The organism is Actinospineispora acaciae DSM 45401 (assembly GCF_000620785.1).
Taxonomy (GTDB): Bacteria; Actinomycetota; Actinomycetes; order Mycobacteriales; family Pseudonocardiaceae; genus Pseudonocardia; species Pseudonocardia acaciae.
The window spans coordinates 1-112,955 of record NZ_JIAI01000012.1; the positions used below are offsets into that span (position 1 = coordinate 1).

Here is a 112,955-nt window from a genome sequence, read left to right on the forward strand (position 1 = left end):
TTTGAGGGGTAAGGCCCCCATGAGACTAGTGGGTTGATAGGCCAGAGATGGAAGCCTCGTGAGGGGTGGAGTTGACTGGTACTAATAGGCCGAGGGCTTCACCGCAGCAGTTTGTTCGCATCCACTGTGTGACCCTGAGCAAACAACCACACCTGTGTGGGGTGGTGTTTGTTTGATTGTTGGATAGTTGTGTCGGTGGTTTTAGCGTTGGGGAAACGCCCGGTCCCATTCCGAACCCGGAAGCTAAGCCCTTCAGCGCCGATGGTACTGCACTCGGTAGGGTGTGGGAGAGTAGGACACCGCCGACATTCTTTCTCTTTGGAGGGGGATGACAGGACCTGTTCCTGTCATCCCCCTCTTTTGCGTTGTATGCCGGCTCGTGACGTCCCGAGCCGTTGCGAGCCTGACCCACGCCCGGAGTCACGTTCGGTGACCGAGTGTGCCGATACCGGGAGCGCGAGAGCGTGGAACCACGCTGGTGTTGCCTTCTGGCGAGGGCGGCACGCTCGCGGTCGCGTACGGCGGTGACATTTCGGTAGCGCGTGGTTCGCTGTGGCTGTTCAGCGGATCATCCGGCCGGCTCACCCTGCCCCCCGAACGGCGCTCAGATCGCGCCTGGCCGCCGGGGGCGCGAGGCGTGCGGCTTACACGACCTGCCAAGCCGAGGGCCGTAGCCGCCGACACAGCGGGCGGGATCGGGGGCTCGGAGCCAGATGCGGCCTCGCGATGCGGTCGGACGGGTCGCCGCTGGCGACGCGGCATGTCCTTGCCGTGGCCGCCCGGCGAGGTGCCCGGCCGATTCGGCCCGGCCGGCATTGTCCCGTGAGCTCTGACGATCTGGGGCACGCCGGCCGCCGATCGTGGCCGGTTGTCCACAGTGACCCCGGTTGTCCACAGCCGGCGCTCGGTCGGTGGTCCCGCGGTGGTCCGCCCGCGAGTCTGGTGTCGGCCGGTGAGCACGCCGGCGGAGATCAGCGAGAGAAGGACGACGATGAACGAGACTCAGGTGACTGTCGTAGGGAATGTGATCACGGACGTGAAGCGCCGGCGCGTCGGCGACGGTGAGGGACCGGTGAGCTTCCGGGTGGCGACCAACGAGCGGCGGTTCGACAAGGCGTCGCAGCAGTGGGTGGACGGCGACCGGCTGTACCTGTCGGTCACCTGTTGGCGCCGCCTCGCGGACGGCGTCCTGCTGTCCCTGTCCAAGGGCGACCCGGTGATCGTGCAGGGTCGGCTCTACACCCGGAACTACGAGCTGGACGGGCAGAAGCGGTCGGTCACCGAGATGGACGCCTGGGCGGCCGGCCCCGACCTGTCGCGCTGCTCGGCGGTCCCGAAACGGCCGCGCCGCGAGGCGTTCGAGGACGGTGCGCCCGAGATCCCCGCGCAGGCGGGTCCGGTCAAGGAGGAGCGCACCGCGCGGGAGGAGGTCGAGCCGGCGGTCGCCAGCGCCTCGGCGGCGCCGAACGGCAAGGTGAGCCGGTCCAACGGTGAATCGGCGCGGCCGCCGCTGGAGGTGGTGAAGTCGGCATCCTCGTGAGCCCGGTGCGGACGACGGCCGGCGGGGCAGCGCATCTACGATCGAGGGTGTGGCTGAGTTCATCTACACCATGCGAAAGGTGCGGAAGGCGCACGGTGACAAGGTCATCCTCGATGACGTGAGCCTGTCGTTCCTGCCCGGGGCGAAGATTGGGGTGGTGGGTCCGAACGGCGCCGGCAAGTCGACGGTGCTCCGGATCATGGCCGGGTTGGAGCACGCGAACAACGGCGACGCCTTCCTGAGCCCCGGCGCAACCGTCGGGATCCTGCAGCAGGAGCCACCGCTGAACGAGAGCAAGACGGTGCTCGGCAACGTCGAGGAGGGCGTCGGCGAGATCAAACAGAAGCTCGACAGGTACAACGAGGTGGCCGAGAAGATGGCCACCGACTACTCCGACGAGCTGATGGAGGAGATGGGGCAGCTCCAGGAGGAGCTCGACCACGCGGACGCCTGGGACCTCGACTCCCAGCTCGAGCAGGCCATGGACGCACTGCGCTGCCCTCCGGCGGACGCCGAGGTGGGCCAGCTCTCCGGCGGCGAGCGCCGGCGGGTGGCGCTGTGCAAGCTGCTGCTCAGCAAGCCGGACCTGCTGCTGCTCGACGAGCCGACCAACCACCTCGACGCGGAGAGCGTGCTGTGGCTGGAGCAGTACCTGGCGAGCTACGCCGGCGCGGTGCTCGCGGTGACCCACGACAGGTACTTCCTGGACAACGTGGCCGGCTGGATCCTCGAGCTGGACCGGGGGCGGGCGTACCCGTACGAGGGGAACTACTCGACCTACCTGGAGAAGAAGGCCGAGCGGCTCGCCGTCCAGGGCAAGAAGGACGCCAAGCTGCAGAAGCGCCTGGTCGACGAGCTTGCCTGGGTGCGGTCCAACGCCAAGGCGCGGCAGGCCAAGAGCCGGTCTCGGCTGCAGCGCTACGAGGAGATGGCCGCCGAGGCGGAGAAGACGCGCAAGCTGGACTTCGAGGAGATCCAGATCCCGCCGGGCCCCCGGCTCGGCAACGTGGTTGTGGAGGTGTCGCACCTGGACAAAGGCTTCGACGGCCGGGTGCTGATCAAGGACCTGTCGTTCTCGTTGCCGCGCAACGGCATCGTCGGCGTCATCGGTCCCAACGGGGTGGGAAAGACGACCCTGTTCAAGACCATCGTGGGCCTGGAGAAGCCCGACTCCGGCGAGGTCCGGGTCGGCGACACCGTGAAGCTGTCCTACGTCGACCAGAACCGGGCCGGCATCGATCCGGACAAGACCGTCTGGCAGGTCGTCTCGGACGGGCTGGACTACATGAAGGTCGGCCAGGTCGAGATGCCGTCGCGGGCGTACGTCGCGGCGTTCGGGTTCAAGGGGCCCGAGCAGCAGAAGCCGGCCGGCGTCCTGTCCGGCGGTGAGCGCAACCGGCTCAACCTCGCGCTGACGCTCAAGCAAGGCGGCAACCTCATCCTGCTGGACGAGCCGACCAACGACCTCGACGTCGAGACGCTGTCGTCGCTGGAGAACGCCCTCGAACAGTTCCCGGGGTGCGCCGTGGTCATCTCACACGACCGGTGGTTCCTCGATCGGGTGGCCACCCACATCCTCGCCTGGGAGGGAGATGACGATCACCCGGCGTCCTGGTTCTGGTTCGAAGGAAACTTCGAGGCCTACGAGAAGAACAAGATCGAACGGCTGGGAGCGGAGGCTGCCCGACCGCACCGGGTGACACACCGTAAGCTGACACGCGACTGAGCGTCGCGACGACGCGCCGTAAGGCGGCCATCGCATCCGCTGTCCACCGCTGACGTCCCGGGAGGCGCCGTGCAGCCGACGGAGTTGAACGCCTCCGCCGCGTCCGCGCTCGCGACCGCACCGGCGGTACTGGAGCTCGCGGAGTCGTCGCGGTGGCGGGCACCGGAGGTCACGGCGGCGCTCGCCGAGCAGGCGGTACAGCTGGCGCGGGCCGGTGGCGACCGGGCGAGCGCACTGCGCGCCGAGGGCTGGCTGGCGCACGGGCTGGTCACGATCGGGCGCGGGGTCGCGGCGGTGCCGCGTGCGGCACAGGCCTTATCGGAGGCCGGCCGGGGCAACGACGCCGAGGCCGCCGGGCGGCTTCGCGTCGAGCTCGCCTCGGTGGCCAGGACGCTCGGCGACCGGGACACGGCGCTCGCGCTGCTCGCGCCGGTGCTCGGACACGTCGAGGTGTCGCTCGGGCTGCGAGCCGACGCGCACCTGGAGGCGGCGCGCTGCGGCGGCGCGGAGTCCCCGGACGGCGCCCTGGAGTCGGTGGGTGTGGCCGCCGGTGCGCTGCGCCAGCTCGGCGGCGAGTACGCCGAGCTCGGGCTCGCGGCCGTGGACGCCGTGCTGGCGCGCCAGCAGCGCGAGCGCGGGCAGGTCAACGGGGCCATGGAGCGCGCCAGGGAGGGCCTGCGCCGGGTGCTCGGCGGGGCCTCCGGGGACGGCGCGCTCGACCCGGTGTCGCCGTATCTCGCCGCCGAGCTCAGCCTGGAGCTGACCCTGGCCCTGCTGGACGGTGGGCAGACCGAGGCGGTTCGCGACGTGGCCCGGTCGGTGCTGCGGTGGGGCGCGCGGCCGGGCGCGCTGGTCCCGGTCTCCCGGATGCGGCTGACGCTGGCCCAGCGGGTGTACCTGCCGGCCGGCGAGGAGGACGCGGCGCTCGCGGCGGCCGAGTGGGTGTCCAAGGTCATCGAGTCGCACGACCTGCCCGAGGTCGAGGTGGAGTGCCACGGGCTGCTCGCCGAGATCCGGGAGCGGCGCGGCGAGCTTCCGTTCGCCCTCACCGCCAGCCGGCGGGCGCACCAGGCGTACCGGCTGCACGCGGCCCGGGTCGAACAGGCGCTGGTGCTGCTCGCCCGCGCCGGGAGCGAGACACGGCTCGCCTCGGCGCAGCACCATCCGGCCGACACCCGCGCGGACGGCCAGGCCGCCTTGTCGACCACGCAGACGCACATCTTCGACGGGCGTGCCGGCGAGCTGGGGGCCGCGGTTCCCCGGCCGCCGAGGCCGACCGAGCCGGGCCAGCCCGGCGGCGGAGTCGGGCCTGGCGGCACCCGCGAGCGGCCGGAGTCCGTCGGCCCGGCGGGGTCCCGGAGCCCGGACGCACTCGACTCCGAGACCCAGCCGTCACGGCCGCCTTCGGCGCCACCACCATCCGGCACGGGTTCGTCCTGGTCCGCGCGTCCGGCCGGGCCCGGTCAGCCGCCGGTGCGCCCGTTCGGCGCGCCCGAGCCGTCCGGGCGGGCCGGAGCCGCCGGGCCTCGACCGTCCGGGCCACCCGCGCCCCCGGTTCAGCGGCCGCCGGGCGCCGAGCCGAGGCGAGGCGAGAGGGCCGAGCCGACGGGGGGCATGGCGCCGCCTCGGCAGGACGCCGTCGAGTACGGACGGCCACCGGCCGACATGGGGCAGGGCCACCGGGCGCCTCGGTGGCCGGAGCGCGGCCCGCGACAGGAGCCGAGCGAGCCGTCCACCGGTCCGCGCCCGGCGAACCCGGTGTCGGTCCCGACGTTCGACATGCCGCGCGTCGCCGGGCCCGTGGCGTCGGGTCCCGCCGACGGGCCGGGGCGCCCGGTGGATGCGCCCGGCGGGCTCGGTTCCGATGGGCCGGGCCGGGGGAGTCCGATGGCCGGCGCGGTGGGTTCGCGGGGCATCGAGGTCCCGGGGCGTGCTCCTGAGCGGCGAGGTCCGCATAGCTCGGACGCCTTTGACGGGCCGGTGCCGGGGCGTCATCGACCCGGAGCCGACCCTGGGGCGGCCCCGGACGCGCCCGGTTCGGGACGCGGTTGGCCGGGTCCGTCGAACCAGGCCGGCCCGGGCGTCGACGGACTCGGGCAGCCCCGCGAGCCCGACCGGCGCGGCGGTGCCGACCGGAGGCTGCCAGGCGACCGGCTCACCGGCCGGGGCGACGACCGAGAGCTCGGCACGGGTGGCCGGGCGCACCGGTCCGAGGGCCGCCGGTCGGGCGACCGCCCGCGTGAGGGCGGTCAGCTCGGGGACGGCGGGCCGGGGGGCGACCGGCTCGGTGACGGTGGGCGGTTCGGCGGTCGCGGTGAGGGCCGACGGTCGGCGGAGGGGCCGCGCGGTCGCGGGTTCGGCGGAGGCCAGGATGACCGGGGTCCGTTCGATGACGGACCGGGCGGAGGCCGCCGGCGCGCCGACGCCGGGCGCGGGGTGGAGGCCACGGGCGGTGCCGGGCGGCCGGCGTGGGGTGGCGCCGGTGGCGGGGCGATGGCTTCGGGGCGGCGGCGCGCGCCCGAGCCGGTGCAGGCGCCCGCGCTGAGCGTGCCGGAGCTGGCGGTGAAGCTGGCCGAGCTGGCGGACGAGACCGGCCAGCCGCCGCACCTCGTGCTGGTGGACATCGTCGCGCCGGACGGTTCCCCGACGGGCCCCTCGGTGACCGCGCTGGCCGGGCGGATCGGCGAGCGGGTGCGTGGCCAGATCCCCCCGGGCGCTCGGGTGTACCGGCTCGACCAGGACGCGATGGCCATCGGCATGCCCGAGACCGACCCCGAGGTGGTGACCAGGTGGGTCCGGGCGTTGTCCACCGGGTTGTCCCAGGCGTGGCCCGAGCTGGCGGCCGATGTGCCCCGGGCGGTTTTCCGGATCGGTGTGCGCTGGCTCGGCGGGGCGCTCAGCGTGGAACAGCACGTCCGTGAGCTGCGGTCCGGTCGGGTCGGAGCGCCGTCTGGAGCGCCCGACCAGCCCACGTATCCGACGGACCAACCGTCCTTCCCGCCCTACCGGGTGCCGGGGCAGGCCGTGTCGAACAGCGACACCGGCCTGCGCTCGGACATCGACGAGCCGCCGGCCGAGGGCGACGACGGGCCGGCCGCCGGGCGCCATGGTGCCCCGCACGTGGAACCGGAGCCGTCCCGCGCGTTCGTGGGCGCGAACCGGGTGAGCGCCCCGCCGGGCAGTGGCGGGCGTCGGCGGCGTGGTGAGGGCGGTGCCGGCGACACGGGCGGGTACGACGTCCGGCGGTCGAGCGCGCCGTTCGGATCGGTTCCGGACCTGGCGGGTGCGCCGGGACGGTCACGCTCGCGGGCTACGACGGCCCCCACCTCGGCGCGGTGGGAGGTGCCGGCGAACGGCGGCGGTTCGGTGGCCAACGGCTCGCCGGTCAACGGCACCGCCACGAACGGCCATCTCGCTCCGGTCAACGGGCATGCCGCGTTGGGCGGCGTCGAGGGCACGGCGGGGGTGCGCGGACTGGTCGGCGAGGGCGTCGCGGCGGGTTCGGTGGCGGGCACCGGAGCGATCGGGCGCACCGCGCTCGCGGAACCGGAGCCGCCGGCACGGCGCAGGCGCCGGCGCGATGCGTTGGCCGCGTCCGGCGAGGCGGAGGCCGACGAGCCCGAGCTAAACGGTGGCCGTCCGCTGAACGGAACGCATAGTGTTAACGGTGTGAATGGTGCGCATGATGTGAACGGTGGGCGGCGCGTCAACGGTCATCATCGTGAGCCGGAGGTGGCGGCCTCCGGGAACGGGCATCGGTTCGGCGACCGGGACGGTCAGGAGGACGCCGGGCACGACGGTTCCCGGCGGGCGGGCCGGCATGCCAGGCCATCCGTGCGCGGGGCCGACGGGGTCGGTGTGGGCACGGACGGTGCGGCTGCGGGGACTGGCGTGAACGGTGTGGCCAATGGGGCTGATGTGAACGGCGGGGTTGACGGGTTGGGCGCGGACGGCCTGGTCAACGGGTCGGGTGCGCACGGTTCGGTCAACGGGGTCAACGGGTCCGGTGCGCACCGTTCGGCCGACGGGGTCGGTGTGGACGGCTTGGCCAACGGCGTCGGTGCGCACGGATCGGTTAATGGGTCCGGCGCGGGCGGCGTGGTCAACGGCGTCGGTGCGCACGGTTCCGTTGACGGGTTCGGGTCGAACGGTTCGGTCAATGGTTCCGGTGCGGACGGCTTGGCCAACGGGGCCAGCGCGCACGGTTCGATCAATGGATCGGGGTCAGGCGGCCTGGCCAACGGGGCCGGTATGGACGGTGCCGTCAACGGGGCGGGCGGGTCGGATCGGCCCGGGGACGCCGACGGCCCGGACGGTGAGGACGCGGCCGGTGACCGGCCGGGCGGCCGGGCGGCGCGGGCAGGCGGGGCGCGTTCCGGCGAGCAGGGGCCGCTCGCGGGCCGGGCGGTGTCCGAGCTGAGCTTCGCCGAGCTGCTCGCGGGCGCGCTGGCGGCGTACCGGGAGGCATGAGCCCACCGCTCGGCGCGTCCACCGAGACCGGTGGGAATGCGCTCCGCGCCGAGCGGAGCGGGGCAGGTGTCACAGCGTGAGCCCACCGCTCGACGCGTCCACCGAGACCGGTGCGAATGCGCTCCGCCCCGAGCGCGGCGGGGCAGCTACCACAGCGTGAGCCCACCGCTCGACGCGCCTACCGAGACCGGTGCGAATGCGCTCCACGCCGAGCGCGGCGAGGCCACGTGTCACCGCGTGATCCGCCGGCCGCCGCGCCGCCGCCGGTCGTCGCACGGGCCGGCCTAATCGAACGATCAAGCGGGAAGACGCCTCGGGTAGGCCGATGGTTAGGGTGGGGGCGGCGGCACTCGCGGCTACGGTGCGGCCGGAGGGGAACAGCGATGAGCTCGATCGAAACCCGGTCTCGACAGTCGGGGGACGAACCCCGCGGCCGGCAGGGCACGGACACCGACACAGGCACGGACACCGAGCGGGCGAGTGGCGGTAGCGGTGGCCACTCCGGCGCGCCGCCCACCGACGGAACCGGACAGCCCGCCGATACCGAGGGCGTGCTGGCCCGCGCGCGGGCCATCGACCCGAGCCTGGCCGAGCTGTGCGAGCTGTACTTCCGGCACACCCCGCCCGAGGACCTCGCGGCCGCCGAGCCCGAGCAGCTGATCAGCGCCGTGCGCTCGCACTACGAGCTGGCCGAGCACCGCACCCAGGGCCGTCCGGCGCTGCGGGTCCGGGACGGGGCGGCCGAGCTGGGGCGGGCGTGCACGGTGGTGGAGATCGTCACCGACGACATGCCGTTCCTGGTCGAGTCCGTGCTGGCCGCGATCAGGCGGTCCGGGGCGTACGTGCAGCGGGTGATGCACCCGATCCTGGTGGTGCGCCGGGGGCTGACCGGTGACCTGGGCGAGGTGCTGCCGGACGCGAACCCGAGCGACCCGCCGGAGGGCGCGCAGCTCGAGTCGTGGATGCACATCGAGACCGACGCGCTGGCCGACGACGAGGCGCGGGACACGCTCGCCGACGAGCTGACCCGGGTGCTCGGCGACGTGCGCGAGGTCGTCGAGGACACCGAGCGGATGAACCACACCGCCCGGGAGCTGGCCGCCGAGCTGCGCGCCGACCCGCCGCCGCTGGGCCGCACCGAGGTCGAGGACGGGGCGCGGCTGCTGGAGTGGCTGGCCGACGAGCACTTCACGTTCCTGGGGTACAGACGCTACGTGCTTGACACATCGGCGGAGCGGCCGAAGCTGACCGCGGAGCTGGCCTCCGGGCTCGGCGTGCTGCGCGGGGACAACCTGTCGACGGTCTCGTTCGCGCCGGGCTCGGACGCGGTGGAGCGGGCCACCGGGCGCGAGCTGCTGCTGATCAGCCAGGCCAGCGCGCTCAGCCGTGTGTCGAGGCCCGTCTACCCCGACTACCTGAGCGTCAAGACGTTCGACGCGGACGGCAACGTCACCGGCGAGCACAGGTTCCTCGGGCTGCTCACCGTGAACGCGCTCTACGAGAGCGTGCTGGACATCCCGGTGGTGGCCCGGCGGGTGCGCGAGGCGATCCGCCGCGCCGGCTTCCCGCTGGAGTCGTTCTCCGGGCAGCGGATGCTGGAGGTCATCTCCAGCTACCCGCGCGAGGAGCTGTTCCGGGCCAGCGCGGACGAGCTGTACGACACCGCGCTCGGGGTGCTCTCGCTGGCCGAGCGCCGGCGGCTGCGGCTGTTCCTGCGGCCCGACCCGTACCGGCGGTTCTTCACCGCGCTGGTCTACCTGCCCAGGGACCGGTACACCACGTCGTCGCGGCTGGCCATGCAGGAGGTGCTGCTGCGCGAGCTGTCCGGGCACTCGGTGGACTACACGGCCAGGGTGACCGAGGACAGCGTGGCGCTGCTGCACGTCACCGTGCACACCGACCCCGAGCAGACCATCGAGCCCGACCTGGACCGGTTGGAGCACGAGCTGGCCGAGGCGGTGCGGACCTGGGACGACCGGGTGCTCGCCCGTACCGAGGACCAGCCGGAGCTGGCCGACACGATCCGCCGCTACCTGCGGCTGGTGCCGGCCGCCTACAAGGAGGACTTCGACGACGCCGAGGCCGTCGAGGACCTGGCCAGGGTGGAGAGCCTCGGCGACGAGCCGGCGCTGACGTTCTACACCCCGGCCAGCGCCACCCGGGGGGAGCGGCGGTTCAAGCTGTTCCTGGCCGGCGAGGAGGTCGCGCTGACCGAGCTGCTGCCGGTGCTGCAGCAGATGGGCGTGGAGGTCATCGAGGAGCGGCCGTACCAGATCACCCGCCCGGACGGCCGGCGCTGCTGGATCTACGACTTCGGGCTGCGGATGGGTGCCGCCGCGCTGAAGGCCACCGCCGACCGGCCCCTGGACGTCGTGCGCCGCTCGTTCTGCGACGCGTTCGCCGCCGCCTGGCGCGGGGACATCGAGGTGGACAGGTTCAACGCGCTGGTGCTGCGCGCGGGCCTGAGCTGGCGGCAGGCCGGGCTGCTGCGCGCCTACGCCCGGTACCTGCGCCAGATCGGCACCCCGTACGGGCAGTACTACCTGGCCGACATCCTGGTGGCGCAGGCGCCGGTGGCGGCCGCGCTGGTCAGGGTGTTCGAGGCCCGGTTCGACCCAGCGCTGGGCGCGGCGGACAGCACGGAGCGCGTCGAGCTGGTCGAGGAGCGGCTCGCCGAGGTCACCGGGATGATCGACGAGGTCACCGGGCTGGACGCGGACCGGATCCTGCGCGGCTACCTCAACCTGATCACCTCGACGCTGCGCACCAACTACTTCGCGCACCGCCCGTACGTGGCGATCAAGTTCGACCCCGGCCAGATCCGCGAGCTGCCGGCGCCCAAGCCCCGGTTCGAGATCTTCGTCTACTCGTCGCGGGTGGAGGGCGTGCACCTGCGGTTCGGGCCGGTGGCGCGCGGCGGGCTGCGGTGGTCGGACCGGCCGGCGGACTTCCGCACCGAGGTGCTCGGGCTGGTCAAGGCGCAGGCGGTGAAGAACGCGGTGATCGTGCCGGTCGGCGCCAAGGGCGGGTTCGTGGTCAAGCGCCCGCCGGAGCCCACCGGCGACCCGGCCGTGGACCGGGAGGCCACCCAGGCCGAGGGCGTCAACTGCTACAAGATGTTCGTCTCCGGGCTGCTGGACCTGACCGACAACCTGCACAACGGCGACACTGTGCCCCCGGACGGCGTGGTGCGCCACGACGGCGACGACAGCTACCTGGTGGTCGCCGCGGACAAGGGCACCGCCACGTTCTCCGACATCGCCAACTCGCTGGCGGTCGAGCGCGGGTTCTGGCTGGGCGACGCGTTCGCCTCCGGCGGCTCGGCCGGGTACGACCACAAGGCCATGGGGATCACCGCGAAGGGCGCGTGGGAGAGCGTCAAGCGGCACTTCCGCGAGCTCGGGGTGGACACCCAGGGCCAGGAGTTCACGGTGGTCGGCATCGGCGACATGTCGGGGGACGTGTTCGGCAACGGCATGCTGCTCTCCGAGCACATCCGGCTGCTCGCCGCGTTCGACCACCGGCACGTGTTCGTCGACCCCGACCCGGACGCCGCCCGCTCCTACGCCGAGCGCCGGCGGCTGTTCGAGCTGCCCCGCTCGTCCTGGGACGACTACGACCGCTCGCTGATCGGCGAGGGCGGCGGGGTCTGGTCGCGGACCACCAAGGCGATCCCGGTGTCCGCCCAGATGCGCGCCGCGCTCGGGCTGGAGGACGGCGTCCGCAAGCTCACCCCGCCCGAGCTGATCAAGGCGATCCTGCTGGCCCCGGCCGACCTGCTGTGGAACGGCGGCGTCGGCACCTACGTCAAGGCCCACACGGAGGCCAACAGCGAGGTCGGCGACAAGGCCAACGACCCGGTGCGGGTCAACGGCGACGAGCTGCGGGTCAAGGTGGTCGGCGAGGGCGGCAACCTGGGGCTGACCCAGCTCGGCCGGATCGAGTTCGCCCGCGCCGGCGGGAAGGTCAACACCGACGCGCTGGACAACTCCGCCGGGGTGGACTGCTCCGACCACGAGGTCAACATCAAGATCCCGCTGGGCCGGGTGGTGGCCGCCGGCGAGCTGACCGAGCAGGGCCGCAACGAGCTGCTGGAGGCGATGACCGACGACGTCTCCCGGCTGGTGCTGGACGACAACTTCAGCCAGAACGCGATGCTCGGGGTGGCCCGCGCGCACGACAAGAACATGACAGGGGTGCACGCCCGGCTGGTGGCGGACCTGGAGGCCAGGGACAACCTGGACCGCGAGCTGGACGTGCTGCCGGACAAGGCCGGGTTCGCCACGCTGGAGCGCCTCGGCCAGGGGCTGACCTCGCCCGAGCTGGCCACCCTGATCGCGCACGTCAAGCTCGACCTCAAGGCCCGGCTGCTGACCAGCGACCTGCCGGACGCCTCGGTGTTCGCCGGCCGGCTGATGGAGTACTTCCCGCCTGCGCTGCGCGAGCGGTTCCCGGACGCGGTGGCCGCGCATCCGCTGCGCCGCGAGATCGTGACCACGCTGCTGGTCAACGAGGTGGTCGACGGCGGCGGCATCACGTTCGCGTTCCGGCTGGCCGAGGAGCTGGCCGCCGAGGCGACCGACGTGGTGCGCGCGTACGCGATCACCACCGCGGTGTTCGGGCTGCCCGAGCTGTGGGCCGACATCGAACGGCTGGACACCGGCGGCGGGCCCGGCCTGGACACCGGCCTGGCCGACGAGCTGGTGCTGGAGTCGCGCCGCGTGCTGGACAGGGCCACCCGGTGGTTCCTCACCAACCGCCCGCAGCCGCTCGCGGTCGGCGCCGAGATCGCCCGGTTCTCGCGGACGGTGACCGCCCTGCGCGACCGGGTGCCCTCGCTGCTGGTCGGCAGGGAGGCCGAGGCGCTCACCGAGCGGGTCGAGGAGCTGACCGCGCGCGGCGTGCCCAAGGCGCTCGCCGAGCGGTCCGCCGCGCTGCTCAACGACTACTCGCTGCTGGACATCGTGGACGTCACCGAGCTGTCCGAGCGCGAGCACGAGGAGCGCGACGCCGGCGAGGTGGCCGCGCTGTACTTCGCGCTGTCCGACCACCTCGGCATCGACCTGGCGCTGACCTCGGTGAGCAACCTGGAGCGCGGCAACCGCTGGCACGCGCTGGCCCGCCTGGCCCTGCGCGACGACCTCTACGGCTCGCTGCGGGCGATCACCCTGGACGTGCTGCGGGAGACCTCACCGGGGGAGAGCGTCCCGGACAAGATCGCGCAGTGGGAGCGGCTGAACGCCGCGAAGCTGGGCCGGGCGCGCGCCGCGCTGCAGGCCATCGGCCAGGCCGGGCTGGACCTGGCCACGTTGTCGGTGGTGTCGCGGCAGCTGAGGGGCTTGTCCCGATGAGCCGCGTTCCCCGCGCCGATCCGGAGACGGGCCGTGATCCGCCCCTCCGCTTCGAGGCGCGACAGGAGCGTTCGGCGGATCACGACAAGTTAGGAGAACGAGGCCTCCGGCCAGGGAGGCCCCGTTCGTGCCACTACCCCTCTACAACCGGCATTGAGGCGCGGAAAGGCGGCGGCATATGCCGAAGGTACCCGCAAAGAGCGATCAACCTAGGCCGGGGGGCCACCCGCCGCCGAGGATCACCTTCCTGCAGATCCTGGACAAGACGCTCCAGGACCCGAGCTGGACCCCCTGGATCAGGATGATCGTCACCTTGATCGTTGTCGCCTTCGTGGGCGTGATCTGGCGCCACATATATTGGTGAGGACCGAGGCGGTCGACATCGGATCCTCACCCCGCGGCGGGGCGACGAACGATTCGGAGGACGAGGAGATCGTGAACAACCCTCACTCGAGAGTTCCGCGGTGAGCCGGTTCCATGTGGAGATCCCGCTGCGGTGGGCGGACCTGGACGTCTTTCGGCACGTCAACCATGCGCGGACGGTGACGCTGCTGGAGGAGGCCAGGGTGGAGCTGGTGTTCCACCGCGCCGCCAGGGACGGTGCCGACGCGTGGCGCGACGGGCTGCTGGTGGCCAGCCTGAGCGTGGACTACAAGCGGCAGATCCCGTACCGGGGGCAGTCCGTGCGGGTGAGCATGTGGGCGCACCAGGTGCGGGCCGCCTCGTTCCTGATCGACTACGAGCTGCGCACCGGGCCGGGGGAGCACGACCCGGTGGCCGTGACCGCCCGTACCCAGATGGTCCCGTACGACCTGGTCGCCGAGCGCCCGCGCCGGCTGACCGACGTCGAGCGGGAGTTCCTGTCGCGGTGGGGTGACGAGGCGGTGTCGCCCGTGCGGGCCGGATGAGCGCGCCGGCGGCCGGACCGGTGCTGTCCGTGCCGGACGGGTCCGAACGCGACGGCTTCGGCTCGTTCGTGGCCAGGGTGGTGCGGCTGGACGGTTCCGCGCTGGTCAGGTTGTGCGCGAGAGGTGACCGGGTAACGGCATGGGCGACCACGCCGTTCGGCGTGCTCGTGACCAGGGACGTGCCGGGCGAGCTGCGCCCGTCCGACCTCACGGTGCCGGCCAGGGACCTGCTCACCGCGCTGGCGGTGGTGCGCGGCGACCGGGTCGACCCGGGCGGCCCGGCGGGCGATCGGTGGCGTGGCGAGCTGCCGCCCGCGACCGGCTGGCGGACGGTCACCGAGACTCCGGCGGCCGACCTGGCGGCGCTGGCGAACCGCGCGATCGCGCGCGCCGACGAGCACGGCATCCGCCCGCGCGCCCTGCCTACGGCGACCCTGGACGAGACCGCGGTGACAGTTCACGGCGACGAGGCGCGCGTGCGGGTGCCGATGCGGTGCCTGCTCGCGCTGTCGGGCATGGGGCTGCTGGACGGCCCGGATCCGGTACGGGCCAGCGCCGCCGACGCCTGGCTGCGGCTGGACACTCCGCTCGGCGCCGCCGTGCACCGCCGGTTCCTGCTGCCGCTGAGCGGGGTGTGAGCCCGAGCAGCCGGCCGCGGTGACGGTACGACAGCTGCCGTTACCGAGAGAGACCGACCGTCGGTCGGTCTTTGGTGGCTGTTCACGGTGCTGGGCGGGGTGTGCCTGTGTCGCTGGTCGTGCCAGGTGCGCGAGCACGGTTATCACCGAGATAGACCGACCGTCGGTCGGTCTTTGGTGGCTGTTCACAGTGCTGAGCGGAGTGTGCCTGTGTCGCTGGTCGTGCCAGGTGCGCGAGCACGGTTATCACCGAGATAGACCGACCGTCGGTCGGTCTTTGGTGGCTGTTCACCGTGCTGAGCGGAGTGTGAGCCTGTGCCGCTGGTCGTGCCAGGTGCGCGAGCACGGTCATCACCAAGACAGACCGACCGTCGGTCTATCTCCGAGGCGCGGCTGGCCACCGTGTCCGGCCACGTGCGCTCGGCGGCGGCACCGGGCCGTTGTTCAGGCCAGCCAGACGGCGGTGTCGGGGGGCAGCTCGCCGTTGTCCGTGAGGGGCGCGCTGCTGATCAGAGGGTCGCCGGGCGGGAGCGGCACCGGCACGGGAGAAGTGTTCAGGGCGCAGACCAGGGTGGTGCCGGGGCGGCGGTAGGCGAAGCAGCCTTCGGGGGCGCCGTACCACTCCAGCTCGTCACCGACGAAACCCGGATGGGTGCGGCGGATCTCCAGGGCGTGCCGGTACAGGGAGAGCGTGGAGCTGGCGTCCTCGAGCTGGGCCTCGACGGTCAGCGACGACCAGTCGTCGGGCATCGGCAGCCACGTCTCGTCGCCGTCGGTGAACCCGTAGTTCGGCTCGTAGCCCTCCCACGGGATCGGGACGCGGTGGCCGTCGCGGCCCCGGCGGGTGTGGCCGGAGTGCTCCCAGACCGGGTCGCGCAGCGCGGAGTCGGGCAGCTCCACGCTGGGCAGCCCCAGCTCCTCGCCGTTGTACAGGAACACCGCCCCCGGCAGCGCCAGCTCGACCAGCGCGAGCGCGCGCGCCCGCCGCACCCCGACCTCGCCGCCGCCGAACCGGGTCACCGGGCGGGGCACGTCATGGTTGGACAGCGTCCACGTCGGTGTCCCGCCGACCGTGACCACGGCGGCCATCGAGTGCTCGATCGCCTCCCGGATGGTGTCGGCGTCGAAGGGTGCGGTGGTGAGCCGGAAGTTGAAGCCCAGGTGCAGCTCGTCGGGGCGCAGGTAGCGGCCGAACCGCTCGTCGTCGCCGACCCAGATCTCGCCGACCAGCGCCCGCCCCGGGTACTCGTTGACCACCGAGCGGATCATCCGGTGCACCTCGTGCACCCCGTCGAGATCGAACCGGATGTCCGGGCCCCGGCCGCCGTCGGCCAGGCCGAACTGGTGCGGCTCGGCGTTGGGCAGCCCGTGCGGCTTGGCCATGCCGTGCGCCACGTCGATGCGGAAGCCGTCCACGCCCCGGTCCAGCCAGAACCGCAGGGTCTTCTCCAGGTCGGCCCAGACGTCCGGGTTGGACCAGTTCAGGTCGGGCTGCTCGGGGGCGAACAGGTGCATGTACCACTGGCCGAGCTGGCCGTGCGGCTCGGTCACGCGGGTCCAGCCGGGGCCGCCGAACTGGCTGGGCCAGTTGTTCGGCGGGGTGGCCCCGTCGTCGCCGAGGCCGTAGCGGAACAGGTACCTGTCGCGCTCCGGGCTGCCGGGCGCGGAGTTCAGCGCGGTCTGGAACCATTCGTGCTGGTCCGACGTGTGGTTGGGGACCAGGTCGAGGATCAGCCGGATGCCGTGCTCGTGGCTGGCGGCGACCAGGGTGTCGAACGCGGCCAGGTCGCCGAACAGGGGGTCGATGTTGCGCGGGTCGGCCACGTCGTAGCCGCCGTCGACCATCGGCGACGGGTAGCACGGGGTGAGCCACAGCGCGTCCACGCCGAGCAGCTCCAGGTATCCCAGCCGGCTGCGGACCCCGTCGAGGTCGCCGACGCCGTCTCCGTTAGAGTCTGCGAACGAGCGCAGGTATACCTGATAGCAAACCGCGTCGTGCCACCATGGCCGTTCCACCCCGGGGGCCGGGTGCTGGCTGGGTTGCACGAAGATTCATCCTGCCAAGAAAGCGGTCTCTAGGCCCGACCGCGCCAGCACTAAACCACCGAACGGTGGAGTTTGGTTGCTGTGCGTGTCCGAAAGCGATAATAGAGCCCTGTCGATCTTCGCGGCAACAGAGATACGGCGGGGCTCAGAAACCGCTGTTGACCAGGCTCGCGGCCGCCATCTCCAGGTACTGCCAGAGCACCTTGCGGTGCTCGTCGTCCAGGTTCGCCTCGTCCACCGCGATGCGCATGCAGCGCAGCCAGGCGTCCCGCTCGATCGGGCCGATCCGGAACGGCGCGTGCCGCATTCGCAGCCGGGGGTGGCCGCGCTGCTCGGAGTAGGTGCGCGGGCCGCCCCAGTACTGCTCCAGGAACATCCGCAGCCGGTCCTCGGCCGGGCCGAGGTCCTGCTCGGGGTAGATCGGGCGCAGTACCGGGTCCTCGGCGACCAGCTGGTAGAACCGGCCGACGATGGCGCGGAACGTCTCCGCGCCGCCGACCTCGGCGTAGAACTGTTGGACGCTTGTCACGGTTGGCTCCGGTGGTTCGGCGGCGGGGTGGCGGTGTACGGGCGCTCCAGGTCGGCGTCGTCGAAGGCGGCGGAGATCGCGGCGTTCAGCGCGCGCTGCACCGCCCACTGCTGGCCGGGCCGCGTCTTGGCGGTCACCCGCAGCGTCAGGCCCTCCACCGTCACCGTCTCCACTCCCAGCACCTCGGGCGGCTCCAGCAACAGCTCCGCCACGTCGTCGGTCTCCGCCACCTCGGCCGCCACCCTGGCGGCGATCTCGGTGGCCTGCTCGATGTCGGCATTGTGCGCCAACGGCAGGTCCACCACCGCCACGGCGTAGCCCTGGCTCTTGTTCCCGACCCGCTGGATCGCCCCGTTGCGCACGTGCCAGACGGTGCCGCGCACGTCGCGCAGGGTGGTGATCCGCAGGCCCACCGCCTCCACGGTACCGCTGGCCTCGCCGACGTCGACCACGTCGCCCACCCCGTACTGGTCCTCCAGCAGCATGAACATCCCGGACAGGAAGTCGCGGACCAGGTTCTGCGCGCCGAAGCCGATGGCCACCCCGACGATGCCGGCCGAGGCCAGGATCGGGCCCAGGTTCAGGCCGAACTCGGCCAGCACCATGATCGAGGCGATCACCAGCACCACCGTGGAGGTGATCGAGCGCAGCACCGAGGCGATGGTGTTCGCCCGCTGTGCCCGCCGCTCGGACCGGGCCGCCATCTCGCGCAGCCCGGCCGGCGCCCGCCTGCGCACCACCCCCGGCACCAGGTTGCGCCCGTTGAGCGCGCCCTGGGTCAGCCGGGTGATCAGCCGGTGCAGCAGCGCCCTGGCGCCGATCGCGAGCAGCACGATCAGCGCGATGGCCAGCGCCCGGTCCACCATCAGGTCGGCCGAGCGGGCCAGGAACTCGCTGTGCGTCCAGCCGAAGACCTTGGAGCACCAGGAGCCGGCGTCGGAGGCGCAGGCCGGGGCGGGTGCGGGCGGTAAGGGTGGGTCGGCGGAGGGGAGCTCGGGGAGCGTGGAAAAATCGGCCACGTCCGTCGAGGCTACGGGCGTGGCCGTGGGCGAGGCGGACCCGGGTTGGACACACCCCGGTTCACAGGTGCGCTCCCGGGCATAGTGTGGTCGACTATGCGCGGGTAGCCCACTGGAGGTGGTCACGTTGCCGGAACGACAACCCGGCCCCTTCGGCGCCGTCTCGTTACGCGGGGCGGCGTCCCGGTTACTGGCGCGCGCCGGCGCCGGAGACCGGTAGGGGGTGGCGGCGCGGTGACGTCCCGGGTGCTCTTGCTCAATGCGACATTTGAGCCGCTCGCGGTCGTGACCGCGCGACGCGCGGTGGTGCTCATGCTCAGCGGCAAGGCAGAGCTGGTGCAGGCCGCGCTGGAGGGTGGAGCGTTCCGCTCGGAGAACCTCGCCGTGGCCGTGCCGTCGGTGATGCGGCTGTCCCGCTACGTGCGGGTGCCCTACCGGGCGTCGGTGCCGATGACCAGGGCCGGGGTGCTGCGCCGGGACAAGCGCTCGTGCGTCTACTGCGGCAAGCGCGCGGACACCATCGACCACGTCGTGCCCCGCAGCCGGGGCGGCCGGCACTCCTGGGAGAACTGCGTGGCGGCCTGCCGCCCGTGCAACTCGCGCAAGGCCGACCGGCTGCTCTCCGAGCTCGGCTGGGTGCTGCGGACCGCGCCGGCGGCCCCGAGGCGCGGCCGGGGCAGCGTGTGGCTGCTCACCGTGGAACCGCACCCGACTTGGGAGCCGTGGCTCGCGGCCGCCGCCTGAGCCCGGGTGGCGCCACCGTCGCGGTCGCGGTCGTGGTGGCCGCGCTCACGGGTTGCGCCGCCGGGCCGGGCTCGGGGTCGGCGGCGGGGGAGTCCACCGACAGCCCGCTGGGCACCCGGCTGGTCCGTGAGGTGAGCGGCTCCGAGGCGTTCGGCCACCTGCGGGCGCTGCAGCGCATCGCGGACCGGAACAACGGCAACCGCGCGTCCCCCGGCCCCGGCTACGACGCCAGCGTGGACTACGTGGCGGGCGTGCTGCGGGCCGCCGGCTACGACGTGAGCATGCCCACCTACTCGCGCGGGCGCGGCCGTGACGGCGACGACAGTGCCGGGACGACGCTGCGCAGCGTGATCGCGCAGACCCGGACCGGGAGTCCCCGGCAGGTCGTGATGGCCGGCGCGCACCTGGACTCGGTGCCGAAGGGGCCGGGCATCAACGACAACGGCACCGGGGTGGCCGCGCTGCTGGAGCTGGCCACCCGGCTGGGCGGCTCGCCGCAGGTGCGCAACGCCGTGCGGTTCGCGTTCTGGGGCTCCGAGGAGGACGACCTGCAGGGGTCGACGTCCTACGTGGACGGCCTGGACAGCACCGGGCGGCGGAGCATCCAGCTGTACCTCAACCTGGACATGCTCGGCTCGCCGAACGCCGGCTACTTCGTGCAGGGCGGGCGCGGGCGCGGCGATGCGCGGTCCGGGCCGCCCGGCTCGGAGCGGGTCGGCCGGGTGCTGACCGACCAGTTCGCCGCGCTCGGCGTGACCACCGAGACCGTCGACTTCGACGGCGGGTCGGACTACGCGGCGTTCCTGGACGCCGAGATCCCGACCGGCGGCCTGCTCGCCGGCGCCGACGACCGCAAGACCGAGGCGCAGGCGCGCGGCTGGGGCGGTGCGGCCGGGCAGCCGTTCGACGCCTGTTACCACTCCGGCTGCGACCGGATCGACAACGTGGACCCGGTGGTGTTCGACAGGTACGTCGACGCGGTCGCGGGGGCGATGGGCTACTTCGCCGGAGCCGGGCTGCCGCCAAGTAACTAACAGTTGTTCCCCGCGTTGAATTCAATTCAAACTCGGTGGTCAGGCCTCTGCGTGGCGGCCCGCATCGTCAATTTTGACGACGCCGGCATTCCGTAAGTCCGTCACCTGCTCTGTTCGGGTGGCGATTGATTCTGTCTGGTAACGCATTCGCTGCGATATTTGATTGAGCACATGACCGTTGCTAGCTTTGCTCCACGAAAGTGGTAATCCGAACGGCTGGATTTTCCGGATAGGGCTGTGTGGGTGAGGGCGCCCGGAATGTTGTCGGGGCAGGTCGGGCGCCGTAGCGAACGGGAGTTGCGCATGTGCTCGCTTGCGGTACGTGCCGACCGCGTCCCCGACGGGTCGATGCCACCGAGGCGCTCGGCCGCCCGGCTGGCGCGCGAGCTCACCGTCGTCGGCCTGGCCTCGGTGGCGGTGGTCACGGTGGCCGGGCTGGAGCCGGTGCGGGCCGCCATCCCGGTGCGGCCGGCCTCGCTGGTCCTCGCGCTGGCGACCGCCGCGTTCGCGGCGATGGGCTCGATCCTGGCCGCGCTGGTCGGACGGCTCACCCACGACCACCGGCTGACCTGCATCAGCAGGGCGCTGGCGCTCTACAGCGTGGTCGGCGTGCCGGCCAGCACGATCAGCTCGCTGCTGGCTCCCGGCGACCCGATCGCCGACGCCGCGCGGATGGCCGCGTACGCGGTGATGGTGGGCCTGCTGCTGATGGCGGTGTGGCCGCCGCTTCGGCTCACCCGCCTGAGCAGCTGGTCCGGGGTCGTGCTCGGGCTGCTGGTGACGGTGGCCGCCGCGTGGCTGGCCAGCCTCGACCCGGTACGGACGATGGCGATCAGCTCGTTCCCGCCGGCTCGCGTGCTGCTGGGTTGCGGCGGGGTGACCGCCGGCGTGCTGCTGACGGTCGTGGGGTGGCGGCGGGGCGCGCCGCTGGGGCGGGTGGGCATGGGCGTCGTGGTCACCGCGCTGGCGCACCTGGACCGGGCCGGCGCGGTGGAGGGCTGGCTCGGCGACCCCGGGCTGGCGTTCTCCGCGCTGCGCCAGCTGGGGGTGGCGCTGACCCTGCTCGGGCTGGCGCAGCTCACCTACCGGTCGCTGCGCGCGGTGGACGAGAGCTCGACCGAGCACCAGGAGCAGCTGCGCCGGGCGAAGATCGACCTGGACCGGTTCGCCGAGCGGGACCACGAGCTGCGCAACGGCCTGGCCGGGCTGGCCGGGGCCACCGGCGTGCTGGCCGGGCGGACGCACGGGGACAAGGCCGAGCTGTGTTCGGCGGTCGCCGCCGAGCTGGCCAGGCTGGACACGCTGCTGTCCGGCGAGCCGCCCCCGGAGGTGACGGCCGTCGACTACCCGCTGCACCCGGTGCTGCGCGACCTGGTGGTGCTGTGGCGGACGAGGGGGATGGACATCAGGCTGGACGCCGAGCCCGAGCTGTGGGCCAACGGCTGCCCGGAGCGGCTCGCGCAGGTGGTGGCGAACGTGGTGGCCAACTGCGCGCGGCACGCGCCGGGCAGTCCGGTGCGGGTGCAGGCGCTGCGCCGGGGCGACCGAGTCCGGGTGCGGATCTCGGACTTCGGCCCCGGGCTGCGGGCGCTGTCCGAGCGGGTGGTGTTCGAGCGGCGGGTCCGGGGCGAGCGGTCGGCCGGGCAGGGGCTGGGGCTGTTCATCAGCCGCAAGCTGCTGGACGAGAACGGCGGCACCATCCGGATGCTGCCCAGCCGGCCGGCCCGGCCCGGGTGCACCGTCGTCATCGAGCTGCCGATGGCGGCGTCCGCGATGCCGGCCGTGTCCGAGGCCGTGTCCGAGGCCGGGTGAGGGCGGCGGTGGCGTACCCGATCCTGATCATCGACGACCACGAGCTGTTCAGTACCTCGCTGCGGATGGCGCTGCGCGGGCACGGCTTCGAGGCGCACCAGGTGCCGGTGCGGGCGATCGCCGAGATCGAGGCGTTCGCGAGCCGGTTCCGGCCGGGGCTGGTGGTGCTGGACCTGGACCTGGGGCAGGACGCGGACGGCAACTGGGTCAACGGCGTGGACCTGGTCACCACGCTGTGCGCGCGGGGCTGGCAGCCGCTGGTGGTCAGCGGCAGCGTGGACACCCCCGGGGTGGCGGCGGCGATCGCGGCCGGGGCGATCGGCTCGGTGCCCAAGTCCAGCTCGTTCGAGAACCTGCTGGAGACGGTGATGGCCGCCGCCGCAGGCAGGCCGGTGATGTCCGAGGAGGAGCACCGCTGCTGGCTGGCCAGGCACCGGGGGTACGTGGCGGCGGAGCGGGAGCTGGCCCGGCGGCTCGGGCGGCTCAGCGCCCGCGAGCGGGAGGTGCTGGAGCAGCTCGCCGAGGGGAACCGGGCGGCCGACATCGCGGCGCACTTCGTGGTCTCGATGACGACGGTGCGCACCCAGATCCGCGCCATCCTGACCAAGCTGGAGGTGAACTCCCAGCTGGAGGCCGTCGCCCTGGTCCGCCAGGCACCGCGATGGTAGATCTTGGGTGTGACGCCGCCCGGGACCCAACCGCATGAGCTGACCGCGCTGGAGCAGGCCGAGGCGCTGCGGCGCGGTGAGATCGGCGCGGTCGAGCTGGTCGAGCACGCGCTGCGGCGGGTGGAGCGGCTGGACCCGGCGCTGGCCGCGTTCGTCACGCTGACCCCGGAGCGCGCGCTGGACGCCGCCAGGGCCGCCGACGCGCGGCTGTCGGGGCCGGCCGACGGGCTGCCGCCGCTGTTCGGGGTGCCCACCGCGATCAAGGACCTGGCCACCACGGCCGGGGTGCGGACCACGTTCGGCTCGGCGGTGTATCGGGAGTTCGTGCCGGACGTGGACGACGACTCCGCGCGGCTGCTGGCCGAGGCCGGCATGATCAGCCTGGGCAAGACGGCGGTGCCGGAGTTCGGGCTGCCGCCGTACACCGAGCCGGAGGGGCGCGCGGCGACGGTCACGCCGTGGGACACCGGGCGGTTGGCCGGCGGCTCGTCGGGCGGGGCGGGGGCCGCGGTGGCGAGCGGCATGGTGGCCGCCGCGCACGGCACCGACGGCGGTGGGTCGATCCGGATCCCGGCCTCGGTGTGCGGGCTGGTCGGGCTGAAGACCAGTCGCGGGCTGGTGTCCCGTGGCCCGGCCGGCGGCGACCCGCTGGGGCTGTCGGTGTCCGGGCCGCTGGCGCGCACGGTGGCCGACGCCGCCGCGATGCTGGATGCGCTGGCCGTGCCGGTGCTCGGCGAGCCGTACTCGCGGCCGGTCGCGGACGGCGTGAGCTTCCTGGCGGCGGCGCGGCGGGCCGATCCCGGCCCGCTGCGGATCGGCCGCTTCGCGGAGCCGCCGTTGCCCGGGGTGTCGCTGGATCCGGCCTGCCTGGCGGCGTACCAGAAGGCCAGCGTGCTGCTCGCCGAGCTGGGGCACGAGGTGGTCGAGTTCGAGCCGGAGTTCGACGACGGCATCGTGGCGGTGTTCGAGACGCTGTGGGCGGTGCTCGCGCACGCCCACCCGGTGCCGCCGGCGGCCGAGGGCGCGCTGCTGCCGCTGACCCGGTGGTGGCGCGAGCGCGGGTCGGCGGTCGGCGGCCCGGAGTTCCTGGCCGCCGCGCAGGCCGCGCGCAACGCCTCCCGGCGGATCATCGCCGCGCACGCCGAGTTCGACGTGGTGCTCACCCCGACGCTGGCCCAGCCGCCGCGCCCGGTCGGCTGGTTCACCGCCGACGGACCGGAGGACGACTACCGCCGCCAGCGGGAGTTCACCCCGTTCACCTCCGTCTACAACATCACCGGCCAGCCCGCGCTGAGCCTGCCGCTGGGCTGGACGGAGGACTCCCCGGCGCTGCCGGTCGGCGTGCAGTTGGTCGGCGTCCCCGGCGCGGACGCCCTGCTCCTCGAACTGGCCGCCGCCCTGGAGTCCGCCGCCCCGTGGTCGGACCGCCGCCCGCCGGCCTGGTAGGCCGTCAGTACGCGCCGTTGCCGCGCACGACGGCGCCGATGGTCTTGGAGAGGATCACGGCGTCCAGGGCGAGGGTCCAGTTCTCGACGTAGCGCAGGTCCAGGCGGACGGACTGCTCCCAGGACAGGTCGCTGCGGCCGCTGACCTGCCACAGCCCGGTCAGGCCCGGCCTGACCAGCAGCCGGCGCCAGGCGTCGCGGGAGTAGCGGTTGACCTCTTCGGGCAGCGGCGGGCGGGGGCCGACCAGGGACATCGAGCCGGTGAGGACGTTGACCAGCTGCGGCAGCTCGTCCAGCGAGTAGCGGCGCAGTACCCGGCCGACCCTGGTGCAGCGGGGGTCGGACCGGAGCTTGAACAGGGGGCCGTGGGCGTCGTTGGTCAGGCCGGCCTTGTGGCGTTCGGCGTCCGGGCGCATCGAGCGGAACTTGATGATCCGGAAGTGGGCGCCGTGCCGGCCGACCCTGGTCTGGCGGAAGAACACCGGGCCGCCGTCCAGCTTGACCGCGCAGGCGATGGCGGCCAGCAGCGGGGCGAGCGCGAGCAGCAGCAGGGCGGCGCCGAGGCGGTCGGCGGCGGTCTTGACGAACCACGGGACGCCGGCGAAGTCGGGGGCGGTCAGGCGCAGCAGCGGCAGCCCGTCCACCGGCGTGACGTGCAGGCGGGGGCCGGCTACCTCCATCAGGCCGGGGTCCACCACCAGCTCGGCGCCGGTGCCTTCGATGTCCCAGGCCAGCTGGTGCAGCCGCCGCGAGGAGAACCCCGGCGCCGGCGCGATCGAGAGCACCCGGAAGCGGCGCTCGCGCAGCACGGCGACCGCCGAGTCGAGGTCGCCGAGCACCGGGACGCCGAGCACCTCGTCGGTGCCCGCCCGGCCCAGCCCGGTGGGGGTGCACACGGCGGCCACCGTCCAGCCGGTGTTGCGGTCGCGGCGGGTGCGCCGGATCAGGTCGGCCACCGCGCGCTCCGCGCCGACCGCCAGCACGGTGTGGGTGCACAGCCCGCGCGAGCGCCGCCGCCGCAGCCGCCCGCGCAGCGCCATCCGTCCCAGCGCGGCGAACAACCCGGCCATCGGGATCACGCCGAACACCCACGGCCGGAACTCGGGCATCTGCAGCGCCAGCCCGAGCAGCGCCATCGCCACCGTGGCGGTGGCCATCGCGCGGATGAGCCGGCTGAACTCCTCCGGGCCGTGGCCGAGCACCCTGGGGTCCCAGGCGCGGGTGGCGGCCAGGCAGGCCATCAGGCCGAGCACCGCCGCCGCGGCCAGCAGCGTGGAGACGTACGGCTTGGACGGCGTCTGGCCCCACCAGTCCCGCAGCAGCACCGAGGCCAGCACGGCCGCCAGGTCCGAGACCATCACCGCGCGGCCCAGCCGCACCTCCCAGCGCGCGAGCACGGCGGTCGGGCTGGCGTACCCGGCGCCGCCGACCCGGGGCGGGTCCGACGGCGCGAGCACGTCCGAGCTGTGTGGAGACACGGCGAGAAGGGTCGGACAGGCCGGCGCCCGGCCACATCGTCAGAACTGCCGATGTGGACGGACCGGCACACTGGGCAGGCTTGCCCTGATGTCGGAGCTGTGCGCGGTCCGGGTCCTGCACGTCACGCAGTCCACCGGCGGGGGCGTGCGGCGCTACCTCCTGGACGCCTGCGCCGACCAGCTCGGGCGCGGCTGGTGCGTGGCGGTGGCCTGCCCCGACGACGGCCCGCTGGCCGCCGAGCTGCACGAGCTCGGCGTGCCCCGGCTGGGCTGGCGGGCGCGGCGCGCGCCGGGGCCGTCCACGCTGCGCGAGGTGGTGGAGCTGCGCGGCATCGTCGAGCGGGTCGGGCCGGACGTGGTGCACCTGCATTCGTCCAAGGCGGGGCTGGCCGGGCGGCTGGCGGTGCGCGGCCGGCTGCCCACGATCTTCCAGCCGCACGGCTGGTCCTGGCTGGCGGTGACCGGGGCCACCCGCTGGCTGAGCCTGCGGTGGGAGCGGCTGGCGGTGCGGTGGGCCAGCGTGCTGGTCTGCGTCGGCGACGACGAGGCGGGGCTGGGGCGCGAGCTGGGGGTGGTGGGCTGGTCGCGGGTGGTGCGCAACGGCATCGACCTGACCCGGTACCGGCCGGCCAGCCAGGCGGCCAGGCGCGCCGCCCGGCGCTGGCTGGGGGTGCCCGAGGACGTCGGGCTGGTCGTCTGCGCGGGGCGTCTGACCAGGCAGAAGGGGCAGGATCTGCTGGTCGAGGGGTGGCCGGGGGTGCTGGCACGGTGCCCGGACGCGCTGCTGGCCTGCGTGGGCGGGGGCGAGCTGCTACACGAGCTGCGGGCCGGCGCGCCCGACCGGGTGCGGTTCGTGCCGGCCGTCGCCGACCTGCGGCCCTGGTTCGCCGCGGCGGACCTGGTGGCGGTGCCGTCGCGGTGGGAGGGGCTGCCGCTGACCGCGCTGGAGGCCGCCGCGATGGGCCGGCCGGTGGTCGGGTTCGCCGTCCCGGGGCTCATCGAGGTGGTGACGCCGGCGGTGGGTGCCCTGGTGCCGCCCGGTGACCTCGGCGCGCTCGCCGAGGCCATCGCGCGGCGGCTGCTGGACCCGGAGCTGGCGCGCGGGGAGGGCGCGGCGGCCGGCGAGTGGGCCACCGGGTTCGACCAGCGGGTGACGCTGGACCGGCTGGCCTCGGTCACGCTCGCGGTGGCCTCCGAGCATCGCCGGCTGCCGGTTCGTCAGTCCTGACGATGTCTCCGGGCGGCGCCTCGGGAGAACCTGCTCGCATGTCCGTGCCGGTCGTTCACCTCGTCGTCGGCACCCGGCCGGAGGCGATCAAGATGGCCCCGTTGGCCATCGAGCTGCGCCGCGCCGGGCTGCTGCGGCCGGTGCTGGTGGCGACCGGGCAGCACCCCGCGATGGTGGGCCAGGCGCTGGCCGCGTTCGGGTACGTGCCGGACGCGGTGTGCCGGCTGGAGCGGGCGAGCGGGGAGCAGGCCGAGCTGGTCGCGCAGCTCGCCCCGAAGCTGGACACCGTGCTCGCTCGGGGGTCGGCGGCCGTGGTGGCGCAGGGGGACACGACGTCCGCGCTGGTGGGCGGCCTGGTGGCGTTCTGGCGCCGGCTGCCGCTGGTGCACCTGGAGGCCGGGCTGCGCTCCGGTGACCTGGCGGCGCCGTTCCCCGAGGAGGCGAACCGGCGGCTGCTCGGCGTGCTGGCCGACCTGCACCTGGCGCCCACCCGCCGGGCGGTGCGCGCACTGCTCGCCGAGGGCGTCCCGGCGGAGCGGATCATGCTGGTGGGCAACACGGTGGTGGACGCCGCGCTGCGGGTCGCGGCCGGGGCCCGTCCGCCGCGCGACCCCCGGCTGGTCGAGGTGGACCGCGAGGTGGGCGCCGGGCGGGCCAGGTTGATGCTGGTCACCGCGCACCGCAGGGAGTCCTGGGGGCCGCCGCTGGACCGGATCCTGGCCGCGGTGGACGCCATCGTCCGGGCGCGGGGGGACGTGCGGTGCGTGCTGCCCGCGCACCCGAACCCGGCGGTGCGCGAGCAGGTGGAGCGGGCGTTGGCGGGGACGCCGCGCACCGTCGTGACCGATCCGCTGCCGTATCCCGAGCTGTGCTACCAGCTCGCCCGCGCCGCGCTGGTGCTCAGCGACTCCGGCGGGATCCAGGAGGAGGCGCCGTCGTTCGGCGTGCCGGTGCTGGTGCTGCGCGAGGTGACCGAGCGGATGGAGGCGGTGCAGGCCGGCTGGGCGCGGCTGGTCGGGTCGGACACCGACCGGCTGGTCGCCGAGGCGCTGGGCGTGCTGGACGGTGCCACCCGGCGGCCCGCCGCCGGGAACCCGTTCGGGGACGGCCGGGCCGGCGCGCGGGGTGCGCAGGCGATCGCCGCGCTGCTCGGGCTGGCGCCCGCGCCGGAGCTGTTCGAGCCGGACCGTCCCGTGATGAGCACCGCGTCGTGACGATCACGGTGGTCGGTCTGCCGCGAACGACCGCGCTCGATCCGGCCCGGGTGGTGCTCGGGGTGCTGGCCTGCGCGGTGGTCGGGCTGGCCCCGGTGGACGGCTACCTGCACCTGGTGCACCCGCAGCTGGCCAAGCTGCCGGCGGTGTTGCTGCTGGTCGGGTGGGCGGCGGTGCGGCTGGCCAGGCGGCAGGCGCCGCGCGCGCATCCGGTGCACGCGCCGCTGGCGGTGCTGGGCGCGGTGCTGCTGGCGTCCTCGGCGGTGCACCTGACCGGTCCGTACACGGTGGGTTACCTGCAGCGGTGGGTGCCGTTCCTGGTGGTCACGGTGGTGCTGATGGACGTCGCGGCGCGCGAGGTGCCGCTGCGGTACCTGCTCGCCTCGGCGGCCACGGGCGCGGCGGCGGCCGGGCTGGGCGCGCTGTACAGCGTGGTCGTGGCCGGTGACACCCGGGCCAGCGGACCGCTGGACGACCCGAACGACCTGGCCTACGTGCTGGTCGCGGCGCTGCCGCTGGCGCTGGTGCTGGCGGCGCGGCGGGCGACCCGGCTGCGCTGGCGGCTGCTCGCGCTGGCCGGGGCGGGCGTCATGGTGGTGGGCGCGGCCGGCACCCTGTCCCGGGGCGGCGCGCTGGCGCTGGTGGCCGTCGCGGTGTGCCTGGGGGCGCGCCGGGTGCTCTCGCGCCGGGTGCTGGCCGGGGCGGTGGGGCTGGTCGCCGCCGCCGTGGCGGTGATCGCGCTGGCGCTGCCCCAGGAGCTGTCCCTGGCGCTGGACGAGAAGCGCCACGTCGCCGCCGAGAACGTGGACAGCCGAACCCTGCGCTGGCAGGCCGCCGCGCGGATGCTGGCCACCGACCCGGTGCTCGGCGTCGGCCCCGGCGGCTTCCGCGAGCGGTACGCGGCCAGCTCGCACCGCGCCGAGCTGATGGAGCAGACGCCGGTCGCGCACGACATGTACCTGGAGGTCGGCGCCGAGCTGGGCTGGCCGGGCCTGGCCGCGTTCCTCGGCGTGATCGCGGTGGCGCTGCTGGCCGCGGAGGACGCCATCCGCCGGGGTGATGCGGACGAACGGCTGCTGGCGGTCGGGGTGCAGGCCGGGCTGGTGGCGGTCGCGGTGGCGTCGGTCTTCTTGTCCGAGCAGTACTACCTGCCGTTGTGGTCGCTGGTCGCGATGGCCTGCGCGGCACAGCCGCTAACCCGAAGGAGAGCGCGATGACGCCGGTTCGTGTCCTGCACGTCATCCCCGAGATGGGGACCGGCGGCGCGGAGACGCTGGTCGCCGAGCTGGTGCGCCACGACGGCGCGGCCGGCTGGGTGTCCGGGGTGGCCAGCGCCGGCGGGGTGCGCGCCGACGAGCTGCGAGTTGCCGGGGTGCCGACGTTCGCGGTGGCGGACGGGCGGCGGTCGGGGTGGGGGATGGTGCGGGCGGTGTGGGCGCTGCGGCGCGCGCTGCGCCGGTTCCGGCCGGACGTGGTGGTGGCGCACAACGTCAAGGCCACCGTGGCGAGCCGGCTGGCGATGCGGCGTCGGCGGCGCCGGCCGCTGCTGACGGTGTTCCACGGGGTGGCCGAGGGGGACTATCCGCGCGCGGCGCGGCTCCTGCGGGGGCGCCCGGACCGGGTGGTGGCGGTGTCCGCCGACGCGGCCGCGCGGCTGCGGGGGCACGGGCTGACCGACCCGGAGCCGGTGGTGGTGCCGAACGCGGTGGCGGTGCGCGAGCTGCCGGACCGGGCGCGGGCTCGCCAGGAGCTGGGCCTGGTGGCGGACGCGCCGGTCGTGCTGTGCCTGGCCAGGCTGGTCCCGCAGAAGCGCCACGACGTGCTGCTGCGGGCGTGGGCCTGCCTGGGCACGCCGGGGGCCGTGCTGTTGTTGGCCGGGGACGGCCCGATGCTCGCGGACCTGCGGCTGCAGGCCGAGCAGCTCGGGATCTCCGGGTCGGTCTACTTCCTGGGCGCGCGCACCGACGTGGACGCCCTGCTCGCGGCCGCCGACGTGACGGTGCTGGCCAGCGACTGGGAGGGGCTGCCGCTCGCGGCGCTGGAGTCGATGGCGGCCGGGCGCCCGGTAGTGGCCACCGAGGTCGGCGAGCTGCCGGACCTGCTGGCCGGCGGCGCCGGCGTCGTCGTACCGCCGGGCCGCCCCGATGCCCTGGCCGCCGCCCTGGACGGCCTGCTCGCCGACCCGGACGCACGCTCGCGGGCCGGTCGCGTGGGCGTCGCGGCGGTAGAACGGCGCTATCACCCGGACGCCATGGTGGCGCGCTACGACGACCTGCTGCGCGGGCTGGCCAGCGAGTGGCGCGCGACTGTCCCGCCCCGGCGCCGCCGGCGTCGCACCGTGGCGCTGACCCTGGTCGCCATGCTGCTCGCGGGCGGCGGGGTGTTCGGGCTGGCCGCGCTGCGGGCGCCGGAGTACCAGGCCCGGGTCGGGGTGATCGCGGCGCCGAGCACCCGCCCGGTGGTCGGCGACCCGGCCGGCAAGGCGCAGTACGGCGAGGTGGTCTCGCTGGGCATGGCCGGCCTGGTCGACCTGGCCACCAGCCCGAGCGTGCTGCGCACGGCCAGCGCCACGGTGGACGGGGCACCGGATCCGGCGACACTCGCCGAGCGGGTGTCCGTCGAGCTGGTCCCCGGCGCCGGGGTGGCGCGGGTCTCGGTGCGGTCCGGGTCCGCGCGCACCGCCGCCGAGCTGGACCGGGTGATCGTCGACCAGCTCATCAAGAGCGACCTGTTCACCCCGGTGGCGGCGCTGCGGCGGCTGGACGAGCAGGCCGCCGTGGTGCGGATCGCGCCGGACCCGGCGCTGGCGGCCGGGCTCGGGCTGGTCGCGGCGGCGCTGGCCGGGGTGTGCGTGCTCGCGCTGCGCCAGCTGTTCACCCGGGCGCCGAGGGGCTCGGCGCTGGCCGACGCGATCGCCGGCTCGAACGGGTCGCGGCCGGTGGCGATCCTGCCCGGCTCGGACCCCGCGCTGGTCTCCCGGATCCGGGTGTTGCAGCGGGTGGCCGGGCGCCCGCTGCGGGTGATCGGCCTGGCGCCGGAGCTGGCCGACCGGGCCGGCACGCTGTCCCGCGCGGTGCACGGCGACGGCACGCTGGTGCACTTCAACGGGGAGGCCGGGCGGGCCGCCGTGGTCGGCGTGGCGCAGCGCGGGCAGGGCCGCGACGAGCTGGCCGCCGCGCTGTCCGCGCTACCCGACCCCGCCGAGCTGATCGCCGTCGTCGTCGAATGACACCCCAGGAACGTGAAGGTTGTGCACGCTCCGGCCGCGAGGGCGGGCCGGAGGCTCGTCCGAGTGGCCGGATCAGGCGGTGTGATCGCCGAAGGCGATTCGTGAACAACCTTCCGGCCAAGATCGGCACAGTGGCGGGTTTTGTGGTCGCCGCGCTCGCCGGCTGGCGGGCGCTGCGGCCCGCGCTGGCCGTCCCGGTGCCGACCGAGGCCAACCTGGCCGAGGAACGAATGCAGGACTTCCGGGACGCGACGTACTTCCCGATCCGCGAGTTCCTGGCCGGCGGCGACCCGTACAACACCGCCGCCATGCTGGAGCACTGGCCGGTCCGCCAGGGCTTCAACCTGTACCAGCCGTACCACCTGGTGCTGCACGCGCCGTTCGCGCTGCCCGACTACCAGGTGGGGGCGCTCGCGTTCGCGGCCTGCTCGCTGGCGCTGCTGGTGGCGCTGGCGGTGCTGGCCGCGTCGCGGACCGGCCTGCCGCTGCTCGCCGCCGCCCCGGTGCTGGCGGCGTTCCTGCTGGCCAGCCAGGTGGGCAAGGCGCAGCTCTACCTCGGGCAGGTCAACCCGCTGATCGCGGTGGCGGTGGCCGGCGCACTGCTGGCCCGCCGCGGCCACCCGGGCTGGGCCGGTGTCGCGCTCGCGGTGGCCTGGATCAAGCCGCAGTTCGGCCTGCCGCTGGCGGTCCTGCTGTTCGCGCGCGGAGACCGCCGGGTGGCGCTGTCCGGCACCGCGCTGGCCGCCGCCGCGAGCCTGCCGGTGGTGGCGCTGCTGGTCGCCCGCGACGGCGGCCCCGGCGGGTTCCTGGACGTCATCCGGGGGAACATCGGCTACGCGGCCGGCTCCGACTACGTCGGGGTCAACTCGGTGACCGGCCAGCGCGTGGACGTCGCCGCCGTGCTGTTCCGGCTGACCGGGGTGAGCCCGCCGGCCGCCGAGCTGGTCGTCCTGGTCGTGGTTCTGGCCGCCACCGCGTGGCTGCTGCGCCGCGACCGGGGGTCGCGAGAACCCACCGCCGACCTGCTGACCTGCCTGGCGCTGGTGGCCTGCGTGGTGCACGAGCCCGGCGACGCGCTGGTCGCCATCCCGGCCGCGACGGTCGCGGCCGCCGCCTGGTGGCGCGCTCGCGACCCCGCGCTCGCGGTGGTGCTGTCGTTGTTCCTGGTGCCGTTCGTACACCTGCATGCCGTCGACGTGGTCCTCCAGGCCTGGCTCGGCGCGCGGCTGGCGAACACGGTGGACGGCGCCGCGCTGGTCGCCGCCTGGCTGGTGCTGGCCGCGCTGTGGCTGGCCCGCTCACGGACCCCGACCACGGTTGGCGGGCGGTTGTGACCGAGACGGTGGCCGCGCTGGCGGCGCGCGGGTCGCTGTGGCTCGGGCTGGTGAACCTGGTCACCAAGGGCAGCCAGGTGGTGGTCACCGTCGCGCTGGCCGCCTTCCTCGCGCCGTCCGAGCTCGGCCTGGTCACGCTGGCCGTGTCCCTGGTCAACATCGGCCAGGTGGTGCAGTCCATGGGCGTCTACGACGTGGTGGCGCGCACCCGCCGCGACGCCCGCGAGATGGCCGGCACCGTGCTCACCCTCAGCGTCACCGTCGGCGTCGCGCTGGCCGCCGCCGGGTTCCTCGCCGCCGGGCCGATCTCCGCCGCGCTGGGCGCGCCCGAGGCGGCGCCGCTGGTGCGGCTGGCGGCGCTGAGCCTGCCGTTCACCGCGATCGGCGGCGTCCAGATGGGGCTGATGCACCGCGAGCTGGACTTCCGCCGCCGGATGCTCCCGGACGCGGGCAGCGCGGTGGCCGGCGCCTGCGTGACCGTCACCCTCGCCGCCGCCGGGCTGGGGCCGTACTCGCTGGCGGTCGGGCTGCTGGTCACGGCGGTGCTGCAGCCGGCGCTGGGGGCGGTGGCCGGCGGCTGGGTGCCGGCCAGGTGGGACCCGCGCGCGGCCACCGAGGCGGTCCGCTGGATCGGCGTGGTCGGGCCGGGCGCGGTGGTCGCGATCCTGCTGGCCAACGCGCACTACCCGATCCTCGGACGGGTGCTCGGCCCGGCGGCGGTGGGCCTCTACTCGCTGGCCTTCCGGGTGGCGTGGGCGCCGTACCTGATGGTCGCGGTGGTGCTCGGCGCGGTGGCGTTCCCCGTCTACAGCCGCCTGATCAGGGACGGCCGCCGCGACGAGCTGCCCGGGGCGGTCTTCGGGTTCACCCGCGCGGTGCTGGTGGTGGCGGGCGGGATGTACCTGCTGGCGGCGCTGCTCGCGGACCTGGTCACGCTGCTGGGGGAGACCTGGCGGCCGGCGGCGCCGGTGCTGGTGTGGCTGTGCGGGTACGGGCTGGGCTGCTGCCTGATGCAGGCCTGGGGCGAGGCGATCAGGGCGGCCGGGCGCCCCGGCAGCTACCTGGGCCTGCAGCTCGCGCACCTGGGGCTGTCGCTGGCCGCGCTGGTCGTCGCCGCGCCGCACGGGCCGGTGGCCGCGGCCGCCGCCCAGGCCGCCGTGGTGGCCGCGGTGGTACCGGCCGGCTGGCTGGCGATGCGCGCGGCCGGGGTGGCGCCGTCGCCGCGCGAGCTGGGCCGGGCGCTGGCCGCGCCGCTGCTGGCCGGCGCCGGCTGCGTTCCGCTCGGGTGGGCGTTGGGCGCGGCGCCCACGGCCGTGCGGGTGCTCGGGCTGCTGGCCTGCTACGCCGGCGTGGTCGCCGCGGTGGAGCTGGTGCGCCGTGGCTAGCCCCAGGGTGGCCTACCTGCTCACCCAGGACCGGGGCGGGCCGGTCGACGTCACCGTCTGCCTGGCCGACGCGCTGGCCGCCACCGGCAAGGCCGAAGTGCGCGTCTTCGGCCCGCGCCCGGCCCGCGCCGACGACGTCGCCGACCGGCTGGAGGCGGCCGGGCGGCACACCCGGCTGGAGGTGGCCGGCAAGGGGCACCTCGGTGCGATGGCCCGCGCCAGGGCCGCGCTGCTGGCCTGGCGGCCGGACATCGTGCACGCCCAGGACCGCCGCGCCGGCCTGACCGCCGCCGGCCTGCACCGCCGCCGGGGCGGCCCGGCCGCCGTGGTGCACACCTACCACGGCCTACCCGACGACGTCGGCGAGTCATGGGCGCGCGGCCTGCCATCGGCGCGGGCGCCGTCGGCGTACAGCCGCGCGGTGCTGGCCGCCGACGCGGCGCTGGCCAGGGCGGTGCGCCGCACGGTGGTCCCGGCCGAGGCGATGGCGAGCTTCCTGCTCCGGCGGCTGCGGGTGCCGGCGGACCGGGTGGTGCACATCGACAACTGCGTGCCCGCCGGCCCCGCACCCGCGCCCGTCAGCGCACCGGTGCGCCGGCTGCTGTTCGTGGGGCTGCTGGTCGCGCGCAAGGGCGTCGCCGACCTGCTGCGCGCGCTGGCCACCCCCGGCGTGATGCCCGCCGACGCCCGGCTGCTCATCGCTGGGGACGGCCCGGAGCGCGCCACCCTGGCCGACCTCGCCGCGACGAGCCGCCTCGCGGACCGGGTGGAGTTCCTCGGCTTCCGCTCCGACGTGGCCGCGCTGATCGGCGGGGCGGACGCCCTGGTGCTGCCGTCCAGGCTGGAACAACAACCGCTGGTGGTGGCCCAGGCGATGGCGCTGGGCCGCCCGGTGCTGGCCACCGACACCGGCGGCGTCGCCCGGATGCTCGACGTGCCGGGCGCGCGCCGTTACCTGTGCCCGCCCGGCGACGTACCCGCACTGGCCGAGCGGCTGCGCGAGCTGTTCGCCGACCCCGAGCCCGCCGCGACCGGGCGGGCGCTGGCCCGCCACGCCGCCGCCTACGCCCCGTCCGCCTGCGCCCACGCCCACCTGGCGCTCTACGGCCAGCTCCTCGACGGGCGACCGCCATGCTGAGCACGCGCCGCCGGCTGGCGGTGGCCGCCGCGGTGCTGGCGGCCCTGTGGCCGCTGCCGGGCACCACGCCAACGACGCCGGCGGGGCCGGTAGCGGGGGTAGCGGCGATGGCCCCGGTCGGTGCGTTCTGGTACGGCATCGGCGCCGCCCCGGCCCCGGCCGACGTCACCGCCGCGGCGGCCGAGGGCGGCGTGGTGGTGCTCAACGCCTGGGAGACCGCGACGCTGCGGCGGCTGCGCCGGCTCAACCCGTCGCTGGTCGTCCTGGTCTACAAGGACCTGTCCAGCACCCGCGGCTACCCGGGCGCGGTGCGCGACGGGGCGGACGCGCCGACCCTGCCGGCCGGGGTCGGCTACGTCGCCGCGACCCGCTCGCACCCGGAGTGGTTCGCGCTGGACAACCAGGGCCGGCGGATCGAGTGGAACGGCTACCCCGGCCACTGGCAGATGGCCGTCTGGGACCCCGGCTACCAGGCCGCCTGGGTCGACGCGGTGACCGCCGAGGTGGTGCGGGAGGGCTGGGACGGCGTGCTCGCCGACAACGACCTGGCCCGGCTGCGCACCTACTCGCCGGCGGTGCTGGCCGGCATGCGCACCGCCGCGCGCGGCGACCAACTGCTGCGCGACGGCCTCGACGCGCTGGTGACCAGGGCCGGCCAGGCGCTCACGGCGGCCGGGAAGCTGCTGGTGCCGAACGTGGGCGAGGCCCGGCTGTTCCCCGGCCGCTGGCGCGAGCACGCCAGGTTCGGCGGCGCCATGGAGGAGAACTTCGTGGTCTGGCCGGACGGCCGCTTCGTCACCGACACCGAGGCGGGCGACTGGACCACCCAGACCGACCAGACCACCGACCCCGGCCCGCTCGCGCTGCTGGTCACCCAGTCCACCGATCCGAGAGCACGGCGCTATGGATACGCGTCCGCGCTGGTCCGCACCGGCGGCCGGGCCCACTGGACGGCCGCCGACCGGGGCGACTACCGCCGCCGGACGGCCCCGCCGCCCCTCGGGCTCGCGCTCGGCGCGCCCGCCGGTCCGCCGACCCGGAGCCCCGACGGGCTGTGGACCCGCGAGTTCCAGGGCGGCTGGGTCGCCGTCAACCCGACCGACCGGCCACTGACGGCCCACCCGCCACCCGGCACAGAACCGGCCGAGCCGGTGACGGTCCCGCCCGCCGACGCCGTGCTGCTGGCCCTCGGCGCCCGGCGATGAACCATCAGGAGTCACCGTGCTGACACGTCTCACCCGTCCCCTCGCGGCACTCGTCACGGCCCTGCTGATCGGCGGATGCGGCGCGGCGCGGATCCCGTCGGACGCCGCCGACCCGGCCGCCACCAGCAAGGAGAGCCGCTACCAGATCGACCAACCGGTCACCAGGGTGGTGCTGGCCGGCCGCGTCGGCGACGTCACCGTCTACGCCGCGCCCGGCCCGGTCACGGTGCTGGAACGGATGACCTACGCCGACACCGAGCCGGCGACCAGCCACGACCTCGCCGGCGGCGTCCTGACCCTGAGCGAGCTGGGCTGCCCGAACCAGCCGGCGGACACCCGCTGCCGGGTGGACTACACCATCAACGCCCCGCCCGGCACCGCCCTGGAGCTGGGCTCGCGCTCCGGCAACCTGATGGTCGCCGGCATGGCCGGCGAACTGATCGCCCGCTCCACCGCCGGCAAGGTCGCCTCCCGAGACCTCACCAGCGGGTCCGTGCTCGCCAACTCCGGCGCCGGCGACATCGAGCTGGACTTCGCCCAGCCGCCCACCCAGGTCGTCGCGATCAGCAACGCCGGCGCCGTCCGGCTGGCCGTCCCGAAGAACACCGGCTACTCCATTCAGGCAAACACCCCGATCGGCGCCCCCCGTTTGGAGGTCCCACTGGACATGACGTCCACCCACCGAATCCAGGCCGAATCAACGGGCGACACCGTCGAGGTCACGGTCCACTAAATCGCCAATCCTAACGATTCGCCGCCCCCGCGTTCCTCACGAGAATTCCCTACGCGACCGAACGCATAAACGGTGGGAGAGCGACATGAGAGCGCCGAGCGAGCTGGGAACCGGCGGTGAGGGCGCGCGGGCGCGCACCGGTGGCGTGACGCACGTGGTGCTGCCGGCGTTCAACGAGGAGGGCTCGCTGCCCGCGCTGCTCGGCCGGCTGGCCGCGCTGGCCCGCGCCGAGCGGGTGGTGGTCTGGGTGGTCGACGACGGCTCCACCGACGGCACCCTCGAGGTCGCGGCGGCGGGCGCCCCCGGCGTCGAAGTCAAGATCGTCTCCCACGGCCGCAACCTCGGCCTCGGCCGCGCCGTGCAGTCCGGCCTGCGGGCCGTGCTGGAGGTCGCGGAGAAGCTCGACGTGATCGTCGTGATGGACGCCGACGACACCCACGACCCCCGGCTGATCCGCTCGCTGACCGAGGCGATCGAGTCCGGCGCGGACATCGCGATCTGCTCGCGCTTCGTCCCGGGCGGCGACGACAGCACCGCGCCCGCGTTCCGCCGCATGCTGTCCCGGTCGGCCGCCGTGCTGTTCCGCAAGATCCTCCGACTGTCCGAGATCCACGACTTCACCAGCGGTTACCGGGCCTACCGCTCGGAGCTGCTCACCCGCGCGTTCGGCCACTGGGGCGACCGGCTGATCGAGGAGCGCGGCTTCGCCTGCATGGTCGAGCTGCTGCTCAAGCTGCGCTACTGCCGGCCGGTCATCGCCGAGGTCCCGCTGGTGCTGCAGTACGACCGCAAGCGAGGCGCCAGCAAGCTGCGACTGCGCCGGACCATCGGCCAGTACCTCAAGCTGCTTGTCCGCGACCGGCTCACCCCGGCGCCGTACCGGGCGGTGTGAGGCGTGTCCGCGCGCCCCAGGGTGGGGATCATCGGCGGCGGCATCTCCGGCCTGGCCGCCGCCCACCGGCTGACCCGGCGCGGGGTCCCGGTGGTGCTGCTGGAGGGCAGCGACCAGCTCGGCGGGCTCGGCACGTTCTTCCGGGCGGGCGAGGAGTGGATCGAGCGCTTCTACCACTGCATCATGCCCACCGACGCGCACCTGCTCGCGGTGCTGGCCGAGCTGGGGCTGGCCGACTCGGTCGAATGGCGTAAAACCCGGATGGGCCTGATCGTCGACAATGTCAGGTATCCGTTCAACACGGCCGCCGACCTGCTCCGGTTCCGCCCGCTGACGCTGCCGCAACGGGTGCGCCTGGGCGTTGTCTCGGTGTTGTTGCGCCGCCTCGGCGAGGGCAAGGACCTGGACAACATTCGCACCGAGGAATGGCTGCGCGGACTGTACGGCGACGCGATCTGGGAACGACTTTTCCGGGGGCTGTTCGCCTCGAAGTTCGGGCCCGCGGTCGGCGATGTCCCGGCGCTGTACCTGTGGCAGCGAATGGGCAGGGAAAAGAACGTCTCGGTGCGCGGTTACCCGGACGGCGGCTACAAATCAATCATCGAAGGCCTCCGGGCGAGCATCGAGGCCGGCGGCGGCCTGGTCCGCACCCGCGCCCCGGTGTCGTCGCTGAGCGCCTCGCCGTCGGGCTGCCGGATGGTGCTGCCCGACGGCACGGCGGTGGACACCGACTGGGTGGTCTCGACGGCCCCGCTGCCGCTGCTGCGGCGGGTCGCGGACGCCGAGCTGTCCACGCGGCTGCCCACGATCGACCTGCGCTACCAGGGCGTGGTCAACGCGGTGTTCTTCCTGGACCGACCGCTGGAGGGCCGCTACTGGTCACCGGTGCTCGACTCCGGCACCGAGTTCGACGGCGTGGTCGACATGTCCGCGCTGACCGGCACCACCCGCCACGGTCACCTCGTCTACACCATGCGTTACACCGACCGTTCGTCCGCGCTGTTCGCCGAGGACGAGCGGGCCATCGCCGAACGCTGGTCGGCGCAACTGCTGGCGCTGTATCCGGACCTGCGCCCGGAGATCCTGGACGTTCGGATCTTCAAGGCGCCGTTCGTGGAGCCGGTCTACCCGCTCGGGTACGCCGCGCTCCGCCCGCCGGTCGAGATCCCCGGAACCCGGCTGCTGCTGGCCACCTCCGGCCAGGTGTACCCGAACGTGACCAGCTGGAACTCCAGCGTCGGCCTGGCCAACGAGGTGGTGGACGGCCTGCTCGCGCGGCCGGAGCTCGCCCCGCGCCCCGCGCAGCTCGCCGGCGAGCGGGGTGGTCGCTGATGCTCGGCTACCTGGAGCTGGTGCTGGCCGCCACCGCGTACGCCGGCGGCATCGTGGCGCAGACCGTCGCCGCCCGCCGCGCGGAACGCCGCGACCGCATCGACCCCGGCCTGCTGCTGCGGCTGGCCCGCGACCGGCTCTACCTGGTCGGGTTCGCCGCCCAGGTGCTCGGGTTCGCGTCGTCGTTCCTGGCCAGGGAGACGCTGCCGCTCTACCTGGTGCAGGCCGGGTCGTCGGCCGCGGTCGGGCTGGCCACCCTGTTCGGCGTGCTGGCGCTGGGCTGGACGGTGCGCCGGGGCGAGCTGGTCGCGGTGGCGATCATGGCGGCCGGGTTGATCCTGCTGGTCGGCGCGTCGCGGCCGTCGGTCGCCGCCGAGCTGCCCGGGCTCGCGGTGGTGGGCCTGGCCGGCGTGCTGGTGCTGGTCGGGCTCGCCGCGGTGCCCGCCGCCCGGCTGGGCGGGCGGACCGGCGCGGTGGCGCTGGGCGTGCTCGGCGGCGTGGCGTTCGCGGTGCTCGCGGTGGTCGGGCGCCCGCTGGCCGGCCTGCCGCTCACGGAGCTGCCGGTACAGCCCTCGGCGTGGCTGATGGTCGCGGCCGCGCTGCTCGGCCAGTACCTGCTCGCGTCCGCCCTGCAACGGGGCCGAACCACCGCGACGATGGCCTCGCTGGACTCCACCACCACGGTGTTCGCCTCGGTGGCCGGCCTGACCCTGCTCGCCGACCGGGCCGCCGACGGGCGGGGCGCCTGGGTGCCGCTGGGCCTGGCGCTCGTGGTCGGCGCGATCATCGCGCTGGCCGCCACCCCGGTCCGCGCCCCGGCCCGACCTGCCGCACTGGAGCGGACGTGACCGCCGCGCGCCTGGTCGCCAGCGTGTCGTTCGACCTGGACAACCTCTGGTGCTACCTCAAGGCGTACGGCGACCCGGACTGGGAGCGCCGCCCCAGCTACCTGGACGCGGTGATCCCGGCCATGATCGACCTGTTCGGCTCGCGGGGCATCAGGAGCACCGTGTTCGTGGTCGGCGCCGACGCGGTCCGCGACGACGGCGCCCGCGCGGTGGCCGCGATCGCGAAGGCCGGCCACGAGGTCGGCAACCACTCCTACGAGCACGAGCCGTGGCTGCACCACTACACCCGCGAACAGCTCGACGACGAGCTGGCCGCCACCGAGCGGGCACTGGAGGCGGCCGGCGCGCCACGCCCGCGCGGGTTCCGCGCACCCGGCTACAGCCTGCCGCCGCTGCTCATCGACGCGCTCGCGCACCGGGGCTACCGCTACGACGCCAGCACGCTGCCGACCTGGATCGGGCCGATCCTGCGCGCCTACTACTTCCGGGGCGCGCGCCTCACGCCGGGTCAGCGGGCCACCCGGGGCGAGATGTTCGGCGGGCTGATCGACGGGTGCCGGCCGATCCGCCCGTTCACCTGGCGCGGGCGCTACGGCGGCGGCCCGGTGCTGGAGATCCCGGTGACCACGTTCCCGCTGCTGCGGATCCCGATCCACGCCTCGTACATCCTGCGCCTGCACCAGGCCTCGCCGAGGCTGGCCAAGGCGTACTTCCGGGCGGCCGTGCGGGCCTGCCAGGCGGTCCGCCTCGGCCCGTCGATCCTGCTGCACCCGACCGACCTGCTCGACCACCGCGCCGCCCCCGGCATGGAGTTCTTCCCGACCATGGCGGTGCCCTCGGCGCAGAAGCGGGCACTGGTCGGCTGGATGCTCGACCATCTCGCCGCCCGCTTCGACGTGGTCGGCACCGGGGAGCACACCCGCCGTCTCACCGACCTCTGATCGATCACGCGCGGCACGTCAACTACCCTGGGCGGCTGTGAGCGTCCTGCAGACCGTGCTGCTCTATGTGGCGGTACCCGCCGCGCTGTTCCTGCTGATATCGCTGCTCGCGGCCGGGCGGCGGCTGTTCCGCCGGCCCAGGTACCGCCCCGGCGAGCCGTGGAACTACCCGCCGGTCTGGTGGAGCGCGAACCCGGAGGGCGCCGGGCTGCCGGACCCGGCCGAGCACGAGCACGCCGAGCCGGCGCGCACCAGCCGAGGAGGAGCACATGGCAGCTGGTGAGCTTGCCCAGACCACCGAGACCGAGGTCGCCCACGGGGCGCCCGCCGGGACCGACGCCGCCCACGGCGCCCACGGCCACGAGGTGCGCAAGGCCGAGCCCGAGGACCTGCCGCTGGGCTCCGTGGTGACCAACTCCGGCCGGGTCTCCGCCGCGACCGAGTTCAACATCGACGAGCCGGCCGTCTCGCCGTTCTCCGCCGTGCAGCTCACCCGGCTCGACGAGGCGCTCACCCTGGTCAGCCGGCACACCCAGCTGCGCTTCTCGATCTACCTGGGCGACCTGGGCGACGACTCGCACGCCGGCGCCCTGGCCCTGCACGACCAGCTCGGCCCGGCCGGCGCCGACTCCGTACTCATCGCCGCCGACCCGAACCGCCACAACGTCGACATCGTCACCGGCTCCGTGGCCCGCGTCCGCCTCGCCGACCGCGCCTGCAAGCTCGCGGTGATGAGCATGATCGCCTCGTTCAAGGAAGGCGACCTGCTCGGCGGCCTCCTCAGCGGCCTGCGCATGCTCTCCGACCAGGCCGGCACCCCGCACCACTAGCCATAAGCCCAGCTCACCACCCGTGAGTGGCTAGCGTTGTCATAGCAACGCTAACCACTCACGGGTTCTGACCAGCGGGTTTACGAGCGGTCGAACTCGCGGGCGGCCAGGGCTCGGACGACGCCGGCGCGGCCTTCGGAGACCAGCCGGCGCAGGGCCGGCGGGTGCGACTCGGAGGCCAGCCAGGCGTCGGCGGCGTCCACGGTGTCCTTGTCCACGGCCCAGGACGGGAACAGGCCGAGGACGACCGGTTGCGCGCGCTCGCTGGTGCGCCGCTTCCAGACGTCGGCGACCTCGGCGAAGTAGCGTTCGGTGTACGGCGCGAGCAGCCCGCGCTGTGCCGGGTGGGAGAACCCGGAGATGATCGCGTCGCTCACCGCATTGGGCAGCGTGTCGTCGTGCACCGCGCGCTGCCAGGCCCGTTCCTTGGCCTCGGCGGTGGGCACCAGCGAGCGAGCCCGCTCGGCCTGCCGCTCGCCGGCGGAGGTGGCGTCGCGCTCCTGCTCGGCCGCGATCTCCGCCTCGCCGGCCCGCCCGTGCGCCACCAGCGCCTGCAGCAGCCGCCAGCGCAGGTCGGTGTCCACGACCAGCCCGTCCAGCACGTCCGTGCCCGCCAGCCAGCCGGCCAGCACGTCCAGCTTCGCGTCGTCCAGCACGCTGCCGGTCAGCGAGTTCACCGCGACCAGCTGGCCGTCCGAACCCGGCTCCGCGGCACGGGCCATGCCCAGCAGCGCGTCGGTGATCATCGGCCAGCCCGACTCCGCCGCCCAGCCCGGCTCCGCGTACGACGCGACGGCCGTCTGGGCCTGCAGCAGCAGCCGCTGCACCACGCCGGTCTCGCTGTCCCGCCCGGCCCCGCCGGCCACCAGCGCGGCGAAGTCGCGGGCCTTGAGCTCGGCGTCCCTGGTCATCTCCCAGGCCGCCGACCAGCACAGCGTGCGCGGCAGCGGCTCCACGATGTCCGCGATTCTGTCGACCAGCGACGCTAGTGACTCTGCGTCAAGCCGCAGCGCGCCGTACGTCAGGTCGTCGTCGTTGACCAGCACCAGCTTGCCGCGCGGCACCCCGACCAGCTCCGGCACCTCGGTGCGCTCGCCGGAGACGTCCACCTCCACCCGGTGCGTCCGCACCAGCTTCCCGTCGACGTCGTCGTAGATGCCCACCGCCAGCCGGTGCGTCCGCAGCTCGCCGGCACCAGGCCGCGCGCCGCCCTGCCGGACCGCGAACGACTCGAACGTCCCGTCCGAGCGCAGCGTGAACTCCGGGCGCAGCAGGTTCAGCCCGGTGGTACGCAGCCACTGCGCGCCCCAGTCCGACAGATCCCGCCCGGACGCCTTCTCCAGCGCGCCGAGCAGGTCGTCGAAGGTGGCGTTGCCCCAGGCGTGCGCCTCGAAGTACGCGCGCAGCCCGGCCAGGAACGGCTCCAGCCCGACGTAGGCCACCAGCTGCTTGAGCACCGAGGCGCCCTTGGCGTAGGTGATCCCGTCGAAGTTGACCTCCACGGCGGCCAGGTCAGGGATGTCGGCGGCCACCGGGTGCGTGGACGGCAGCTGGTCCTGCCGGTACGCCCAGGACTTCTCCACGTTCGCGAACGTCGTCCAGGAGCCGGTGTACTCGGTCGCGTTGGCCTGGCAGAGCACGGACGCCCAGGTGGCGAACGACTCGTTCAGCCACAGGTCGTCCCACCAGCGCATGGTGACCAGGTCGCCGAACCACATGTGCGCCATCTCGTGCAGCACGGTCTCCGCGCGCCGCTCGTAGAGGTACTTGGTGACCCGGGACCGGAAGACGTAGTCCTCCAGGAACGTCACGGCGCCGGCGTTCTCCATCGCGCCGGCGTTGAACTCCGGCACGAACAGCTGGTCGTACTTGCCGAACGGGTACCGCACACCAAAGCTGCGATGGTAGAAGTCGAAGCCCTGCTTGGTCTCGGTGAACAGCCGCTCGGCGTCCATGTGCCCGGCCAGCGAGGCGCGGCAGTAGATGCCGAGCGGTATGCCGTCATGCTCCTCGTGCCAGGACGCATACGGCCCGGCGATCAGCGCGACCAGGTAGGTGCTGATGATCTCCGAGGTGGCGAACCGGTGGACCACGGCGCCGTTCGCGCCGGGCGAGGTCTCGGCGACCGCGTTCGAGACCACCTTCCAGTCCGAGGGCGCGGTCACCGTGAGCCGGTAGCGGCCCTTGAGGTCGGGCTGGTCGAAGCAGGTGAACATGCGCTTCGCGTCGGCGGTCTCGAACTGGGAGTACAGGTACACCGCGTCGTCCACCGGGTCGACGAACCGGTGCAGGCCCTCGCCGGTGTTCATGTAGCGGGCGGTGGCGCGGACGGTCAGCTCGTTGCGCTCGGCCAGGTTCGGCAGCGCGATGCCGTCCTCCTCGCGGTAGCCGGAGACGTCCAGCTCGGTGCCGTTGAGCACGGCGGAGTGCACGTCGGCGGCGACCAGGTCGATCCAGCTGTCCGCGCCGGGCCGCGCGCAGGCGAAGCGCACGGTCGTGGTGCTGGCGAAGGTCTCGGTGCCGGGGCGGCCGGCGCCGTCGGTGAGGTCCAGCTCGATGTCGTAGTCGATGGTCGAGCCGGGGACGGTCAGCAGCGCGGCGCGCTGTTCGGCCGCTGTGCGGGTCAGGTTCGGGGCGGCCACGGGTCTCCTGTCGTGTCTCGCTTCGTCGTCTTTACAGCGTCGTGCAGCCGCGATCCAACCACGTCAACGCCGGAGAGGTGGATCGAGTTCTCGTTCCGGTGATGTCACGGAACATCGCGCGATGATCGATTGTTGCGCGTTGCAGGACTAGTCCGAGCGACGGGAGACCGTGTCACATGTCTGACTCCAAGACGGCCAAGGTGGACTTCTGGTTCGACCCGCTGTGCCCGTGGGCGTGGCTGACCTCGCGGTGGATCCTCGAGGTCCGCAAGGTGCGCGACATCGACCTGAACTTCCACGTGATGAGCCTGTCCGTGCTCAACTCCGGCCGGGACGTCGACGATCGGTACCGCCAGCTGCTGGACAGGGGCTGGGGTCCGGTGCGGGTGTGCATCGCCGCGGCCAAGGAGCACGGCCAGCAGGTGTTGGAGCCGCTGTACACCGCGATGGGCACCCGCCGGCACAACCAGGGCAACGAGGACTTCGACGTGATCATCAAGGAGGCGCTGGCCGAGGTCGGCCTGCCCGCCTCCCTGGCCGAGGCGGCCACCAGCACCGAGTACGACGAGGAGCTCAAGGCCAGCCACCACGCCGGCATGGACCCGGTCGGCCTGGACGTCGGCACCCCGACCATCCACGTCGACGGCGTGGCGTTCTTCGGCCCGGTGATCTCCAAGTCGCCGCGCGGCGAGGAGGCCGGCCAGCTCTTCGACGCCGCCCGCACGCTCGCCAACTACCCGCACTTCTTCGAGCTGAAGCGCACCCGCACGGAGAGCCCCGACTTCAGCTAGCCGCCCCCCGCGGTAATCGCTGGTCAGAACCCGTGAGTGGTTAGCGTTGTCATAGCAACGCTAACCACTCACGGGTGGTGAGCTGGACAAATGCGGCGGGGCCGGGGCGGTGCGAGGATGGGGCGCATGGCTGCACCGACGACCGCACACCCCGGGCACTGGATCAACGGCGAGCGGGTCGAGGGCGGTGGCGACCGGATCGAGGTGGTCAACCCGGCCACCGAGGAGGTGGTCGCCGCCGTCCCGGCCGGCACGGGAGCGGACGTGGACGCCGCCGTCACCGCCGCTGGTAAGGCGCTGCCCGGCTGGTCGGCCGCGTCGGTGACGGACCGCGCCGCCGTGGTGATGAAGATCTCCGAGGGGATCGCGGCCCGCCGCGACGAGCTGGCCGCCACGATCACCGCCGAGATGGGCTCGCCGATCACGTTCTCCACCCACGTGCAGGCCGGGCTGCCCGCCGCCACCTCGGCCGCCGTCGCCAAGCTGGCGCCCGACTTCGCCTGGACCGAGGAGATCGGCAACTCGCTGGTGGTCCGCGAGCCGGTGGGCGTGGTCGGCGCGATCACGCCGTGGAACTACCCGCTGCACCAGGTGGTGGCCAAGCTCGCGCCCGCGCTCCTGGCCGGCTGCACCGTCGTGCTCAAGCCCAGCGAGGTCGCCCCGCTGTCCGCCGCCATCCTGGCCGAGATCGCGGCCGAGGCCGGGCTGCCGGCGGGGGTGTTCAACGTGGTGCACGGCACCGGCCCGGTGGTCGGCGAGGCGATCGCCGCGCACCCCGGCATCGACATGGTGTCGTTCACCGGGTCCACCCGCGCCGGCAAGCGGGTCTCCGAGCTGGCCTCCGGGACGGTCAAGCGGGTGGCACTGGAGCTGGGCGGCAAGTCCGCCAACGTGGTGCTCGACGACGCCGACCTCGGCAAGGCCGTCAAGATCGGCCTGGCCAACGCCTGGATCAACGGTGGCCAGACCTGCACGGCGTGGACCCGGATGCTGGTGCCGGCGTCCCGCCACGACGAGGCCGTCGAGCTGGCGGTGGCCGCGGCCGGCAAGTACACCGTCGGCGACCCGACCCAGGACGGCACTCGGATCGGCCCGATGTCCTCGGCCGCGCAGTCCGCGCGGGTGGCCGGCTACATCGAGCGCGGGGTGTCCGACGGCGCCACCGTGGCGTTCGGCGGCCCCGGCCCGGTGGAGGGCCTCGAACGCGGCGCCTACGTCCGGCCGACGATCTTCGCGAACGTGGACCCGAACGCGGTGATCGCGCAGGAGGAGATCTTCGGGCCGGTGCTGTCGGTGATCCCCTATTCGGACGACGACCAGGCGGTGGAGATCGCGAACTCGACCGTGTACGGCTTGGCCGGCGCGGTGTTCTCCGGCGACGACCAGCGGGCGCTGGCGGTGGCCAGGCGACTCCGAACGGGTCAGGTGGACGTCAACGGCGGCTCGTTCAACCCGGCCGCCCCGTTCGGCGGGTACAAGCAGTCGGGCAACGGCCGTGAGCTGGGCAGATACGGCCTCGAGGAGTTCTTGGAGGTCAAGTCCATCCAGAGATAACGGTCCGGGAGTTATAACAAGCTCTCCCTCTCGCGGGTGACGGTGACGGAATACGCTGTGGGGCGATGACTCTGACCCCTGACGCGAGCCCTCTTGTGCTCGCGGAGCGCTACCGTCTGGACGAGCGGGTCGGGGCCGGTTCGATGGGAACCGTGTGGCGGGCGACCGACCAGTTGCTGGGACGGACGGTCGCCGTCAAGCAGTTGCTGTTCCTGCCCGGCACCCCGGGTTTCGACACCCGTGGGTACGAGGAGGCCAAGCAGCGCATCCTGCGCGAGGGCCGGCTGGCCGCCCGGCTGCAGCACCCGCACACCATCGCCGTGTTCGACGTGGTCCTGCACAACGACGCGCCCTGGCTGGTGATGGAGTACATGCCGTCGCGGACGCTGAGCGCGCTGCTGCTCAGCGAGTCGCCGGTGGACCCGCTGCGGATCGCCGCGATCGGCTGGCAGATCGCGGACGGGCTGTCCGCCGCGCACGCCGCCGGCATCGTGCACCGCGACATCAAGCCGGCCAACGTCCTGATCGGTGACGACAGCAAGGTCAAGATCACCGATTTCGGCGTCTCCAGGGCCGCCGACGACGTGCAGCTCACCCGCACCGGGATGATCGCCGGCACCCCGGCGTACCTGGCGCCGGAGATCGCCAGGGGGCAGACACCGACGCCCGCCTCGGATATCTTCGCGCTGGGCTCCACGCTCTACACCGCCGTGGAGGGGGAGCCGCCGTTCGGCCTGGACGACAATGCCTACGCGCTGCTCTACAAGGTCGGCAGGGGAGACGTCCGCCCGCCGGAACGGGCCGGCCCGCTGACCGACACGCTGATGCGGATGCTGCGCAAGGACCCCGCCGAGCGGCCGACCGCCGCTCACGCGCGCGAGGAGCTGGCCGCGCTGGTCGGCGGTCAGTCGCAGGACGAGCTGCTGGCCGGCCGCTCTCGCTCGCGCCCGCGCAACGCTTCGCCGAAGGCGCCGGCCGCGCGCCGGCCCACCGCCCGTGCCACCCGGGTGGACCTGTCCGTGCCACCCGACGCCATGCCGGTGCCCCCGCCCCGGCCGGCAACCGCCCGCGCCGGGGTCGGGCGGCCGGCGGGCGCCCCGGCCACCCCGCGTCCCCGGTCCAGGCGGCGGTTCTGGGCGGCGCTTTCGGTGGTCGTGGTGGCCGCCGGTGCCGCACTGGCGCTGGCCTTGCCGGGCCTCGGCGGTGGCGGCGGGCTCGGCTCGGTGACCGGCCAGCCGCCGGCGTCCGCCGCGCCCGGCGGGTCGGACCCGGCGCGCCCGGCGAACGGGCAGCCGACCGCGGCCGAGCTGGAGGGCTTCGTCAGGGACTACTACGCGCTGCTGCCCGGCCAGCCGGACGCCGCCTGGGCCAAGCTCGGCGACCTCGCGCGCCGCCAGTCCGGCAGCCTGGACAGCTACCGGGGCTTCTACGGCTCCCTCGACGCGATCACCCTCACCGAGGGTCCGACCGCGGTGAGCGGCCGCACGGTGCGCGCCACCCTGCGCTTCGAGTCGTCCAACGGCTCGACCAGCACCGAGCGCTACGAGTTCACCGTGGTGCCCGGCCCGGACGGCCGGCTGGTCATGAGCTCGTTCGCCCGCCGCTGAGCGCTAGTGTCGTGTAAACGAGGTCGTCTTACCCGTCTTCGGCGCCCAGGCGGCGCCCCGCCGCGTTGTCGTCGCCCCCGATACAACCCCGGTATCGGGGGCTCCGAATCAGACACAGCCTTGCGGTGCATCCACCTGGATCACCGAATCCGGGCAAGGAACCTCGTTTACACGACACTAGATCCGCGACAGCGCCATCTGGGTGGTGGACAACGGGTACGGGCTGATCGCCTCGACGTCGGACTTGGCCAGCTCGCCGGCGAGCACGCCCCGGCACAGCTCGGCCAGCGTGATCAGCTCGGCGCGCTGGCCGGCCACGAAACCGGCGGACACCGGCTCGCCGTGCCCCGGCACCACCCGCTCCGGGCGCAGCGTGAGCAGCGCGTCCAGGGCGTCCGGCCAGCGCAGTGGGTCGGCGTCCTCGAAGGCCGGCGGCGCGCCCTCCTCGACCAGGTCGCCGGCGAACACCACGCCGCAGTCCGGCAGGTGGACCGCCAGGTCGTGGTCGGTGTGCCCCCGCCCGGGGTGCAGCAGCGTGGCCACCCGGCCACCGAGGTCCACCTCGGCCTCGTACTCGACGGGGGTGTCCGGCAGCAGCACCTCGGCCTCGGCCAGCGCGGCGGCGGACTCCTTGTCGCCGCGCTTGCGGTAGTACCCGACCCAGTGCGAGCGCTGCGGCTCGATGTTGTCCCGCAGCCAGCCCGCGCAGCCGTGGTGCGCGTACACCGGCGTCCGCCCACCGCCGGCGCCCGCCTCGGCCAGCAGCCCCGCCGTGCCGAAGCAGTGGTCGAAGTGCCCGTGCGTGATGGCGACGGCCAGCGGCAGCGCGGTCACCTCCCGCACGGCGCGCGCCAGCTCGGCGCCCTGCGTCCCGTCGCCTCTGGTGTCGATCACCAGCGCGCGCTCGGCCCCGACCACAAGCCCCACCGTCAGGTCCAGCTCGGCGTACCGGCGGGCGAACACGCCGCCGGCCAGCTCCAACCAACGCCCCGTCACGCGGCAAAGGTTATAGCGTCCGGTGTCGATCATGTGACCGACCGTCACCAGCGTGTCACCGGCGTGTCGCGGGCGTGTCATGGGTGGAGCGGGTCGTCGTCGCCGTGGCGCCGCATGGCCGCGAGCCTGCGTCGCTCCTCGGCGATCGCTCGCCATGCCCGGTCACGTGCTCGCCGATCGATCCGGTAGGAGAGGACGATGACGAGCGTGCAGAGCGCGTTGACCACCGCGAGCATCGCGTCGACCCTCATCCCCGGCCTCTCGGCACGATCTGCAGGTCGTACGCGCCCGGAATGGAAACGCGGCCTTCATCCGGCACGCACCGGTATCTGACGGCCTGTCCCACCCGTTGCCGGTAGGCTCCACCACGCTCACACCGCGCGTGCGCGTTTGGGGGCCAGTACTCGCGTGCCTTGCACCACGGACTCTGCCCGGTGTTCGGACAATCCTTGATGACCGTATCGGCGGCCGCCGAGGGCGCCTCGCCGAACAGAACGACCGCCGCCGCAAGAACGAATCCGGTCAGTGTGCGCATTGCGCCGTTTCCTTTCCGTGTTCGGAGGCCACGAGCCTCCTTGGGCTTCCGTCGCCACTACAGCAGGCCGGGCACGGTTTCGGCGCCGTCCGCGCTGTCCCGGTATGTCACCGCCCGTCGCGCGACACGTTGAAGTGCGCCGATGCCGTTCCTCTAGACTGATCCCCGCCGATTCACCAGCGCGGGGAGAAACGTGGTCGTCAACGCATCCGACCCGGATGGCATCGAGACGCTCGAAGAATTCGGTGCACTTTTACGGGAGTTGCGCGGCAGGCTGACGCAGCAGGCGGTGGCCAGGCGCTCGGCGATCGGGCCGGTGGCGTTGACCAGGCAGCGGGTGTCCAACATCGAGAACGGGTTGTTGCCCACCGACGAGCAGCTGCGCTGCTACCTGCGGGGCTGTGGGAAACCGGAGCTGTTCGAGGACCTGGACCGCGTTCGCCGCACGCTGGCGGCGGACGCGACCACCGGCGAAGCGGCCGATCGAGGACGCTCGACGGCGCCGAGGTGGCGGTTCGCGGCGATCGGCGCGTCGGTCGTTGCCCTGGTGGCGACGTCGGTGGCGGTGACGGTCGTGCTGAACAGGGGCGACAACTCCGGCATTCCCGAATGCGCACAGGGTTTCATCTGCTTCTGGGAGGAGCCGGACTTCCGAGGGCTTCGCCATCAGCTGGCGCCCGACTGGCCGAGCTCCAGCCGGTGCATATCACTTCCGTTCGTCGCTCAATCCGCCATGAACAGCAGCAATCAAGGCCAGAAAGGCTATGCCGAGCCGGGCTGTCCGGAGCCTGGAACCCAGCTACCCCCGTCGGGGAACACCTCGCGCGTTGTGAAGATCAGTTCGTACAAGCACAACTGATCCGGCGGTCGGAGATGTCGCGGACAATCCGGGACACGCCGGGGCTGTGGTCGCGGCGGTTCGCCGTGGTCACCTCGGCGAATGGTGTGCAGACCAGCGATTACGGCGATTCTGACGGTGCTGACGACTGCCGTCCTCCTGGTACCGGCGCAACCGGGGTCCTGGGCGCGGTACGAGCGATTGGCCGACCGCTCGTACACGGAGTCCGAACGCGCGGTCGCGCAGGTCGAATCGGCCGGTGGGGTCGTGCGGGCGCAGTTCATCGCGCCGCTGGCCTGGTATTCCGGAATCCGGTTCGGCTGGCGGTCCGCGCGCACCCGGATCTGGCTCGACAAGCTTGCCGCGCCGCGGACGCCGGCGGGTGGCTACGGGCTGTCGGTGCCGTTCGACGCCTATCGGGACGGTTCGGTCAACCCGGCGGACACCGGTTACACGATCACCGGCGCATGGCATGTCGGCCGGGCGCTGATGGCCGGCTATGACGGCGGCGGGGTGCCGGCCGAGCGGATCCGGCAGGTCGCGGGGTGGCTGACCCGGTTGCGGCCGGCGGCGGGTGGGAGGTGCCCGGCGTACTCGGACAGCGCCCACGACGCCGGCAGGCCCTGCGTGTGGAACGTGTCGGCCGTCGCGGCCTGGTTCCTCGCCGAGGCGGCCCGGCGTGGCCTGGCGCCGGGCTCGGTGTGGGGGCTGATCCGGGCCTGGCGCGCCGAGCTGGCCGCCGCCTACCGCCCGGACCTCGGCGGCTGGCCCTACGCGGCGGGCGGTTCGGCGGCCCAGGACGCGTGGCACAACGTCCCGGTGGTGGCCTCGATGGCCGCGCTCGATCCCGCCCTCGGCCGGGTCGCGCTGGCCGCGCACCTCGACCGGTTCCCGGGCTCGGCGGCGAACGCGGACCTGCTCCCGCTGGACTGCGCCGAGGCCGACCGCGCGTTCCCGGCCATCGAGAGGACCGCCACCCGGCCGGCGCGCACCCCGCTGGAGACCTTGCAGAGCCGTGCCGGCTACCCGCCGTTGCTGCTGCTGGCCGAGCTGGGCTGCGCGGACCGCTACCCGGTCGGCTCCAGCGGCGCGCGCGCCGGCCGGTGATCGCTGTAGCCCAGGTCGGCGTGCACCGCGTCGACCGCCTGCCCGACCAGCCGCCGCCGGGTGGACGCCCCGACCAGCTCGCTGAGTCGGGTGGCGCCGGGCACGACCGAACGGGCCAGCTCCAGCGCGAGGTTGGCCGCCGAGATGCCGAGCACGGCGGCCTGGAACGGCTTGTTGTCCGGCAGGCCGAGGAAGTCCGCGTTGCGCCGGCCGAGCACGAGCCGGCTGTACGAGCTGACGAAGTTCCCCACCGCCCACCGGGTGAGCCGGTCCACCGCCCGGTCGCCGCCCGGGCCGACCGTGGTGACCAGCGCCTGCGCGAGCCGGTAGGAGTCCTCGTCGGGGACGAACTCGGTGGCCGCCTCCAGCCAGAACACCCGCCAGGTGTCCGCCTCGGTGGCCGGCAGCAGCTCCGCGTCCACCCCCATCAGGAAGCCCACGTACCGCCACAGGTGCACCACGGCGGCCCGCTCATCGGCGGTGTAGCGCATGCCCAGCGCCTGGGTGCCGACCAGGAACGCCAGCGAGAACAGCACCAGCGTGCCGACCGTCTGCACCTGGTTCACCGGGTGGTCCCAGGCCTGGTAGTCCCAGTCCCGGCGCCGGCGCATGGCCGCGCGCACCTGCGCGTGCATGACCCGGACCCGGACCGTGTTCTGGAAACCGGCCGCGTCCCTGGCCAGCCCGCCGGGCTCGGTCGCGTCCAGCCACCAGCTCGCGGTCTCCACCAGCCGGCGCGGCGCGGCGGCCTCCAGGTTCCCGGTGGCGACCAGCGTCTTGTCCGGCCGCGACGCCAGGTAGCCGCCCATCAGCGCCAGCCCGCGCAGCGCGAACAGCCCCCACACCCCGCCGCGCCGGATGGCCCGCGCGCCCAGCTCCAACTGCTCCGCGTCCAGCCAGAACGGCACCTCGTCGACCTGCGCGAACAACGCGCGCAGCGCTTCGGGGGCGTTCGGGACCGAGTCGATGCCGTCGCGCAGCGCCCGCTCGAACGACCGGCGGTCCATCTTCTCGACGACGGCATCGGCCAGCGGGTCGCCGACGGCGGCGAAGGCGCGGAACCGCTCCAGCTGCCGGCGGGTCGCGCGGATCTCGCCCGGCGCGAACCGGCGCAGGAACACGTTGTACGGGAACTCGGTGAGGAACTCCGGATGGGGGAGCAGGTCCTCCGGCGGCGACTGGTCTGTCACGTGACCGGCACCTCCCAGCCAATACTGAGGACAACTGTCATCAGACAGTGATATATGACGATGACGCGCACGGCCGCCGGTGTCAAGGGCGCACTACCCGTTTGGCAGGATTGCGCCGTGCGCGTCTACCTCGGCTCCGACCACGCCGGTTTCGACCTCAAGTCGCGGCTGCTCGCGCATCTGGCCCAGGCCGGCCACGAGGTCGTCGACGTCGGCGCGGCCAGCTATGACGCCGAGGACGACTACCCGCCGTACTGCCTGGAGACCGCGCGGCGGGTGGTGGCCGACCCGGGCAGCCTCGGCGTGGTGATCGGCGGTTCGGGCAACGGCGAGCAGATCGCCGCGAACAAGGTGGCCGGCTGCCGGGCCGCGCTGGCCTGGAGCACCGAGACCGCCCGGCTGGCCCGCGAGCACAACGACGCCCAGGTGGTCGGCGTCGGCGCCCGGATGCACTCCGAGGACGAGGCGCTGGCGATCGTGGACGCCTTCCTGGCCACGCCGTTCTCCGGCGCGCCCCGCCACGCCCGCCGGATCGCCCAGCTCGCCGGCTACGAGGCCACCGGCGCGATCCCCGGCCCGGCCTGAGCGCCATGCCCGAGGGACACACGCTGCACCGGCTGGCCCGGTCGCACACCAAGCTGTTCGGCAAGGCCCCGGTGGAGGTGTCCAGCCCGCAGGGCCGGTTCGCGGCGGCCGCGCGGCTGCTGGACGGCAAGATACTGGTCCGCGCGCAGGCGCACGGCAAGCACCTGTTCCACAGCTACGGCCCCGACCAGGTGGTGCACGTGCACCTGGGGTTGTACGGCACGTTCACCGAAGGCCCGGTGCCGGCCGAGACGCCGCCGCGCGGGCAGGTGCGGATGCGGCTGGTCGGCGCCACCCACTTCACCGACCTGCGCGGCCCCGCTGCCTGCGAGCTGCTCACCGACGGCGAGGTGGCCGCCGTGCGCGCCCGCCTCGGCCCCGACCCGCTGCGCCGCGACGCCGACCCCGAGCGGGCCTGGACCAAGGTGTCCCGCTCCCGCACCCCGCTGGCCGTGCGACTGATGGACCAGTCGGTGGTGGCCGGCGTCGGCAACGTCTACCGCGCCGAGCTGCTGTTCCGGCACGGCCTGGACCCGATGCTGCCCGGCCGCTCGCTGGCGCGCGAGCAATGGGACGCGATGTGGGCCGACCTGGTGGCGCTGATGCGCGACGGCGTGCGCCGGGGCCGCATCGACACCGTCCGCCCCGAGCACGACCCGAAGGTGACCGGCCGCCCGCCCCGCCAGGACCGCCACGGCGGCGAGGTCTACGTCTACCGCCGCGCCGGCCAGCCCTGCCTGGTCTGCGGCACGCCCGTACTCACCACCGAACTGGCCGGCCGCAACCTCTACTGGTGCCCGACCTGCCAGCCCGCCGCCTGAGGCCGCTAGAAGTCCCCGCCGCCGAAGTCGCCGCCCCCGAAGTCCCCGCCGCCCCAGTCGCCACCGCCGAAGTCGCCGCCGCCCATGTCCGCGCCGCCCATGTCGCCGGCACCCATGGCCTGCGCGTCGTGGAAGCCGTCCGCGTACGCCGTCCCGTGCATGCCGCTGAACAGCGCGTCCATCAGCAGGAACGAGCCGATGCCGGCGGCCCCGGCGACCAGCGCGGTCTTCCACCACGGCTCGGAGTACCAGCCGGAGGGCACCGGCCGCCCGTTGACCATGCCGCCCGGGTAGTAGTGCGAGTTGCGGTCCGAGGGGACCGGCGCGGCGCTGTAGTGGTGGCCCTCGACGTCGACCTCCCTGGCCTCGGTCACCGAGCCGGCCCGCTGCTGGCCGGGCAGCGCGGGCAGCTCGGGGCCCGGGTCCAGGTTCATCGCGGTGCGCGCCGCGCGCACGTAGTAGAGCCCCTCGTAGGCGGTCTCGGTGACCTGGCGGCACTGCGGGACGGTCTTCGCCTGGTCGAGCTGCGAGCCGGCCGCGTTGTACCGCTCGGAGGCATCCGCCATTGCCTGCATGGACGCCTCGTTGGTGCCCTGCAGGTTGAGCACCGAGCCGCCGAGCCGTTCCACCCAGCGGCGGGCCTCGGACTTGGCGTCGTCCAGCTCCCGCTGTTGGGCCTTGGCGCGCTGCTTGGCCAGCCAGACGATGCCGGCGATGATGGCCAAAATGATCAGGACAACCACGATGGTGCCGGTCACCGGGGGTGCACCTCACTCGGTTTCGCTGGCGGCCTCGATTTGGGGAGCCGCCACTCCTGTGGTGAACGGATCAGCGCGCCGCCGGGTTCCCGGGGTCCGAACGGCCTAGCTTGATCACATGGCCGAACTTTCTGAGGACGTGGTGAGGTTCCTGGGCGAGGGCACCCGCACCGGGACGCTGGGCTGGACGGCCGCCGACGGGCGTCCGTTGGCGACCCCGGTGTGGTTCCTGGTCGACGGCGGCGAGCTGGTCTTCAACACCGGGGTGAACACCTCCAAGGGCAGGGCGATCGCGCGGGACCCCCGGGTCGTGCTGTGCGCGGACGAGCCGAGCCCGCCGTACGCCTTCGTGCAGGTCCAGGGGTTTGCGACGACCAGCGAGGATCCCGCCGAGCTGCTCGACACGGCGACCAGGATCGCGGCCCGCTACATGGGCGAGGAGCGCGCGGAGGAGTTCGGCCGGCGCAACGCGGTGCCGGGGGAGATGGTGGTGCGGGTGCGGCCGACCAAGGTGGTCCACGGGTTCGACACGACGGACTGACGAAAACCCCGACTCGGTGTGCTGAGAACCCCGACTCGCGGGATTTACGGGCGTGGGCGGGAGCGGGCGGCGGCGTAGTCGTCGGGGGAGTTGACGTTGGTGACGGACTCCAGGTGGGGGTCGGCGCGGGCCAGGTCGGGGTCGGCGAGGAGGGTGGCGGGGGTTAGTTCTCGGGTGCGGACCTTGGGGAACAGGGCGCCGAGGCGGAGTTCGCCGGCCTCGGACATGGCGGCCAGCGTCGGGGCGAGCGAGGTGAGGTAGCCGGCGGCGAGGGGCTGGCGGTGGCCGCCTACGTGCGGCAGCGCGACGTCGACGTCGTCGCCGGTCAGGGCCGCGAGCACCCGCCGGACGTAGGCGGGGTGCAGGAACGGCAGGTCGGTGGCGCAGCAGAACGCCGTGGCCGCGCCCAGCTCGCCGGCCGCCCGCAGCCCGGTCGCCAGGCCGACGACGGGACCGCGCCCGGCCGGCTCCGGATCGGTGACCACCCGTACCCCGCCGGGCAGCGCGGGCAGCCCCTGGCCGGGGGCGGCGACCACCAGCACCGGCCCGTCCACCGCCTGCGCCAGCACCTCGACCGTGCGGCGCAGCAGCGTCGAGCCGTGCCACTCCAGCCCGGCCTTGGGCGTGCCCATCCGGGACGAGCGCCCGCCGGCGAGCACGATCCCGGCCGAGGTCATGGCCGGGGACGGTACCTCAGTTCGGCGGCGGCGTCCCGGCCCTGGTGAGCAGCTGCATGACATGGCCGGCCGGGTCGTCGAAGTAGACGCCGCGCCCGCCGAACAGGGGGTTGATCTCGTTCGGCTGGTTGTGGAACGGGTCGGCCCAGTAGGCGATCCCGGCCTCGCGGATGCGGCCGAACGCGGCGTCGAACTCGTCCTCGTCGACCAGGAACGCGCAGTGCTGGCTGCGGTAGTCCGTCGAGTCCATGTAGTCCAGGGTCACGCCGTTGCTCACCGGCAGCGGCACGAACGGTCCCCATGCCTGGCCGAGCGGCACGCCCAGGATGTCGGCCAGGAACTTCGCCGCGACCTGCTTGTCCGGCGCGGGCACGATGATGTGGTTGAGCTCGATCGACATGTGCACCTCCCGGCCTTACGTTAGATATCGAAGAGTTCGTCGTCAATACGTTAGACGTCGAGTTCCTTGTGCTAGCGTGCCCGCATGCGACCGCCGGCCAGGATCCCGATCGGCCTCGCGCTGTCCCGCACCGCGAAGCTGACGAGCGCGGCCTTCGACGACGCGATGACCCGGGCCGGCGGGTCGCTGTCCATCTGGCTGGTGCTGCTCGCGCTCAAGTCCAACAAGGGCGCCAGCCAGCGCGAGCTGGCCGAGGTGGTGGGCATCCAGGGCGCCACGCTGACCCACCACCTCAACGGCATGGAGAACGCCGGGCTGGTCACCAGGCGCCGCGACCCGGAGAACCGCCGGGTGCACATCGTCGAGCTGACCGAGGACGGCGAGGCGATGTTCGGCCGGCTGCTCCTGGTGGCCAAGGACTTCGACGGACGGCTGCGCGCCGGGTTCACCGAGGCGGAGCTGGACGCGTTCACCGGCGTGCTGCGCCGCCTGGAGCGCAATGTCGGGCAGCCCGGCCGCGAGCCCGACGACTGCGCCGACGTCGAGTAGCGGCTACAGCCCGCTGATCACCATGCGCAGCAGCCGCCGGCCGATGTCGTCGCGCTCCTCCGGCGCGAGTGCGCGCAGCGGGCCGTCGACCAGCAGGGTGGCCAGCCCGTGCGCGGCGGACCAGGTCACGAACTCCGCGCCCGGCCGCCGCTCCGCCGGCAGCAGGCCCACGTCGACCAGCTCGTCGAGCCTCGACTGCAGGATCTGGAACGGGGTCAGCCCGCTCGCGCCCACCCGGTCCGGGCTGTTCGCCCCGGACATGTCGGCGGGGATGGAGTACGCGGTGCGGAACATGCCGGGCTCGGCCTGCGCGAAGCGGACGTAGCCGGTGGCGATCGCGCCCAGCCGGGCCTTGGCCAGGGACACTCGGTCGGTTTCCGCGACGGCTGCCATCTCGGCCTCCATGGCCAGCGCCATCTCCGACCACGCCACCGCGCACACCGCGTCGAGCAGCGCGCGGCGGTCCGCGAAGTGCCGGTACGCCGCGTTGGGCGCCACCCCGACCCGTCGGGTGACCTCGCGCAGCACCACCGCGTCCGGCCCGCCGGCCCGCGCCAGCTCGACGCCCGCCTCGATCAGCGCCCGCCGTAGGTGCCCGTGCCGGTAGGTGTCCCGCTTGGGGCTGCTGCCGGCACCGGGCGCGATCATCGATCCTCCTTGTGGACAGCGTCCACAACTTATGCCAGGGTGAACGCCGTCCACAAGCATGGATACTGTCGACAGGCCTGGTGATACGACAGGGGGGAGATTACGAGCCATGGACCTCCCAGAGGTCGTGACACGCGAGGAGTGGCTGGCCGCCCGCAAGGAGCTGCTGGCCAGGGAGAAGGAGCTGACCCGGCTCCGCGACCAGCTCAACGCGGACCGCCGCCGGCTGCCCATGGTCAAGGTCGAGAAGGACTACCGGTTCGAGGGGGCCGATGGTCCGGTGGGCCTTGTCGACCTGTTCGAGGGCAACCGCCAGCTGATCGTCTACCACTTCATGTTCGCCCCGGACTGGCCCGAGGGCTGCCCGAGCTGCGCGGCCACCGCCGACGAGATCAGCGACGGCCTGCTCGACCACCTGCACAGCAGGGACACCACGCTCGCGTTCGTGTCCCGCGCGCCGCTGGCCAAGATCGAGGCGTACCAGGCCCGCAAGGGGTGGCGGCTGCCCTGGTACTCCTCCTACGGCAGCGAGTTCAACTACGACTTCCACGTCACGCTCGACGACTCGGTGACGCCCATCGAGTACAACTACCGCACCCCGTCCGAGCACGTCACGGCCGGTTCGGCGTACTACATCAGCGGCCGCCAGCCGATGGAGGAGCACGGCCACAGCGCCTTCCTGCGCGTCGGCCACACCGTGTACCACACCTACTCGATGTACGCCCGCGCCACCGAGACACTCGGCGGGAGCTACTACTACCTGGACATCACGGCGATGGGTCGCCAGGAGGAGTGGGAGGAGCCCAAGGGCCGCAGCGCCGAGCCCCGCACCGCGAGCCCCGACTTCGCGAGCTGACTCACCTCGATGTGGCGTCCCGCCGCACGGCGAGCAGCGTCAGCCCGGCCAGCGCGGCGCCGATCCAGGCGACGGCGGTGAGCGCCGCGCCGGCGTGCAGGGCTGCCCCGGCCAGCGCGGGGGTCAGGCTGATGCCGAGCTGGAACGCGGACACCGCGGTGGCCCCCGCCAGGGTCGGCGCCCGGTCGGCGAGCGCGAACACCCGCTGGTAGATCGCCGGGTTGAGGACGAACCCGGCGACCCCGAGCGCGGCGACGAGCACGATCGCCGGGATCGGCGCGCGGGCGAACAGGGCCAGGAGCACGGAGCTGGCGGCGATCCCGCCGGCCCCGGTCGCCAGCGCCCGGAACGGCCGCCGGTCGGCGATGCGTCCGCCGACGGCCAGCCCGGCGAAGGCGCCGACCCCGAACAGCGCGAGCACCGGCGGAACCCAGACCTCGGGCAGGCCGGTGACGCCGGTCAGGATCGCGGCCAGGTAGTTGAACGTGATCATGTAGGACGCGGTGCTCAGGATCGTCACCGCATACACCAGCCACAGCCTCGGCTGGCGCATCGACCGCAGCTCGCCGCGCACGTCTGGCGCTTCGCGCCGCCCGGTCGCCGGCAGAGCCAGCGCCAGCGCCGCCGCACTGGCCGCGGTGAGCGCGACCACGCCCCAGAACCCGCCGCGCCACCCGGTGAAGTGGCTCACCAGCGCCCCCGCCGGCCCGCCGGCGATCATGGAGAGGCTCAGCCCGCTCACCACCACGCCGGAGGCCCGCGCGGTGCGCTCCGCCGTGACCAGGCCGACCGCCGTCACCGCCGCGACCGCCCAGAACCCCGCGTACGCCACGCCGGCGACGAACCGCGCGACCAGCAGCACCCAGAACTGGTCGGCCAGCAGGAACACCGCCACCGCCAGCGCGAACACCGCCTGGCTGGCAACCAGCGTGAGCTTGCGCGGCCAGCCCAGGGTGACGATCGCCAGCGGCGGCCCGCCGAGCACGACCCCGAGGGCGAACGCCGAGATCAGCGACCCGGCCGAGGCCAACGACACCCCCAGGTCCTGGGCGGCGGGCGGCAGCACCCCGGCGAGCAGGAACTCCGCGCTGCCCATCGCGAACAAGCTGACCGCGAGCAGGTACACACCCAGCGGCAGCCGGCGGCCGGTCGTGATCTGGTTGTCGACCATGCCTCGACAATGAGTCGCACCGTGCCATAGTTGGTAGCCAGTTCCCGGAAACCGCAAGAACCGAGGTGGTGGCCGTGTCCGGCGACTCGCTGAACGAGGCGACCTACGCCGCGTTGGACGCCGTCGGCGAGCGCCTGCGCCGTCGGCGCCAGTCCCGAGGCCTCACCCTGTCCGAGGTCGCCGACCACACCGGGTTCTCCACCAGCACCCTGTCCCGCCTGGAGTCGGGCCAGCGCCGCGCGAGCCTTGAGCTGCTGCTGCCGCTCGCGGCCCTGTACCGGGTGCCGCTCGACGACCTGGTCGGGGCGCCGCAGATGGGCGACCCGCGCATCTTCCCCAAGCCACGCCGCAAGGGCGACCTGGTAGTGGTGCCGTTGACGCACCATCCGGGCCCGCAACAGGCGTTCAAGATGGTCATCCCGACCGCGCGCTCGGTACCCGCGCTCACCACGCACGAGGGGCACGAGTGGCTGTACGTGCTCTCCGGCGTGCTCCGGCTGATCGTGGGGGAGCGTGACCTCACCCTGCCCAGCGGCCACGCCGCGGAGTTCGACACCCGTGCGCCGCACTGGTTCGGCAGCACCGGGGAGGGCGTGGTCGAGATCTTGAGCCTGCTCAGCGGGCAGGGGGAGAAGATCCACCTCACGTCGGGCGACTAGCTCGCCCGTCGCGGCCGGATCCGGTCGGGGTGGCGGGATTTGAACCCACGGCCCCTCGCTCCCAAAGCGAGTGCGCTACCAAGCTGCGCCACACCCCGTGTACCGGGTTGAGCCTAGCGTGTGCCGGGCGCGGGTCGCCGGTCGCTATCCGATCCGCAGCGCCTCGGGGCCGGCGGCCGGGTCGGGGTCGATCCGCAACGCGACCATCATCCTGGCCAGCATCAGGTAGTGGCCGGCCACCAGTGCCAGCTCGACGATCTCGCGGTCCGGCAGGTGCCGGGCGATCGCCGCGTACCGGGCGTCGTCCACGTCGCCGTCCACGACGCCGGTGACGAAGTCGAGGGCGGCGCGGGTGGGGTCGTCGAACGCGGACCAGTCCTCGGCGTCCAGGGCGTCGATCTGTTCCCGGGTGACGCCGGCGGCCAGGGCGATCGGGACGTGCTGGTCCCATTCGTATGACGCGGCGAGCTGGCCCACGCGCAGGATCGCCAGCTCGCGCAGGGCGGCGTCCAGGGCGAGGTCGGTGAGCAGCGCGCCGCCGAAGCGCAGCCACGGCCGGAACGCCGTCTCGGCGTGCGCCATCAGGCCGAACACGTGCAGTGGGGCCAGCTTGCCCAGCGTTGCGGCAACGCTGGGCGGGGCGTCGGACGCGGTGAGATACGGGACGCGAGCCATGCGGGGAACGCTACCGTCGGTAGCTGAGCTACGCTGTTGCCGTCGCCGTTGGGCGATGCGCGGGCGTAGCTCAATGGTAGAGCCCCAGCCTTCCAAGCTGGCTACGCGGGTTCGATTCCCGTCGCCCGCTCGAGACGGGGTCGTGTGCCCACCGGGAGAGGTGGGCCGGGGTCCGTTATTGCGTTGGGGGACCGAGTCCCCCAAACCCCCTACGGTGCGAGCTTCTCTTGACCCGGCGTGGTTGCGCTGGGTGGGGACCAGCGCCGGTTGCTTTGAGTGCGGACCCGGGCCGGGTTCCTTGGGTACGGCGGCCATGGGGTGTGGGGGATCGCCGTGGGGGTGTGGGGCGTTGGCCTGGGTGGGCCGGTGTGGGGAGCGCGGGGGAGTGCTAGTTGACCGCGGCGATGCTTTCGTCGGCCAGGCGTTCGCCCAGGGTGACGAAGTGGTCGGCTACCTGCCGGGCGCGCTCGGGGTCGCGGGCGCGGTAGGCGGCGATCAGGTCGCGCTGGACGGCCAGGCAGTCGACGGGGACGCCCACGGCGCGGTCGTCGGAGGCGAAGCCGTTGCGGATGTAGCGCTCGAGGGCGCGGCACAGCATCTGCAGGACGCGGACGTCCCAGCTGGTGGCCGCCGGGCGCAGCAGCTCGAAGTAGATCGCATGGCACTCGTCGAAGGCCTCGTCGGGGCGCTCGGTGGGCTCCGAGCAGAGTGTCAGGCGGGCTTCCAGCGCGTCCAGCTCGGCGTCGGACAGCATCGGGCAGGACAGCGCGGCGAGCTCGGGCTCGATGCGCCGGCGCAGCTTGCAGATGCTGTGCAGCTCGGCGGGGTCCAGCGGGGGAACTGTGGCGCTGCGGCCACGCCTGGTGACCAGCAGGCCCTCGGCCTCCAGGCTGCGCAGCGCCTCACGCACGGGAATGAAGCTCACGCCCAACTGGCCGGCGATCTGACGCAGCGAGAACTCCTGCCCCGGCTGGAGCCGGCCGCTCAGGATCGCACGGCGAATTTCCGACGTGACCCGATCGGCGACCGACACCGCCTCGACCGGATGGACGAACGCGGATTGTGTCATCAGGTCTCCACATGTAGGCGGGTTGGTTGATGGCATTCGTTATAGCAGAAAAGTCGCGTTGAGTGTCATGTTTTTAGGTTCGTGCTAACGGACGCTTGGCCTCGGCGGTGCTAGACAGCGCACTGCTGGCCGTCCGGCGCGGGATACCAGTCCGGTAGGTCGAGCGCCGGCGCTGTCGGTGAGGGGTGGGCAGCTTGAGCCGGCCGCGGCCGTGCCGGTCGCGGTGCCGGGCCAGGCTGTATAGGTCGAGGTTCCGGCGTACCGGGGTGGGACTGTAGACCTCCTCTAAATACACGTCTGCACCACCCGCCGCGTTTCGCACCATTTTGGCCGGTTCGGGTGTCCTCGGGGGGTGCCGTGCGCACGGTGGAAGAGGCGGGCTTGGCCGGCTCGCGCGCTGGTGGCCGGGAGGTGGCCCGGGTGCGGGCGTCGTCGCGCGCGGGCGTCGTCGGCGCCGGTCGCATGTGATCCTCCAGGGCCTCGTCGGGGCTGGCTACGGGCGGGGGTGGTGCCGCGTGCGGTGCACTCTTTGCCATTTTCGCCGGTCGACCGTTCGGTCTGTCGCCGGGGTGCGAAAGTGGCTGAACGGGTGTACAGCGACCCCTGTGACGAGGTGGGTTCCGCTGGTCGACGGAGGCGTGACGACACGGATGTTGCCGTCGTGACGAATGTAACGGATGATCCACATGGGACACCGGCGGATCGTCTACCAGGGCAAGCGGGGTTATGGACTAAGCCTGATACTGATTGCCGGAGGGCCGGCGGGGTGCGCGCTCAGGTCGCCGTGGCGTCGGCCGGGTCGCGCCCGGGCGCGTAGCGGCGCACCGAGGGCAGGTCGAGGGCCTGGTCCAGCAGCACCAGGAAGCGGGCCGCGAGCTGTTCGGCCTCGGCGACGGTGAGCAGTCCGCGCCGGGCGCCTCGATGAAGTTCGTCGGCCAGGAGCGAGTGGAACCGCGCCGACCACTCTTCCCGGGTCTGAGCTTCATCCAGCATCCGCGATCAGTACCACGGTGCGTCACCGTCGCCGCTGGTCGTCCGGTTCGAGGCACCCGTTCGGCTGGTCAGATGTACCGGTGAGGGTTACCGGTCGGTGCGGTCCGTTCGGGGGTGCGGACGGATACTTCAGGGACGAGCGGTACGGACGGGGGGACGGTCATGGGTACGGCGGCCGGGCGGGGCACGGCGCCGTCGGTGGGTGCGCCGTCGGTGGGCACGCCGCTGCTGGTCGCCGGCCTGGGCGCGGTCGCGCTGGCCTCGGTGGTGATCGGTATGCGGATTGCGGCGGGCGTGGTGCCGAGGCTGGAGACGGCGACGGCGGCCGCCCGGCTGGCGGTGGACGCGCTCGGCGCGGCGGAGATCGGGCTCGCGCTGCTTCCGTTCCTGGTGGGAGGGCTGTCCGGCGACCGTGACCGGGCCGAGTCGGTGGCCAGGGCGCGCCGCGCGGCGTTCCGGCGGGCCGCCCGGTTGGGGGCACTGGTCGGCGCGGCGTGGGCGATCGCGGCGGTGCTGGCGCTGTGGCTGCAGGCGGCCGGCGCGTCCGGCAGCTCGCCGCTGGCGGTGCGCGCGGGCGCGCTGGTCGACTACGCCGGGCGGATCGCGGCCGGGCGCGGCCTGCTGCTCACCCTGGGCTGCGCGCTGGTGGCGACGGTGGCCGCGCTCGCCTGGGCCTCCGTTCAGTCGGCCCGGCCGCGACGCTCCGGGCACCGGTTCCCGGAGCTGGCGGTCGGCGCCGCGCTGCTCGGGGTGCTGCCGGGGCCGGTCACGGGGCACGCGGCCGGGCACGGCAACCACGAGCCGGCGGTGCTGGTGATCGCGCTGCACGTGATAGCGGCCGGTGCCTGGGTGGGCGGGCTGCTGGCCGTGCTGGTGGTGCTGGCCCGGCACCGCCGGCTGCTGGCCGACGCGCTGCCCCGGTTCGCCACCGCCGCCGGCTGCTGCGCCGCGGTGGTGGCGGCCAGCGGGGTGCTCAGCGCGGTGTTCCGGCTGCCCGCGCCGGCCGCGCTGGTCGGCACCGGCTACGGCGCGCTGGTGCTGGCCAAGGCGGCCGGCCTCGGCGGGCTGCTCGCGCTGGGCTGGCGGGCCCGGCGGCGGTTGTCGTCCTGGGTCGCGGGGCCGTCGACCGCGCGGGCGCCGCTGGCCCGCTGGCTCGGGCTGGAGCTGGCGGTGATGGCGGTGGTGTTCGGGCTGGGGCCCGCGCTGGCCAGTTCGGCACCGGCATGAGGTTGCGTCACGCGGTGGACGACGTCGCCGGCATCGGCCAGTTCTTCGCCGCGACCGCCAACCCGGCCGAGGCGGTGGACGACAGCTGGCGCCCGCTGCGCGAGCTGTACACCGACCCCGCCCCGCTGGCCGCCCGGATCCGCCAGGTCCGCGACGCGCTGGGCGGCGGCACCGAGAGGAGCGCAGGCGGAACGAGCATCGGTGCCGAGGAAAGAGTGGCCGCTTCGATCACGTACCAGGGGCTGGCCGCGCGCCTGGTCTCGCCGCTGCTCGCGCTCGCCTCCGTGCACGGCCTGGTGCCGCCGTGGTCGCCCGACACGCTGCACTGGCGCCCCGCCGCGGTCGGCCCGTGGCCACTGTGGGAGTCCGCACAACACGCGCGAGCCCCGGCCGACCTACCCTCGGCCGTCGTCGACGCCCTGGTCCAACCGCACCTGGCGGCCCTCGCGGCGGCCACCAAGAAGCTGGTCTCGGTCTCCGAGCGCACCCTGCGGGGCAACGCCGCGTCCTCGATCGCCGCGGCCGGCGCGATGGTCGCCCGCGCCCGCCCGTCCGCCGCCACCGCCGCCCACCAGGTGGTTTCCGCGCTGCTGGCCACCCCCTGGCTGGACGGCTCGGGCTCCCTCGGCCCGGGATGGGCGTTCCGCCGCCGCTCGTGCTGCCTGTACTACCGGGTGCCCGGCGGCGGGCTGTGCGGCGACTGCGTACTCGGCCGCTGACCCCGGTGATCGTGCGGCCGCACGCGCATCCGCACGTGCCCCCGAGAGTCGACAGATGCGGCGTGGCCAGCGGCGGTGCGGACACGCCGTTCGCCTAGACTCGGGTGAGCGGCCCCGAACGGGCCAAGCTGTGGGCACCCGGTGCCCCCGTGGCCGGCGGGGAGCCAGGGGTCATGGGGCCGCCCGAAGCCAGTACGTCTTTCGCACGAGGAGATCTAGTGAAGAGCACCGTCGAGCGGCTCAGCCCGACGCGCGTCAAGCTCAACGTCGAGGTGCCCTTCGACGAGCTCAAGCCGAACTTCGACCGCGCCTACCGCAAGCTCGCCCAGCAGGTTCGCATCCCCGGCTTCCGCCCCGGCAAGGCCCCGGCCCGCATCCTGGAGGCCCGCCTCGGCCGCGCCGTGGTGCTCGACGAGGTGGTCAACGAGGCGGTGCCGGCCAAGTACAGCGAGGCGGTGCAGGCCGAGGACGTCAGGCCGCTGGGCCGCCCGGAGATCGACGTCACCGAGATCAAGGACGGCGAGCAGCTGGCCTTCACCGCCGAGGTCGACGTCCGCCCCAGCATCGAGCTGCCGGACGCCTCGGCCATCTCCGTCGAGGTGGACGACGTCGAGGTCACCGACGACGAGGTCACCGAGCAGCTGGACGGGCTGCGCGCCCGGTTCGGCACCCTGACCGGCGTCGAGCGCCCGGCCGCCAAGGACGACTTCGTGGTCGTCGACCTCTCCGCCTCGGTGGACGGCAAGCCCGTCGAGGAGGCCGCCACCACCGGGCTGTCGTACCAGATCGGCTCCGGCGGCCTGATCGAAGGCATCGACGAGGCGCTCACCGGCCTGTCCGAGGGCGAGTCCAAGTCGTTCACCACCAAGCTGGTGGCCGGCGAGCACGCCGACTCCGAGGCCGAGGTCACCGTCGCGGTGACCGCGGTCAAGGAGCGCGAGCTGCCCGACGCCGACGACGAGTTCGCCCAGCTCGCCAGCGAGTTCGACACCCTCGACGAGCTGACCGCCGACCTGCGCGACCGGATCGGCAAGGCCAAGCGCATGCAGCAGGCCGCGCAGGCCAGGGACAAGACGCTGGAGGCCCTGCTGGAGGGCACCGAGGTGCCGCTGCCGGAGAGCGTCCTGGAGGCCGAGCTGGAGGTGCGCCGGCACGACGCCGTGCACCCGTTCGACCACGACGAGGAGAAGTTCGCGCAGTGGCTGTCCGAGCAGGGCCGCACGCGCGAGGAGTTCGACGAGGAGTCCCGCAAGGACGCCGAGCGCTCGGTGAAGACCCAGCTGGTGCTCGACGCCATCGCGGACGCCGAGGAGGTCGGCGTCACCGACATGGAGCTGACCCAGCAGATCGTCTCGCAGGCCCAGCGGTTCGGCATCAGCCCCGAGGAGTTCCTGCAGCGCACCCAGCAGGCCGGCCAGCTCGGCGCGGTCTACGCCGACGTGCGCCGGGGCAAGGCGCTGGCCACCGTGGTCCGCCAGGCCACCGTGACCGACCCCTCCGGCGGCGAGGTGGACCTGACCGAGTTCCTCGGTGAGGCCGACGCCGACGAGGCCGACGAGGTGACCGAAGAGGCCACCGACCAGGCAGAATCCGACCAGACGGAGACCGAGGAGGCCGAGCAGCGGCCTGCCGCCGCGAAGGCCTGAGTGCCGTGACCTGTGCTCTGAGCGAACGGGTTCGCCAACACTGCATCGGCGCCCGCAAGCTTGGTTAGGGTCAAGACCAACCGAGCGCGGGCATGAGCCAATACGGAACAGAAAGCAGGCAGACGTGACGCAGTACCCAACCTTGCCGGCGGGGCCGCAGATGCGGGCCGCGGCGCCGTCGTCGATGACGCTGAGCGACTCGGTGTACGAGCGGCTGCTCCAGCAGCGCATCATCGTGCTCGGCCAGCAGGTCGACGACGAGATCGCGAACAAGATCTGGGCGCAGATGCTGCTGCTCGCGGCCGAGGACCCGACCGCCGACATCTCGCTGTACATCAACTCACCGGGCGGCTCGGTGAACGCCGGCATGGCGATCTACGACACCATGCAGTACGTCGAGTGCGACGTGGCCACCTACGCGATGGGCCTGGCGGCCTCCATGGGGCAGTTCCTGCTCTCCGCGGGCACCAAGGGCAAGCGGTACGCGCTGCCGCACGCGCAGATCCTGATGCACCAGCCCTCCGCCGGCGTGGGCGGCACCGAGTCGGACATCGCCATCCAGGCCGAGCAGTTCCGCCGGCACAAGAAGGTGATGGCCGACCTGATCGCCGAGCAGACCGGGCAGAGCGCGGAGCGGATCACCGCCGACTCGGACCGGGACCGCTGGTTCACCGCGCAGGAGGCCCTGGAGTACGGCTTCATCGACCACGTCGTGTCCCGCGCGAACCACGCGGCGAGCGCGAGCTAAGAGGAGAGGCACGTGTCCCAGTACCAGGCGCCACAGTCCCGCTACGTGCTGCCCTCGTTCATCGAGCGCACCAGCTACGGGATGAAGGAGTCCAACCCGTACAACAAGCTCTTCGAGGAGCGGATCATCTTCCTCGGGGTGCAGATCGACGACGCGTCGGCCAACGACGTGATGGCCCAGCTGCTGGTGCTGGAGTCCACCGACCCGGACCGCGAGATCTGGATGTACATCAACTCGCCGGGCGGCTCGTTCACCTCTTTGATGGCGATCTACGACACCATGCAGTACATCCGCCCGGACATCCAGACGGTGTGCTTGGGTCAGGCTGCGTCGGCGGCCGCAGTGCTGCTGGCCGCCGGAACGCCTGGCAAGCGGTTCGCCGTGCAGAACGCCAGGATCCTGATCCACCAGCCGGCGATGGAGGGCGCCTACGGCCAGGTTTCCGACCTGGAGATCCAGGCCGCGGAGATTTCCCGGCTGCGCAAGCTGATGGAGACTACTCTGGCCAAGCACACCGGTCGAGACGAGGTGCTGATCCGCACTGACATCGAGCGGGACAAGATCTTGACGGCGGAAGAGGCCAAGGAGTACGGCATCGTCGACGACATCATCCAGAGCCGCAAGCTCTCGGTCGTGGGTCGCTGACGGGTTTTCGAGGCAATGCGGACGGCGGTGAGGTGCGCGACACGCCAGTTGTGGCGGCCTACCGCTGTCCCCCGCCGATTGGGGGCAGTCTTGTGCTCCCCCTACGGCGGGTTGGACGGGTACGGTCAGGACAGGCATGCCGATCGGGTATGCCGGATGGGACGTTAGGTACGCACTCATGGCGCGCATCGGTGACGGCGGTGACCTGCTCAAGTGCTCGTTTTGCGGGAAGAGCCAGAAACAGGTCAAGAAACTGATCGCCGGTCCCGGCGTGTACATCTGCGACGAGTGCATAGACCTCTGCAACGAGATCATCGAGGAGGAGCTCGCCGAGGCGGGTGAGGTCAAGCTCGACGAGCTGCCCAAGCCGGCGGAGATCCACGACTTCCTGGACCAGTACGTCATCGGCCAGTCCACGACCAAGCGGACCCTCTCGGTCGCGGTGTACAACCACTACAAGCGCATCCAGGCCGGCGACAAGGGCCGTAGCGACGGTGGCGAGGGTGTCGAGCTGTCCAAGTCCAACATCCTGATGCTCGGCCCCACCGGCTGCGGCAAGACCTACCTGGCGCAGACCCTGGCCAAGCTGCTCAACGTCCCGTTCGCGATCGCCGACGCCACCGCCCTCACCGAGGCCGGCTACGTCGGCGAGGACGTGGAGAACATCCTGCTCAAGCTGATCCAGGCGGCCGACTACGACGTCAAGCGCGCCGAGACCGGGATCATCTACATCGACGAGGTCGACAAGATCGCCCGCAAGTCGGAGAACCCGTCGATAACGCGCGACGTCTCCGGCGAGGGCGTGCAACAGGCCCTGCTGAAGATCCTGGAGGGCACGACGGCGTCGGTGCCGCCGCAGGGCGGGCGCAAGCACCCGCACCAGGAGTTCATCCAGATCGACACCACGAACGTGCTGTTCATCGTGGCCGGCGCGTTCGCCGGCCTGGAGAAGATCATCTCCGACCGGGCCGGCAAGCGCGGCCTGGGCTTCGGCGCGGAGATCCGCTCCAAGGCCGACCTGGACAACAGCGAGAACTTCTCCGACGTGATGCCCGAGGACCTGATCAAGTTCGGGCTCATCCCGGAGTTCATCGGCCGGCTGCCCATGGTCGCCTCGGTGACCAGCCTGGACAAGGAAGCCCTTGTCCGCATCCTCACCGAGCCGCGCAATGCGCTGGTCAAGCAGTACCGCAAGCTGTTCGAGATGGACGGCGTGGAGCTGGAGTTCTCCACCGACGCCCTGGAGGCCGTCGCCGACCAGGCCATCCTGCGCGGCACCGGCGCCCGAGGCCTGCGCGCCATCATGGAAGAGGTCCTGCAGCCGGTGATGTACGACATCCCCAGCCGCGACGACGTGGCCAAGGTCCTGGTCAGCGCCAAGACCGTCAAGGACAACGTCAACCCGACCATCGTCCCGCGCCAGCCCGCCCGCCGCGAACGCCGCGAACGCTCCGCGTGAGCCGGCTTGATGGGGCGACCCGTGTGCGCGGAAAGCGCGCACCGCGGCCGGCTCACTGACGATGTTGGGGGGTCGACCCCCCATACCCCCACGGTGCGAGCTCCTCTCGACCCGGCGTGGCCCGTTCGGCTTTGACCAGCGCCGGACGAATGCGCAGGTCAAGACCCGTGAGTGGTTAGCGGTGCTATGACACCGCTAACCACTCACGGGTTCTGACCTCGGCGTTTGATGCGGGCGGGCACCTCAGCGGAAGCCGATCGGGGTGACGCCGGACTCGGTGGCCAGGGTAGAGACGTCTCGAGGAGCCCCCGACATCGTTCGGTTAGCCTCTCGACCGTGGCCGACGGCAAGGGGACAGTGACCGAGATGCCGACCTGGGACGGCTTCCTGCTGCCTGTGCTGCAGGTGCTCAGGGGCGGTGAGAGTGCCCAGGCACGCGACGTTCAGGACCAGGTCGCCGAGCACGTCGGCTTGACCCATGCTCAGCGCAACGAGGTTCTCGAGTCGGGACAGCCTCGTTTCCGGAATCGCGTGGGATGGGCGATGTCCTCGCTTGCACGTGCTGGCGCCCTCGCCCGGCCGCGACGAGGCACTTACATCATTACCGATGTGGGGCGTCGTCTTCTCGGCGAGCACCCGCATCGTCTGGACGAGGTCGATCTCCGCCAGATCCCCGCCTACCGGGATCATGTCCCAGCACGTCGTGCGAGCGTCGCCAGCACGCCTGTTGACGAGGCCGCGCGCACCGCTGCGCTCGATCCCGTTGAGCAGATCGATGCCGGCATCTCCCGGCTGCGTGCGGAGGTCGCGGCGCAGCTTCTCGAACGTCTCCGCACCGCGAGTCCTGACTTTCTCGAGCGGTCCGTTCTCGATGTCCTCGTCGCGATGGGATATGGGGGAGTTGAGCAGCGTGCGCGTCGGATCGGTGGCAGTGGCGATGGAGGGGTCGACGGCGTGATCGGCCAGGACCCGCTTGGCCTAGCCCGAATCTATGTGCAGGCCAAACGATACGCGGCCGACAACATCGTCGGCCGGCCCCAGGTCCAGGGCTTCGTCGGCGCCCTCCACGGCCAGCAAGCCAACCAGGGAGTCTTCATCACGACCAGCGCCTTCTCTCGAGAAGCGGTCGACTACGCACGCACGGTCAATGCGAGCGTCATCCTGATCGATGGTGAGCGCCTTACCAACCTCATGATCGACCGTGGGGTCGGTGTACAGGCCGTACAGACCTACACAATCGTCAAGCTGGACGAGGACTACTTCGAGTAGCCGGCGGAGGCGATCTGAGTTGTTCGACCGGGCGTGGCCCGGTGTGCTCCGACCAACGCCGGCCGCAAACGCGCAGGTCAAGACCCGTGAGTGGTTAGCGGTGCTATGACACCGCTAACCACTCACGGGGTCTGACGTCAGCGTTTGATGCGGGTGGTGTTGGCGTAGACGTTCATGGTGTCGCCTCGGAGGAAGCCGATCAGGGTGACGCCGGACTCGGTGGCCAGGTCTACGGCGAGGGAGGACGGGGCGGATACGGCGGCCAGTATGGGCACGCCGGCCATCACCGCCTTCTGGGTGAGCTCGAAGGAGGCGCGGCCGGAGACCATGAGGACGCAGCCCGCGCCCGGGATCCGGTTGTTGAGCAGGGCCCAGCCGAGGGCCTTGTCGACGGCGTTGTGGCGGCCGACGTCCTCGCGGGCGACCAGCAGCGTGCCGTCGGCGGTGAACAGGCCGGCGGCGTGCAGCCCGCCGGTGCTGTCGAACACCCGCTGCGCCTCCCGCAGGCGGTCCGGCAGCTCGGCGAGGACGGACGGGGCGACCAACACCGGGTCGTCGGCGGGGGAGAAGCGGGTGCGCAGGCGGACCGCGTCCAGCGAGGCCTTGCCGCACACCCCGCAGGACGACGTGGTGTAGAAGTTCCGCTCCACGCCGGGGTCGGGCGGGGGGACGCCGGCGCCCAGGGTCACGTCCAGGACGTTGTAGGTGTTGCGGCCGTCCTCGTCCACCGAGTCGCAGTACCGCGCGGACGACACGTCCGGGACCGCCTCGATGACGCCCTCGGTGAGCAGGAAGCCGTGCGCCAGCTCCACATCGTGGCCGGGGGTGCGCATGGTGACGGCCAGCGGCGTGCCGTTGACCCGCAGCTCGAGCGGTTCCTCCACGGCCAGCCGGTCCGGCGCCGTGCGCTCCCCGGCCGGCCCCAGCCGCAGCACCGAGGTGCGCGCGATCAACCTGCCCACTCGCGCCTCCACGATCATCCGATAGGGGGTTATTTGCCCGATCCTGAGGCCTGGTAACCGCCTTCCTGGCTGCTCGCCGACCTCCGGCGGGTCCGAACCGTCCAGGTTCCAGTTGTGGACAGCCCTCCGTGCATACAGTATTGCTGCGTTTCCAACGTGCCGGGCACGGGCACAATTCCCGGCACGGCCGCCGCGAGGGAGGCAGCTCCAATGAGCGTAGCTGGATTCCTTGATCGTTCTCGTATCGTCGCGCCCGAAGGGTGGAGCCGCTGGCTGATCCCGCCGGCGGCGCTGTCCATCCACCTGGCGATCGGCCAGGCCTACGCCTGGAGCGTGTTCAAGCTGCCGCTGGGCGGGTCGCTGCTCAAGGGCAACGAGTACGCCGGCACGCTCAGTGCGATGCCGTTCACCCTGGGCATCGTGATGCTGGGGGTGTCGGCGGCGCTGTTCGGCACGGCCGTGGACCACCGGGGGCCGCGCTGGGCGATGCTGGTGGCCACCGCCTGCTTCTCCTCCGGCTTCCTGATCTCCGCGCTGGGCGTGGCCGTCGGCCAGTACTGGCTGGTCATCTTCGGCTACGGGTTCGTCGGCGGGATCGGGCTGGGCATCGGCTACATCTCGCCGGTGTCCACGCTGATCAAGTGGTTCCCGGACCGCCCGGGGATGGCCACCGGGATCGCGATCATGGGCTTCGGCGGTGGGGCGCTGATCGCCTCGCCGTGGTCGACGTCCATGCTCGCCGCCTTCGGCGCCAGCGGGGCGAACCCGAGGGCCAGCGGCATCGCCTGGACGTTCCTGATCCACGGCATCGTCTACGCGGTGTTCATGTCGATGGGCTGGCTGCTGGTCAGGGTGCCGCGCGAGGGCTGGCAGCCGGCCGGGTGGGACCCGGCGACCGCGCACAAGCGCCCGCTGGAGAGCAAGGCCAACGTCTCGGCCCGCAACGCGATCAAGACGCCGCAGTTCTGGCTGCTCTGGGTGGTGCTGTGCTTCAACGTGACCGCCGGCATCGGCATCCTGGAACGGGCCTCGCCGCTCTACCAGGACTTCTTCCGGAGCAGCACGCCCGCGCAGGTGCTCACCGCGGCCGCCGCCGGGTTCGTGGCGATCCTCTCGCTGGCCAACATGCTCGGCCGGTTCGTCTGGTCGTCCACCTCGGACCTGATCGGGCGCAAGAACGCCTACCGGATGTACCTCGGGGTCGGGGCGATCCTGTACCTGGTGCTGGAGCTGGTCGGCAACGCCAGCAAGGCGGTGTTCCTGATCTGCGCGCTGCTCATCCTGTCCTTCTACGGGGCGGGGTTCGCGACGGTGCCGGCGTACCTGCGTGACCTGTTCGGCACCTACGAGGTGGGCGCCATCCACGGCCGGCTGCTCACCGCGTGGTCGGCGGCCGGCGTGTTCGGCCCGGTGATCGTCAACTTCATCGCGGACCGGCGGCTGGCCGCCGGGTACTCCGGGCCGAGCCTGTACAGCCTGGCGTTCCAGATCATGATCGGGCTGCTGGTGATCGGGTTCGTGTGCAACGAGCTGATCAAGCCGGTCAACCCGAGGTTCCACGAGCCGGGCGAGGGCGCCGGGGCGCTCCCGGCGGAGAGGGCGGCGTAGCCATGGCGGAGACGAGCGCGGCCACCCCTCCGTCGCGGGTGGCGTTGACGGTGCTGGCGTGGGCGTGGGTGATCGTGCCGTTCTGTTACGGCGTGTGGCGGCTGTTGATTACCGTGGTGCAGCTGTTCGCGGGGTAGGTTCGGCGGCATGAGCACGATGTTCGAGTGGATCGACGCGGCGTGTGACGAGCTCGGGCTCGACCTGGCCGACCAGCAGGCGACCACCACCACGGTGCTCGACCTGACCGCCGACGTGGCGCACGGGGTGGCCCGGCCGGCCGCGCCGGTCACCGCGTTCCTGGTCGGCCTGGCCGCCGGGCGGTCGGAGGACCCCGAGGCCGCTGTGGTGGAGTACGCGCGGCGGCTGTCCGAGCGGGCCAAGGCCTGGGAGCCGGAGCGGTCGGGGTAGGCCGTGACCTCGCTGGTGGCGGCCGCGATGCGGGCCGGGCGGGTGCTGCCCGGCCGGCGCCGGAAGCGGACGTTCCGCGGGCCCACCCTGCCGTTCGGGCGTGACCCGGAGGGGCTGACCCGGTGGCAGGCCGAGCGCGCGCAGTGGCGCCACGACGCGATGCGGCCTGATGACTACCGGGCGGTGCTCTTCGCGCTGGAGGACGCGAGCCTGGACGACCGGCCGCACCTGCGGCGCGCGATCGCGGCCGGTCACCCCGCGGCCGTCGTGCTCTCGCTGGCCACGCGGCTGAATGCGCACGGGCCGGACTGGGCGTCGGAGCGGCTGCGGCTGGTCGATGACGTGCTCGGGCCGCGGTGTCGGTTCGGGGTGCGGATCGACCAGGTGGACGGCACCACGTGCGGCTCGGCCGTGCTGCTGGTGATGGCCACCGCCGCCGACCCGCTGCTGACGTTGGAGATCACCACGCCGAGGTTCGACCTGCTCGGCTTCGAGCGCCGGCTGGACCAGCGGCAGCTGGCCATCCACCGGCAGAGCAACCGGGCCTGGCCGCGCGCGTTGGGCACCAGTCCGTGGGGGATGGCCGGCTGGCTGCGCCGGCACGCGGCGGGCGTCGGCCCGTACCGGGTGCGGCTGGTGGACGACGGCGCGGCGGAGGACCTGTCCGCCGCCCTGGACGAGGTCGACGCCGCGCTCGACCAGGCCGACCCGGTGCCGCTGCTCATCGGCACGTCCGTACCCCGCCACTACGCGCTGGCGCTGAGCCGCGAGGGTGATCGCTGGCGGGTGTACGACCCGAGCTCCGGCGAGGTCCGCGCCGTGCCACTGGACGCCGTGCGCGAACACAAGCTCGCGCCCCTGCTCGGCTTCGACCATCTGCAGGGCGTCCTGTTGCCACGCCGTACTTCGTGACGGTCACCGGTGTCCGACCCAAGTTGATAGATCGTTCTAGCTGTAGATAGATCGTTCTACTTTGTGGTGTGAGCGGGCTCGCGCGAGTGTGAGCCCGCGTCGACGCGAGCGTGCGTGAGCGTAAGCGTGCGTGAGCGTGGGGCGGCGCCGGTCACGAGCGTCGCCGCCGCGCCGGTCACGTGGTGAGGTCGTCGGACTGGCGGCCGCGCGGGGCCGGGTGTTCCACGAGCGCGAGCACCCGGTTCGACATGAACCGCGCGGTGCGCACCGGGGTACCGCCCCGAGTCACCTCGGTGACCTCGACGACGCCGCGGCCCTGCGTGATCTCGACCCGGCGGCCGGCCCGCGTGGCCACGATCTCGTAGCTGCGCGTCGAGCCGCCCGCGTCGATCACCACCTCGACCCGGTCACCCTTCATGCATAATTCAACGTCGCAGGTAGCCGGCCGATTCCCGGTCCCGCACCACCGGCCGTAACCGGGTGCGCCCAACTCGTAGACTGACCAGATGACCGAGACTCTCCCGCCCCAGCAGCGCGCATCCCTCCCTTCGCGGTGGGAGCCGGCGGCGGTAGAGGCCGAGCTGTACCAGCGCTGGGTGGACGCCGGCTACTTCACCGCCGACGCGCACAGCGACAAGCCGCCGTTCACCATCGTCATCCCGCCGCCCAACGTCACCGGCAGCCTGCACATCGGCCACGCGTTCGAGCACACGCTGATCGACATTCTGGTCCGCCGGCGCCGCATGCAGGGCTACGAGACGCTCTGGCTGCCGGGCATGGACCACGCCAGCATCGCCGTCCACGCGCTGGTCGAGCGCGCGCTGGCCGCCGAGGGCACCGGCCGCCGTGAGATCGGCCGGGAGGCGTTCGTCGAGCGGACCTGGGAGTGGAAGGCCGAGCACGGCGGCGCGATCCTGTCCCAGATGCGCCGGCTCGGCGACAGCGTGGACTGGTCGCGCGAGCGGTTCACCATGGACGAGGGCCTCAGCCGCGCCGTGCTCACCATGTTCAAGCGGCTCTACCAGGACGGCCTGATCTACCGCGCCGAGCGGATGGTCAACTGGTCGCCCGACCAGCGGACCGTGCTCTCCGACATCGAGGTCGAGTACCGCGACGTGGAGGGCGAGCTGGTCTCCATCCGCTACGGGGACGGCGAGAACGCGCTGGTGGTGGCCACCACCCGGGTCGAGACCATGCTCGGCGACACCGCCGTGGCCGTGCACCCCGACGACCAGCGCTACGCGCACCTGGTCGGCACCGAGATCGAGCTCCCGCTGGTCGGCCGGAAGATCAAGGTCGTGGCCGACGAGCACGTGGACCCGGAGTTCGGCACCGGCGCGGTCAAGGTCACCCCGGCGCACGACCCGAACGACTTCGAGATCGGCCGCCGCCACGGGCTGCCGATGCCGTCGGTGATGGACGAGAGCGGCCGGATCCAGAACACCGGCACCGAGTTCGACGGCATGGACAGGTTCGAGGCGCGGGTGGCCGTGCGCGAGGCCCTGCGCGCGCAGGGCAGGATCGTCGAGGAGAAGCGGCCCTACCTGCACAGCGTCGGGCACAGCTCGCGCGGCAAGCACGAGCCGATCGAGCCGAGGCTGTCGCTGCAGTGGTTCGTCAAGGTCGAGCCGCTGGCGAAGGCGGCCGGTGACGCGGTGCGCGACGGGCGGGTCGCGGTGCACCCGAAGTCGATGGAGCCGCGCTGGTTCGGCTGGGTGGACAACATGCACGACTGGTGCATCTCCCGCCAGCTCTGGTGGGGCCACCGCATCCCGGTCTGGTACGGGCCGAACGGCGAGGTCGTCTGCGTCGGCCCGGACGAGCAGCCGCCGTCCGGCGAGGGCTGGCACCAGGACGAGGACGTGCTGGACACCTGGTTCTCCTCCGGGCTGTGGCCGTTCTCCACCCTCGGCTGGCCGGAGCGCACGCCGGATCTTGCCAAGTTCTATCCGACGTCGGTGCTGGTCACCGGCTACGACATCCTGTTCTTCTGGGTCGCCCGGATGATGATGTTCGGGCTGTACGCGATGAAGGACGACGGCCCGGCCGGCGCGATCCCGTTCCATACGATCGCGCTGCACGGCATGGTGCGCGACCAGCACGGCAAGAAGATGTCCAAGACGCTGGGCAACACCGTCGACCCGACCGACTGGATGGACCGGTACGGCACGGACGCGCTGCGGTTCGCGCTGGCCAGGGTCGCCAACCCGGGCACGGACGCGCCGATCGGGGAGGACGCCGCGCTGGCCGCGCGCAACTTCGGCACCAAGCTGTGGAACGCCACCCGGTTCGCGCTGGCCAAGGGCGCCGACCCGGACGGCGAGATCGACCCGGCCTGGCTGACCGACGCGGACCGCTGGATCCTGGACCGAGTGGGCGCGGTGGTCGCCGAGGCGGACGCCCTGCTGGAGGACTTCCAGTTCGCCAAGGCCACCGAGCTGCTCTACCACTTCACCTGGGACGAGTTCTGCGACTGGTACCTGGAGCTGGCCAAGGTCCAGCTGGCCGAGGGCGAACAGCGGGCGGCGACGACCAGGGCGGTGCTGGGCAACACGCTGGACGTGCTGCTGCGGCTGCTGCACCCGGTGATGCCGTTCCTCACCGAGGAGCTGTGGACGGCGCTGACCGGTGAGCAGTCGCTGGTGATCGCGGACTGGCCACGGCTGACCGACCAGGCGCGCGGGGTGAACACCCGGGCGGCGGAGCGGATCGCGGCGGTGATCAAGCTGGTCACCGAGGTGCGGCGGTTCCGGGCCGACCAGGGGCTGCGGCCGGCGCAACCCGTGCCGGCGCGGTTGGACGGGGTGGCGGCGGCCGGGTTGGACGGCCAGTTGGACGCGGTGCGCGCGCTGGCGAAGCTGGGCGTGCCGGAGGACGGGTTCACCCCGACCGCCTCGGTGGAGGTCGGGCTGGCCGGCGGCTCGGTGCGGGTGGAGCTGGACACCTCGGGGACGATCGACGTGGCCGCCGAGCGGGCCCGGCTGGCCAAGGACCTGGCGGCCGCCGAGAAGGAGCTGGCCGGCGCCGAGGCGAAGCTGTCCAACCCGAAGTTCACCGAGCGCGCCCCGGAGGAGGTGGTCGCCGGGATCCGCGCCCGGCGTGACACCGCCGTGGCCGACATCGAACGGATCCGCGCGGGTCTCGCCGCGCTGCCGGAGGCATAGGACGGGATGGCGGCAGGCAAGAAGACGTCCGCGGCGGAGGCCGAAAGGCGCCAGGCGGCCGACGAGCAGGTCAGGGCCGACTTCCGGGCGGTGGAGGCCGAGCTGGACCGCCGCTGGCCGGAGTCGAAGATCGAGCCGTCGCTGGAGCGCATCCAGGCGCTGGTCGACCTGCTCGGCGACCCGCAGCGGGCGTACCCGGTGGTGCACCTGGCCGGCACCAACGGCAAGACGTCCACCGCGCGGATGATCGACGCGCTGCTCACCGAGGCCGGCCTGCGCACCGGCCGGTACACCAGCCCGCACCTGCAGTCGGCCACCGAGCGGATCTGCCTGGACGGCGCGCCGATCACGATGGCCCGGTACGTCGAGGTCTACCGCGAGGTCGAGCCGTACGTGCGGCTGGTGGACGAGCGCGCAGGCGACGGCCCGGCGATGAGCAAGTTCGAGGTGCTCACCGCGATGGCGTTCGCCGCGTTCGCGGACGCCCCGGTGGAGGCCGCGATCCTGGAGACCGGCCTGGGCGGCACCTGGGACGCCACCAACGTGGCCGACGGCACCGTCTCGGTGGTCACGCCCATCGGCGTGGACCACGTGGAGTACCTCGGCCCGGAGCTGACCGGGATCGCCGGCGAGAAGGCCGGGATCATCAAGCCCGGTTCGATCGCCGTGCTCGCCGCCCAGGACACCGAGGTGGCCGCCGTGCTCATGGAGCGCTGCGCCGAGGTGGGCGCCACGGTGGCCAGGCAGGGCATGGAGTTCGGCGTGCTGCGCCGTACCCAGGCGGTCGGCGGCCAGCTGCTCAAGCTGCAGGGCCTGGGCGGCGCCTACGACGAGGTGTTCCTGCCGCTGCACGGCGAGCACCAGGCCAACAACGCCGCGCTCGCGCTGGCCGCCGCCGAGGCGCTGATCGGCGCCGGCGCGAACCGCCAGCTCGACGCCGACGCGGTGCGGTCGGCGTTCGCCGGAGTGGCTGCGCCGGGACGGCTGGAGCGGGTACGGACCGCGCCGGCGGTGCTGGTGGACGCCGCGCACAACCCGCACGGCGCCCGCGCGCTCGCGTCCGCGCTCGCCGACGAGTTCGGCTTCCGCCGGCTGATCGGCGTGCTCGCGGTGCTGCGGGACAAGGACGCGCGCGGCATGCTCGACCAGCTCGAACCGCTGCTCGACGAGGTGGTGGTCACCAGCAACTCCTCGCCGCGCGCCCGCGACGTGGACGACCTGGCCGCCGACGCGGTGGCCGTCTTCGGCGCCGACCGGGTGGTCGTCGAGCCCCGGCTGGACGACGCGGTGGAGCAGGCGATCCAGATGGCCGAGGAGGTCGACGAGGACGACGGCGCGCTGGCCGGCGGCGGCGTGCTGGTCACCGGCTCGGTGGTCACCGCGGGCGAGGCGCGGACCCTGTTCGGCAAGGAACCGGCGTGACGCAGCCCGACCCGTGGAAGGGCTTCCGCGGCGTGATGGCCGCGACCCTGATCCTGGAGTCGATCGTCGTCCTGCTCACCCTGCTGGTCGTCACCAAGATCGGCGACAACGGCGGCCCGCTGGGCGTCGGCATAGTCCTCGCCCTGGCCGCCGCCATGATCGTCACCGTCCGCTTCCTCCGCCGCCCCTGGGCGCTGAAGCTCGCTATCGCCCTCCAGCTCGCCACCATGGCCTGCGGCTTTCTGGTGTTCGCCCTCGGCGTGCTCGGCCTGATCTTCGGCCTGGTCTGGTTCGCGCTGCTGATGATGCGCCGCGACGTCGCCGCCCGCATGTCCCGAGGAGAACTACCTGGTCAGAACCCGTGAGTGGCTGGGGCCGCCATAGCAACCCTAGCCACTCACGGCCTTGACGATCCCTATGAGGAGGAGCTGTTTAGTGACCGCCGCGACGCGTGACCTGTTCGAGCGCTACCACTCGTGCTGGGCGGACCGAGACCCGGACCGGATCGCCGAGCTTCACACCGCTGACTCGATCTTTCACCTGCATCTGGACCAGGAGCCGGCGCGCGGGCGCATCGCGATCCGCGAGGCGGCCGCGGCGGCGTTCGCGCGTATCCCCGATCTGACGTTCGAGCTGGTCTCGTTGCGGGTCGGCGAGGACTTCTGGGTTGTCCAGTGGACGTTGACGGGGACGTCCGCGGCCGGCGCCGCATTCGAGGTCGATCTTGCCGACTTCGTCCTCGTCGAGGACGGCGCGGTCAAGGAGAAGCACTCGTACGTCGACGGGGTGGCGATGAGCGCCGCGATGGCGCCCGCCGGCTGATGCGTACTCGTACCCTGGGGCCGCGCCTCGACGTGTCCGCGCTCGGCCTCGGCTGCATGGGCATGACCTGGGCCTACGGTGCCACCGACGACGACCGCGAGGAAGCCGTCGCCACCATCCGCCGGGCGTTGGACCTCGGCGTCACGCTGCTCGACACCGCCGACGTCTACGGCCCGCACACCAACGAGCGGCTGGTCGGCGAGGCGATCGCCGGCCGCCGCGACGAGGTCGTGCTGGCCACCAAGTTCGGCATCGTCCGGCCCGTCGGCACCACACCCGACCAGGCGGTCGCCAACACCACGATCAACGGGCGCCCGGAGTACGTCAAGGCGGCCTGCGACGCCTCACTGGCGCGCCTCGGCGTGGACCACATCGACCTCTACTACCAGCACCGCGCCGACCCGGATACGCCCATCGAGGAGACGGTCGGCGCGATGAGCGAGCTCGTCGCGGCCGGCAAGGTGCGCTTCCTGGGGCTGTCCGAGGCGGACCCGGAGACGATCCGCCGCGCGCACGCCGTACACCCGATCGCCGCGCTGCAGAGCGAGTACTCGCTGTGGTCGCGGGAGGTCGAGGACGCCGTGCTCCCAACCGTCCGCGAGCTGGGCATCGGGTTCGTGCCGTACGCGCCGCTCGGCCGAGGCTTCCTGTCCGGCACCATCAGGTCGCCCGACGACCTGGCCCCGGGCGACTACCGCCGCTCCTCCCCGCGTTTCATGGGCGAGAACTTCCAGCGCAACCTCGACCTGGTCGCCACCGTCGAACGCCTGGCCGCCGCCAAGCGGCTCACCCCGTCACAGCTCGCGCTCGCCTGGGTCCTCTCCCACGGCGAGGACATCGTCCCGATCCCCGGCACGCGCCGCCGCTCCCGGCTGGAGGAGAACATCGCCGCCGCCGACGTCGAACTGACCCCCGACGAGCTCGCCCACATCGCCGCCGCCCTACCCCAACCCGCCGGCACCCGCTACTGACCGGGACCCGTGAGTGGTTAGCGTTGTCATAGCAACGCTAACCACTCACGGGTTGTGCGCCACGGTGCGGATGCGGTCGGCCAGCGAGCGCACCGCGGGGGTGGGGCGCTCGCCTCGGCGGTGTACGAGGCCGACCTGGACCACGGGCATCGGGCGGTCCAGGCGCAGCGGGCGCAGCGACTCGGGGTCGTCGGTCGCGTAGGGCGGCTGGAACATGCCGAGCACGCCCATCCCGGCCCGGGCGGCGAGCACCCGCGCCTGCATGCCCTCGACCTCCAGCCGGGCGTCGGTGGCGCCGAGGCCGACCTCGCGCAGCACCTTCTCGTAGTGCACCCACTCCACGTCGTTGAGCGGCGCGGTGATCAGCCCGGCCTGGGAGACCTCGTCCACGGTCACCGTGGACGACCGCGCGAGCGGGTGCGAACCGGCCACCAGCAGGCGGAACTCGGCGCCGTGCAGCGGCTCGAAGCGCACCCCGCTCGGCACCTGCCAGCCGATCGCGTACGCCAGGTCGAGGCGGTGGTCGAGCACCTGCTCGGCCAGCCGGACGCTGTGCCCGAACCGCACCGACGCCAGCACGCCCGGATGCGCCGCCCGGTAGGGCACGAGCACCCGCTCGAAGAAGAACGGCTGCTCGAACGCGATGCTCGCGCCCAGCGAGACCTGGCCGTCCTGGCCGGAGCGGATGCTGCGCAGGAGTTGACGCTCGTCGCGCAGCATCCGCACGGCCCGGCGGTACGCCTGCTCCCCGGCCGGGGTGAGCCGGACCTCGCGGTGCTCGTAGCGCACCAGCGAGGTGCCAAGCTGGCGTTCCAGGCTGTGCACGTGGAACGACACGGTGGCCTGGCTCAGGCCCAGGTGCGCGGCGGCCGCCGAGTAGCCGTGGCGGTCCACCACCGTGACGAACACCCGGAGCTTGAAGAGGTCGAGTCCCACCGCGCCCCCCGCTGCCGAGCCCGGCTCACGTCAGCACGGACTCCTCGTAGCGTGCCAGCGCGGGGTCGGCGCCGTCGAGAAGGTCCCAGTCGCGCATCCAGCCCTGGGTGCGCTCGAACATGTCCCGGGTGTACGCCTGGCCGACCACCCGCTCGCCGGGGCCGAACCGCCGCACGTCGACCAGTGTGAGCAGGTCCTCGGGCATCTCGCGGGCCCAGTGCCGGGTGTAGCGGTGCGGCTCCAGGTCGATCTCCCGCTGGGCGCGCAGCAACGCGGCGAAGTAGCGCTCCACGTCGGTCAGGTCGGCCCGCGAGGACAGCAGGAAGCCCATCACGAACGTGGTGTCCACCAGCTTGCGGTAGCCGAGCTGTTCGAGCAGGTAGGCCGGCGCGCCCCAGACGTTGACCGCCGGGGCGGTGCCGGCGAGCAGTTGGCGCGCCCTGTCGAACGGGCGGCCGATGAACCCGAGCGTGATCTGCTCGCGGCTCAGGAACGGCTCCAGCGCCTGCAGCGCGGAGTAGTGGCTGCCGGAGTGGTAGCCCACGCCCACCTCGACGCCGGCCAGGTCCGCCGGCTCCCGGTACGGCGAGTCCGCCGCCACGAAGATCGACGACGGGCACACCGAGTAGGCCTTGCCGTACATCTTCCCGTGCGAACTGGACGAGGCCGCGTTCACCGCCCAGTGGCACGCGCAGGAGACGTCCGAGGCGCGTCCGGCGGCCATGTCCTCGAACGCGCCGCTGCGCACCCGCAGCGGGGCGCCGGCCTCGGAGATCACCGAGCCGCCCGCGAACCCGGCGTCGAACTCGTACTCCAGGCCCTCCTCGCCGAACAGCCCGAGCTCCTCGGCCACCCACTCGTGCAACCTGACGTGCGGCTGTACCCGAAACACCATTGTCCGCTCCCTCCGCTTGAGCACCGTGACCTGCGATGACGCTATGGCCGCCGGGGTGCGCGGACAACGCAGCCGGGTCGATACGGCCATCGAGAAACTCGATCGATAGGCTCACCGTCCGTGAGCGAGCGGACGTTGGTACTGGTGAAGCCCGACGGCGTGCAGCGCCGGCTGGTGGGCGAGGTGATCTCCCGGATCGAGCGCAAGGGGCTCGATCTGGTCGCGTTGCGGTTGCGGACCGTGGACCGTGAGCTGGCCAGCCAGCACTACGCCGAACACGACGGCAAGCCGTTCTTCAACTCCCTGCTGGAGTTCATCACGTCCGGCCCGCTGGTGGCCGCGGTGGTGGAGGGGCCGCGCGCGATCGCGGCGTTCCGGCAGCTCGCCGGCGGCACGGACCCGGTGGAGAAGGCCATGCCCGGCAGCATCCGGGGCGACTTCGGGCTGGAGACGCAGTTCAACCTGGTGCACGGCTCGGACTCGCCGGAGTCGGCGTCCCGGGAGATCAAGCTCTGGTTCCCGGAGCTGTAAGCCCGAACCGGGTGAGGTCGGCGGTGAGGAAGGCGGTCACCTCGGCGACGCGTCCGCCCCGGACGGTCAGCACGTCGAGGCCGCCGGGCAGGTAGCGCCGCTCGCCGTCGTCCCACCGGTAGGTGCCGAAGGCGAGCTGGCCGTTCGCCGTGGTGGGCAGGAACCGCCAGCGCACCCGCATCGGGCCTCGGAGCAGGAAGGCGCGGATGTCGTCCTTGCCGGCGTACCACTCCGGCACCGGCGGCATCGAGTAGCGCGCGTCGTCGGTGAGCATGGCAACGATCGCGTCGACGTCACCCGCATGCCAGGCCTCGCTCCAGCGCCTGACGATCTCGCCGACCGCCTCGTCGCCCAGCTCGCGCAGCACCGCCCGCTGGGTCTGCGACGCCGAGCCGATCGCCGCCCGGGCGCGCTGCAGGGCGCTGTTCACCGACGCGGTGGACGTGTCGAGCTGCTCGGCCACCTCGCGCGCCGAGAAGCCGAGCACCTCACGCAGGATCAACACCGCGCGATGGGTCGCGGTCAGCCGTTGCAACGCCGCGACGAACGCCAGCTCGACGCCCTCTCGGGCCAGGTATCCCGACTCGGCCGAGGGGTAGGGCTCCAGCCAGCTGACCTCGGCTGTGGGCGTGCCGGGGGCGAGGTCCACCGGCAGCTCCCGGCGGCCACGCCGTTCGAGCGCGGTGAGGCAGCGGTTGGTCGCGATCCGGTAGAGCCAGGCGCGGACGAATCCTCGTTCGTCCAGTCCGCCGATGCCGCGCCAGGCGCGGACCAGGCTCTCCTGCACGGCGTCCTCGGCGTCGTGCAGCGAGCCGAGCATCCGGTAGCAGTGCGCCAGCAGCTCGCCCCGGTACGGCGCGACCAGCCGCTCGAACGCCCCGGCGTCCCCGGACCGGGCGGCGTCGAGCAGCTCGGCCGGCGCTGTCACGAACCCACTATGGCACCGCGCGATGAGTTCACCCGCCGGCCGGGGTTCCACCGCCGAGAACAGGAGGAACCATGACCGACGAACAGCACATCCGTGACCTGATCGCGCGGTGGGCGAACGCCGTCCACGCCGGCGACATGCCCACCGTGCTCGCCGACCACGCGCCCGACATCGTCATGTTCGACGTGCCGCCGCCCGAGCGCGGCGTGCGCGGCATCGAGGCGTACCGCGAGACCTGGCCGGGGTTCTTCGAGTGGCAGGCGGGCGGCGCGGTGTTCGAGATCGAGTCGCTCGACGTCACGGCCGGTGCGGACGTCGCGTTCGCGTGGGCGTTGCTGCGCTGCGGCATGCCCTCGGAGCTCGAACGCGACCCCGAGCAGCGGCTGCGGCTGACCCTCGGCCTGCGCAGGGACGGCGACCGGTGGGTGGTGACCCACGAGCACCACTCGTTCGCCGACCGGAGCGCGCTACCGGAGGTCGCGCAGGGCGGCCAGTAGGTCGGCGGGCTCGGCGCGGACCGTGTAGTCGGTCTCGACGAACGCCCACCGGATCACGCCGGCGGTGTCGATCACGTAGCTGGCCGGCAGCGGCAGGGTGCGGGCGTGGCCGCCGTTGACGCGTTGCAGGTCGAACCCGAACGTGTCGTACAGCCCGCCCAGCTCGTCGGACAGGTCGAACGCGATCCCGAACTGCTTGGCCACGTCCGAGCCGACGTCGCGGAGCACGTCGAACGTGAGCCGCTCCCGCTCGGCCAGCGACAGCGACTCGTCGGGGACCTGCGGCGAGACGGCCACCAGCCGCGCGCCGAGGGCGGCGATCGCGTCGTGGTGCTGCTGCAGCGCGCGCAGCTCGAGGTTGCAGTACGGGCACCAGGCGCCCCGGTAGAACGTCAGCACCACCGGCCCCTCCGCCAGCAGGCCGTCCAGGGTGACCTCCCGCCCGTCGGCCGAGGGCAGGGCGAAGCGGGGAGCCCGCGCGCCGACCCCGAGCGCGCGGCCCGCGATGCCGGACTCGGCAAGCTCGCGCGCGCCCCGTTCCATGATCGCGCGTACGTCCTCGGGGCCGTGCCGCCGAAAGTTCTCGTGCACCGCGCGCAGCTCGTCGTTCAGGCCCATGGTGGCCGTCCTTCCTTCTGGGAACGTTCGTTTCAGGATGCTGGCCGGCGGCAGGGTGCGTCAAGGGTTATCTTGGACTCATCGTTTCAAGAACCCGAGGGACGTCATGGCCGACATCAAGCACTTCGACCCGGACCGGGCGCTGGAGCGGGCCGAGCGGTTGTTCTGGCAGCACGGCTCGGCCACCACGTCGATCCAGGCCGTCACCGAGGCGACCGGCCTCAACCGCTCCAGCCTGTACGCCACGTTCGGCGGCAAGCGCGAGCTGTACCTCGCCGCGCTGCGCCGCTACCTGAGCCACCGCGCCCGGCCGGCGTTCGCGGGGCTCGCGGCGGACGGGCGCGGGCTGGCGGCCGTGCGGGACTTCTTCGCCGGGCTGATCGAGGTGCGCTGCGCGGGCGGATTCGCCGGCTGGGGCTGCATGGTCGTCAACGCCCACACCGGCCCCGAGCGCGCCGACCCCGAGGTCCGCGCGCTGCTCGACGAGCACCACGTCGAGCTGCGGGACGCGCTGCGCGCCGCGCTCGACACGGCCGGGCGCCTCGGCCAGCTCGCCGAGGGCACTTCAACCGAGGCCGTGGCCGAGGTGCTCGCGCTGCTCGCCTACGGGGTGAACCTGCGCTCGCGCGCCGGGGCCGACGCCGACACGCTGCGCGCCACGGTCGCCGCCGCCCTTGCCCCGCTCGCCGTCTGAGAGGCTGGCGATGTGTTCGAGCTGATCGGCGGCCGGGAGAAGCGAGAGATCCGCATCGTGGAGTACGACCCGGGGTGGCCGGGGCGGTTCGGGCGCGAACGCGAGCGGATCGCCACGGCGCTCGGGCCGGTGGCGCGCCGCATCGACCACATCGGCTCGACGTCGGTGCCCGGGCTGATGGCCAAGCCGATCGTGGACATCCAGGTCAGCGTGCCGGACGTGGAGGACGAGCCGAGCTACCTGCCCGGGCTGCTCGCGGTGGGGTACCGGCACCGGGTCCGCGAGCCCGGCCATCGGATGGTGCGAACCCCCGAGCGGGACGTGCACGTGCACGTCTGCGACGCCGGCGGCGAGTGGGAGTGGCGGCACCTGCTGCTGCGGGACTGGCTGCGCCGTGAGCCGGCCGACCGGGACGCCTACCAGCGGCTCAAGCGTGAGCTGGCCCGCCGGGACTGGGCGGACATGAACGACTACGCCGACGCCAAGGGGCCGTTGATCGCCGAGATGACCGACCGGGCCGAGGCGTGGGCGCGCTCATCCGGCTGGACTCCGGGCGGCGCGTGAGCCGAGCGCGGCCGTCCCCTGCGCGGCGGCCAGGGCGAGCGCCCCGAGCGCGACCAGCGCCCAGGCCGGGTAGTTCGGCACCTGCTCGACCCGTTCGCAGTGGGCCGTGGGGTCCGGAGGCGCCGAGGGGTCGGGTACGCGGGGGTCGCCGGGGAAGGGCGGGTCCGGGCGCAACGGCGGGTCCGGGAGCGGCGCGTTGCGCGGTAACGGGATGGGATCGGGGAAACCCGGGTGCGTGCCAGGGAACTCGGGCATGGGCGTGCCCGGAACGGCCGGCGGCCGCGCTCGGGGCGGCCTGTGCTCTGCGCACCTAGACGCAACGGCGGAGTGTTGCGCATGCGTACGCAGAGCAAAGCCCTCCCGGACACTGAGGAGCAGGCCGCCGCCCACCGCCAGACCGGCCAGCGCGGTCAGGGCGACCACGGTGGTTCCGCGTGTCCAGGACCGCCGCCGCAGGCTTCCCCGTGCGACGCCGGCCAGCACCGGCGGAGCCACGGCCGCGAACAGCCCGAGGACGCCCAGCGAGGTCAGCGCCGAGGACGCCGAGACGCGCCAGTCGCCCTGGTCGCCCCAGCTCGTCGGGGTCAGCGGCCGAGGGTCGTCCCCGGCCGGCCGCTCCGCCGGACGCTCCGCCGGGCCGCCGGGCACGCACCAGGCCTCGTACCGGCATGCCTGGCCGCTGGCCGGCCCGGACGTGCCGGGCGCCGCGGCGATCGGCAGTAGCCCGAGGAACGTGCCGGCCACCACCGCCACGCTCGCCACCGCGATGATCACGCCGTTGTACCGCCGCGCAACGCGCGCGCCCGTATCCGTGACCCCCCGCACCGCCCCGGCCGCCGACCGCCGCCCACCGGCGTCCGAGACTCCCACCCGGACCCGAACCCCGGCGAACGTGACGGCCACCGCCCCGGCGATCACGGCGGCGCCGAGCACCGTCAGCCCCCAGGCGCCGTACGGCAGCCACCCCGCCGCGGCCAGGCAGTTGGGCTCGGCCGAGGGAAGGAACCCGTTGCCGCAGGTCCCGTCCGCGACGGAGACCCCGCCGGCCGGGAGCAACCCCAGGAACGCGCCCAGCGCGACGACGAGCACCGAACCCGTGACCACACCGGCACGCGCACGCCTCATGTGAGGCGTATCGCCGCCACCCCGAGCGGCGCTACCGGACGCGCGAGCCGGCGATCTCTCCCAGGTGCGCGAGCGAGTTGCGCAGGTGGTCTGGGCCGAACGGCGGGAACTGGATGTGCTCGCGGATGAACGGCGGCACCGCCGACCAGTCGTAGGACAGCGTCACCTCGGTGGCGGACTCGCCGGCCGGGGCCAGGTCGTAGCGCCAGAACCAGCCGCCGAACCCCAGCTCGCCGTCGGCGTTGTACTGGCCCGGCTCCCAGGAGATCGCGCGCGGCGGGTCGAACACCCGGACCTGGTTGGCCATCTCGTAGTCCTTGTCCGGGTGGTTGTCGTGGTACATGGCCATCCGGAAGACCTGGCCGCCCCCGGTCAGGGGCGCGCCGTCGCGGGACTCGCGGACCCAGCCGGTGCCGTCGATGGCGGGGTGGGTCGTCGGGTCCGCGAGCACCGCGAACACGGTCTCGGCGGGGGCGTTGATGGTGGCGGTCGCGCTCAGGGTCTCGTCCGGCATGCTGTGTTATCCAATCCGTCCCGGGTGCTTTCCAGGTATGACCGAGGCGGGCGGCAAAACTCATCGCGGGGAGGCGGCGGGTGGACGACGAGGTGGTGGCGGCCGCGCGGGCGGGTGACGAGGCGGCGTTCACCGAGCTGGTGGCGCGCCACCGGGCCGAGCTGCGGGTGCACTGCTACCGGATGCTGGGTTCGTTCGACGACGCCGAGGACCTGCTGCAGGAGACGTTCCTGCGCGCCTGGAAGAACCTGGGCGGGTTCCAGGGCCGCTCGTCGGTGCGCGCCTGGCTGTACCGGATCGCCACGAACGCCTGCCTGGACGCGCTGGACGGCCGCGCCCGCCGCGTCTTGCCGCACCACCTGACCGGGCCGTCGGACGCCGAGGTGTACCTGCCGCCGCGCCCCGAGATCCCGTGGCTGCAGCCGTTCCCGGACCGGCTGGTCGAGCCGGACGAGGCGGCGGTGAACCGGGAGACGATCGAGCTGGCGTTCCTGGCCGCCATCCAACACCTGCCGCCGCGCCAGCGCGCCGTGCTGATCCTGCGCGACGTGCTGGGCTGGCCGGCCAGGCAGGCCGCCGAGCTGCTCGACGCCAGCGTGGCGTCGACCAACAGCGCGCTGCAGCGGGCCCGCGCGACGCTGCGCGAGCACCTGCCCGAGCGCCGGCTGGACTGGGCGCCGTCGAGCGCGCCCACCGAGAGCGAGCGGGCGCTGCTGCGCCGGTACATGCAGGCCATGGAGCTGTCCGACGCCAACGCGGTCGCGGCGCTGCTCGCCGAGGACGTCCGGGCCACCATGCCGGCGTACCCGATGTGGCACCTCGGCAGGGACACCGTCCTGGCGGCCCTGACGAAGAGCTGGGACACCGCCTCCCCGAGCTACGTCGGCGAGCTGCGGATGGTGCCGGTCGGGGCGAACCTGCAGCCGGCGGCCGCGGCGTACCTGCGCGGGCCGGGCGAGGCCGGGTTCCGCGCGCTCGCCATCGAGGTGCTGCGCATCGAGGACGGCCGGATCGCGGAGCTGACCGCCTTCTGCGACGCCGGCCTGTTCGCGGCGTTCGACCTGCCGGTGGAGCTGCCGGTGTCTCAGGCCGGCGGGCGCAGCGAGGCCACTAGCGGCCTGAGGTAGAGCTCCACCAGCCGGCGCTGCCCGTCCGGGGAGTCCACCGGGAGCACCGTCTCCGGGGTGATCACCAGCGAGATCACCGTGCGGACCAGCAGCTCGCAGAGCATGTCGATGTCCTGGTCGGGCAGCGCCAGGCGGCCGGCGGCGACCTCGGCGCGGACGTGGCGGGCGATCCAGCTCCGGGCGGCCGTGACCACCGCGCCGGCCCGGGTGGTCAGGTGCGGCAGGATCAGCTCCGGCTCGGTGCGCAGCAGCCGGGTGAGCAGCCGGTGCCCGCGCAGGAAGCCCAGGCAGAACAGCAGGCCCTCGACCAGCTTGGCCTCCGGCGTGGGCTGCGCGTCGATCACCGCGTCCGCCCTGGTCAGGAACCGGCGCAGCTCGCGCATCAGCAGCGCGTTCATGAGCTGGTCCTTCTTCGGGAAGTACCGGTAGATCGTCACCCGGGACAGGCCCACCCGGCGGGCCACGTCGTCCATGGTGAACCGGCGCAACCCGAAGTCCTCGGCCTGCTGGTACGCCGCGCTCAGGATGCGGTCGGCAGTCTGGTCGTCGTCCGGAAGCTCCGAGGCGATCGCGCGCAGCAGCAGGTCATCGCCGGATCGCACGTCCGGGAGCTTAACAGCCGTTACGTCTTGACGATGTTTGTTACATGCGTTTAGGTGTTTGCTGTGTCGACGAGGAGGCCGACGACCGGGAGGACGGCATGACAGCGGGCCAGGCAACCCCGAAACGCAACGTCCGTACCCGCCGCATCGCGTTCAGCTACCCGCCGGGCACCCTGGACCGCCACTACGTGCAGGGCGACCTGGTGATGAGCCACATCGTGGCCGTGCTCTCGGCGCTGTTCCCGGAGGGGGAGGACTTCTTCATCCGCTCGGTGCGCCGCTACTCCGACCGGATCACCGACCCGGAGCTGAAGTCACAGGTCGCCGGCTTCATCGGGCAGGAGGTCACGCACGGGCGCGAGCACCGTGCCCTGAACGACCGGCTGCGCCAGATGGGCTACCCGACGCGCATGGTCGACCGTTTCACCCACTACCTGCTGGCCGATCACGGCATCACCTCCGGCCGGTTCCGGCTGGCGGTGACCGCCGCGCTGGAGCACTACACGGCGACCATCGCCGAGTGCCTGCTGACCAAGCCGGAGGCGCAGGAGCTGCTCGGCGAGACCGAGGTGCGCTCGGTGCTGCTGTGGCACGCGCTGGAGGAGTCCGAGCACAAGGCCGTCGCGTTCGAGGTCTACCGCGCGATCGGCGGCACCGAGCGGCAGCGGATCGCGGTGATGCGCCTGGTCAACGCGCTGTTCATCCCGATCGTGCTGATCTTGACGACGATCTCCCTGGCCGGCGACAGGTCCGCGTACAACCCCGTCCGCCTCGTCCGGAGCCTGGCCCGGCTCCGCCACTCGCCGTTCCTGACCCGCGAGATGGTCGCTCACGTCCGCGCCTACAACCGCCCCGGTTTCCACCCCGACGACTTCGACGCCACCGCCCTCCTGGAGCGCTGGAAGGCCGAGCTCTTCGGCAAGGACGGCCGCCTCACCGACCACCTGAAGTAAACCCGCTGCTCAGAACCCGTGAGTGATTAGCGGTGCCATAGCACCGCTAATCACTCACGGGTGGTGACCAGGGAAAACGTGGTGCCGCTGCTGCCCTGGGTCCAGGCGTGGGGGAGGGCGGCGGCCAGGGCGTGTTGCGCGCGCCAGCCGGTGCAGTGTCCGGGGACGAGCAGGTCGGGCGCGAGGTCGGCGAGCGCGGCCACGGTGGGCGGGATGATCGGCTCGAACGCGGCGCCGCCGAGGTGCAGGCCGCCGAGCAGGGCGTGCAGGCGGTCGACGCCGGTCAGGCGGGCGGCGTTGCGGACGATGTTGACCGCGCCGGCGTGGCCGCAGCCGGTGAGCACCACCAGGCCTCGGTCGCGGACGTGCACGACCAGCGCCTGGTCGTCGATCACGAGCGGGTCGTGCTCCCACGCCGTCCCGGACCAGGCCTGGTGCGGCGGGGGCATGCCGTGCTCGAACTCGGTGGTGCGGTCCACCTCGCCGGTGATCAGCACGCAGCCGTCCACCAGCAGCGACGGCTCCCGCCGTTCGATCACCTCGAAGCCCTCGCCGGCCAGCGCGCGCGGGCTCAGGGTCGGCAGGTCGAAGACGTCCTGGCCGGGTATGGCGAGCCGGCGGCGGGTCCACGCCCCGGGGTGCACGACCATCGGCATCCGCCGCGCGCCCAGCCGCCCGGCCAGCCCGGCCAGCCCGCCGGCGTGGTCGAAGTGACCGTGGCTGAGGACGACGGCCTGGATGGCGGACAGGTCGACGCCGAGCCGGTCGGCGTTGGTCACCATCGCGTCCGGGGACAGCCCGGTGTCGAACAGCAGCGTGGTCTCGGTGTCGCCGCGGCGGACGGTGACCAGCGCGGCGAACCCGTGCTCGGCGAGCAGCCCGGACGTGGTCTTGCCGCCGTCGAACTGCGGCGCGGCGACCACACCGGTGCCGAAGCCCGGTCGCCGCGTCCGCTCGTCGCCGGTGAGCAGCGCGTCGAAGACGTTGTCCACCAGGGTGGTGATCCGCACCTCGTCCACCGGTTCCAGCGCGATCGGGTCGACCGCGGGTCCCGGGGCCGGGCGTGGTGCCGAGGCCATGGCTTCGTGCCGGTCACCGGCTCCGTCGCACATGCGGGCAGCCTACGGGGGTTCGGGGGCGAAGCGGGCGGCGCGTGGGTCGCGCTCGGTGCCGAACCTGTGGGTGAGCACGCCGTAGAGCTCGGGGCGGCGTCCGGCCAGCCAGCGCCGGCCGGTGGACAGCGCGAGCAGGTCCAGGTCGAGGTCGGCGAGCACCATGGTGTCCTCGGCGGCCCAGGTCTCGGCCAGGATCCGCCCGTACGGGTCGAGGACCATCGCGTTGCCGGTGCGCACCTCGTCGTCGTCCCGCCCGACGCCGTTGCTGAAGATCACGAACAGCCCGTTGTCGTGCGCCCGGGAGGGCAGCCAGCGCATCAGCCAGCCTCGGCCGTTCGGCCCCCGGAACGCCTCCTCGACCGCCGCCGGGTCGCGGTGGCGGGCGTCCCAGAGCGCGTGCGGGATCGGGCGCATGCCGTGCGGGCTGCGGGACGCGGTGCCGCCGGTCTGGTGCGGGGCGATCAGCACCTCGGCGCCCAACAGCGCGCTGGCCCGCACGTTCTCGACCAGGTTGTTGTCCCAGCAGATCAGGATGGCCATCCGGGCGCCCCACGGCGTGTCGAACACCGTGAACGCCTCGCCGCTGTCGATCGCCTCGTGCTCGAACGCGTGCAGCTTGCGGTGCACGTGCCTGCTCCCGTCCGGCAGGCACACCGCGTAGGAGTTGAACAACCGCTCGCCCGCGCTCTCCAGGAAGCCGGCGCCCACCCCGACGCCGTGCCGGGCGGCCAGTTCGGCGACCGCGGTCACCAGCGGGCCGTCCGCCGGTTCGGCCAGCTCGCGCAGCCGGTCCGCGCCGTGGCGGCGCAGGTGCCAGTACCCGAGCAGGCACATCTCCGGGCACACCACCAGCCGCGCGCCCGCCTCGGCGCCCGCGCGCACGAAGTGCGCCACCCGGTCCAGGTTGTAGCGCGTGTCGTCGGCCCGGTGCTCGAACTGCACCGCCGCCACGCGCATCCGGCTAGCTGTCAACCAGCTCTGCCGGGCGTATCGAGCTGACGGCCTGTTCCACGGCGGCCTCCCACCCCGGGGTCGCCCCGCCGATGTGGTGCACGGCCGAACGCACCGCGATGAGTGCCGCGCGCAGCGCGGACGGCGGGTCGGAGGCCGCCACGACCGCGCAGACGTCCACGGTGTGCTGGTCGAAGTTCACCGCCACGTCGGGGTCGATCAGGTTGGGCTCGACCTGGAGGGCGTCCATCATCGCGTCGCCGTGCCGGTCCAGGTCGTCGCGGCCCGCGTCGGGCGAGGTGTAGGTGACTTCGACGTAGTAGCGCTCGGTCACGGCTCTCCCTCCTTCCAGCACGTGTTGCGTCTCAACCATCCTGTCAGGTTCTTGAGGTAGGAGGAACTTGATGGGGTGAGGTGCACCCACTTCTGGTGGGTGCCACACGGGCATAACGCCTTGAAGTACTTGCGCCCCTTCTCCACATCCCAGCCGGCGGACTCCAACGCGCACAGCAGGCGCTCGATGTCCTTGTCCGGGTGCTTCGGGCGCCGCGTCATCGGACTCCCTCCGAGGGGGTGATCGCGTGCGGCGCGACGCTACTCGCCTCGCGGTGGTCTCCGGGGCGGATCGGGTCACAAACGTCCAAGCCACGGAGGCCGTCCGGTGCCTACCCTCGTTATAACGACGAGAGGAGGCGGGCATGCCGCGCGAACGGTACGGGCGCTGGTTGGACGAGCTGTGGAACGGCGACCTCGACGGGCTGGAGGAGATCGCGGCGCGGGTGGTGACGCCGGACTTCGTGGGCCACTGGCCGATGCGGCCCGGCTTCGTGCACGGGCCCGACGAGCTGGCGAAGGTGATCCGCCAGGGGCGACAGATGTTCGACGAGCTGAGCTTCGACACCGAGGTCGGGCCGCTGGCGGACGGTGACCTGGTGGCCGCCCGGTGGGTGGCCAGGGGACGGGTGAACGGCAAGGACGTGGAGTTCCGAGGGCACGACATCCTGAAGGTGTCCGGCGAGCGGTTCGGCGAGTACTGGGTGCTCAGCGAGGACATCTCCGGGGAGCTGTGACGCAAGTCGTTGGCGTTTTGTCGGTGGCCGCGGTTACCGTCGCCGGGTGTCCGATGCACTGGTCCAGGCCCGAGGATTGACCAAGCGTTTCGGTGACCTGGCAGCGGTGCGCGGCATCGACCTGGACGTGCCCAGGGGCGAGGTGTTCGGGTTCCTGGGGCCGAACGGCGCCGGCAAGTCCTCGGCGATGCGGATGATCGCCTGCGTGTCGCCGCGCAGCGCCGGCTCGCTGCAGGTGCTCGGCATGGACCCGGACGTCGACGGGCCGGCCATCAGGGCCCGCATCGGGGTGGTCCCGCAGCTGGACAACCTCGACGTCGAGCTGACCGTCCGGCAGAACCTGGAGGTCTACGGGCGCTACTTCGGGCTCTCCCGCGCCCAGGTTCGGGCCAAGGCCGCCGAGCTGCTGGAGTTCGCCCAGCTCACCGAACGCGCCGGCGACGCCGTCGAGCCGCTGTCCGGCGGCATGAAGCGGCGGCTGACCATCGCCCGCTCGCTGGTCAACGAGCCGGAGCTGCTGCTGCTCGACGAGCCGACCACCGGGCTCGACCCGCAGGCCCGCCACCTGCTGTGGGACCGGCTCTACCGGCTCAAGCAGCGCGGCGTGACCCAGCTGATCACCACGCATTACATGGATGAAGCGGAACAGCTCTGTGACCGGCTGGTGGTGATGGACGGCGGGCTCATCGTCGCGGAGGGCTCGCCGTCCGACCTGATCGAGCGGTACTCCACGCGCGAGGTGGTCGAGCTGCGGTTCGCCCCGGACGCGCCCCGGCCGGACGCCGACGAGCTGGCCGCGGTGGCCGACCGGGTGGAGCAGCTGCCGGACCGGACCCTGCTCTACGCCGCCGACGGCGAGGCGGCGCTGCGCGCGGCGCACCTGGCCGGCGTGCGCCCGCAGGGCAGCCTGGTGCGGCGCTCCTCGTTGGAGGACGTGTTCCTCCGGCTCACCGGGCGGAGCCTGGTGGACTGATGGCGAACTCGACGGTGCTGGTCGAGCCGCCGCGCTCGATCGGGCGGGTGCTTCCGGCGTGGCGCGCGGTGCTGGTCATCCTGGAGCACTTCGCGATCTGGTACCGCAAGGGCTGGCGGGCCACCGTGGTGTCCAGCGTCCTGCAGCCGGTGCTGTTTCTGCTGGCGTTCGGCATCGGCTTCGGCAGCCTGGTGGACGGCGGCGGGCGGGCCGGGCTGTCCGCCGACGCGCTCGGCGGGGTGCCGTACCTGGTGTACCTCGCGCCCGGGCTGCTGGCCATGTCCGCGGTGCAGACGGCGGCGTTCGAGTCCACCTACCCGGTGCTGTCCGGCTTCAAGTGGCAGCAGCTGTACTGGGGGATGGCCGCCTCGCCGCTCACCCCGGGGCAGGTCGCGATCGGCCACCTGACCTGGGTGGTGGCCAGGATGTTCTCCTCCGGCGCGGTGTACGTCGTGATCATCGCGCTGCTCGGCGGGGTGGCCGGGTTCGGCATCGTGGTCTCGCTGCTGGCGGCCACCCTGTGCGGGGCCGCGTTCGCCGCGCCGACCATGGCGTTCGCCGCGACCCTGGAGAACGAGGGCACCGCGTTCGCGTCCTACTTCCGGTTCGTGCTCATCCCGATGACGCTGTTCGCCGGCACCTTCTTCCCGGTCTCCCAGCTGCCGGTGTGGCTGCAGCCGCTGGCCTGGGTCACCCCGCTGTGGCACGGCACCGAGCTGGCCAGGGGCGCCGCGCTGGGGACGCTGAGCTGGTGGCCGGCGCTCGGGCACGTCGGGTACCTGGTCGCGATGCTCGCGGCCGGGACCGTGGCGCTGCGGTGGCGGTTCGTCAGGAGGCTGGCCCGGTGAGCGTCACACCGCGCGAGGTCACGGCGGCCGGGTCGGCGCCGATGTTGCGGATCCTGCCGGTCGGCGGGTACGCGGGGCGGGCGCGGATGCTGCTGGTGCGCTCCACGCTGGCCTACCGCCGGGCCTGGCTGGCGTTCGTGTCCGGGTTCTTCGAGCCGGTGTTCTACCTGTTCGCGCTCGGCCAGGGGCTCGGCTCGCTGGTCGGCACCATGCCGGGGCCGGACGGCTCGCCGATCAGCTACGCCGCGTTCATCGCGCCCGGGCTGCTGGCCGCCTCGGCGATGAACGGCGCGGTGTACGACTCGACCTTCAACGTGTTCTTCAAGCTGCGTTACGCCAAGCTGTACGACGCCATGCTGGCCACCCCGCTCGGGCCGGTGGACGTGGCGCTGGGCGAGATCGGCTGGGCGCTGCTGCGCGGCGGGCTGTACTCGCTGGGGTTCCTGGCCGTGATGGCCGGGTTCGGGCTGCTCACCTCGCCGTGGGCGCTGCTCGCGCTGCCGGCGGCGCTGCTGGTGGCGTTCGCGTTCGCCGCGCTCGGGATGGCGGCGACCTCGTTCATGCGCTCCTGGCAGGACTTCGACCTGATCCAGCTCGCGATCATCCCGATGTTCCTGTTCGCCACCACGTTCTTCCCGCTGTCGGTCTACCCCCGGCCGCTTCAGCTCGTGATCGAGTGCCTGCCGCTCTACCACGCCGTGGAGCTGATGCGCGGCCTGACCACCGGGATCGTCTCGGCCGGCATCCTCGGCCACCTCGCCTACTTCGTGGTACTGGCCGTCCTCGGCGCCGTCATCGCCGCCCGCCGCCTCAACACCCTCCTCCTCCGCTGACCGACCAAGCTATCCGCCCGCACACCCCGTTCGTGCCTCGCACACCTGCTTCAGCGCATGTGCGGGGTACGAAGTGGATGTGCGGGCGGATAGCTCACGCACGGACGCTCACAGGCGCGTCAGGAGCCAGGACGGGGGCACGACGGTCGCCCCGGCCGCGACGACGCGGGCGCGGAGGGCGCGGTCGGCGGTGACCACGGCAACCTCGGCGCCCTCGGTGACCAGCGCGGACGCCTCGGCCACTATCGCGGAGTCGCCGTCGGTCGCGGCATGCACCACGCGCAGCCCGGGCACGTCCGTCGCACCCGCCGGCACCCCGGCGCGGGCGGCGCCCTCCAGCACCACCAGGACCGGGCCGTCCAAGGCACCCGACCGCAGCGCCGCCGCGAGCTGGGCGACCAGCCGTGCCGCCGCCCCCGGGCGGTCGCGCCACCACCCGTCCGGCCGCGAGCCGACCACGTTCGCCCCGTCGACGATCAGCGTCGTCGGGTGCTCCACGGTGTTCACACCGACCATCCTGGCAACGCCCAACGGCATGATCAACGACCGCCGGGGTGCCGAGGGTGAATCGCCCGCATAGCGGTGACGGGCACGGTCTACCCTGGGTTGACGTGAGTGTGGAATCGGTCTTTCCGGCGCTGGAGCCGCTGCTGCCCCGGGTGTCCAAGCCCGTGCAGTACATCGGCGGCGAGCTCAACAGCACGGTGAAGGACTGGGACGAGGCCCGGGTGCGCTGGGCGCTGATGTACCCGGACGCCTACGAGGTCGGCCTGCCCAACCAGGGTGTCATGATCCTCTACGAGCTGCTCAACGAGCAGCCCGACGTGCTCGCCGAGCGGGCCTACGCGGTCTGGCCCGACCTCGAGGACCTGATGCGCGAGCACCGTGTGCCCAGCTTCACCGTGGACGGCCACCGCCCGCTGCACGCGTTCGACGTGATCGGCGTCAGCTTCGCCACCGAGCTGGGGTACACCAACCTGCTCACCGCGCTCGACCTGGCCGGCATCCCGCTGCGCGCCGCCGACCGCACCGACGAGCACCCGATCGTGATCGCCGGCGGGCACGCCGCGTTCAACCCCGAGCCGATCGCCGACTTCGTCGACGCCGCCGTGCTCGGCGACGGCGAGCAGGCCGTCCTGGACATCACCGAGGTGTTGCGCAGGGGCAAACCCAGCCGCGCGGAGGTCCTGCGCAGGCTGGCCGAGACCGACGGCGTCTACGTCCCGAGCCTCTACGACGTGACCTACCGCCCGGACGGCCGGATCGACGCGGTCACCCCGAACGACCCGCGCGCCCCGCGCAGGGTGGTCAAGCGCACCACCACCGACCTGGACGAATGGCCGTACCCCAAGCAGCCGCTCGTCCCACTGGCCGAGACCGTGCACGAGCGGATGAGCGTGGAGATCTTCCGCGGCTGCACCAGGGGATGCCGGTTCTGCCAGGCCGGGATGATCACCCGGCCGGTCCGGGAGCGGTCGCTGGCCGGCATCGGCGAGATGGTCGAGCGCGGCCTGGGCGCCAGCGGGTTCACCGAGGTCGGCTTGCTGTCGCTGTCCTCAGCGGACCATTCGGAGATCGCGGAGATCACCAAGGGCCTCGCGGACCGCTACGAGGGCACGAACACCACGCTGAGCCTGCCGTCCACCCGGGTGGACGCGTTCAACATCGACCTGGCCAACGAGCTGTCCCGCAACGGCCGGCGCTCCGGGCTCACCTTCGCCCCGGAGGGCGGCTCGGAGCGGATCCGCCGTGTGATCAACAAGATGGTCTCCGAGGACGACCTGATCCGCACCGTGAGCGCCGCGTTCGCCCAGGGCTGGCGGCAGGTCAAGCTCTACTTCATGTGCGGGCTGCCCACCGAGACCGACGAGGACGTGCTGGAGATCGCCAGCATGGCGCACCGGGTGATCAAGGCCGGCCGGGAGGCCAGCGGGCGCAACGACGTGCGCTGCACGATCTCCATCGGCGGGTTCGTACCCAAGCCGCACACGCCGTTCCAGTGGGCCTCCCAGGCCGACCCGGGGACCATCGACGGGCGGCTGCGCAAGCTGCGGGCGGCGATCAACTCGGACCGCCGGCTGGGCCGCAATGTCGGCATGCGCTACCACGACGGCGAGCCGTCGCTGATCGAAGGGCTGCTGTCCCGGGGCGACCGGCGGGTCGGACGGGTCATCGAGCGGGTCTGGCGGGACGGCGGCCGCTTCGACGGCTGGCGCGAGCATTTTTCCTACCAGCGGTGGGTTGAGGCAGCGTCACAAGAGCTGGCGCCGTACGGGGTCGACCTGGGCTGGTTCACCACCCGGGAGCGGTTCCAGGACGAGGTCATGCCGTGGGACCACCTGGACTCCGGGCTGGACCCGGACTGGCTCTGGGACGACTGGCAGGACGCGCTGGCCGCCCGCGAGCAGGACGACTGCCGCTGGACGCCGTGCTTCGACTGCGGGGTGTGCCCGGCCACGGGCACGGACATCCAGGTCGGCCCGAGCGGCACCGCGCTCATCCCGATCACCCCGGTCACGGCCAGTGGCGGCTGACCGAACCCCGCCGGTGACCGTGCGCGTGGCCGACGACCGAGACCTACCCGCGCTGGCCAGGCTGCGCAGGGAGTGGACGGCCGAGCGCACCGGCGAGGCGGACCAGGACGCCGGCTTCGAGCGCGCGTTCGAGGCCTGGTGGCGCGCCGAGTTGCCGCGCCGGACGTTCTGGCTGGCCGAGGCGGGCACCGAGCGCAGCGGCTACACGGCGGTCGGCTCGCTGAACGTGGTCGAGATCGGCAACATGCCGCGACCGGGCGGGCGGCCGGGGCGCTGGGGTTACGTGGGCAACGCGTTCGTGGTCGCCTCCTACGCCGACCGGGGCGTGGCCGCCGCGCTGCTCACCGCCGCCGTGGACCACGCCAGGGCGCGCCGGTACCAGCGGCTGGTGCTGCGGCCGACGCCGAGCAGCGCGCCGTTCTACCTGCGGCACGGGTTCACCCCGGCCGGGGAAGGGATGTTGATGTTGTTGCCCAGCGCCGGGCAGGAGGACTCGTGAGCGCCAGGGGAACGGCCCCGAACCCGGCGCCGCCCACGGTGTGCAAGGTCCGGGTCCGGTTCGCCAAGCGCGGACGGCTGCGGTTCGCGTCACACCGTGACGTGGCCCGCGCGTTCGAGCGGGCGGTGCGCCGGGCCCGGCTGCCGGTGGCCCGCTCGCACGGGTTCAGCCCGCACCCCCGGCTGTCCTGGGTCGGCGCCGCACCCACCGGCACCGCCAGCGAGGCCGAGTACGTCGAGATCGGCCTGACCGAGCCGCTGGCCCCCGAGCGGCTCACCGAAGAGCTGGACGCCGCGCTGCCGACCGGCCTGGACGTGCTCGACGCCGTCGTCTCCGAACCCGGCGCCCCGGCGCTGGCCGACCTGATCGACGCCGGCCGCTGGCGCATCGAGGTGCCCGGCGTGGCCCCGTCCGTACTCGCCGCCGCCGTGCGCGAACTGCTCGCCGCCGAGACCGCGGTGGTGCGGCGCGCGACCAAGAACGGCCCCCGACCGGTCGACGTGCGTGCCGCGCTGGTGAGCGCGCTGGTCGAGGAACCGGACGACCTGGGGCGGGAGGCAAACGGTCGTTCACAAGATGCGAGCGGCGCACCCTGTGCGATAATGACCGCGGTCGTTCGACAGACCAGACCTGCCGTCCGACCCGACGACGTGCTGGGCGCTCTTCAGCTCGTCGCGGACCTGCGGCCGCCGGTGCCCCCGATGGCGATCCGGCTGGCTCAGGGTCTGCTCGACGACCGAGGCCGCCTTGCCGATCCGTTCGACGCCGCCCGAGCGACCACCTCGACGGCGCCGGAAGGGTCCGGAGCGGAAGGCGATCAGCACGCCGCCGAGCGGTAGCCCAGCCGGCCGAGGGTCACGAACCCGACGGCCGGGACGCAGTGTGGTCACAGGATTGCTGTCCCCCCGGAGGTCGGGGGCGACAGAGAAAGCTAGGCCCCTGAGCGGCCGCCTTCTTCCGAGGGCGCCCGGGGGCGAAGGAGCTGCATGTCCGATATTGACGTGCCCGCCGGCCAGGCCGACGGGCGTAAGAACGTATCCGAAGCACCCGAGCTGGCCGACCGGCTGCGGGTGCACGCGCTGGCGAAACTGATCTCGGCGACCAGCCGGCAGGTGCTGGACGCGCTGGCCTCGCTGGGCTCCCCGGCCAAGGGGCCGCAGTCCAGCGTCGACAAGGAGACCGCGCAGCGGGTCATCGAGACGCTCGCCCCCGAAGCGAGCCCAGAGACGAAACCGGAATCGACCCCCGACACGCCGGCCTCCGGCCCCGCCGCGCTCACCCTCAGCGACCCCCTGCCCGACACCCCCGCCGTCGAGGCCGCCCCGGAAGGCCCCGGCGGGGCGCTGCCGCTGTTCGCCGCGCCCAGCCCGATGTTCCTGCCGCCCGAGCCGCCGGCCGCGCCGGCCCGCCCGCCGGCCGCCGCCGCTGCCCCTGACGACGCCCCCGACGACACGCCGGCGCCGAAGGCGTCCGACGAGCCCGCCGAGCCGGACTCCGAGGAGCCGTCCGACGGCACCGACGAGGGCGGCGAGACCAAGCGGCGCCGCCGCCGTGGCCGTCGCGGCCGAGGCCGTGGCAAGGGCACCGACGACGACGTGGCCGAGTCCACCGAGCAGGACGACGACGCCCAGCGCGCCGACACCGAGACCGAGGCCGAGACCAGCCAGGCCAGCGGCGACGCCGACACCGAACCCCCCGAGGCCAACGGCGAGGAGTCCTCGGGCGGGTCGAGGCGCCGTCGCCGTCGCCGCCGCCGCAAGGACACGGCGGACTCCGAGTCCGACAGGGCCGACGGCACCGACACCGACGACCCGCCCAACACCGTCACCAAGATCAGGGACGCCCGGCCGAAGTCCGACAACGGCGACGAGGGCATCCAGGGCGTGCGGGGCTCCACCCGGCTGGAGGCCAAGCGCCAGCGCCGCCGCGACGGCCGCGACGCCGGCCGCCGCCGGGCCCCGGTGCTGTCCGAGGCCGAGTTCCTGGCCCGCCGCGAGTCGGTGGAGCGGACCATGGTGGTGCGCCAGCGCGGCGAGCGCTCCGAGATCGGCGTGCTGGAGGACGGCGTGCTGGTCGAGCACTTCGTCACCAGCTCCGGCGGCTCGTCGCTGGTCGGCAACGTCTACCTGGGCCGGGTGCAGAACGTGCTGCCCAGCATGGAGGCGGCGTTCGTGGACATCGGGCGCGGCCGCAACGCCGTGCTCTACGCCGGCGAGGTGGACTGGGACGCCGCCGGGCTGGCCGGCAAGGCGCGGCGCATCGAGCAGGCGCTGTCCAGCGGGGACAACATCCTGGTCCAGGTCACCAAGGACCCGGTCGGGCACAAGGGCGCCCGGCTGACCACCCAGATCAGCCTGCCCGGGCGGTTCCTGGTCTACGTGCCCTCCGGCGGCACCCACGGCATCAGCCGCAAGCTGCCCGACGTGGAGCGGCGCCGGCTCAAGGACCTGCTCAAGGAGATCGTCCCCGAGGACGCCGGCGTGATCATCCGGACCGCCTCGGAGGGCGTCAGCCAGGAGGCGCTGGAGCGCGACGTGCGCCGGCTGCAGGCCCAGTGGGACGTGGTCAAGACCAAGGCGGACGCCGCCACCGGCGGGAAGGGCAAGTCGAAGGGGCCGGAGCTGCTCTACGAGGAGCCGGACCTGATGATCAAGGTGGTCCGCGACCAGTTCAACGAGGACTTCGCCAAGCTCGTGGTCGAGGGCGACGACGCATGGGACACCCTGCAGGCCTACATCGGCCACGTCGCGCCCGAGCTGGTCGAGCGGGTGCACCGGCACGTCGGGACCACCGACGTGTTCTCCGAGTTCCGCATCGACGAGCAGCTGACCAAGGCGCTGGACCGCAAGGTCTGGCTGCCCTCCGGCGGCACCCTGGTCATCGACCGCACCGAGGCGATGACCGTCATCGACGTCAACACCGGCAAGTTCACCGGCTCCGGGGGGAACCTCGAGGAGACGGTGACCCGCAACAACCTGGAGGCCGCCGAGGAGATCGTGCGGCAGCTGCGGCTGCGGGACATCGGCGGCATCATCGTGATCGACTTCATCGACATGGTGCTGGAGTCGAACCGGGACCTGGTGCTGCGCCGGCTGACCGAGTGCCTCGGCCGCGACCGCACCCGCCACCAGGTCGCCGAGGTGACCTCGCTGGGCCTGGTGCAGATGACCCGCAAGCGGGTCGGCGTCGGGCTGCTGGAGGCGTTCTCCACGCCGTGCGAGCACTGCCGGGGCAGGGGCGTGATGGTCTCCTCCGACCCGGTCGAGCAGCGCGGCGACCAGGGCCAGCACGGCTCGCACGGCGGCGGTGGCGGTGGACGCCGCCGAGGCCGGGGCGGCGACCAGGACAACAACGGCGGGAACGGACGCCGCCGGAGTGGCGGCTCGGGCGGCGGCTCGGAGTCCGGCTCGCCCAACGGCAAGGCGGTGCCCTCGCCGGCTCCCGCGCCGGCCCGCCCGACCCCGCCGGCACCGGCTCCGGCCGCACCGGTGGCTCCGGCTCCGGTCGCACCGGTCGCCGCCGCGCCGCCGGTCCCGCCCGCTCCGCCGCCGGCGCGCCCGCCGGCCGAGTCCGAGTCCGAGTCCGAGCTCGCGCCCGCCGCCGACCACGTCGATCCTCCGCCACCAGGGATGGAGCCGGTCACCGTCGGCGCGCCGGCGGCCGAGCCCGCCGCCCGTCCGGCCCGGCGCCGGCGCCGGGTGGCGTCCCGCCCGGCCGGCCCGCCGGTGGACAAGGCAGTGAACGGTGACACCACCGACCCGGTTTGACCCCCTCGACGAGCGGCCCGTACCCTGGGATGTCGACAGCCGCGTCGGCAGGCGCTGACGCTGGCGGCGGGTCGCCCGGGGCCCCGCCCGGCGTGCGAGTCACCGTGAGTCCCCCGAACGAGACACAGGAGTAGTGCGTCAACGATGTACGCGATCGTGAAAACCGGCGGCAAGCAGTACAAGGTCGCGGTCGGTGACGTGCTCACCGTCGAGAAGCTCGACCTCGAGGCGGGCGCCGAGGTGAACCTGCCGGCCGTGCTCGTGGTGGACGGCTCCGACCTGACCACCGACGCCGCCGCGCTGGCCAAGTTCTCGGTCACCGGCAAGGTCGTCGGGCAGACCAAGGGTCCGAAGATCCGGATCCACAAGTTCAAGAACAAGACCGGCTACCACAAGCGCCAGGGTCACCGCCAGCCGCTGACCCGCGTCGAGGTCACCGGGATCTCGAAGTAGCTCGGAGCGCGTCAGAAAGGCACGGCAGATGGCACACAAGAAGGGCGCCTCCAGCTCCCGCAACGGGCGTGACTCGAACGCGCAGCGGCTGGGCGTGAAGCGGTTCGGCGGTCAGAACGTGAACGCCGGCGAGATCCTGGTCCGCCAGCGCGGCACCAAGTTCCACCCGGGCGCCGGCGTCGGCCGGGGCGGCGACGACACGCTGTTCGCGCTGATCACCGGCGCCGTGCAGTTCGGCAGCAAGCGCGGGCGCAAGACGGTCAACGTGGTGCCGGCGGGGGAGTAGACCCGCACCGAAGAACGTTCGCTCGAGGGGCGGGTCCGACAATCGACGGATCCGCCCTTTGTGCTGTGTATAGACAGGTTTACGAAGGAGGTGCTGGCGGATGGCCAGGTTCGTCGACCGCACCTCGCTGCGGGTGATCGCCGGTCACGGTGGCAACGGGTGCGCGTCGGTGCACCGGGAGAAGTTCAAGCCGCTGGGCGGGCCGGACGGCGGCAACGGCGGGCGCGGCGGTGACGTGGTGTTCGTGGTCGACCCCGGCGTGCACACCCTGCTCGACTTCCACCACCGCCGCCAGGCGCGCGCCCGCAACGGCACCCAGGGCCAGGGCAGCCTGCGCAACGGCTCGGCCGGCGAGGACCTGGTGCTCGCGGTGCCGGACGGCACGGTGGTGATGGGCGCGGACGGCGAGCAGCTCGCGGACCTGGTCGGCGTCGGCACCCGGTGGGTGGCGGCGGCCGGCGGCAAGGGCGGGCTGGGCAACGCCGCGCTGGCCAGCGCCGCGCGCAAGGCCCCCGGGTTCGCGCTGCTCGGCGAGGCCGGGCAGGAGCGCGAGCTGGTGCTGGAGCTGCGCTCGCTGGCCGACGTGGGGCTCGTGGGGTTCCCGTCCGCCGGCAAGTCCTCGCTGGTCGCGGCGCTCTCGCAGGCCCGGCCGAAGATCGCGGACTACCCGTTCACCACGCTGGTGCCCCAGCTCGGGGTGGTCAGCGCGGGCGAGCAGACGTTCACCGTCGCCGACGTCCCCGGGCTGATCCCCGGCGCGGCGTCCGGGCGGGGCCTCGGGCTGGACTTCCTGCGGCACATCGAGCGCTGCGCGGTGCTGGTGCACGTGGTCGACTGCGCCACGATGGAGCCCGGCCGCGACCCGCTCTCCGACGTCGACGCGCTGGAGGCCGAGCTGGCCCGCTACACCCCCGGCCTCGGGGGCGAGCTGGCCGACCGGCCCCGGATCGTCGCGCTGAACAAGATCGACGTCCCGGACGCGGCCGAGCTGGCCGAGCTGGTCACCCCGGAGCTGGCCGCGCGGGGCTGGCCGGTGGTGGCGATCTCCACCGCCAGCCACGCCGGGCTGCGCGAGCTGAGCTTCCTGATGGCCCGCGAGGTGGCCGAGTACCGTGCCGCCCAGCCGCCCCCGGAGCCGACCCGGCTGGTGCTGCGCCCGCCCTCGGTGGGCGAGCCGGCGTTTCACGTCGACCCCGACCCGGACGAGGAGGGCGCGTTCGTGGTGCGCGGCGAGCGCCCGGAGCGCTGGGTCCGCCAGACCCAGTTCGACAACGACGAGGCCGTCGGCTACCTGGCCGACCGGCTGGCCCGCCTCGGCGTGGAGGACGCGCTGGCCAAGGCCGGTGCCCAGCCGGGGGCGCCGGTGACCATCGGCGACGTCACGTTCGACTGGGAGCCGTCCACCCCGTCCGGGGCGATCGTCGCGCTCGGCAACCGAGGCGCCGACCCCCGCCTGGACCGCTCCACCCGGGCCAGCGCCGCCGAGCGCAAGTCCGCCCGCGCCGCCCGCCGCGCCGGCCCGGACGAGGAGGACGCGGAGCCGGCGACATGACCACCAGGCGGCTGGTGGCGGCCGCCGCTCGGGTGGTCGTCAAGGTGGGGTCGTCGTCGCTGACCAGCCTGGGCGGCGGGATCGACCACGGGCGGCTGGACGCGCTGGTGGACGCGCTGGCCGCGCGGCGGGCGGCCGGGTCGCAGGTGGTGCTGGTCTCGTCCGGGGCGATCGCGGCCGGGCTGGCCCCGCTCGGCATCGGCAAGCGCACCCGTGACCTGGCCACCCAGCAGGCGGCGGCCAGCGTGGGCCAGCTCCAGCTCGCGCACGCCTACTCCGCCTCGTTCGCCCGCCACGGCCTGACCGTCGGCCAGGTGCTGCTCACCGCCGACGACGTGATCCGCCGCGCGCACTACCGCAACGCCCAGCGCACCCTGGTCCGGCTGCTGTCGCTGGGCGCGCTGCCGGTGGTCAACGAGAACGACACGGTGGCCACCGACGAGATCCGGGTCGGCGACAACGACCGGCTGGCCGCGCTGGTCGCCCACCTGATCGGCGCGGACGCGCTGCTGCTGCTCTCCGACGTGGACGGCCTCTACGACGGCGACCCGCGCCGGCCGGGGGCGGTGCTGCTGCCCGACGTCGAGGACGTCGCCGCGCTGGCCGAGGTCGACGTGGCCCGCCCCGGCGCATCCGGGCTGGGCAGCGGCGGCATGGCCACCAAGATCGAGGCCGCCGCGATGGCCGCCGGTGCCGGCGTCCCCGTGCTGCTGGCCGCCGCCGAGGACGCCGCGCTCGCCCTGGACACCGCGCCGGAGGGCCCGAAGCTGGGCACCGCGTTCCGGGCGCAGCACCAGCGGCTGTCCGCGCGGCGGTTCTGGCTGCGGCACGCCGCCGACGTGCGCGGCCGGCTCGACCTGGACGCCGGCGCGGTGGCCGCCGTGATCGAACGCCGCCGCTCGCTGCTGGCCGCCGGGGTGCACGGCGTGTCCGGCGAGTTCGTGGCCGGAGACGTGGTCGACCTGGTCGGCCCGTACGGCACCGTCGTGGCCCGCGGCGTGATCGCCTTCGACGCCGCCGAGCTGCCCGCGCTCATCGGCCGCCGCACCCGAGACCTCCCGCCCGAGTACCGCCGCGAGCTGGTCCACGCCGATGACCTGGTGCCGCTGCGCGGCTCGTAACAACAGCTCTCTGCAGTTACGCCATGAAACACACCTGCGAGTGTGTATCGTTGACGTCACAAGAGAGCGTAGATGTACCAGGAGGCTGTGATGCCGACGGTGTTGCGTAATGGTGTGCAGAGCTACTACGAGGACCGGGGCGCCGGCGAGCCGGTCCTGGTGTGGGGCCACGGGCTCCTGCTGTCCTCGCGGTTCCTCGACGACGTCATCGACCGGCTGCCCGGCCACCGGTCGATCGCCGTCGACTTCCGAGGTCACGGGCGGTCGGCGGGGGTCACGGACGGCCTCACGCTGGCGGACATCGCCGACGACATCGCCGAGGTCCTGCGTGAGCTGAACGTCTCCGACGTGGTGTACATCGGCCACTCCACGGGCAGCGCCGTCGGGATGCGGCTGGCCGCGCGCCACCCCGGGCTGGTGCGGGCCGCAGTCGGCCTGGCCGGCGTGCCCGTGACCGGCAACTCGCCCGAGCTGATGGAGGACGCCACGGCGCTGCTGCCGATGCAGGGCGACGCCGCCGCGCTCACCGCCCTGCTCGGCCACCTCACCGCCCACCCCGGCCAGGAGGCGATGATCTCCGCGGCGGGCCGGGAGGCCGCGCTGGTCCCGCTGGAGGCGCTCAAGAGCATCGCCCTGACAGAGCTGTTCCTCGACGAGTCCGAACAGCTGCTGCCCAAGCTGACCCAGCCGTGGCTGTTCGTCATCCCCGGCGAGGACAAGTCGATCTCCCCGGACCTCCAGTTGGCCGCCGCGCGCCGGTTCCCGAACCACCGGGCGCTGTGGCTGGGCGGCGAGGGGCACCTGGTGCCGCAGGAACGTCCCGCCGAGATCGCCCGGATCATCGGCGACTTCGTGGCGGGGCTACCGTCGAGTACATGAGCAGCGACGCGCAGACTCCGCTGCAACGCCAGCTCAGCGGGGCCGGCGCCCCGGCCAGGGCCACGCCGCTGGACGCGCTGGAGACCGCGCGGCGCTGGTTCAACAAGGGCCGGCGGCTGGACATCCAGGCGCTGGCCGCCGAGCTGGGCATCTCCCGGGTGACGCTGCACCGCTGGGTCGGCACCCGCGAGCAACTGCTCACCGAGGTGCTGTGGGCGAACGCCGAGCGGGCGCTGACCCGGCTGCGCGAGCAGGTCCGCGAGGAGTCGCCCGCGCACAGCCACACCGCCGAGGTGCTCAGCCGCTGGGCGCGCGACGTGCTCGCCCACCCCGGCCACCGGCAGCTGCAGTCCGACGAGGGCGAGATGTTCACCCGGCTGCTCACCCACGACGCCAGCGTGTTCCAGCGCCGGCTGATCGAGCTGGTCCAGGAGCTGGTCGCCGAGGACATCGCGGCCGGCCGGATCACCATCGAGCTGGAGCCGCTGGAGCTGGCGTACACCGTCGTACGGATCGTCGAGTCCTTCGTGCACACCCCGGCCATCACCGGCTGCGCCCCGGACCCGGACCGCAACGCCCGCGTGCTGCGCGCCCTGTTGCGCTAACCCGCCGAGACGAAGCCGAGCAGCTCCGGCCGCAGCCGCGCGGCCGAGGACCACAGCCGCCCGTGCATGCCGGCCCGGCGCGCGCCGTCCACGTTCGTCTGGCGGTCGTCGACGAACAGGCAGTTCGCCGCGTCGGCCCGCAGGTCGGCGAGCAGCGCCGTCCAGATCTGAGGGTCGGGCTTGGCCAGCCGCAGGTCGCCGGAGAACACCAGGTGCCGGAAGTGCGCCGTCCACGGCTGCCGCGACGCCACCCGCCCGAACGAGCTCGGCGCGTTGGACAGCAGCGCCAGCCGCGCGCCGGCGTCGGCCAGCTCGGCCAGCAGCGCCACGGTGTCCTCGTCGGTGCGCAGCCAGCCGTCGATGTCGATCTCGGTCAGCTCGGCGGAGGTGCGCTCGTCCACGTCGACGCCCAGCTCGGCGCCGATCGAACGCCAGTACTCCAGGTCCGTGCAGCCCCGGTCGTAGAGGTCGCGGCCGGCCCAGTACGCCGCCGCGAACTCGTCGGTCCCGGCACCGAGCCGGCCCGCCAGCGCCGGCAGCGCCTCGGTGTGCCGGCTGATCACCCCGCCGTAGTCGAACACCACCCAGTTCGCCGTCACACCGACACGCTATCGCGCGCTCGCGCCGGCGTCCGCGCCCGTGGACGCCCGGCGGCGCCAGGCGCGCGGCGTGATCCCGTGCTCGCGGCGGAACACCCGCCCGAAGTACCCGGGGTCGGGCAGCCCGACCTGGCGGCCGACCTCGCCGACCGCGAGCTCGGTCTCGGTGAGCAGCCTGCGGGCCTCGGTCATCCGCCGCTCGGTGATCCAGTCCTGCACGGTGCGGCCGGTGCGGCGGCGAACCGTGGTGGTCAGGTGGCCCGGCGTGAGGTTCACCGCGCCGGCCACCTCGCGCAGCGACAGCCGGTCCGGATACCGCCGCTCGATCACGTCGAACACCTCGGCGAGCAGCCGCTCGTTGCCGCGCCTGGGCTCGCCCAGGACCTCGGTGGCCAGCCGCGCCACGCCGACCAGCAGCAGCGTGAGATGCGCCAGCGCCGCCTCCCGGTACCCGTCGTGGCGCCGGGTCAGCTCCGTTTCGAGGTCCGTGATCCGCCGCGCCCACTCGGGCCGCTCGTCCGCCGGCACCCGCAGCCGCAGCAGCCCGCCGGCCCCGCCGTGCGCGAACGGGAACAGCAGCGGGTGCGACCGCCAGGACGGCGGCGGCACCGCCCGCCCCGGCTCCAGCGCCTCGGCCACGAAGAACACGGTGCTGGCCGCCACCTCCAACACACCGTCCGTATCCCCCGGCCGGGCCGTCACGCCGGGCGCGACCACGTAGAGGTCACCGGTGTGGATCGGCCCCAGCGGGCCGTCCGGGCACCCGGGACCGCCGTCGCGCTCGATGTACACCAGCGCCGGGAACTCGTGGGAGTGCGGGTGGCGGTCGATCCGGTGCGGCGTGCCAGGGCGCAGCCGCAACACCGAGACCGGCGGCACCGCCGGGTCGCGGACGTAGCCGTACACCGGGATCCCGGCGCGGTACCGGATGATCCGGGTGGCCTCGACCATGACCCAAAGATAGTCCGACATTCGCGCAGGATCGCCCCATTCCCGAGGTCGAACAGCGGACAGCATGGACGTCGACGACCGAAAATCATCCGATCACGAAGGAGTGCGCCATGCCGAGCCGCCACCCTGGCGCCACCGAACACGACTACCTGCCCGCCTTCGGCCGCGACGCGCTGCTGCCGTTCTACGACCTGCTGACGTCCGTACTCCGCGTACCCAAGGTGCACGGCCAGCTCCTCGACCTGGCCTGCCTCGACGACGACACCGCCACCCTGGAGATCGGCTGCGGCACCGGGAACCTCACGCTCATGGCCAAGCGGCGCCACCCGCGCACCGAGGTCGTCGGCCTGGACCCCGACCCGCTCGCGCTCGCCCGCGCCACCCGCAAGGCCGGCTCGCTGGACGTCCGCTTCGACAGGGGCTACGGCCAGGCGCTGCCCTACCAGGCGGCTTCCTTCGACCGGGTGCTGTCCGCGTTCATGCTCCACCACCTGGCCGGCGAGGCGCGCGAGCAGACCGCCGCCGAGGCGCGCCGGGTGCTCAGGCCCGGCGGCGCGCTGTACCTGGTCGACATCGGCGGCCGGGTCGCCCCGTCCGACGGGTACGCGGCCCGCCGGTCCCTGCGCTCGCCCCACCTGTGCGACAACCTGGGCGACCGCATCCCCCAGCTGCTGCTCGGCGCCGGCTTCGACGAGTGCGTCGAGCTGACCCATCGGGTCGGTCGCCTGATCGGCCGGATCACGTTCTACCGGGCCTCTCTCACGTAACACGAGGTCGTATCGTGCCTGGACGCGCGGCCGTCGCGGGGACGACACTGATCAGGTGCGGACGGAGCAGCTGCGGACGGCCATGGTGTCCGGCCTGATCGCGAGCGGACGGATCCGCACCCGGGGCGTGGAGCGGGCGTTCCGGGCGGTGCCCCGGCACCTGTTCCTGCCCGAGCTGCCGTCCGAGCAGGCGTACCAGGACGAGGCGGTCGCCACCAAGTGGGTGGACGGCGTCGCGGTGAGCTCGGCGTCCCAGCCGTCCATGATGGCGATCATGCTCGAACAGCTGGAGCTGCGGCCCGGCCACCGGGTGCTCGAGATCGGCGCCGGCACCGGGTACAACGCCGCGCTGATGTCCGAGGTGGTCGGCCCGGCCGGCTCGGTGGTCGCGGTGGACATCGACGAGGACCTGGTGCAGAGCGCGGGCGAGCACCTGGCCGCCGCCGGGGTGCCCGGCGTGACGCTGGCCACCAGGGACGGCGCGCTGGGCTATCCGGAGCGCGCGCCGTACGACCGGATAGTGCTCACCGTGGGCAGCTGGGACATCCAGCCGGCGTGGTGGCGCCAGCTCGCGCCGGGCGGCCGGTTGCTGCTGCCGCTGTCGGTGCGGGGCAGCCAGCTGTCCGTCGCGCTGGACCTGATGCCCGGCCCGCCGCCGTACCTGCGCGGGATCTCGGTGCGCAGCTGCGCGTTCGTCAGGTTGCGCGGCCAGGGCGCCGGCCCGGAGAGCAGCCGGCCGCTGGACACGGACGGCCTGGCGGTGCAGACCGGCGACCAGCGCGAGCTGGACACCGCCGGGCTGCGCGCGCTGTTGCGGTCGCCGGGGGACGAGCGGGTCAGCTCGGTGAAGCTGGCCGCCGTCGACCTGTGGGACGGGCTGGGGCTGTGGCTGGCGGTGCGCGAGCCGAACGTGTGCCGGCTGCTGGTCAGCGCCGCCGCCTCGGACCGCTCGCCGTCGCTGCTCCCGGTCGGGATGGACGGCGGGACGGTGGCGCTGCTCGGCGAGCGCGGCCTGGCCGTGGTGGTCCCGTGCGGGCACGCCTCGGCCGAGCTGGACCGCCGGTTCCCGGTCGCGGTGCGGCCCTACGGCCCGGACGGGGCCGGCCTCGCGGACCGGCTCGGCGGGCTGCTGGGGGCCTGGGCGGCGGCCGGGCGCCCCTCGGCCGCCGAGCTGCGGATGCGGGCCTACCCGTCGGACACCACGCCGCCTCCGGGGGCCGGCTCGGTGCTGCGCAAGGCGCACAGCCAGCTGGTGCTGGACTGGCCGGATAACCGGGTGGCGCCCGGCCTATCCTGAACTGATGACCACGCTCGAAGCCGGCGCCGCCAGTGACACGGTGCGGGAACAGGTGCACGCCGCCGCCCGGCGGGCCCGGGTCGCCGCCGCCGACCTGGCCCAGCTGCGCCGCGCGGAGAAGGACGCCGCGCTGGCCGCCATGGCCGACGCGCTGCGGGCAAACGCCGCGACGATCCTGGCCGCCAACGCCGAGGACGTCCGCGCCGGGCGGGAGTCCGGCATGGCCGCCGGCCTGGTCGACCGGCTGACGCTGACCGAGGGGCGGATCGACGGCATCGCGGGCGGTTTGGCCAAGGTGGCCGGCCTGCCCGACCCGGTGGGCGAGACGGTCCGGGGCAGCACCCTGGCCAACGGCCTGCGGCTGCGTCAGGTCCGGGTGCCGATGGGCGTGGTCGGCATGGTCTACGAGGCCCGCCCGAACGTCACGGTCGACGCCGCCGGGTTGGCGCTGAAGTCCGGCAACGCGGCGCTGCTGCGCGGCTCGTCCTCGGCCCGCCGGACGAACTCCGC

General features: G+C 73.2%; 109 protein-coding genes, 2 tRNA genes and 2 rRNA genes (1 of these 113 running past the window's edge). 80 read left to right on the plus strand and 33 right to left on the minus strand.

The annotated features are described in order from the left end of the window. From N912_RS0136880 to N912_RS0136920, 9 genes are all read left to right on the plus strand, one after another. Window positions 1-105, plus strand: a 23S ribosomal RNA gene (locus N912_RS0136880); the annotation flags it as partial. A gap of 86 nt (window positions 106-191) precedes the next feature. Then, a 5S ribosomal RNA gene (gene rrf / locus N912_RS0136885) occupies window positions 192-308 on the plus strand. 683 nt (window positions 309-991) lie between these two features. Then, window positions 992-1,540, plus strand: a complete 549-nt coding sequence (ssb, locus tag N912_RS57020) for a single-stranded DNA-binding protein (protein WP_084211538.1) — start codon at window positions 992-994, stop codon at window positions 1,538-1,540. A gap of 49 nt (window positions 1,541-1,589) precedes the next feature. After that, the gene (ettA, locus tag N912_RS0136895; protein ID WP_028926367.1) at window positions 1,590-3,266 is read left to right on the plus strand and encodes an energy-dependent translational throttle protein EttA; all 1,677 of its coding nucleotides are present in this window, start codon (window positions 1,590-1,592) and stop codon (window positions 3,264-3,266) included. 69 nt (window positions 3,267-3,335) lie between these two features. After that, window positions 3,336-7,736: a hypothetical protein gene (locus N912_RS0136900; RefSeq protein WP_028926368.1), complete on the plus strand. Its 4,401-nt coding sequence runs from the start codon at window positions 3,336-3,338 to the stop codon at window positions 7,734-7,736. 383 nt (window positions 7,737-8,119) lie between these two features. Continuing rightward, window positions 8,120-13,087 carry an NAD-glutamate dehydrogenase gene (locus N912_RS57025; RefSeq protein ID WP_084211539.1) on the plus strand — a complete coding sequence of 1,656 codons (4,968 nt, stop codon included), beginning with the start codon at window positions 8,120-8,122 and terminating at the stop codon, window positions 13,085-13,087. A 178-nt stretch (window positions 13,088-13,265) separates the two neighbouring features. Further along, window positions 13,266-13,451, plus strand: coding sequence for a hypothetical protein (locus N912_RS64060; protein WP_156994275.1), 186 nt, complete (start codon window positions 13,266-13,268; stop codon window positions 13,449-13,451). 100 nt (window positions 13,452-13,551) lie between these two features. Continuing rightward, a complete protein-coding gene (locus N912_RS0136915) occupies window positions 13,552-13,995 on the plus strand; it encodes an acyl-CoA thioesterase (RefSeq protein ID WP_028926369.1) in 444 nt (147 codons plus the stop codon). Further along, window positions 13,992-14,633, plus strand: coding sequence for a DUF8010 domain-containing protein (locus N912_RS0136920; RefSeq protein ID WP_037068623.1), 642 nt, complete (start codon window positions 13,992-13,994; stop codon window positions 14,631-14,633). The genes N912_RS0136915 and N912_RS0136920 overlap by 4 nt, the downstream gene beginning before the upstream one ends. Window positions 14,634-15,077: 444 nt before the next feature. On the opposite strand, the gene N912_RS0136925 is transcribed toward N912_RS0136920, so the two are convergent. From N912_RS0136925 to N912_RS0136935, 3 genes are all read right to left on the minus strand, one after another. Continuing rightward, the gene (locus N912_RS0136925; protein ID WP_028926371.1) at window positions 15,078-16,679 is read right to left on the minus strand and encodes a glycoside hydrolase family 13 protein; all 1,602 of its coding nucleotides are present in this window, start codon (window positions 16,677-16,679) and stop codon (window positions 15,078-15,080) included. Window positions 16,680-16,824: 145 nt separating this feature from the next. Further along, entirely contained in the window at window positions 16,825-17,208 is a 384-nt protein-coding gene (locus N912_RS0136930; RefSeq protein WP_028926372.1) for a globin, read from the minus strand. Continuing rightward, entirely contained in the window at window positions 17,205-18,227 is a 1,023-nt protein-coding gene (locus N912_RS0136935; RefSeq protein ID WP_028926373.1) for a mechanosensitive ion channel family protein, read from the minus strand. The genes N912_RS0136930 and N912_RS0136935 overlap by 4 nt, the downstream gene beginning before the upstream one ends. Before the next feature lie 285 nt (window positions 18,228-18,512). Between N912_RS0136935 and N912_RS0136940 the strand changes: the two genes are divergently transcribed. From N912_RS0136940 to N912_RS0136960, 5 genes are all read left to right on the plus strand, one after another. Further along, window positions 18,513-18,971 carry an HNH endonuclease gene (locus N912_RS0136940; RefSeq protein WP_425415365.1) on the plus strand — a complete coding sequence of 153 codons (459 nt, stop codon included), beginning with the start codon at window positions 18,513-18,515 and terminating at the stop codon, window positions 18,969-18,971. Next, the gene (locus N912_RS0136945) at window positions 18,950-20,005 is read left to right on the plus strand and encodes a M28 family peptidase (protein ID WP_028926375.1); all 1,056 of its coding nucleotides are present in this window, start codon (window positions 18,950-18,952) and stop codon (window positions 20,003-20,005) included. Before N912_RS0136940 ends, N912_RS0136945 begins: the two co-directional genes overlap by 22 nt. A gap of 303 nt (window positions 20,006-20,308) precedes the next feature. Continuing rightward, entirely contained in the window at window positions 20,309-21,817 is a 1,509-nt protein-coding gene (locus tag N912_RS61075; protein ID WP_028926376.1) for a sensor histidine kinase, read from the plus strand. 8 nt (window positions 21,818-21,825) lie between these two features. Then, on the plus strand, window positions 21,826-22,485 hold the full coding sequence (locus tag N912_RS0136955; protein WP_245645700.1) for a LuxR C-terminal-related transcriptional regulator: 660 nt from the start codon (window positions 21,826-21,828) through the stop codon (window positions 22,483-22,485). 9 nt (window positions 22,486-22,494) lie between these two features. Beyond that, on the plus strand, window positions 22,495-23,931 hold the full coding sequence (locus N912_RS0136960) for an amidase (protein WP_037068625.1): 1,437 nt from the start codon (window positions 22,495-22,497) through the stop codon (window positions 23,929-23,931). A gap of 4 nt (window positions 23,932-23,935) precedes the next feature. Here N912_RS0136960 and N912_RS57035 read toward each other — a convergent pair whose 3' ends face one another. Continuing rightward, window positions 23,936-25,408 carry a sugar transferase gene (locus N912_RS57035; protein ID WP_245645702.1) on the minus strand — a complete coding sequence of 491 codons (1,473 nt, stop codon included), beginning with the start codon at window positions 25,406-25,408 and terminating at the stop codon, window positions 23,936-23,938. An 88-nt stretch (window positions 25,409-25,496) separates the two neighbouring features. Between N912_RS57035 and N912_RS57040 the strand changes: the two genes are divergently transcribed. The 15 genes from N912_RS57040 to N912_RS0137045 all read left to right on the plus strand — a co-directional run bounded on the left by N912_RS57040 (window position 25,497) and on the right by N912_RS0137045 (window position 41,717). Next, window positions 25,497-26,636 (plus strand): glycosyltransferase, encoded by a 1,140-nt coding sequence (locus N912_RS57040; protein WP_051581339.1) that lies wholly within the window; start codon window positions 25,497-25,499, stop codon window positions 26,634-26,636. 38 nt (window positions 26,637-26,674) lie between these two features. After that, the gene (wecB, locus tag N912_RS0136975) at window positions 26,675-27,850 is read left to right on the plus strand and encodes a non-hydrolyzing UDP-N-acetylglucosamine 2-epimerase (protein ID WP_028926379.1); all 1,176 of its coding nucleotides are present in this window, start codon (window positions 26,675-26,677) and stop codon (window positions 27,848-27,850) included. Next, window positions 27,847-29,067: an O-antigen ligase family protein gene (locus tag N912_RS0136980; RefSeq protein WP_245645703.1), complete on the plus strand. Its 1,221-nt coding sequence runs from the start codon at window positions 27,847-27,849 to the stop codon at window positions 29,065-29,067. The genes wecB and N912_RS0136980 overlap by 4 nt, the downstream gene beginning before the upstream one ends. Beyond that, window positions 29,064-31,079, plus strand: a complete 2,016-nt coding sequence (locus N912_RS66085; RefSeq protein ID WP_245645705.1) for a glycosyltransferase — start codon at window positions 29,064-29,066, stop codon at window positions 31,077-31,079. The genes N912_RS0136980 and N912_RS66085 overlap by 4 nt, the downstream gene beginning before the upstream one ends. Before the next feature lie 101 nt (window positions 31,080-31,180). Next, complete coding sequence (locus N912_RS0136995) at window positions 31,181-32,413, plus strand: glycosyltransferase family 87 protein (RefSeq protein ID WP_028926381.1); 1,233 nt, start codon at window positions 31,181-31,183, stop codon at window positions 32,411-32,413. Next, window positions 32,410-33,798, plus strand: a complete 1,389-nt coding sequence (locus N912_RS57050; protein WP_051581340.1) for an oligosaccharide flippase family protein — start codon at window positions 32,410-32,412, stop codon at window positions 33,796-33,798. Before N912_RS0136995 ends, N912_RS57050 begins: the two co-directional genes overlap by 4 nt. Then, a complete protein-coding gene (locus N912_RS0137005) occupies window positions 33,791-34,936 on the plus strand; it encodes a glycosyltransferase family 4 protein (protein ID WP_051581341.1) in 1,146 nt (381 codons plus the stop codon). The genes N912_RS57050 and N912_RS0137005 overlap by 8 nt, the downstream gene beginning before the upstream one ends. Beyond that, window positions 34,930-36,141: a putative glycoside hydrolase gene (locus tag N912_RS57055; protein ID WP_051581342.1), complete on the plus strand. Its 1,212-nt coding sequence runs from the start codon at window positions 34,930-34,932 to the stop codon at window positions 36,139-36,141. The genes N912_RS0137005 and N912_RS57055 overlap by 7 nt, the downstream gene beginning before the upstream one ends. Window positions 36,142-36,157: 16 nt before the next feature. Next, the gene (locus tag N912_RS0137015) at window positions 36,158-36,874 is read left to right on the plus strand and encodes a DUF4097 family beta strand repeat-containing protein (RefSeq protein ID WP_028926383.1); all 717 of its coding nucleotides are present in this window, start codon (window positions 36,158-36,160) and stop codon (window positions 36,872-36,874) included. An 85-nt stretch (window positions 36,875-36,959) separates the two neighbouring features. Then, entirely contained in the window at window positions 36,960-37,766 is an 807-nt protein-coding gene (locus N912_RS0137020; RefSeq protein ID WP_028926384.1) for a glycosyltransferase, read from the plus strand. 3 nt (window positions 37,767-37,769) lie between these two features. After that, window positions 37,770-39,098 carry an FAD-dependent oxidoreductase gene (locus N912_RS0137025; protein WP_028926385.1) on the plus strand — a complete coding sequence of 443 codons (1,329 nt, stop codon included), beginning with the start codon at window positions 37,770-37,772 and terminating at the stop codon, window positions 39,096-39,098. After that, entirely contained in the window at window positions 39,098-39,946 is an 849-nt protein-coding gene (locus tag N912_RS0137030) for a hypothetical protein (RefSeq protein ID WP_028926386.1), read from the plus strand. The genes N912_RS0137025 and N912_RS0137030 overlap by 1 nt, the downstream gene beginning before the upstream one ends. Further along, the gene (locus N912_RS0137035; protein ID WP_028926387.1) at window positions 39,943-40,887 is read left to right on the plus strand and encodes a polysaccharide deacetylase family protein; all 945 of its coding nucleotides are present in this window, start codon (window positions 39,943-39,945) and stop codon (window positions 40,885-40,887) included. The genes N912_RS0137030 and N912_RS0137035 overlap by 4 nt, the downstream gene beginning before the upstream one ends. 37 nt (window positions 40,888-40,924) lie before the next feature. Then, entirely contained in the window at window positions 40,925-41,170 is a 246-nt protein-coding gene (gene ctaJ, locus N912_RS0137040; RefSeq protein ID WP_028926388.1) for an aa3-type cytochrome oxidase subunit CtaJ, read from the plus strand. Further along, window positions 41,157-41,717: a DUF5130 family protein gene (locus N912_RS0137045; RefSeq protein WP_084211541.1), complete on the plus strand. Its 561-nt coding sequence runs from the start codon at window positions 41,157-41,159 to the stop codon at window positions 41,715-41,717. The genes ctaJ and N912_RS0137045 overlap by 14 nt, the downstream gene beginning before the upstream one ends. Window positions 41,718-41,797: 80 nt before the next feature. On the opposite strand, the gene pepN is transcribed toward N912_RS0137045, so the two are convergent. Next, window positions 41,798-44,359 (minus strand): aminopeptidase N, encoded by a 2,562-nt coding sequence (gene pepN / locus N912_RS0137050; protein WP_028926390.1) that lies wholly within the window; start codon window positions 44,357-44,359, stop codon window positions 41,798-41,800. A 176-nt stretch (window positions 44,360-44,535) separates the two neighbouring features. Here pepN and N912_RS0137055 point away from each other — a divergent pair, with 176 nt between their 5' ends. From N912_RS0137055 to N912_RS57060, 3 genes are all read left to right on the plus strand, one after another. Continuing rightward, window positions 44,536-45,150: a mycothiol-dependent nitroreductase Rv2466c family protein gene (locus tag N912_RS0137055; protein ID WP_028926391.1), complete on the plus strand. Its 615-nt coding sequence runs from the start codon at window positions 44,536-44,538 to the stop codon at window positions 45,148-45,150. 126 nt (window positions 45,151-45,276) lie between these two features. Beyond that, the gene (locus tag N912_RS0137060) at window positions 45,277-46,704 is read left to right on the plus strand and encodes an aldehyde dehydrogenase family protein (RefSeq protein ID WP_028926392.1); all 1,428 of its coding nucleotides are present in this window, start codon (window positions 45,277-45,279) and stop codon (window positions 46,702-46,704) included. A 65-nt stretch (window positions 46,705-46,769) separates the two neighbouring features. Further along, on the plus strand, window positions 46,770-48,311 hold the full coding sequence (locus N912_RS57060; RefSeq protein ID WP_037068627.1) for a serine/threonine-protein kinase: 1,542 nt from the start codon (window positions 46,770-46,772) through the stop codon (window positions 48,309-48,311). Window positions 48,312-48,488: 177 nt separating this feature from the next. Here N912_RS57060 and N912_RS0137070 read toward each other — a convergent pair whose 3' ends face one another. Beyond that, complete coding sequence (locus tag N912_RS0137070; protein ID WP_028926393.1) at window positions 48,489-49,307, minus strand: MBL fold metallo-hydrolase; 819 nt, start codon at window positions 49,305-49,307, stop codon at window positions 48,489-48,491. Between the two features lie 77 nt (window positions 49,308-49,384). Then, window positions 49,385-49,543 (minus strand): hypothetical protein, encoded by a 159-nt coding sequence (locus tag N912_RS64065; protein WP_156994277.1) that lies wholly within the window; start codon window positions 49,541-49,543, stop codon window positions 49,385-49,387. Between the two features lie 492 nt (window positions 49,544-50,035). On the opposite strand from N912_RS64065, the gene N912_RS0137080 reads away from it, so the two are divergent. Further along, on the plus strand, window positions 50,036-50,701 hold the full coding sequence (locus N912_RS0137080; protein ID WP_028926394.1) for a helix-turn-helix transcriptional regulator: 666 nt from the start codon (window positions 50,036-50,038) through the stop codon (window positions 50,699-50,701). Between the two features lie 117 nt (window positions 50,702-50,818). Continuing rightward, window positions 50,819-51,787, plus strand: a complete 969-nt coding sequence (locus tag N912_RS0137085; protein ID WP_156994278.1) for a hypothetical protein — start codon at window positions 50,819-50,821, stop codon at window positions 51,785-51,787. Here the strand turns inward: N912_RS0137085 and N912_RS57065 are convergent. Continuing rightward, on the minus strand, window positions 51,748-52,977 hold the full coding sequence (locus N912_RS57065; RefSeq protein ID WP_064745504.1) for an oxygenase MpaB family protein: 1,230 nt from the start codon (window positions 52,975-52,977) through the stop codon (window positions 51,748-51,750). The genes N912_RS0137085 and N912_RS57065 overlap by 40 nt on opposite strands. Window positions 52,978-53,094: 117 nt before the next feature. Here N912_RS57065 and N912_RS0137095 point away from each other — a divergent pair, with 117 nt between their 5' ends. Together N912_RS0137095 and N912_RS0137100 are read left to right on the plus strand one after the other, a co-directional pair. Further along, complete coding sequence (locus N912_RS0137095) at window positions 53,095-53,562, plus strand: ribose-5-phosphate isomerase (protein WP_028926396.1); 468 nt, start codon at window positions 53,095-53,097, stop codon at window positions 53,560-53,562. Between the two features lie 5 nt (window positions 53,563-53,567). Further along, window positions 53,568-54,383 carry an Fpg/Nei family DNA glycosylase gene (locus N912_RS0137100; RefSeq protein ID WP_028926397.1) on the plus strand — a complete coding sequence of 272 codons (816 nt, stop codon included), beginning with the start codon at window positions 53,568-53,570 and terminating at the stop codon, window positions 54,381-54,383. Window positions 54,384-54,388: 5 nt separating this feature from the next. On the opposite strand, the gene N912_RS64070 is transcribed toward N912_RS0137100, so the two are convergent. Next, a complete protein-coding gene (locus tag N912_RS64070) occupies window positions 54,389-55,141 on the minus strand; it encodes a hypothetical protein (protein ID WP_028926398.1) in 753 nt (250 codons plus the stop codon). A 118-nt stretch (window positions 55,142-55,259) separates the two neighbouring features. Here N912_RS64070 and N912_RS0137110 point away from each other — a divergent pair, with 118 nt between their 5' ends. After that, a complete protein-coding gene (locus N912_RS0137110; RefSeq protein ID WP_028926399.1) occupies window positions 55,260-55,682 on the plus strand; it encodes a PPOX class F420-dependent oxidoreductase in 423 nt (140 codons plus the stop codon). A 44-nt stretch (window positions 55,683-55,726) separates the two neighbouring features. Here the strand turns inward: N912_RS0137110 and mobA are convergent, their stop codons facing one another. Beyond that, window positions 55,727-56,359, minus strand: coding sequence for a molybdenum cofactor guanylyltransferase (mobA, locus tag N912_RS57070; RefSeq protein ID WP_051581343.1), 633 nt, complete (start codon window positions 56,357-56,359; stop codon window positions 55,727-55,729). Window positions 56,360-56,375: 16 nt separating this feature from the next. Then, the gene (locus tag N912_RS0137120; protein WP_028926400.1) at window positions 56,376-56,759 is read right to left on the minus strand and encodes a VOC family protein; all 384 of its coding nucleotides are present in this window, start codon (window positions 56,757-56,759) and stop codon (window positions 56,376-56,378) included. A gap of 84 nt (window positions 56,760-56,843) precedes the next feature. Here N912_RS0137120 and N912_RS0137125 point away from each other — a divergent pair, with 84 nt between their 5' ends. Then, on the plus strand, window positions 56,844-57,308 hold the full coding sequence (locus N912_RS0137125; protein ID WP_028926401.1) for a MarR family winged helix-turn-helix transcriptional regulator: 465 nt from the start codon (window positions 56,844-56,846) through the stop codon (window positions 57,306-57,308). 3 nt (window positions 57,309-57,311) lie between these two features. Here N912_RS0137125 and N912_RS0137130 read toward each other — a convergent pair whose 3' ends face one another. Beyond that, window positions 57,312-57,956, minus strand: coding sequence for a TetR/AcrR family transcriptional regulator (locus N912_RS0137130; RefSeq protein ID WP_028926402.1), 645 nt, complete (start codon window positions 57,954-57,956; stop codon window positions 57,312-57,314). Window positions 57,957-58,065: 109 nt separating this feature from the next. On the opposite strand from N912_RS0137130, the gene N912_RS0137135 reads away from it, so the two are divergent. Continuing rightward, window positions 58,066-58,812, plus strand: coding sequence for a DUF899 domain-containing protein (locus tag N912_RS0137135; protein ID WP_028926403.1), 747 nt, complete (start codon window positions 58,066-58,068; stop codon window positions 58,810-58,812). 1 nt (window position 58,813) lies between these two features. On the opposite strand, the gene N912_RS0137140 is transcribed toward N912_RS0137135, so the two are convergent. Beyond that, complete coding sequence (locus N912_RS0137140; protein WP_028926404.1) at window positions 58,814-59,983, minus strand: MFS transporter; 1,170 nt, start codon at window positions 59,981-59,983, stop codon at window positions 58,814-58,816. Window positions 59,984-60,057: 74 nt separating this feature from the next. Between N912_RS0137140 and N912_RS0137145 the strand changes: the two genes are divergently transcribed. Continuing rightward, entirely contained in the window at window positions 60,058-60,642 is a 585-nt protein-coding gene (locus N912_RS0137145; protein ID WP_245645707.1) for a helix-turn-helix domain-containing protein, read from the plus strand. A gap of 24 nt (window positions 60,643-60,666) precedes the next feature. Here N912_RS0137145 and N912_RS0137150 read toward each other — a convergent pair. Then, window positions 60,667-60,740, minus strand: a tRNA-Pro gene (locus N912_RS0137150). A 46-nt stretch (window positions 60,741-60,786) separates the two neighbouring features. Continuing rightward, window positions 60,787-61,317 (minus strand): carboxymuconolactone decarboxylase family protein, encoded by a 531-nt coding sequence (locus tag N912_RS57075; protein ID WP_037068633.1) that lies wholly within the window; start codon window positions 61,315-61,317, stop codon window positions 60,787-60,789. Window positions 61,318-61,376: 59 nt separating this feature from the next. Between N912_RS57075 and N912_RS0137160 the strand changes: the two genes are divergently transcribed. Next, window positions 61,377-61,447 (plus strand) — tRNA-Gly (locus N912_RS0137160). A 258-nt stretch (window positions 61,448-61,705) separates the two neighbouring features. On the opposite strand, the gene N912_RS0137165 is transcribed toward N912_RS0137160, so the two are convergent. Then, window positions 61,706-62,386 (minus strand): GntR family transcriptional regulator, encoded by a 681-nt coding sequence (locus N912_RS0137165; protein WP_051581344.1) that lies wholly within the window; start codon window positions 62,384-62,386, stop codon window positions 61,706-61,708. A 774-nt stretch (window positions 62,387-63,160) separates the two neighbouring features. Next, window positions 63,161-63,379, minus strand: a complete 219-nt coding sequence (locus N912_RS0137170) for a hypothetical protein (RefSeq protein WP_028926407.1) — start codon at window positions 63,377-63,379, stop codon at window positions 63,161-63,163. A 162-nt stretch (window positions 63,380-63,541) separates the two neighbouring features. Between N912_RS0137170 and N912_RS61080 the strand changes: the two genes are divergently transcribed. From N912_RS61080 to N912_RS0137205, 7 genes are all read left to right on the plus strand, one after another. Next, window positions 63,542-64,606: a copper resistance D family protein gene (locus tag N912_RS61080; RefSeq protein WP_051581345.1), complete on the plus strand. Its 1,065-nt coding sequence runs from the start codon at window positions 63,542-63,544 to the stop codon at window positions 64,604-64,606. Continuing rightward, on the plus strand, window positions 64,603-65,325 hold the full coding sequence (locus tag N912_RS0137180) for a (2Fe-2S)-binding protein (protein ID WP_028926408.1): 723 nt from the start codon (window positions 64,603-64,605) through the stop codon (window positions 65,323-65,325). The genes N912_RS61080 and N912_RS0137180 overlap by 4 nt, the downstream gene beginning before the upstream one ends. Before the next feature lie 218 nt (window positions 65,326-65,543). Next, on the plus strand, window positions 65,544-66,971 hold the full coding sequence (gene tig / locus N912_RS0137185) for a trigger factor (protein WP_028926409.1): 1,428 nt from the start codon (window positions 65,544-65,546) through the stop codon (window positions 66,969-66,971). A 160-nt stretch (window positions 66,972-67,131) separates the two neighbouring features. Next, on the plus strand, window positions 67,132-67,719 hold the full coding sequence (locus N912_RS0137190; protein WP_037068641.1) for an ATP-dependent Clp protease proteolytic subunit: 588 nt from the start codon (window positions 67,132-67,134) through the stop codon (window positions 67,717-67,719). A 12-nt stretch (window positions 67,720-67,731) separates the two neighbouring features. Continuing rightward, window positions 67,732-68,364: an ATP-dependent Clp protease proteolytic subunit gene (locus N912_RS0137195; RefSeq protein ID WP_028926411.1), complete on the plus strand. Its 633-nt coding sequence runs from the start codon at window positions 67,732-67,734 to the stop codon at window positions 68,362-68,364. Between the two features lie 178 nt (window positions 68,365-68,542). Further along, window positions 68,543-69,823 carry an ATP-dependent Clp protease ATP-binding subunit ClpX gene (gene clpX, locus N912_RS0137200; RefSeq protein WP_028926412.1) on the plus strand — a complete coding sequence of 427 codons (1,281 nt, stop codon included), beginning with the start codon at window positions 68,543-68,545 and terminating at the stop codon, window positions 69,821-69,823. Window positions 69,824-70,159: 336 nt separating this feature from the next. Continuing rightward, on the plus strand, window positions 70,160-71,092 hold the full coding sequence (locus N912_RS0137205; RefSeq protein ID WP_211261533.1) for a restriction endonuclease: 933 nt from the start codon (window positions 70,160-70,162) through the stop codon (window positions 71,090-71,092). Window positions 71,093-71,229: 137 nt separating this feature from the next. Here N912_RS0137205 and fdhD read toward each other — a convergent pair whose 3' ends face one another. Then, window positions 71,230-72,054: a formate dehydrogenase accessory sulfurtransferase FdhD gene (fdhD, locus tag N912_RS0137210; protein WP_028926414.1), complete on the minus strand. Its 825-nt coding sequence runs from the start codon at window positions 72,052-72,054 to the stop codon at window positions 71,230-71,232. Window positions 72,055-72,264: 210 nt separating this feature from the next. On the opposite strand from fdhD, the gene N912_RS0137215 reads away from it, so the two are divergent. The 4 genes from N912_RS0137215 to N912_RS61085 are packed head-to-tail and all read left to right on the plus strand — an operon-like array spanning window position 72,265 to window position 74,982. Next, window positions 72,265-73,662, plus strand: a complete 1,398-nt coding sequence (locus tag N912_RS0137215) for an OFA family MFS transporter (RefSeq protein WP_028926415.1) — start codon at window positions 72,265-72,267, stop codon at window positions 73,660-73,662. 2 nt (window positions 73,663-73,664) lie between these two features. Continuing rightward, on the plus strand, window positions 73,665-73,799 hold the full coding sequence (locus tag N912_RS66605) for an MFS transporter small subunit (RefSeq protein WP_281176339.1): 135 nt from the start codon (window positions 73,665-73,667) through the stop codon (window positions 73,797-73,799). Between the two features lie 10 nt (window positions 73,800-73,809). Then, window positions 73,810-74,070, plus strand: coding sequence for a DUF6457 domain-containing protein (locus tag N912_RS0137225; RefSeq protein ID WP_028926416.1), 261 nt, complete (start codon window positions 73,810-73,812; stop codon window positions 74,068-74,070). 3 nt (window positions 74,071-74,073) lie between these two features. After that, entirely contained in the window at window positions 74,074-74,982 is a 909-nt protein-coding gene (locus tag N912_RS61085) for a hypothetical protein (protein WP_051581346.1), read from the plus strand. 175 nt (window positions 74,983-75,157) lie between these two features. On the opposite strand, the gene N912_RS0137235 is transcribed toward N912_RS61085, so the two are convergent. Next, entirely contained in the window at window positions 75,158-75,400 is a 243-nt protein-coding gene (locus N912_RS0137235) for a hypothetical protein (protein ID WP_028926417.1), read from the minus strand. Window positions 75,401-75,488: 88 nt separating this feature from the next. On the opposite strand from N912_RS0137235, the gene N912_RS0137240 reads away from it, so the two are divergent. The 5 genes from N912_RS0137240 (at window position 75,489) to N912_RS0137260 (ending at window position 81,361) form a co-directional block, all read left to right on the plus strand. Continuing rightward, a complete protein-coding gene (locus tag N912_RS0137240; protein ID WP_028926418.1) occupies window positions 75,489-78,146 on the plus strand; it encodes a valine--tRNA ligase in 2,658 nt (885 codons plus the stop codon). Between the two features lie 6 nt (window positions 78,147-78,152). Further along, a complete protein-coding gene (gene folC / locus N912_RS0137245; protein WP_084211544.1) occupies window positions 78,153-79,568 on the plus strand; it encodes a bifunctional tetrahydrofolate synthase/dihydrofolate synthase in 1,416 nt (471 codons plus the stop codon). Continuing rightward, a complete protein-coding gene (locus N912_RS57090; protein WP_037068644.1) occupies window positions 79,565-79,933 on the plus strand; it encodes a DUF4233 domain-containing protein in 369 nt (122 codons plus the stop codon). Before folC ends, N912_RS57090 begins: the two co-directional genes overlap by 4 nt. 70 nt (window positions 79,934-80,003) lie before the next feature. Beyond that, window positions 80,004-80,390 carry a nuclear transport factor 2 family protein gene (locus N912_RS0137255; RefSeq protein WP_028926420.1) on the plus strand — a complete coding sequence of 129 codons (387 nt, stop codon included), beginning with the start codon at window positions 80,004-80,006 and terminating at the stop codon, window positions 80,388-80,390. Then, window positions 80,390-81,361, plus strand: a complete 972-nt coding sequence (locus tag N912_RS0137260) for an aldo/keto reductase (RefSeq protein ID WP_028926421.1) — start codon at window positions 80,390-80,392, stop codon at window positions 81,359-81,361. The genes N912_RS0137255 and N912_RS0137260 overlap by 1 nt, the downstream gene beginning before the upstream one ends. A 45-nt stretch (window positions 81,362-81,406) precedes the next feature. On the opposite strand, the gene N912_RS0137265 is transcribed toward N912_RS0137260, so the two are convergent. After that, complete coding sequence (locus N912_RS0137265) at window positions 81,407-82,297, minus strand: LysR family transcriptional regulator (protein WP_028926422.1); 891 nt, start codon at window positions 82,295-82,297, stop codon at window positions 81,407-81,409. A 25-nt stretch (window positions 82,298-82,322) separates the two neighbouring features. Further along, window positions 82,323-83,192 carry an ABC transporter substrate-binding protein gene (locus N912_RS0137270; RefSeq protein WP_028926423.1) on the minus strand — a complete coding sequence of 290 codons (870 nt, stop codon included), beginning with the start codon at window positions 83,190-83,192 and terminating at the stop codon, window positions 82,323-82,325. 120 nt (window positions 83,193-83,312) lie between these two features. On the opposite strand from N912_RS0137270, the gene ndk reads away from it, so the two are divergent. Beyond that, entirely contained in the window at window positions 83,313-83,723 is a 411-nt protein-coding gene (ndk, locus tag N912_RS0137275) for a nucleoside-diphosphate kinase (RefSeq protein ID WP_028926424.1), read from the plus strand. On the opposite strand, the gene N912_RS0137280 is transcribed toward ndk, so the two are convergent. Then, window positions 83,698-84,651, minus strand: coding sequence for a sigma-70 family RNA polymerase sigma factor (locus tag N912_RS0137280; RefSeq protein ID WP_051581347.1), 954 nt, complete (start codon window positions 84,649-84,651; stop codon window positions 83,698-83,700). The genes ndk and N912_RS0137280 overlap by 26 nt on opposite strands. A 71-nt stretch (window positions 84,652-84,722) precedes the next feature. On the opposite strand from N912_RS0137280, the gene N912_RS0137285 reads away from it, so the two are divergent. Next, window positions 84,723-85,148: a YybH family protein gene (locus N912_RS0137285; RefSeq protein ID WP_028926426.1), complete on the plus strand. Its 426-nt coding sequence runs from the start codon at window positions 84,723-84,725 to the stop codon at window positions 85,146-85,148. On the opposite strand, the gene N912_RS0137290 is transcribed toward N912_RS0137285, so the two are convergent. Further along, window positions 85,119-85,766 carry a peroxiredoxin-like family protein gene (locus tag N912_RS0137290; RefSeq protein ID WP_028926427.1) on the minus strand — a complete coding sequence of 216 codons (648 nt, stop codon included), beginning with the start codon at window positions 85,764-85,766 and terminating at the stop codon, window positions 85,119-85,121. The genes N912_RS0137285 and N912_RS0137290 overlap by 30 nt on opposite strands. Before the next feature lie 106 nt (window positions 85,767-85,872). On the opposite strand from N912_RS0137290, the gene N912_RS0137295 reads away from it, so the two are divergent. Together N912_RS0137295 and N912_RS0137300 are read left to right on the plus strand one after the other, a co-directional pair. Further along, window positions 85,873-86,460: a TetR/AcrR family transcriptional regulator gene (locus N912_RS0137295; RefSeq protein WP_028926428.1), complete on the plus strand. Its 588-nt coding sequence runs from the start codon at window positions 85,873-85,875 to the stop codon at window positions 86,458-86,460. A gap of 12 nt (window positions 86,461-86,472) precedes the next feature. After that, window positions 86,473-87,024: a GrpB family protein gene (locus N912_RS0137300; RefSeq protein WP_028926429.1), complete on the plus strand. Its 552-nt coding sequence runs from the start codon at window positions 86,473-86,475 to the stop codon at window positions 87,022-87,024. Here N912_RS0137300 and N912_RS0137305 read toward each other — a convergent pair. After that, window positions 86,995-88,149, minus strand: a complete 1,155-nt coding sequence (locus N912_RS0137305; RefSeq protein WP_156994279.1) for a hypothetical protein — start codon at window positions 88,147-88,149, stop codon at window positions 86,995-86,997. The two genes, N912_RS0137300 and N912_RS0137305, sit on opposite strands and share 30 nt — an antisense overlap. Before the next feature lie 31 nt (window positions 88,150-88,180). Then, window positions 88,181-88,663, minus strand: a complete 483-nt coding sequence (locus tag N912_RS0137310; RefSeq protein ID WP_028926431.1) for an SRPBCC family protein — start codon at window positions 88,661-88,663, stop codon at window positions 88,181-88,183. 80 nt (window positions 88,664-88,743) lie between these two features. Here N912_RS0137310 and N912_RS0137315 point away from each other — a divergent pair, with 80 nt between their 5' ends. After that, entirely contained in the window at window positions 88,744-89,790 is a 1,047-nt protein-coding gene (locus N912_RS0137315) for a sigma-70 family RNA polymerase sigma factor (RefSeq protein WP_028926432.1), read from the plus strand. On the opposite strand, the gene N912_RS0137320 is transcribed toward N912_RS0137315, so the two are convergent. Continuing rightward, the gene (locus N912_RS0137320) at window positions 89,748-90,392 is read right to left on the minus strand and encodes a TetR/AcrR family transcriptional regulator (protein ID WP_051581348.1); all 645 of its coding nucleotides are present in this window, start codon (window positions 90,390-90,392) and stop codon (window positions 89,748-89,750) included. The genes N912_RS0137315 and N912_RS0137320 overlap by 43 nt on opposite strands. Window positions 90,393-90,436: 44 nt before the next feature. On the opposite strand from N912_RS0137320, the gene N912_RS0137325 reads away from it, so the two are divergent. Further along, window positions 90,437-91,345 (plus strand): metal-dependent hydrolase, encoded by a 909-nt coding sequence (locus N912_RS0137325; RefSeq protein WP_425415366.1) that lies wholly within the window; start codon window positions 90,437-90,439, stop codon window positions 91,343-91,345. Window positions 91,346-91,395: 50 nt separating this feature from the next. On the opposite strand, the gene N912_RS0137330 is transcribed toward N912_RS0137325, so the two are convergent. The 4 genes from N912_RS0137330 to N912_RS62735 are packed head-to-tail and all read right to left on the minus strand — an operon-like array spanning window position 91,396 to window position 93,966. Then, on the minus strand, window positions 91,396-92,457 hold the full coding sequence (locus tag N912_RS0137330) for an MBL fold metallo-hydrolase (protein WP_028926435.1): 1,062 nt from the start codon (window positions 92,455-92,457) through the stop codon (window positions 91,396-91,398). A gap of 9 nt (window positions 92,458-92,466) precedes the next feature. Continuing rightward, complete coding sequence (locus N912_RS0137335) at window positions 92,467-93,411, minus strand: nitrilase-related carbon-nitrogen hydrolase (RefSeq protein ID WP_211261534.1); 945 nt, start codon at window positions 93,409-93,411, stop codon at window positions 92,467-92,469. A 10-nt stretch (window positions 93,412-93,421) separates the two neighbouring features. After that, on the minus strand, window positions 93,422-93,745 hold the full coding sequence (locus tag N912_RS0137340) for a hypothetical protein (RefSeq protein ID WP_028926437.1): 324 nt from the start codon (window positions 93,743-93,745) through the stop codon (window positions 93,422-93,424). After that, window positions 93,742-93,966: a hypothetical protein gene (locus N912_RS62735; RefSeq protein ID WP_211261535.1), complete on the minus strand. Its 225-nt coding sequence runs from the start codon at window positions 93,964-93,966 to the stop codon at window positions 93,742-93,744. The genes N912_RS0137340 and N912_RS62735 overlap by 4 nt, the downstream gene beginning before the upstream one ends. 143 nt (window positions 93,967-94,109) lie before the next feature. Between N912_RS62735 and N912_RS0137350 the strand changes: the two genes are divergently transcribed. Genes N912_RS0137350 through N912_RS0137365 form a run of 4 tightly spaced genes read left to right on the plus strand, consistent with a single transcriptional unit; the run spans window position 94,110 to window position 97,135 of the window. Further along, the gene (locus N912_RS0137350) at window positions 94,110-94,481 is read left to right on the plus strand and encodes an ester cyclase (RefSeq protein WP_028926439.1); all 372 of its coding nucleotides are present in this window, start codon (window positions 94,110-94,112) and stop codon (window positions 94,479-94,481) included. Window positions 94,482-94,527: 46 nt separating this feature from the next. Then, the gene (locus tag N912_RS0137355) at window positions 94,528-95,454 is read left to right on the plus strand and encodes an ABC transporter ATP-binding protein (RefSeq protein WP_028926440.1); all 927 of its coding nucleotides are present in this window, start codon (window positions 94,528-94,530) and stop codon (window positions 95,452-95,454) included. Further along, window positions 95,454-96,302, plus strand: coding sequence for an ABC transporter permease (locus N912_RS0137360; RefSeq protein WP_037068651.1), 849 nt, complete (start codon window positions 95,454-95,456; stop codon window positions 96,300-96,302). The genes N912_RS0137355 and N912_RS0137360 overlap by 1 nt, the downstream gene beginning before the upstream one ends. A 41-nt stretch (window positions 96,303-96,343) precedes the next feature. After that, window positions 96,344-97,135, plus strand: a complete 792-nt coding sequence (locus N912_RS0137365) for an ABC transporter permease (RefSeq protein WP_037068720.1) — start codon at window positions 96,344-96,346, stop codon at window positions 97,133-97,135. A gap of 108 nt (window positions 97,136-97,243) precedes the next feature. Here N912_RS0137365 and N912_RS0137370 read toward each other — a convergent pair whose 3' ends face one another. Further along, window positions 97,244-97,642: an NYN domain-containing protein gene (locus N912_RS0137370; RefSeq protein WP_028926443.1), complete on the minus strand. Its 399-nt coding sequence runs from the start codon at window positions 97,640-97,642 to the stop codon at window positions 97,244-97,246. A gap of 104 nt (window positions 97,643-97,746) precedes the next feature. Between N912_RS0137370 and N912_RS0137375 the strand changes: the two genes are divergently transcribed. The 10 genes from N912_RS0137375 (at window position 97,747) to N912_RS0137420 (ending at window position 108,831) form a co-directional block, all read left to right on the plus strand. Then, window positions 97,747-99,669 (plus strand): TIGR03960 family B12-binding radical SAM protein, encoded by a 1,923-nt coding sequence (locus N912_RS0137375; RefSeq protein WP_028926444.1) that lies wholly within the window; start codon window positions 97,747-97,749, stop codon window positions 99,667-99,669. A gap of 25 nt (window positions 99,670-99,694) precedes the next feature. Beyond that, a complete protein-coding gene (locus N912_RS57095; protein WP_245645708.1) occupies window positions 99,695-100,168 on the plus strand; it encodes a GNAT family N-acetyltransferase in 474 nt (157 codons plus the stop codon). Beyond that, a complete protein-coding gene (locus N912_RS57100) occupies window positions 100,165-101,007 on the plus strand; it encodes a TIGR03936 family radical SAM-associated protein (protein WP_051581351.1) in 843 nt (280 codons plus the stop codon). The genes N912_RS57095 and N912_RS57100 overlap by 4 nt, the downstream gene beginning before the upstream one ends. Before the next feature lie 147 nt (window positions 101,008-101,154). Continuing rightward, window positions 101,155-103,935, plus strand: a complete 2,781-nt coding sequence (locus N912_RS57105) for a translation initiation factor IF-2 N-terminal domain-containing protein (protein ID WP_051581352.1) — start codon at window positions 101,155-101,157, stop codon at window positions 103,933-103,935. A gap of 144 nt (window positions 103,936-104,079) precedes the next feature. Continuing rightward, the gene (rplU, locus tag N912_RS0137395) at window positions 104,080-104,388 is read left to right on the plus strand and encodes a 50S ribosomal protein L21 (protein WP_028926445.1); all 309 of its coding nucleotides are present in this window, start codon (window positions 104,080-104,082) and stop codon (window positions 104,386-104,388) included. 28 nt (window positions 104,389-104,416) lie between these two features. Next, the gene (gene rpmA / locus N912_RS0137400) at window positions 104,417-104,674 is read left to right on the plus strand and encodes a 50S ribosomal protein L27 (RefSeq protein ID WP_028926446.1); all 258 of its coding nucleotides are present in this window, start codon (window positions 104,417-104,419) and stop codon (window positions 104,672-104,674) included. 100 nt (window positions 104,675-104,774) lie between these two features. After that, a complete protein-coding gene (obgE, locus tag N912_RS0137405; RefSeq protein ID WP_028926447.1) occupies window positions 104,775-106,226 on the plus strand; it encodes a GTPase ObgE in 1,452 nt (483 codons plus the stop codon). Further along, window positions 106,223-107,347, plus strand: a complete 1,125-nt coding sequence (gene proB, locus N912_RS0137410; RefSeq protein ID WP_028926448.1) for a glutamate 5-kinase — start codon at window positions 106,223-106,225, stop codon at window positions 107,345-107,347. Before obgE ends, proB begins: the two co-directional genes overlap by 4 nt. 90 nt (window positions 107,348-107,437) lie before the next feature. Further along, entirely contained in the window at window positions 107,438-108,226 is a 789-nt protein-coding gene (locus tag N912_RS0137415) for an alpha/beta fold hydrolase (protein ID WP_169748023.1), read from the plus strand. Continuing rightward, on the plus strand, window positions 108,223-108,831 hold the full coding sequence (locus N912_RS0137420) for a TetR/AcrR family transcriptional regulator (protein WP_084211548.1): 609 nt from the start codon (window positions 108,223-108,225) through the stop codon (window positions 108,829-108,831). Before N912_RS0137415 ends, N912_RS0137420 begins: the two co-directional genes overlap by 4 nt. On the opposite strand, the gene N912_RS0137425 is transcribed toward N912_RS0137420, so the two are convergent. Both N912_RS0137425 and N912_RS0137430 read right to left on the minus strand, forming a co-directional pair. Beyond that, entirely contained in the window at window positions 108,828-109,430 is a 603-nt protein-coding gene (locus tag N912_RS0137425) for an HAD family hydrolase (RefSeq protein ID WP_028926451.1), read from the minus strand. The genes N912_RS0137420 and N912_RS0137425 overlap by 4 nt on opposite strands. A gap of 9 nt (window positions 109,431-109,439) precedes the next feature. Next, window positions 109,440-110,402 carry a helix-turn-helix transcriptional regulator gene (locus tag N912_RS0137430; protein WP_245645710.1) on the minus strand — a complete coding sequence of 321 codons (963 nt, stop codon included), beginning with the start codon at window positions 110,400-110,402 and terminating at the stop codon, window positions 109,440-109,442. Window positions 110,403-110,491: 89 nt separating this feature from the next. Between N912_RS0137430 and N912_RS0137435 the strand changes: the two genes are divergently transcribed. The 3 genes in view from N912_RS0137435 to N912_RS0137445 are tightly spaced (at most 55 nt apart) and all read left to right on the plus strand, a layout consistent with a single transcriptional unit that may run on beyond the window. Then, a complete protein-coding gene (locus tag N912_RS0137435) occupies window positions 110,492-111,148 on the plus strand; it encodes a class I SAM-dependent methyltransferase (protein WP_028926453.1) in 657 nt (218 codons plus the stop codon). Between the two features lie 55 nt (window positions 111,149-111,203). Then, on the plus strand, window positions 111,204-112,445 hold the full coding sequence (fxlM, locus tag N912_RS57110) for a methyltransferase, FxLD system (RefSeq protein ID WP_051581353.1): 1,242 nt from the start codon (window positions 111,204-111,206) through the stop codon (window positions 112,443-112,445). 4 nt (window positions 112,446-112,449) lie between these two features. Beyond that, on the plus strand, window positions 112,450-112,955 hold the 5' portion of the coding sequence (locus N912_RS0137445) for a glutamate-5-semialdehyde dehydrogenase (RefSeq protein ID WP_037068653.1). It continues 784 nt past the right edge of the window; the window shows 506 of its 1,290 coding nt (coding positions 1-506); the start codon lies at window positions 112,450-112,452; the stop codon falls past the right edge of the window.

Coding starts and splice junctions, on each gene's coding strand:
- ssb (WP_084211538.1), top strand. CDS start 992: ATGAACGAGACTCAGGTGACTGTCGTAGGGAATGTGATCACGGACGTG.
- N912_RS57025 (WP_084211539.1), top strand. CDS start 8,120: ATGAGCTCGATCGAAACCCGGTCTCGACAGTCGGGGGACGAACCCCGC.
- N912_RS64060 (WP_156994275.1), top strand. CDS start 13,266: ATGCCGAAGGTACCCGCAAAGAGCGATCAACCTAGGCCGGGGGGCCAC.
- N912_RS0136920 (WP_037068623.1), top strand. CDS start 13,992: ATGAGCGCGCCGGCGGCCGGACCGGTGCTGTCCGTGCCGGACGGGTCC.
- N912_RS61075 (WP_028926376.1), top strand. CDS start 20,309: ATGTGCTCGCTTGCGGTACGTGCCGACCGCGTCCCCGACGGGTCGATG.
- N912_RS57040 (WP_051581339.1), top strand. CDS start 25,497: ATGTCGGAGCTGTGCGCGGTCCGGGTCCTGCACGTCACGCAGTCCACC.
- wecB (WP_028926379.1), top strand. CDS start 26,675: ATGTCCGTGCCGGTCGTTCACCTCGTCGTCGGCACCCGGCCGGAGGCG.
- N912_RS66085 (WP_245645705.1), top strand. CDS start 29,064: ATGACGCCGGTTCGTGTCCTGCACGTCATCCCCGAGATGGGGACCGGC.
- N912_RS57055 (WP_051581342.1), top strand. CDS start 34,930: ATGCTGAGCACGCGCCGCCGGCTGGCGGTGGCCGCCGCGGTGCTGGCG.
- N912_RS0137020 (WP_028926384.1), top strand. CDS start 36,960: ATGAGAGCGCCGAGCGAGCTGGGAACCGGCGGTGAGGGCGCGCGGGCG.
- N912_RS0137030 (WP_028926386.1), top strand. CDS start 39,098: ATGCTCGGCTACCTGGAGCTGGTGCTGGCCGCCACCGCGTACGCCGGC.
- N912_RS0137045 (WP_084211541.1), top strand. CDS start 41,157: ATGGCAGCTGGTGAGCTTGCCCAGACCACCGAGACCGAGGTCGCCCAC.
- N912_RS0137055 (WP_028926391.1), top strand. CDS start 44,536: ATGTCTGACTCCAAGACGGCCAAGGTGGACTTCTGGTTCGACCCGCTG.
- N912_RS0137060 (WP_028926392.1), top strand. CDS start 45,277: ATGGCTGCACCGACGACCGCACACCCCGGGCACTGGATCAACGGCGAG.
- N912_RS57060 (WP_037068627.1), top strand. CDS start 46,770: ATGACTCTGACCCCTGACGCGAGCCCTCTTGTGCTCGCGGAGCGCTAC.
- N912_RS64065 (WP_156994277.1), bottom strand. CDS start 49,543: ATGCTCGCGGTGGTCAACGCGCTCTGCACGCTCGTCATCGTCCTCTCC.
- N912_RS0137100 (WP_028926397.1), top strand. CDS start 53,568: ATGCCCGAGGGACACACGCTGCACCGGCTGGCCCGGTCGCACACCAAG.
- N912_RS0137110 (WP_028926399.1), top strand. CDS start 55,260: ATGGCCGAACTTTCTGAGGACGTGGTGAGGTTCCTGGGCGAGGGCACC.
- mobA (WP_051581343.1), bottom strand. CDS start 56,359: ATGACCTCGGCCGGGATCGTGCTCGCCGGCGGGCGCTCGTCCCGGATG.
- N912_RS0137120 (WP_028926400.1), bottom strand. CDS start 56,759: ATGTCGATCGAGCTCAACCACATCATCGTGCCCGCGCCGGACAAGCAG.
- N912_RS0137125 (WP_028926401.1), top strand. CDS start 56,844: ATGCGACCGCCGGCCAGGATCCCGATCGGCCTCGCGCTGTCCCGCACC.
- N912_RS0137130 (WP_028926402.1), bottom strand. CDS start 57,956: ATGATCGCGCCCGGTGCCGGCAGCAGCCCCAAGCGGGACACCTACCGG.
- N912_RS0137135 (WP_028926403.1), top strand. CDS start 58,066: ATGGACCTCCCAGAGGTCGTGACACGCGAGGAGTGGCTGGCCGCCCGC.
- N912_RS0137140 (WP_028926404.1), bottom strand. CDS start 59,983: ATGGTCGACAACCAGATCACGACCGGCCGCCGGCTGCCGCTGGGTGTG.
- N912_RS57075 (WP_037068633.1), bottom strand. CDS start 61,317: ATGGCTCGCGTCCCGTATCTCACCGCGTCCGACGCCCCGCCCAGCGTT.
- N912_RS0137165 (WP_051581344.1), bottom strand. CDS start 62,386: ATGACACAATCCGCGTTCGTCCATCCGGTCGAGGCGGTGTCGGTCGCC.
- N912_RS0137170 (WP_028926407.1), bottom strand. CDS start 63,379: ATGCTGGATGAAGCTCAGACCCGGGAAGAGTGGTCGGCGCGGTTCCAC.
- N912_RS61080 (WP_051581345.1), top strand. CDS start 63,542: ATGGGTACGGCGGCCGGGCGGGGCACGGCGCCGTCGGTGGGTGCGCCG.
- N912_RS0137180 (WP_028926408.1), top strand. CDS start 64,603: ATGAGGTTGCGTCACGCGGTGGACGACGTCGCCGGCATCGGCCAGTTC.
- N912_RS0137190 (WP_037068641.1), top strand. CDS start 67,132: ATGCGGGCCGCGGCGCCGTCGTCGATGACGCTGAGCGACTCGGTGTAC.
- clpX (WP_028926412.1), top strand. CDS start 68,543: ATGGCGCGCATCGGTGACGGCGGTGACCTGCTCAAGTGCTCGTTTTGC.
- N912_RS0137215 (WP_028926415.1), top strand. CDS start 72,265: ATGAGCGTAGCTGGATTCCTTGATCGTTCTCGTATCGTCGCGCCCGAA.
- N912_RS66605 (WP_281176339.1), top strand. CDS start 73,665: ATGGCGGAGACGAGCGCGGCCACCCCTCCGTCGCGGGTGGCGTTGACG.
- N912_RS0137225 (WP_028926416.1), top strand. CDS start 73,810: ATGAGCACGATGTTCGAGTGGATCGACGCGGCGTGTGACGAGCTCGGG.
- N912_RS0137235 (WP_028926417.1), bottom strand. CDS start 75,400: ATGAAGGGTGACCGGGTCGAGGTGGTGATCGACGCGGGCGGCTCGACG.
- N912_RS0137240 (WP_028926418.1), top strand. CDS start 75,489: ATGACCGAGACTCTCCCGCCCCAGCAGCGCGCATCCCTCCCTTCGCGG.
- folC (WP_084211544.1), top strand. CDS start 78,153: ATGGCGGCAGGCAAGAAGACGTCCGCGGCGGAGGCCGAAAGGCGCCAG.
- N912_RS0137260 (WP_028926421.1), top strand. CDS start 80,390: ATGCGTACTCGTACCCTGGGGCCGCGCCTCGACGTGTCCGCGCTCGGC.
- N912_RS0137270 (WP_028926423.1), bottom strand. CDS start 83,192: ATGGTGTTTCGGGTACAGCCGCACGTCAGGTTGCACGAGTGGGTGGCC.
- N912_RS0137285 (WP_028926426.1), top strand. CDS start 84,723: ATGACCGACGAACAGCACATCCGTGACCTGATCGCGCGGTGGGCGAAC.
- N912_RS0137290 (WP_028926427.1), bottom strand. CDS start 85,766: ATGGGCCTGAACGACGAGCTGCGCGCGGTGCACGAGAACTTTCGGCGG.
- N912_RS0137295 (WP_028926428.1), top strand. CDS start 85,873: ATGGCCGACATCAAGCACTTCGACCCGGACCGGGCGCTGGAGCGGGCC.
- N912_RS0137305 (WP_156994279.1), bottom strand. CDS start 88,149: ATGAGGCGTGCGCGTGCCGGTGTGGTCACGGGTTCGGTGCTCGTCGTC.
- N912_RS0137310 (WP_028926431.1), bottom strand. CDS start 88,663: ATGCCGGACGAGACCCTGAGCGCGACCGCCACCATCAACGCCCCCGCC.
- N912_RS0137325 (WP_425415366.1), top strand. CDS start 90,437: ATGCGTTTAGGTGTTTGCTGTGTCGACGAGGAGGCCGACGACCGGGAG.
- N912_RS0137330 (WP_028926435.1), bottom strand. CDS start 92,457: ATGTGCGACGGAGCCGGTGACCGGCACGAAGCCATGGCCTCGGCACCA.
- N912_RS62735 (WP_211261535.1), bottom strand. CDS start 93,966: ATGACGCGGCGCCCGAAGCACCCGGACAAGGACATCGAGCGCCTGCTG.
- N912_RS0137350 (WP_028926439.1), top strand. CDS start 94,110: ATGCCGCGCGAACGGTACGGGCGCTGGTTGGACGAGCTGTGGAACGGC.
- N912_RS0137360 (WP_037068651.1), top strand. CDS start 95,454: ATGGCGAACTCGACGGTGCTGGTCGAGCCGCCGCGCTCGATCGGGCGG.
- N912_RS0137365 (WP_037068720.1), top strand. CDS start 96,344: ATGTTGCGGATCCTGCCGGTCGGCGGGTACGCGGGGCGGGCGCGGATG.
- N912_RS57105 (WP_051581352.1), top strand. CDS start 101,155: ATGTCCGATATTGACGTGCCCGCCGGCCAGGCCGACGGGCGTAAGAAC.
- rplU (WP_028926445.1), top strand. CDS start 104,080: ATGTACGCGATCGTGAAAACCGGCGGCAAGCAGTACAAGGTCGCGGTC.
- rpmA (WP_028926446.1), top strand. CDS start 104,417: ATGGCACACAAGAAGGGCGCCTCCAGCTCCCGCAACGGGCGTGACTCG.
- obgE (WP_028926447.1), top strand. CDS start 104,775: ATGGCCAGGTTCGTCGACCGCACCTCGCTGCGGGTGATCGCCGGTCAC.
- proB (WP_028926448.1), top strand. CDS start 106,223: ATGACCACCAGGCGGCTGGTGGCGGCCGCCGCTCGGGTGGTCGTCAAG.
- N912_RS0137415 (WP_169748023.1), top strand. CDS start 107,438: ATGCCGACGGTGTTGCGTAATGGTGTGCAGAGCTACTACGAGGACCGG.
- N912_RS0137420 (WP_084211548.1), top strand. CDS start 108,223: ATGAGCAGCGACGCGCAGACTCCGCTGCAACGCCAGCTCAGCGGGGCC.
- N912_RS0137430 (WP_245645710.1), bottom strand. CDS start 110,402: ATGTCGGACTATCTTTGGGTCATGGTCGAGGCCACCCGGATCATCCGG.
- N912_RS0137435 (WP_028926453.1), top strand. CDS start 110,492: ATGCCGAGCCGCCACCCTGGCGCCACCGAACACGACTACCTGCCCGCC.